Below are 93,941 nucleotides of genomic sequence, written 5' to 3' on the forward strand. Positions count from 1 at the left end.
AACCGGCTCGACAAAGAGCAAATTCCAGCTTCAGACTTACGGAGTACTGGCCCGGAAGGTGATTGGGGTGGAGGTCAATGACGCAGATTGGTATATGGCCAAGACGGGAAATCTTTCCAGGCCGGTAGATCTGACAGGTGTGACTGAAGACTTCGTTGCAGAGCGGTTCGTGGCCATGGATCAAGCTGTTAAGGTCGGCGCCTTCCCTGCCAAGCCCGGGTTTCACTGCCGGTTCTGCGATGTATCCCACGCATGCAGATTCAGCAGGACGTAAATATTTTTTGTCGCAAAAGTTGCCTCCCGCGATCGAGGGCATGAAATGGAGGGTGATTGTATTCTCTGACGCAGTCAGTTGGCATACGCGGGTCGGCAGGTGAGCCGCTCCCACACACGTTCAAGTCCCTGCGGCAGCTGGAGGTCGAGTTCCGTCGGTCGGAGCTGTCCTTGGTGGCCGCAGGACCGGGCACAGGGAAAAGCATCTTTGCTCTGTTCTTAGCTCTCTCCGTGAACGTCCCGGTGCTGTACTTCTCGGCTGACTCAAGCTCCGCAACGCAGGTGGCACGGGCCACAGCCATGATTACCGGTGATGATGCGAAGTCCATCAAAAAGGCGCTTGTGGGAGGAGAGTTCGGAGAGTATGAAGCAGCACTAGGGGAGCGCTGGTGGACTCGATTCAATTTCTCGGCGCGACCTTCGCAGCGTGAGATAGAGACGCACCTCTTGTGCTATCTGGAGGTGTACGGATGTACTCCACATCTGATAGTTGTCGACAACATTACAAATGTTGACGTCGGAGTCGTCGGAGACGCGGAGAGTTTCACTTTCAGCCTGGAGGGGCTATGCGAGTACTTGGGCGAAATGGCTCGGGAAACAACGGCGCATGTGCTAGGTCTCCACCATGTAGTAGGTGAGCACTCGGACGGCCTCAAGCCGATTCCTCTTAGCGGCATCAAGGGCAAAGTCCATAGGGTTCCGGCGCTGATCCTGACGGCTCACAAAGAGGTGGACGGACTTGACTCGCGTATCGTCCACTTCTCGCCGGTGAAGAACCGTGAAGGCTTCGAAGACTCGTCGGGTAAGACGTTCGCGAGCTTCAGAATGAACCGCTCGAATCTGCGGTTGGAGGAGCTTGAAGAGGACTTCCCGGAAATGATCGCTGCATAAAAACTTGCCTCCTGGGGCGGAAGGGGTTCACAGTGAGCTGCACGATGGGGATTCAGAAGGTTGTTCGCGGTGGGTTCAAGGCGGAGCGCGAATTTGGCTTCGCTCTCGAATCTCGGTTCAAAGATCTCGACCTCTCTAAGGTGGACACCGAGGGAGCAGCCGTGGTGGTCGTGATTGCTGACCCGAGGCACCTGAACCTCCACCAGCTTTCCCGAGTCCTCGTCGGCGCCGCCTCGGGCGGGGTAAAGACGGCAGTGATCGACATCCCGCAAAAAGGGTTGCGGAAGGCTGTCCCGATCTTCAACCTTTTCGCCATGGTGGACGAGAATGCGCGACTCAAGGAGCTTCAGAAGCTGGAGAGGGCTATCAGGGCAGGGGGCTAATGGCTCAACCCCGAAAAGGGTACCGGGAATGCACGAAGTGCGGTAAGAACCGGGCTGAGCGGTTCTACACCCCTCGGGGGAAGATCTGCTCTACCTGTCGCAAAAGCACTCGCCGGCAGGCATCGCGAAATGCGAGGCTCAAGGCCACATACGGCCTGACAGGCGAGGAATACCAACGCCTCTACGAGGCACAGGGCGGACGCTGCGCGATCTGCCAGGAAACACGTAAAACCAATTTGGCCGTGGACCACTGTCACAAGACAGAGGCGGTACGCGGCCTTTTGTGTGCCCGCTGCAACAGCCAACTCCTGGCGCGAGGCGCCAGGGACCAGCCCGAAGTACTCAGGCGGGCCGCAGATTACCTAGAGGACTATCCGGCATGGAAAGTCCTTGGACCTCGATACACACACGATAAGGGAGCCCCAAATGGCTAAGTGCGCGCGTACGAGCATCACCCAGGAAGTCACGAAGACGGAGACAGTTCCGGGCTATACCCTCACCCTTACCCAGGACGAGGCCGAGACCCTCATGAGCATCGTGGGCTCGGTCAGCGGGGATTCCAAGGACTCTCCGCGTAAGCACGCCGATGCGGTGTACTACGCCCTCCAGGGACAGGGACTTTCCGCGAAGTACCGGAAGCAGGTACAGGGCACCATGCGGCTTCTTAAGAAGCCGACCCCGGATCTCTACACCTGGTAACTCCCCTGTACCTCAGACCCTAGACCAGGCAAGGAATTTGATATGGCGCACGCTGAACTCAAGGCCGAAACCACCATCACGGAGACGATCACTCTTACGCTGAGTCGGGCCGAGGCGGAGGTAATAGCGACCGTCGGCGCCTTCCTCGCGGGCGACGTCGTGGCGAGCCCCCGAGGGGACTACCGCAATGTGGCTCAGGCCCTTCAGAAGGCGGGGATCAAGGTCTACGACGACCCGCGCCGGGATCACCCGATGAACCTGATCAACCTCAGTACGACGAACGCCATCTGCTTCCGCAACAAGCCCGGCAAGACGTCCGCCACTCGCGCGGTGTGATGGATGAGCCGTCAGCGCTTAAGCCGCCGATCGGGCGCATACTCGCCCACTACTACGGGCTAGAGCTGGGGGAAAAGAGGGGGCGAGTGCGAGTAGCTTGCCCCCTTCCGTCACATCCGGACTCGGTCCCATCGGCATCTGTGGACCTTGATAAAGACCGTTGGGCCTGCTTCGCCTGCAATCTCAGCGAGGACTCATACAGCGTCATCATGAGGGAGGAGGGCTTTGGCTTCACTGACGCCCAAAAATTTGCACGTACCGAATTCAGTGGAGACGGCAAGGGAGTACCACCAGAGCTACAAGGGGAGCCCAGCCGAGGCGTACGTCAGGGCTCGCGGCCTGGGCGAGATCGCAGAGAGGTACGGACTCGGCTACGTCGCTTCGGCGAGGACTGGGCATGAGCGCTACAGCGGGCACCTCTGCATCCCGTACCTCCGCCCCGCTGGTGGCGATCACGGAGTAGCTACCGTGCGATTCCGCTGCATTGCCGACGAGTGCGTGATGGGCCCTGCTGGTTACTACCTCTGCCAGATGGGCGAGAAGGAGGCTCACCGGGGGCACGGCAAGTACTTGACCTTGCCGGGTGACCCCCCGAGGCTCTACAACACCACGGCCCTGGTTAAGCCCAGCTCGGTCCTGGTGGTGGTCGAGGGCGAGATCGACGCTCTGTCGTGGACCCTCGCCGGGGTGCCGGCCGTAGGTGCTCCCGGCACGGGGACCTGGCGGGACTACTGGACTCCCGCACTCCTGGGGTACGAGGTCGTCTATCTGATCGCCGAGGACGAGCCCGGCGAAGTTTTCATGGACGACCTCGCCACCAAAATCCCGCGCGGGAAAGTGATCCGAATGACCGGCGACCAGGACTCAAATTCAGTGCTCGTGAACTTCGGGCCTGAGGCCCTACGAAAAAGGATCGGCCTGTGAAGTACGAGCGGATGGAGAAGGTCAGGATCGTCGTGGGGCGATACGAGGGCTGTCGTGGGGTAGTGGCATCCGTCAATGCGTCGGCCACAGCCCCATACCCCTACGGTGTCTCTTTCAAGGACAGTTACGGGCTTCACACACACAAGGCATTCGCCGAGCACGAGTTGGAGCGGGACAGCGCTTCAGATCCCGTCTCGGACAACGTGAACAGTCCGAGCCACTACAAGTGGCTACCGAATGGCATTGAGGTAATCGACCTCACCGAGCACCTGAATTTCAACCGCGGGAACGCGGTCAAGTACTTGGCTCGCGCAGGGCGCAAGACGTCTACGGCCGAGCTGGACGACCTGAGGAAAGCCGCTTGGTACATCGAGCGGGAAATCAAGCGAGTGGAAAAGGATAAGCCCAAGTGAGTTACATCCTGACCGATGAACAGGTCGTATCGGCCCTCCGTTCCGTCGTCGAGGAGAACCCGGAAAAGGTCTACGAGGCTCCTATCAACATGCGGAGCAGCACGGACAAGAACCAGTGCTATTACGTGCACCGCGCCGAGGACGGCACCGAGGAATGCGGATGCCTCGTCGGCACGGTCCTGCATCGGCTCGGGGTATCCCTGGCGGATCTGGCGAAGGCCGAGACGCTCGGGGCGACCGTGGCGCTATCGAGAGCGGGAGTGGTCGGCGTCTCCTACCGTGTGGCCTCACTCCTGGCGCACGCGCAGCGCGACCAGGACCAGGGGCGGACGTGGAGTGAAGCTCTAAAGAAGGCGGTCACGGCAGACGCGGAACTGCACTCGACCCCGCTGCCCGGCTGCGGCCAGGAGCTGGCCGCAGCCTGACGACCAACTCAGGGGCCCTCGAAAGCCGAGGGCCCCTTTCTTGTACCCATACCGCCGAGGAGAGTTTCTGTGATCACCGTGGCTGACGGACAGCTTCGGGAAATGCTGCGTCAAGTCGTGGCCGAGCGCCCGGAGTACGTGTACTCCCCGCCGGAATACATGGTCAAGGACGTAGGAGATTGCTTCTACGTCCATGAGGACGAGGCAGGGGAACGCGTCGGTGCAGGGTGCGTAATCGGTGTCGTACTGCACCGGCTCGGTGTTCCGCTCGGGGAGCTGGAAAAGCATGAGGGGCAAACGATTGTCCAGATGCTCAATGAGGTCACTCGTGGGGCCTCTCGCAGCATGGCAATCAAGCTCGGCGTCTTGCAGTTCAACCAGGACGAAGGGATGCCCTGGGGGGAGGCGTACATAAAGGCGATGGGGGAGAGTATTTGAAACGAGTTGTAATCCTGAGTGATCTTCAGGTTCCCTACCATGATCCGAAGGCACTCAACAACGTAGTCGCGTATCTCAAGGACTACCAGCCCGACGAGCTGTATCAGATCGGCGATCTCAACGACTTCGAGACGCCGAGCCGGTGGAACGAGGGCACGAGGTATGAGTACCGGCAGCAGGTGAAGAGCGATTCGGAAGTTACGAAACGCCGGGTTCTGGAGCCGATCCGAGCCGTCTACGACGGGCCATTCGGAATCCTGGAAGGCAACCACGACCTTCGGCCCAGAACGTACCTCAGCGCCAAGGCCCCGGCCTTGGCTGAGTACGCCGACGATTTCCATTTCTCCAGACTCCTGGACTTCGACGGATTCGGTATCGACCTGACTCCGCCATTTCACAAGGTCGGCCCTGATACCGCGCTCATACATGGGAACGAGATCAAGGGGCTGTCTGCGATAGCGGGCTCGACGGCATACGGCCATGCGAGCAAGGCCACTACCAATCTCGTCATGGGCCACACTCACCGCCTGGGCGTCCGCCGGCACGGCCCCAGTCATCTCGGGGGAATGCGCTGGGGGATGGAAGTTGGGCACATGATGGACCCGAGAAAAGCCCAATATCTGGGCCCCGGGGCCGTGGCCAACTGGCAAGCCGGATTCGGCATTCTCTATGTCGGAGACCACGACGTATCCCCCTATCCCGTAGACATCCGCCGAGACGGTTCATTCGTCGTGGAGGGAGTTCGTTACGGAAAAATCGCAAGAGGCGCCGGAGGGCGCTTCGCTAAGAAGGAGAGTACCGCGTGACAGAGATCGACTGGGCGTATGTCGCAGATATCGCAGACAAGACGGCTCGATCTATCGCGTCCGCCTGGAGTATCGTCGAGAAAGACGACGTCAAGCAATCGATCTTGCTTCATGCCTACGAGCGCAAGAGCATGATCGAGAAGAATTACACCGACCCGTTTCTGTGGCAGTTCTGCAAGAAGGTCGGTACCCAGCACGCCTCCAAAGAGCGCGACGCGCGAGACGTCGAGGACGGCCGCTATTACTACACGCCAAGCGAGGCAAAGCACGCCCTAGCAACATTCGTCTACACAGACGAAGAGCTGGGCGGAATGCTGGGAAAGAAGGATGACCTCCTTTCCTGCCGGATAACCGACAACGTTATCTCCGCCCGCCTCGACGCCTCGGTGTCCCTTCCCAAGCTGACTCCGGCACAGCGGGACGTGCTCACACGCCGGTACATCTACGGCCTCCCGCCGAAGGACGACACGGAGCGCAAGGCCGGAAACCGAGCTGTTGATGCTCTGGCTCGTCAAATGAACCGAACGATCAGAAAGGTGGCCGCTTGAGTTTTCCGAATCCTTTCGACGGCCCCTCGCCATGGGGAGAACAGCCCACTCCTACACAGAAGGAGACGCCTATCAACACTCCAACCGCCAACCCGAACCCGTTCAAAATCGGGATCACGCTCAAGGCCGCGCCTGGCTATGACGCCGAGTGGCTGACCCCCACCGTCTACGGCGCTACCGGAGACGAGGCCGCCAAGCGGGTCAGGGAGCTGGTCCAGGCCCTTGCCGACAACGGGGTCATCGAGCTGGTGAGTTCAGCGGCCGTGAAGATGCGCGCCACCCACCAGCCCGGCGGCGATAGCGCGCCCAAGACCTTCACCAACGGCAAGGTTCAGCCGGCACAGGCTCCGGATAGCGACCCGTGCACGCACGGCCGGACGCTCCGCGAGGGAAACGGTAAGAACGGCGGCAGCGGATGGGCGGCGTTGTTCTGCAATGCCCCCAAGGGCTCGCAGTGTGACCCGCTCTGGCGACAGAAGGACGGATCTTTCTCGTAAAGAACTACTTGCTTGATTAAGGCACCACAGGGGGCCGAGGATTCCTCGGCCCCCATTTTTTGTCCCACGAGGAACGGGGGTAAGGATCTTCAAACTACTGGACCTTTTCTGCTGCCAGGGGGGAGCGAGCACGGGATACCGCGCCGCAGGATTTGAAGTCGTCGGCGTCGATATTTCTCCGCAGCCACGCTACCCATTTGAGTTTGTTCAAGCCGAGGCCATCCAGTTCCTGTTGACCTACGGCCACCGATTCCACTTCATACACGCCTCTCCACCCTGCCAGTTCTACAGCAAGACACAGCGAATCAGGAAAAATGATCACCTCGACCTACTAGCGCCGACCCGGGATGCACTAAACGCTGTAGGCGTTCCTTGGGTGATCGAGAACGTCATGGGCGCCGAACCGGAAATGAGGGATCCGGTGCTGCTGTGCGGCGCGTACTTCGGACTCAACACCTACCGGCACCGTCTGTTTGAGGTAGGCGGCTGGGACCTCAAGGCTCCGGACCACCCGGAACACGTGAGGCGCCAAACAAAAATGGGGCGACGTCGACAGCCCGAAGAAATGGGCGTCTACGTCGGAAACTTTGTCGGGGTCGAAGGCGCGAAAGAAGACCTCGGAGTTCAGTGGATGAGCCGTGAGGGAATCCGTGAATGCATCCCTCCCGCCTACATGGAGTACATAGGCAGAGCGTTCCTTGAAGGGCAGGGGATTCAATGCTGACCCTCTCCTACCGGCTCAAGGGACAACCGATATCAATCCGCGTAGTCGAGACCGAGCGCGATCTACCAGAGTTCGAGGATTTCATCTCTCGGCATCGAATCCTCGGGTTCGACACGGAGACGACCGGACTCGACTGGTGGGCGCCGGACTTCAGGTGCCGGCTGGCCCAGTTCGGTACAGGGGCCGAAACGTGGGTCGTGCCCGTCGAGCTGGGCCCAGCCTTCGCGGAGGCTGCGAGAAAGGCCCTTAGGCGGCTCGAATGGCTCGTAGCCCACAACGGGACCTTTGACCTCCATGTGGTCGAGGTCGCCCTAGGGATTCCCATGGAGGAGCTAGCGCCTCGGATGTGGGACACCCGCCTCCTGGCGCACCTCGTCGACCCGAGAGCGGTCAAGGAAAAGGGGCCCGGCCTCAAGCTCGAAGAGCTGACCAAGGCTTACATCTGCGAGAAAACAGCAGATGAGGTCAAAGGTTCGATGGCCACCATAGCCAAGAAGTACAAAACGACGAAGGAGAAGATATGGAAGCTCGTTGAGCTGTTCGACTCGGATTACCTTCTGTACGCCGGAATGGACCCGGCCCTCGCGTACCGCCTGTTTCAGATCCTCTACCGGCTAGTACCAGCCCGCTCCAAGGTCAAAGGGCTCATCGGCTGGGAACATCAACTAGCCCACGTCACGGCCAAAATGGAGCGCAACGGGTACCTCCTCGATGTCGAGTACGCCGAGATGCGTTGTGGGGAACTCACTGCCGAACAGCAGAAGTGGGAATCTGCTGCCGGGACGTTCGGTGTCGAGAACGTCAACAGCAATCAGCAGCTCATTGAAGTGTTCACCGAAATGGGTGTCCGTCTCGTCAAGAGGACAGCTAAGGGGAACCTGTCGATAGACGACGATGTTCTATCGACTATCGATCACGAGCTAGCCAACGCGGTCGTCCAGGCCAAGAAGGCAGGGAAATGGCGTAAAACCTGGTTTGAGCGGGCGTTGAATGGGAGAGGCCCGGATAACCGGGTACATGCGAGCATCAATAGCCTTCAGGCCCGGACTTCCCGGATGAGTATTTCCGGGAGTATCCCGGCACAGACATTCCCTGCGGGCGACGGCTATGTCCGGCACATGTTCCTAGCCGATGAGGGCCACGTCAGTTGCTCGATCGACTTTGGGAATATGGAGCTTCGCTATCTGGCCGCGTTCTCTCGCGATCCGACTATGCTGCGGGCATTCCTCAACAATGAGGATCTACACAAGCTAACCGCCGACGCGGCCGGGGTAGTCCGCAAGGTCGGCAAGATGGCCAATTTCTTGACCGTATTCGGGGGCGGCTGGGCGGCTCTCATGGAGCAAGCCAGTGTAGACGAGGAAACGGCACGGAGGGTTCTCAAGGCGTTCAGCGAGACGTATCCGGGTGTCGGGGTATTCGGAAAACGGCTTGCCGACGAAGCCAGAAAAACAGGATACGTCTGGACTGCTACAGGTCGTCGACTTCCGGTCGACCCCGGTAAATGGTTCCGAGCACTGAACTATTTCATCCAGGGCGGTTCGAGGGACGTAACGGCCCGCGCTTTGCTGAAGCTTGATCAAGCGGGCTTCACGCCGTACATGAGACTCCCGATCCACGATGAAATTGTCTTTTCGTTCCCGGAGAAGGAAGCGCCGGAGATGGCGCGTGAGGCCGTCAAGCTCATGGAGTTCGAGGTTCAGGGTCTCCTCATTCCCGCAGACGCGGAAATCGGTGGTCGCTCCTGGGGGAGCGTGCTGGACCTGGAAGCAAGCAAACACTAAGGGGGATTGGTGGAAGAGATCGACAAGAACACCGATGGTGCTGGCGAAGAGGGAGGTTCCTTCGAAGAGCTGATCTCCGGCATCGAGTCCGAGATCAACGCGGTACGGCTGCACAAGCAAGGCGCGTACGCCATCGCGTGTGCCCGGATCTCCGGCACTGTGCTCACTGAGGCTATGGCGTCCGGCGTGCCTCACGAGCTGGCTACGGAGATGGCGGGGGACACCTGGGCCAGCCTCATGGGGCTGGCCCTCGTGGAGCCGACCCCTGAGCCCAAGGGGTGAGGGCTCCTGCGGCTTCCCCCTGTCGAGGACTGAAGGAAAGAGTGTCTGTTGAGGAATGGGTAAGGCGGGAGCTGGATAAGCTCCCGCCTTTCTCTGAGGAACAAGACCGAGACCTTCGTCAGATCCTCGGCCTCTCGGAGATTATCGACGAGGAATGATTTTCAAAAGATCCGGGTCGAATTGGGCCCTCCTGGATCTCCCCTTTGGGAGTGGTTGGACTATGACTGCCCTTATGATCTTTCCTATGGCCGTGCGTTTCTGAGTTAGATCCATTGGATGGATTGACCTTTCGGGGTCTCCGTGCCAGCGTGACCGGTCCCATCCATTGAAGGCGTTTGTTTCTGTTAGTGATACCGAATGCTCTTCCCGGTCTTGTTCAAGCCCTTTTATCTTGTCCTCAAGGCCGGGGAGGAGTTCGTAGAAGTTCTCATCGCTAACTTTACCCTCCATCCATTTGGATGTGAGGGTTTTTTTCTTTTCTAGAAGGGTCGCCAGGAGTTCCGCACCCTCCCACTCCTCCACCTTCTTTGGGACGGTTTTATATCGAGCTTCCAGGGCTGCCACCACCAGCGCTTCAAGGTGCATATCTACTGCGACACCGTTGCGGGCGGTCTTTCCGCACCCAAGTGCAACGCAGGCGTAGACGTACCCCTCTGGTTGAGAGGCGGTGGGGCGGCGAACTCCACCAATTTTTGAGTTGCAGATAGTTCCGTCATCTAGGATGCCTCCGCAGCGAAGGAATCCGCTAAACAAGTATTTCCGGGCTCGCCCTTCAGGTGGGCCGGGATTTTTCCCTCCACCGTTGGTCAGCCTTGTTCCTCTCTTGGCCCCTCTTTGCTTGGAGAGGTTGCAGATGTATTGCCACTCGTCTGGGGTGCCAATGGTCTCCCACTTCCCGACAACGGGATTACCCTCCTTGTCGACGACGAGTTTCCCGTGGATTTCCCTCCATCCGTAATTTGTGGCATTGACGAGGTACTGTCGTACGGTTTCCCCATACCATTCGGCCCCGCTTGCGCCCTTAACCCCTTTCTCTCTCAGTCGGGCGGCAATGCTTTTCCACTCGGCGCCCTCCAATGCCCATTTCTTCATTCTTATGGCCCAAACGCTTTCATCAGGGCAAAGCTTCTCGTTGACCTTCCGGCCCTTCAGAGGGTCTTGAGGAAGGTAGCCGAAGCGGCGACGGCCGCCGGGTGAGGTGCCGTCCTGTGCTCTGCGGTTGATGTTCCGAATAATGCGTTCCTTGGTCTTGGTGACCTCTCCTTCGGAGACACCGGAGTTGACCAGGCCCACGATGTTCCCGCCGACGCTGGCAATGTCGTACTCCTTGCCACGCTCGATGAAGACTCCGTCTCCAGCGGTGATCACGGCACGGCGGAACCTGATGTAGTCCTCTGGTAGGCGCCACACGCGCTCATGCTCTGTAGCGACGATGGCGCGAACGGGGAACCCTTCAGGGACCTTCCGATGGAGGAGTGCCTTCGTCATCTCCAGGAAGGCAGGGCGGGTGATCTCAGGGTCAGCCGCAGTGATGTTGTTGTCCTCGTAGAAGCGGACGATGGCGATGTTGTGGGCCGCTGCTACCTCCACGCTGCCCTCGTGCTGGTGTCGGACGCCACGGCCCTTTTCCCGCGACAGAGCTTGCGTTGACGACCTGATGGCCTGGTCCCCGCTGATCCGGGCGTAGTCCAGGCCGGGTATACGGCCGTTCAGCCAATCTTCGAACGTCTTGCCCTGTCTGAGAGCTGCCGCAAGTTCTGGGTTGAGGTAGCTGCGGGAACTGCCTGCCATCGTCTCTCCTCTAAGTCTCTGTACCGGTGACCTGCGGTGATCCCGTCCCAGCCATGGTTGCTTACCTGGTTGAACTTGACCACTGGTTTACAGATTGACTTAGATGAATGGATGGCCGACTACGGCTTCCTGGAGGACGAGGGCCCCAGCGCGCGTGTCAGCGACGTCCTCGACGACAAGGAGCACGGCGCGATCCCGTCCCTCGTCCACATGCACCCCGAGGAGACCGTGGGGCAGGCCATCGAGGTGCTGCGCGAGTACGGCGTCTCGCAGATGCCCGTCGTGAAGCCGGGCGCCGGGCACCCCGACGTGATGGCCGCGGAGGTCGTCGGGTCCGTCGTCGAACGCGAGCTGCTCGACGCGCTGTTCAACAACCGGGCGTCCCTCGTCGACCCGCTGGAGAAGCACATGTCCGCGCCGCTGCCGCAGGTCGGCTCCGGGGAGCCGGTCGGGGACCTCATGTCGGTGCTCGGGGAGGCGGACGCGGCGATCGTCCTCGTCGAGGGGAAGCCCAAGGGGGTCGTCAGCCGGCAGGACCTGCTGGCGTTCCTCGCCAAGGGCGGCACGAAGTAAGTCGGGCGGCGGCGGGGGTGCACGGCGGGGAAACCTGCGGTGAACTCCCGGCGCCACCACGGAACTTCCCTTTACCCACCGAATCGGTGGACTTCGCGGAAGTGGTACGAGCGCGTCACGTCCGCGCAGCACTCGCTTAACACGAGTCCGGCACATTAGTGGGTGTCGGCAGGCGGGAGCGGCTCCCCGCCGAACCGGCGACCAAAACGGCGTCACGGACCTCCGGAGCGGCTCCCGGACCTCCACAGACGCCAGGACGCAGGGCACAGCTCGCGTCCCCGCGGGGACCGCCGTCGTCCCGCCCCCCTCACCGGGGGTGCGGCGGTCCCCGCCTACTCCTCTTTGCGCCTAAGCCGGCGCCGCTCTCGCGGAGGTGGTTGCTCGGCGTGGGGGTTGCTCAATTGATGGTTGCGGCTGTCTTCGGGTTTGTTTTTCACGGTCACTGAGGGGGCTGTGGGAAGTCAGTCCTCCCAGCGGTCCTCCTCGTGCTTCTTCCGGCGTCCCCGCAGCGCGTCCAGCAGGCCGGGGGTGGAGCGGAAGGCGTGGACCGCGTTGACGCCCACGATGCCGGTCCAGGTGATCAGGAGGCCCGGGAGGTCCGCGTTGACGACGCCGATCGCCGAGAGGGGGATCGCGAGGACCAGGGAGACGATGCCGAAGCCGAAGCGTTCGCCCCAGGAGTCCGTGGCGTGGGGGCTGCGGGCGTCCCGCGCCGCCGACATCTGCTGCTCGGCGAACTGGCGGCGTACCCGGCGCTCCACCGCGCCGTCTATGCGCTGGTCCACCTTCTCCAGGAACGATTCGACCAGCGCCGAGTCGTACTCCTCGCCCAGCTCCCTGCGCGCGTGCAAGGTCGCGTCCAGTTCCTTCTTCAGTTCGGTGTCCCGGCCCGTTGCCATCGTCGTCTCCTCACTCCCCTTGAACCTCCTCCAGGCTAGGGAGCGGGGGCCTCGGCCGCACGGGGGATAGCCCCCCTCTTCGGCGTAGGGGTCACCGGGAGGGCGCCCACGGACTCCAGCGTGTGGCGGTGCGCGGGGCCGATGTCGCTCAGGCGTACGTCGATGCCCCGGCCGCGCAGCTCGCCCACGGCGTCCTTCAGGGCGAGGGCGCCGGTCGCGTCCACGGCCGTCAGGCCCGAGAGCCTCAGCTCCACCGCGTGCACGCCGTGCACGTCCGTGAGGGCCCTGCGCAGGCTGTGCGCGCCGGCGAAGAGGAGGGGGCCGTCGTAGCGGAAGCTGACCGATTCCGTGCCGGGGAGTTCGTTCGCGGCGGCGGGGGTGAGGCGGGTGGTGGTCGCGGCGGCTTTCAGGGCGAGGACCGCGGAGACGGTCAGGCCGATGAGGACGGCTCGGACGAGGTCCAGGGCGAGGGTCGAGGCGGCGGTGAGGGCGAGGACCAGGGCGTCGCCCTTGGTGGCCCTCGCCATCGCTCGTACCGGGCCGGTTTCCACCATGCGGATGGCTGTCGCCAACAGGACTCCGGCGAGGGCCGCCAGTGGGATGCGGGCTACCAGTGGGGCCGCTGCCGCGACGATTCCGGCGAGGATCAGGGCGTGGGTGAGGGCTGCGAGGCGGGAGGTGGCGCCGGTTCGTACGTTCACCGCTGTGCGGGCGATGGCGCCGGTGGCGGGGACTCCGCCGAAGAGGGGGGCGGCCAGGTTGGCGATTCCCTGGCCGAAGAGTTCTTTGGAGGGGTTGTGGGTGGGTGCGGCGCCGTCGTGGTTGTTCGCGCCCCGCGGCGGAGCCGCAGATCGACACAGCCCCGCGCCCCTAAAGGAGCCTGCCGAACGCCGGTTGTTCGACATTCCGTCTGCTACCGATGCGGAGAGTAGAGATTCCAGTGCCGCCAAGGCGGCTACTGCCAAGGCCGAGGGCAGGAGCGTCGGGATGCGTGAGAGGTCGAGGAAATCGAGGGAGGGGGCCGGTAGCGACGACGGGAGGGCGCCGATGCGGGTCACGTCCAGCTTCAGGACTTCCGCCGCCGCCGTCGCGACCCCCACCGCCGCCAGCGAGAACGGCACCGTCGGTCTCCATCTCGCCCCCGCCAGCACCACCCCCGCCGACCCCGCCGCCAGCAGCAGCGCAGCCCAGTGCGGAGACGCCTCGAACTCCTCCAGTGCCCGTGCCGCCACCACCGCCACCTGCTCGCCGTGCGGCAACGGGACCCCGAGGGCGTTAGGGACCTGCTGGAGGGCGATCACCGCGGCGATCCCCACCGTGAAACCGGCGATCACCGGCGCGGGCACGTACGCCATCGCCGCGCCCGCTCTCGCGAAGGACAGGGCGATGAGGAGGAGACCCGCGAGGAGGCCGACCGTGAGGACGCCGTCGGGGCCGTAGCGGTGGACGATCGGGACGAGGACGACGGTCATGGCGCCCGTCGGCCCGGAGACCTGGCGCGCGCTGCCGCCGAAGAGCGCGGCGAGGGCGCCGGCGACGATGGCGGTCGCGAGCCCGGACGCGGCGCCCAGCCCGGAGCTGACGCCGAACCCGAGGGCGAGGGGAAGGGCGACGACGGCGACGGTGAGCCCGCACAGGAGGTTGCGGCGGGGGTCGTGGGTGAGGGTGCGGAGGTCGGCGGGGGTGGGGAGGGGGAGGTTCATGGGGGCGCTTCTTCGCGGGGTGCGGAGCGGTGGGGTGAGGTGGAGGTGGAGGTGGGGCCAGGGTGGGGGGCCTCACGGCAGCAGCGACACCAGCCCCGTGTCCAGGTCGAACCGTGCCGCCGTCACCTGCGCCCGCGCGAACGCGGGGTCCGTGCGGATCGCGTCGCGGACCCATGTCGTGTGGGCGGTCATGGTGTGTTCGGCCCAGTCGCCGGGGGCCGCGCGGGTGCGGTGGGCGGCGGGGGCGATCTCCTCGACGAGGAGTTCGAGGTGGCCGGGGACCTCGTCGCCGGTGCGGAGGTGGTCGAGGGTGGCGGCGATGGCACCGCAGCGTTCGTGGCCGAGGACGAGGACGAGGGGGATGCCGAGTTCGGTGACGCCGTACTGGATGGAGCCGAGGACGGCCTCGTCGAGAACCTGCCCCGCCGTCCTTATGCACAGGAGGTCGCCGAGGCCCTGGTCGAAGATCAGCTCGGGCGGGACGCGGGAGTCGACGCAGCCGAGGACGACGGCGTACGGATGCTGGCCGCCCGCGAGGGTGCGGCGCAGGCGGCGGTCCTCGTGGGGGTGGCTGGAGCGGCCGGCGGCGTACCGGCGGTTGCCGGCGAGGAGTTCGCCGAGGGCGGCGGAGGCGGTGGCCGGGGGGCCGGTGCGCAGGGGGCGGCGGCGCGGGAGGCGGGTCGCGGCGGCGGCCGGTGCGGTGGCCAGGGCGCCGACGGCGCCGGCCGTCAGGAAGGCCCGGCGGTTGGAGGGCATGACGCATCCTCAGGGTCGTACCAAGGGCCCTCGGTGGAGGGCCTGTTCACGGTATGCACCTGATCCGTCACCGAGTGTGCCGGTTTAACGACACTTTGTGTTTCCGTGTTCAGATCATCGCCGGTCCGATACGGGCCCTTGACGGGGTCGGGCGCCCGAGCCCCGGGTGTATAACAACATGCAGGAACGACGCAGCCTGAATAGCCAGGGGGAGCAGAAGAATGAGCGTGTCCGAGGGACCCGCGGCCCGGCTCCAGACCCTCTTCGAAGGGCACCGGCTCACGCCCACGCAGCGCAGGATCGCCCACAGCATGGTCCGGCGGGCCGCCGACGTACCGTTCCTGTCGAGCGTGGAGCTGGCGGAGCTGGCGGGCGTGAGCCAGCCCTCGGTCACGCGGTTCGCGGTCGCGCTCGGGTTCGACGGGTACCCCGCGCTGCGCCGGCACCTGCGGGAGGTCGCGCCGCCCGAGCGGGGGGCCGCGGACCGGCAGTACAACGAGTACCAGCAGGCCGTCGAGGCCGAGATCGAGAACCTCCGGCATCTCGCGGAGGTCCTCGCGGACCCCGCGCCCGTACGGCGGGCCGGGCAGCTCCTCGCGGCGTCCCGCCCCCTGCCGGTCCTCGGGCTGCGCGCGGCGGCCTCCCAGGCGTACGGCTTCTCGTACTTCGCCGCCAAGGTCCACCCCGACGTCCGGCTCCTGCACGAGGGCGGCTCCCTGCTCCAGGACCGGATCGACGCGGCAGTCCGGGCCGGGGCGAGCGCGCTCCTGTGCTTCGCGCTGCCGCGGCACCCCAAGGAGGTCCTGGACGCGCTGACGTACGCGAAGGGGGCGGGCCTCACGGTCGTCACCGTCGCCGACTCCGCGTTCGCGCCGGTCGCCAAGGCGTCCGACCTGCTGCTGCCCGCCGCCGTCGGGACGGGGCTGGCCTTCGACACGGCGTGCGCGCCGATGCTGCTCGGCCGGGTCCTGCTGGAGGCGATGTGCGACGACCTGCCGGACGCGCAGGCGAGGCTGGAGGAGTTCGACGCGGGGGCGGTGGCGCGGGGGCTGTTCGTGGAGTGAGGCCGGGTTCTCAGACTCGTCTCACGTTCGCTCGGTAGCTTCCGCCGGAACGGGTCGGCGACGAGGAGGCGGGCATGGTGCGTGGAGGACAGGGGCTGGCACGGGTGGCTGTCGTCGTGCGGGCGGCGGCCGGTCCGTGGTGGTGGTGCGGGGTGTTCGCGGCGGGCGTCGGCGTACTGCCGCCCGGTGTCACCGGGCGCCGGATCGGGGTGCTGGCCGGTGCCGCGCTGTTCATCGTCGCCGCGGCCGTCGTGGCGTACGCACGGCGGGGGCGGTACGTCGCTCTCGCGCGCGGCGCGGCCCGTGCGGGCCGGCACGACGTCCTCCAGGACCGCGCGGTCACCGTACGGAACTGGCGCCGGGGCAACCGCTGGTGGCTGTTGCTCGCGCTGACCATCGGGATCGCCGCCTCGTTCGCCGTACCGGCGGCCCCCGGCATGCTGATCGCCGGATGCGGGGCGGGGCTGCGCTGGAAGGCGGCGTGGCTGGGCCGACGCGAGCGCGGCGAGGGGGAGTTGCTGTGGGTACGGGTGGACTGGCTCGGCCGGTACGGCGGTGCCCCGGCGGGCAAGTCCGTGAAGGGGTACCGCGGTACAGGGATCGCGGCGGGCGACGCGGCCCCCGGAGGATCGCGCCGCCGCACCACGGCCGGCGTCTGAGGCGATCCGCTCCTCAGACCTCCAGGTCCTCCTCGATCCGCTTCAACTGGTGCCTCGCCATCGCCAGGTTGGACCGCTTGGCGTCCAGCACCAGGTAGAGGAAGAGGCCGTTGCCGCTGCGCCCGCTCAGGAGGCGCAGCAGGTGGTACTGGTCGGAGAGGGTGATGAGGATGTCCTCGATCTGCCCCTTCAGCCCGAGGTGCTCCATCGTCCGCATCTTCGCGCGCACGACGTCCGTGTTGCCGGCGGCGGCGACGTTGAGGTCGAAGCTCTTGCTGCCGCCGAGCGTGCCGAGGGCCATGCCGCTGGTGTAGTCGACGAGGGCGACGGCGGTGGCCCCCTCGATGGAGGCGAGGGCTTCCTTGAGGGCGGTCTCGGTGTTGGCCATGGTCGTTGGGTTCCTTTCAACTCTCGGTGGCGGCACGCGTGTTGTCGGTGGGGGCGCGCGCCGGTCTGGCGGGCAGTGGGGGGAGTGGGGGGAGCTTGGGGAGAGGCGTGCTCTCGTTCTTCTTCGCGGCACTGGCTGTGACCCCCGTCTTGCGTCTCGCGGCGGCGGCTTCCTTCGCGGCGGCGGCGTTCTCCTGGGCCGCCGCGTCGACCGACTCCCCGATCCGCGCGGCGGTCCGGCGCCCTTCGAGGTGCAGCCGCCCGACGTTCACCCGGTCCTGGGCGAGCAGCGTGAGCACGGCGGACTCGCCGGCGGCGTACGTGGCGACGTACCCGTACACCCCCCGCACGAGCAGCTCGCGCAACTCCCCCTGCCCGGTGGCGTCGGCGAGCCGGACGGCGACCCCGAGCGCGGCCGCGGTCAGCGCGGCGACCCCCTCGGGTTCCACCCCGGGCGTGTCCGCGGCGAGCACCAGCCCGTCGACACTCGCCGCGAGCGCCCCCGTGAGCTGCGGCACCGAAGCCCTCAGCCGTCTCAACTCGTCGAGTATCTCGGCCTCGTCGGCCATCACATCGCTCCTCTCGGCTCGCGGTCGCTGCCGCTCAAAGGGCCTCCAGCGCATCTCTGAGCCTTTTCAGCAGGGTGAGTTGGGGGTCGTCGGCGGGAACGTCCTTGACCGGCAAGGCTGTTGGGCCCGGCGGCTGTCTCGCCGTCACCAGTCCGGCCGCCGTCAGCCGTCGTACGTCGAGCAGGGTGGGGTAGGTCCGCCGGCCGAGGCGGTGGGCGATGGCGGTGGCGGTGCGTTCGCCGTCGATCTCGGCGAGGACGGCTCGGCGGCGCGCGGGGAGCCAGGGGGGCGGGGGGCGGGAGCCGGTGCGGTGCAGGGGGGCGTCGTCCGTGCGGGCGTCCGGCCAGGCCCGGTGCAGGAGGGCCCGGCGGCGGAGTGTCTCGCGCTCCAGGAGGGCGGCGTCGACGGTGACTTCGGGGTCGTGGCCGGTGTCGTCGTAGCGGAAGCGGGCGGGGGCGTCGGCGGGGGTGAGGGTGAAGTAGGCGGCGTCGAAGAGGGCGCCCAGGAGGGCGAGTTCCGCGGCGCCGCGCGGTAACCGGCCTTCCTCGACGAGGAGTTCGAGGTTGTCGTGGGTCTTCAGCAGGGCCTGGGGGCCCGGCGCCGACACGCTCTCGGCGTACACCACCCGCCCCCGGACCAGGTGCAGGGCGCCGCTCTCCCTGGCCAGCACCCCGCTCGCCTCCTCGGCCGCGAGCCGGGCGAGGAGCGGGGCCACCTCGCCGGTCACGTGCTCGCGGACGGGGAGCGCTGCCATGACGGCCATCACCCCAGCACCAGCTTCCCGGCCATCTCTTCGAGCCGGATCCGGGCGAGCGCGAGGTTGCCGTCGCGGCGGCCGAGCCAGACGTGCAGGAAGACGCTGCTGTCGAAGTCGGTGCGGACGAAGCGCAGGAGGTGGTAGCTGTCGCGGTTGCTGACGATCAGGTCCTCGACGGGGAGGCCGCCGGCGGTCCCGTCGTCGGCTTCTGGGGCTTCTGGGGCTTCCGGGGCGAACGCCCGTTGTTCGGCGGCCAGTCGGGCGACCTCGGCCGCCTCGGTGGCCGCCGCCTCGGGGTCGCCGCCGGGGAACTCCCCGACGGACCCCAGGGCGAGCCCGCTGGTCCAGTCGACCAGGGCGGCGCCCCGGGCTCCGGGCAGGCGCATGGCCTCCAGCAGACATTCGTCGATTCCGGGCACCGCGTCTCCCCTCCCGCCTTGATACGGCTCGGTACGGCTGAGTGAGAGAGACGCTACAGACCGTGTGTGCGACGGGTGAGGGGTTTGGCATTTTCCCCGTGAAAATGCCAACGGCAAGCTACAGTGGGCGAGTTTGCCTGGTTTTCGTGCTTATCGAACGCCCAGGCCGAGGGTGTGCGTCAAGGGCGCTCGGGCGCGCTCAGGGTGGTGAGCGCGTCGGCGTACGCCCCTCCGGACTCGGCCAGGATCTCCGCCGTCGTCTGGGCGGCCCGCACGAGCGCGAACCCGATCCGGCCGTCCACGCCGGGCGCGTACCCGTAAACGGCGGGCCGGGGGAGGGAGTTGTACGCGTAGTGGTGGGCGAAGTAGTACGCGCCCGTGTCCAGCGCGGCCGCGTAGTCGCCCTGTTCGAGCAGTGGCAGCGCACGCCCGCGCGCCAGCAGGTCACCCGAGAAGCAGGCCGGCCCGGCGACGTCCTGCACGACCTCGGGGCCGCCCTTGACGCGGCCCTTCCCGTCGTACGCCGCGATCCGCAGCGGCCACGCGCCCGGCATGTACACGGTCCGGGCCGCCACCTGGACGCCCGCGTGCGTCACCGCGATGCGCCGGCCGCCCGCGCTCTTGGCGTACTCCACGCGCGCCACGACCGTGCCCTGCTTCGCCAGCAGTGAGCGGCCGAACTCGGTGACCAGCCCGTAGCGGCCGTCGAACAGGCCCGGCACGGCCTCCTTCAGGAGGCGGGCGTACTGCGCGTACGTCGGCGCGGTCTCCTCCGAGGCGTAGTTCACCGGCAGGCCGCCGCCGAGGTCCACGGTGTCGATCTGGCGGCGGCCGATCCGCCGGTTGATCTCCTCGGCCAGCGCGTACGCCTCCGCCACGCCGCGCGCCATCAGGGTCAGCGGGACGCCCTGCGAGCCGGTGTGCGCGTGCAGGCGGGTCAGCCAGGGGCGTTCCGCGTACGCGCCGATCACCCACTCGCGGGCGCCCTCGTCCCTGAGGGCGACGCCGAACTTCGAGGTGGGGGTCGCGGTCGACGTGGACTCGATGGTGCCGCCGCCGACCTGCGGGTTCACGCGCAGGCCGAGGGGGGAGGCGCTCGGCGTCCGCTGGACGAGCGCGTCGATGCGGGCCAGCTCCTGCGGGTTGTCCGCGTTCACCGCGATGCCGAGGGCGAGCGCCTCGCGCAGTTCCGCCGGGGTCTTCGCGGGGGAGTCCAGTACGGTCGTCTCCGGGGTGAACCCCGCCGCGCGCGCGAGGGCGAGTTCGCCGGGGCTCGCGACCTCGGCGCCGATGCCTGCCGCGCGGAGCAGGCGCAGGACCGGCACCAGAGGGGTGGCCTTGACCGCGAAGGCGTGCAGGACGGGGGTGCCGGGGGCTACGACGTCCTCGAACGCGGCCGTCAGCTCCGCCGCCGACTCCTCGATCCCGGTGACGTCCAGGAGGCCCACGACCGGGGTGTCCGGGCCCAGCAGGCCCTGCTCCACCGCCGCGCGGACCGCGTCGTCCCGGCGGGCCGCTCGTCCGTCGTCCGCCGCCTGCCTGTCTGCCGCCTGCCTCACATCAGCCCCCGTCGAGGTGGTCCGCTGCCGGTACTGCCGTCTCCGTCGGCCGGAGCATGCCCCGACGCGGGCGCCGGTGTGCTCCTTCTTCCAGCCAAACACCCGTACGGCGCGCGTGTCGGTTCCCCGCGCTATTGACTAGTTCTATTCAGCTAGCCAGGATGTGAATAGAACCGGAATATCGATGACGTGCCCCCAGGAGGCAGCCCATGTCAGGACCCCGGCCCGTTCGAGCCCCCCGCGGAACCGGACTGAACACCCTGGGCTGGCAGCAGGAGGCCGCCCTGCGGATGCTCCAGAACAACCTGGACCCCGAGGTCGCCGAACACCCCGACAAGCTCGTCGTCTACGGCGGCACCGGCAAGGCCGCGCGCGACTGGCGCTCCTTCGACGCGATGGTCCGCACGCTGCGCACCCTCAAGCAGGACGAGACCATGCTCGTCCAGTCCGGGCGGCCCGTCGGCGTCATGCAGACCCACGAGTGGGCGCCGCGCGTCCTCATCGCCAACTCCAACCTCGTCGGCGACTGGGCGAACTGGGAGGAGTTCCGCCGCCTAGAGGCGCTCGGGCTGACCATGTACGGCCAGATGACCGCCGGGTCCTGGATCTACATCGGCACGCAGGGGATCCTCCAGGGCACGTACGAGACGTTCGCCGCCGTCGCCGCGAAGAAGTTTGGCGGCACCCTCGCCGGGACGATCACCCTCACCGCCGGGCTCGGTGGGATGGGTGGCGCCCAGCCGCTCGCCGTCACCATGAACGACGGTGTCGCGATCTGTATCGACGTCGACCCGCGTGCCATCGAGCGCCGGATCGAGCACCGGTACCTCGACGTGAAGGCCGACTCCCTGGAGCACGCCCTCCAGCTCGCCGTCGAGGCCCGCGACGCCCGGCGCCCGCTCTCCATCGGCCTGCTGGGCAACGCGGCCGAGCTGCTGCCGCGGATGCTCGCCGAGGGCGCCCCGATCGACATCGTCACCGACCAGACCTCCGCGCACGACCCGCTCGCCTACCTCCCGGTCGGCGTCGACTTCGACGACATGGCCTCCTGCGCCGCGAAGGACCCGGCCGGTTTCACGACCCGGGCGCGCGAGTCGATGGCCCGGCACGTCGAGGCGATGGTCGGCTTCATGGACGCCGGCGCCGAGGTCTTCGACTACGGCAACTCCATCCGGGGCGAGGCGCAACTCGCGGGCTACGAGCGGGCGTTCGCGTTCCCCGGGTTCGTCCCCGCGTACATCCGTCCCCTCTTCTCCGAAGGCAAGGGCCCGTTCCGCTGGGCCGCGCTCTCCGGCGAGGCGTCCGACATCGCGAAGACCGACAAGGCGATCCTGGACCTCTTCCCGGAGAACGAGTCGCTGGCCCGCTGGATCAAGATGGCCGGTGAACGCGTCCACTTCCAGGGACTCCCCGCCCGCATCTGCTGGCTGGGCTACGGCGAACGCGACAAGGCCGGCGAGCGCTTCAACGACATGGTCGCCAGCGGCGAACTGGCCGCACCCCTCGCCATCGGCCGCGACCACCTCGACTCCGGCTCGGTGGCCTCCCCGTACCGCGAGACCGAGGCCATGCTCGACGGCTCCGACGCCATCGCCGACTGGCCGATCCTCAACGCGATGGTCAACGTCGCCTCCGGCGCCTCCTGGGTCTCCCTCCACCACGGCGGCGGCGTCGGCATGGGCCGCTCCATCCACGCGGGCCAGGTCACGGTCGCCGACGGCACACCGCTCGCCGGCGAGAAGATCCGCCGCGTCCTGACGAACGACCCCGGCATGGGCGTGATCCGACACGTGGACGCGGGCTACGACATCGCGGAGTCGGTGGCGGACGAGCGCGGGGTACGCATCCCGATGCGCGAAGGCGGGGACGCGTGAGGGCTGTGCTGCCGAGGTCCGCGACTCCCCCTTCCTTCCAGGAGATGTGGCGTCAGCTCCAGCCCATCGGCCGCCACCCCGGCTCCCACGGCTACCGGCGGTTCGCCTGGACCTCCGCCGACGCCGACTGCCGGGTCTGGTTCAGGGAGCAGGCGGAACTGCGGGGGCTGGCGTACGAGGTCGACCGGAACGGGAACCAGTGGGCCTGGCTCGGGGATCCCGCGGCCGGGGACGCCGTCGTGACCGGGTCGCATCTCGACTCCGTTCCCGACGGGGGTGCCTTCGACGGGCCCCTCGGGGTCGTGTCCTCCTTCGCCGCGCTCGATGAACTGCGCGCGCGGGGCGTCGAGTTCGGCAGGCCGCTCGGCATCGTGAACTTCGGCGACGAGGAGGGCGCCCGGTTCGGGCTCGCCTGTGTCGGGTCGCGGCTCACCTCGGGGCAGCTGACCCTCGCGCAGGCCCACCGGCTCACCGACGGCGACGGGATCAGCCTCCCGAAGGCGATGGAGGCCGCCGGGTACGACCCCGACGGCATCGGCGGTGACGACGAGCGGCTCGACCGGATCGGCGCCTTCGTCGAACTGCACGTCGAGCAGGGGCGGGCACTGGACCTCTCCGGCGACCAGGTCGGCATCGCCAGCGCGATCTGGCCGCACGGGCGCTGGCGGTTCGACTTCCGGGGCGAGGCCAACCACGCGGGGACGACCCGCCTCGTGGACCGGCGCGACCCGATGCTGTCGTACGCGGAAACCGTGCTCGCCGCCCGCCGCGAGGCACGTCTCGCCGGAGCCGTCGCCACGTTCGGGAAGATCTCCGTGGAGCCGAACGGGGTCAACGCGATCCCCTCGCTGGTGCGGGGCTGGCTGGACTCGCGGGCGGCGGAGCAGGAGACGCTGGACACGGTGATCGCCGGCATCGAGAAGGCCGCGCACACGTACGCGCAGGAACACGGCGTCGAACTGGACGTCGTCCGCGAGTCGTTCACCCCGGTCGTGGAGTTCGACCACGCGCTCAGGGACGAGCTGGCCCGCATCCTCGGCAAGGACACCGGCCTCACGGTCCCCGTCCTCGGCACCGGCGCGGGACACGACGCCGGGATCCTGTCGGGACGTATCCCGACCGCCATGCTGTTCGTGCGCAACCCCACGGGCATCTCGCACTCCCCGGCGGAGTCCGCGACGGAGGACGACTGCGTGGCCGGGGTGCGGGCGCTCGCCGACGTACTGGAAGGACTGGCCCGCGCATGACGACGTACTGGCTGGAGCACGCCTGGCTGGAGCCGGTGGTGGAACCGGGCGTGGCCCTGGAGGTCACCGACGGCAGGATCACCGCCGTCCGCAAGGGCGTCGAGGCCCCGCCCCCGGGCGCGGAGGTCCTGCGGGGCCTGACCCTGCCCGGCCTGGCGAACGCGCACAGCCACGCCTTCCACCGGGCCCTGCGCGGCACGGTCCAGGTCGGGTCCGGGACGTTCTGGACCTGGCGCGAGGTGATGTACGGCGTCGCGGACCGGCTCACCCCGGAGAAGTACCACGCGCTCGCGCGGGCCGTGTACGCGGAGATGGCGCTCGCCGGGATCACCACGGTCGGCGAGTTCCACTACGTCCACCACACCCCGGACGGCACCCCCTACGCCGACCGCAACGCGATGGGCGAGGCCCTGATCCAGGCGGCGGCGGACGCCGGGATCAGGATCACGCTCCTGGACGCCTGCTACCTGTCGGCGGGCTTCGGAGAGCCCCCGAACCGGCACCAGCGCCGCTTCTCCGACGGCGACGCGGAGAGCTGGGCGACACGCTGTTCAGAACTCAAGGAACGAGATCACGCCCGGATCGGCGCGGCCATCCACTCCGTACGGGCCGTCCCCGCGGACCAGCTCGCGACCGTCGCCGCCTGGGCCCGGGACCGCCGCGCCCCCCTCCACATCCACCTCTCCGAGCAGACCGCCGAGAACGACGCCTGCCGGGCCGCCCACGACCGCACGCCCACCCAGCTCCTCGCCGACCACGGCGTCCTCGGCGCCCGCACCACCGGCGTCCACAACACCCACCTCACGGACGGGGACATCGCCCTGATCGGCGGTTCCGGCACCGGCACCTGCATGTGCCCGACGACGGAACGCGACCTGGCCGACGGCATCGGCCCCGCCGTCGCCCTCCAGCGGGCGGGCTCCCCGCTCTCCCTCGGCTCCGACAGCCACGCCGTCATCGACCTGTTCGAGGAGGCCCGCGCGATGGAGCTGAACGAGCGCCTGCGCACCCGCACCCGGGGCCACTGGACGGCGGCGGCCCTCCTGTGGGCGGCCTCGGCCGACGGCCACGCCGCGCTCGGCTGGGACGACGCCGGCACCCTCGCCCCCGGCTCCCTCGCGGACTTCACGACGATCGCCCTCGACTCCGTCAGAACCGCGGGCCCGCTGCCGCGGCTGGGCGCGGAGACGGCTGTATTCGCCGCGTCGGCGGCAGATGTCCGCCATACGGTCGTGGGCGGCCGGCACGTCGTACGGGACGGGGTCCACCAGGCCGTACCGGACGCCCCGCGAGCCCTCGCGGCGGCCGTCGCCGATCTGCGCTCCTGACCTTCGCAACCCACGAGGACGCCATGAACGCCCCCACCACGCCGAGCAGCCCCATCGGGCCGAACCAGGCGAACAGCACGACCGGTACGACGACCGTCATCACGAACATCGGCACTCTCGTCACCAACGACCCCTCCCTGGGCGACAACTCCCCACTCGGACTGATCCAGGACGCGGCCGTCGTCATCGACGGCGACCGCATCGTGTGGACCGGTGAATCCAGCAAAGCACCCGCCACTGACAATCGGGTCGACGCAGGTGGCCGGGCCGTCCTCCCCGGCTTCGTCGACTCCCACTCCCACCTCGTCTTCGCGGGCGACCGCACTGCCGAGTTCAACGCGCGCATGTCAGGCCGCCCCTACACCGCCGGCGGCATCCGCACGACGGTCGCCGCGACCCGCGCCGCCACCGACGAGGCACTGGAGGCCAACCTCACCCGCCACCTCGCCGAAGCCCTCCGCCAGGGCACGACGACCATGGAGACCAAGTCCGGCTACGGCCTGACGGTCGCCGACGAGTCCCGCGCCCTGCGCATCGCCGCCAGCCACACCGACGAGGTCACCTACCTCGGCGCCCACATCGTCTCCCCGGACCACGCCGACGACCCCGCCGCGTACGTCGCCCTCGTCACCGGCGAGATGCTCGACGCCTGCGCCCCGTACGCCCGTTGGGTCGACGTCTTCTGCGAGAAGGGCGCGTTCGACGGCGACCAGGCACGCGCGATCCTGAAGGCGGGCAAGGAGAAGGGCCTCCACCCCCGCGTCCACGCGAACCAGCTCACGTACGGACCGGGCGTCCAACTCGCCGTGGAACTCGACGCGGCCAGCGCCGACCACTGCACGCACCTCACGGACGCGGACGTCGACGCCCTGGCGAACGGTGACACGGTCGCGACGTTGTTGCCGGGCGCGGAGTTCTCGACGCGAGCCCAATGGCCGGACGCGCGACGCCTGTTGGACGCGGGCGTCACCGTCGCCCTCTCGACCGACTGCAACCCCGGCTCCTCGTACACGTCATCGGTCCCGTTCTGCATCGCCCTGGCGGTACGGGACATGGGGATGACCCCGGACGAGGCGGTGTGGTCGGCGACGGCGGGGGGAGCGGCGGCACTGAGAAGGACGGACATCGGCAGGGTGACGCCGGGCGCTCAGGCGGACCTGATCCTCCTGAACGCCCCGAGCCACGTGCACTTGGCGTACCGCCCTGGGGTACCGCTGGTGACAGAAGTCTGGAAACGCGGGCGACTTCAGGTCCTTTAGGGGCGCGGGGCTGTATCGATTTGCGGCTACCGCCGCGTGGGCGCGAACAACCACGACGGCGCCGCACCCGGCAATTCACCTGGTGCGGCACCCCCTACTCCTCGACGGTCAACCCCTTCCGCAACCGCACCAACGTCCTCGCCAGCAACCGCGACACATGCATCTGCGAGATCCCCAACTCCTCCCCGATCTCCGACTGCGTGAGCCCGGCGACGAAGCGTAGTGACAGGATCCGCCGTTCCCGGGCCGGGAGTTCGGCGATGAGGGGCTTCAACGACTCGACGTACTCGATCCCTTCGAGCCCGTGATCCTCGTACCCGATCCGATCGGCGAGCGCGCCCTCGGTCTCGTCCTCATCGGGCTGAGCATCGAGGGAGGAGGCGGTGTACGCATTGGACGCGGCCATCCCCTCGACGACTTCGTCGGAGGAGATGCCAAGACGCGCGGCCAACTCCGCAACCGTCGGCGCGCGGTCAAGGCGCTGGGACAACTCGTCGCCCGCCTTGGCGAGTTCGAGCCGCAGCTCCTGAAGCCGGCGAGGCACACGCACGGACCAGGAGGTGTCCCGGAAGAACCGCTTGATCTCACCGACGATGGTCGGCATCGCGAAGGTGGGGAACTCGACGCCCCGGCTCAGCTCGAACCGGTCGATGGCCTTGATGAGCCCGATCGTGCCGACCTGGACGATGTCCTCCATCGGCTCGCTGCGCGAACGGAACCGCGCGGCGGCGAACTTGACGAGCGCGAGGTTGAGTTCGACGAGGGTGTTGCGGACGTACGCGTGCTCGTGGGTGCCCTCTTCGAGGGATTCGAGCCGGGTGAAGAGCGTCTTGGACAGCGCGCGGGCGTCGACCGCGCCGATCTCTTCGTAGGGCGGGATCTCGGGAAGATCCGCGAGGGGATCAAGATCGTGGGGATCAAGCTGTTCCGGTGGGGGTGTCGACGCCGCCGTCGGGGGCCGGGATGCGTCGAGCCGGGGTGACATGTCGTCCTCCATCGTTCTCGGCAGAGTGTGGCGAATGGCTGCCGAAGCCAGTGCGTGTGGACTGCGGTGTGCGGCGCCTCCGAGGCCGTCCGGTCGAGTCCCCAGGAAAGGGGCTTCTACTAGCCCTACCTGCTTCCCCGACCCGACCGCAAGTCCGATTCGCCCCATTTGTCAAGCTCCGTGCGGTTGTTCGGCTGTTCGGAGCCGGTGCGCAGGGCGTAGTGTTCGAGGGCATCGGTACACGGCGACGACCTCGGGAGAGAAGACGGCATGGACCACGGGACGGTCGGCAGCGCACAGTCGGGCCGGCTGCTGGTGGAGGTGCGGGAAGAGGGCTCCAGCGCGGTCGTGACCCCCGCGGGTGAGCTCGATCACCACACCGCGGAGCTGCTGCGCGAGCCGCTGGACGCGTGTCTGGCGAAGGGTTTCAGCCGTCTCGTCATCGACTGCTCGCGGCTGGAGTTCTGCGACTCCACCGGGCTGAACGTGCTGCTCGGCGCCCGTCTCAAGGCGGAGGCCGCCGGGGGTGGCGTCCATCTCGCCGGAATGCTGCCGGTCGTCGCCCGGGTCTTCGAGATCACCGGCGCGGAGGCCGTCTTCACCGTTCACGCCACGGTCGCCGACGCGCTGCCGGGCCCCGACGCCGACGGCTGAGACTGCCCGCCCGCCGGGGTGTGTTCCGTACGCCGCGCCGGGCAGGAGACTTCGTGAACATGTCGGCGGCACGTGTGTACGAGCCCGCGCGGGAGCGGGCGCCGTCGGCCCTGAGAACGACCTGGTGCCTCTGGAACCGGTCAAACTGGTGAGGTGAAGCGCTGATGACCACCCGGCCCCCTGTGCCTGTGCCGTCCGGCGGTGAGCCGTCCGGCGAGGGTGTCCGGCGGTTGCGACTCGACGGCGCGAGCGGGGTCGTCCCGCTCGCCCGCGACTTCGCCCGGCAGGCGCTGTACGCGTGGGGCTGGCTCCCGGCGTCCGGCGCGGACCGCCGCGCGGCGGCGGAGGACGTGCTGCTCGTCGTGTCGGAGCTGGTCACGAACGCGTGCCTGCACGCGGGGGGGCCGGAGGAGATCCGGATCTCCTGCGACAACAAGGTGATCCGGGTGGAGGTCGTGGACCGGGGGACGGGGCAGCCGGCGCCGCGCACCCCGCATCGGGCCGGGCGGCCGGGCGGGCACGGGATGTTCATCGTGCAGCGGCTGTGCCTGGACTGGGGGGTTGTGCGGGCGCAGGGGGTGGGCGGCAAGACGGTGTGGGCCGAACTGGGGGCACCCGCCTAGCCATTGGGGCTCCGGCCCGGTCATCGGGGGGCTCCTGCCCGGTCATTGAGGGCTAGCCCGTCCTTTCCCTTCCTTCCTCACCTCACCCGGCGTACCTTGACGCACCGAATCTGATGAGGCGTCAGGGGTGAAGGATCGTGGCCAAGCGGAAGCGTGTCGTGCTCGCGTCGGGCGCGGTCCTGGCCGGGGTGGGGGTGCTCGGTGTCGCGCCGGTCGCCTCGGCCGCCGTCGTCGACGTCAACTACGCCTGCAAGACGCCGATCGGGGACAAGAGCGCCGTCTCGCCGATCGACATCAAGGGCGTGAAGAGCGGGAGCGGTTACCGCATCACCATGTCGTGGCAGAAGGGCGTCTCGTCCAGCCCCGTCGAGCTGGGGGCCGGCGCGATGAAGCCGCGGGCCACCGTCAAGCTGGGCGGCGCGGACAGCGGCACCCTCACCGTCACCGGAGCCGCCAACGCGGCCGCGATCCCGGCCAACACCCCCATAAAGATCAGCGACTTGAGCGGGACGTACACCCCCAAGGCGTCCGGGAAGGTCACGTTCACCCCCGGCGTGCTGACGATCATCGCGCTCGGTACGACGACGACGTGCACGCCCACCAACTCACCCGGCCCGGCACTGACGTTGGACGTCACGGCGGACTCCTCGGCGCCCGAAGAACTCCCGCAGACCGGCCCCGAGGACTCCTTCGTCGCGCTCGGCACGCTCGGCGGGACGATCCTGCTGACCGGCGCCGCGGGCGCCCTGTGGCTGACGCGCCGTGCTCGTTAGGAGAGTTGTTGCGCTGCTCGCCGCCCTCGCGCTGTGCCTGACGGTGCCGGGGGTGGCCGGCGCTGCTCCCGGGCCGACGGTGCAGCTCGGCAAGTCGGAGGCGGGCAAGGGCAGTTCGATCGCCGTCAGCGGTGCGGGCTGGCCGGCGAAGACGCTGCTCACGCTGCTGCTGTGCGGCCAGGCGAGCCCCGACCGGGGTGTGCTGGGCGGCACCAACTCCTGTGCCAACGCGGACGGTCGGGCCGTGACGACCGATGCGCGGGGGCGGTTCAGCCGTCAACTCCCGGTCGCGGAACCGCCGGTGCCGTGCCCGTGTGTCGTGCACGTCGCGACGGCCACCGGGCAGAAGGCCCAGGCCGACGCCGTACTGAAGGTCGCGGGGCACGAGGAGAAGCCGCTGCCGCGGGAGTCGTCGACCGGCGCCCTGCGTGTCCTGATGGACCCTCAATTGAAGGGTTCCAGTGGCTTGTTGACCTGGTTCGGGGCGCCTCCCGGCCGCAAGCTCGTCGTGACGGTCGGGAACGCCGGTACGACCCCTGTCCGCAACCCGGTCTTCCAAGTCGGCACCGCCCACGGCGTGTTCGCACCCCAGTGGGACGACCACCAGTGGGACGGCACCCTCGCCCCAGGCCAACGCGCCCGCCTGGAGCTGCCGTTCGAGCTGGCCGGCGGCGCGCACGGCGACTACACGGTCTCCCTGCGCTACGGCGGCAAGGTCCTCGCCGACCGGCCCTGGGACGTGGGCCGGCCCTGGGGCGTCGTCCTCTTCTGGGCGCTCGCCGCGATCGTCGTCCCCTCGGCGCTGTTCCGCATCGGCATGGCGATCGTCGACAAGGTCCGCCCGCGACCCCACCGGCGCCGGAGTGCCATAGGGCGCCTGCGCGGACGTATCCACAGGCCGGAGCCGCCTCCAGCCACCATCACGAGCCCGACCCTGCCGTGGTTCTCCCCGGACACCCAGGGCCGCCTCTCCGCACCGCACGACGACCGAACGACCCCCAGCAGGAAGGGCATGACGTGAGAGCCACCAGGAGAGCGGCCGTCGCCGTGGTCGCGGTCGGGACGAGTGCCCTGCTCGGGCTCACGGCCCTGCCCGCCATGGCCGCCGAGGTGTCGTACACCACCCACTGCGTCCCCCCGGCCGGGATCCCGCCCGTCGACGGGACCACCAAGGTGCAGATCACCGCGCCGGCCACCGCGAAGGTCGGGGACACCGTCGACGTCGTCTGGAAGTTCGTCCAGGCCGCGTCGAAGAACCCCGACATCATCGACCTCCCCGCCAACTCCGTACAGCCGTCGGGGACGTTGAAGGCGTCCGGGGCGCAGAGCGGGGACATCGCGCTGAGCGGGCCGCGCGAGAACCCGGCGATCCCCAAGGGCGGGGCGATGGTCCTCGCGGACATGAAGGGGACGGTGAAACTGACGGCGGCGGGGGAGGTGAAGCTGACGCCGGACGCGTACGTCGTCAACGCGATGGGGACGAACACGAACTGCGCGCCGACGCAGACGGTGTCGCCGGCGGCGACGATCACGGTGACGGCGGCGACGGGTACGCCCACATCGACGGGTACGCCCACCTCGACGGGGACTCCCACCCCCACCCCGACGCCCACCCCGACGCCCACCACGTCCTCCTCCTCTCCCGAACCCACCGACTTCACCGGCAAGGTCGTCGAGGTGCCCTACACCTGTCAGTCGCCCCTCGGTGAGAAGAAGGCGACCTCGCCCGTCCAGATCAACGCCAAGAAGAACGGCGGGAGTTACGACCTCGTCGTCCAGTTCAAGAAATCGGTGATGAACTCGCCCGCCGACATTCCGGCCGGGTCGGTCAAACCGTCCATGGACGTCAAGCTCGGCGGCGCCGACTCCGGAACCGTCCATGTCGAAGGCGCGCTGAACGCCGCCGCGATCAAGACCGGCGACCCCATCGAGATCCCCGACCTGAAGGGCACCTACAAACCCGGCGCGACCGGTGAATCGACCCTCGCGCCAGGGGTGTTGCTCATCGAGGCGCTCGGCACGAAGACCACCTGCACGCCGGACCAGAGCCTGGTCTCCCTCACGCTGAAGACCGAGAAACAGGAGGGCGGCGCCTCCGGAGGCACCTCCACGAGCGGGGGCTCCAGCAGCACCGGCGGCCTCGCGGACACGGGGTCCCGGGAGCACGGCGCGCTGAAGGCGCTGGGGCTGGTGGCGGGGACGGCGATCCTGCTGGGCGGGGCGGTGTTCACGTTCCTGCCGAAGCGGAGGACGCGGTAGACGCGGAGGAGGGCCGACCCGTCCGGGCCGGCCCTCTTGACTCACAGAGGCGTCAGTTGACGTTGCCCATCAGGGAGTTGACGCGCTTGCGGTACATCCACACCGCGCCACCCGCGATCACCGCGAGGACGGCCTCCAGAGCGACGAAGCCCATCCTGTCCAGGTCGACCCCGCCGACGGCGGGGTTGGACAGCAGCGCCGTCACGGAGTCGCCGGCCGTCACGGCGAGGAACCAGACGCCCATCATCTGGGACGCGTACTTGGCGGGGGCCATCTTCGTGGTGACGGAGAGGCCGACCGGCGAGAGCGTCAGCTCGCCCAGCGTCTGGACGAAGTAGATCCCGGCGATCCACAGCGCGGCGGCCTTGTGCCCGCCCTCGGCGATCGACAGCGGCGCCAGGAACAGGAAGAACGAGGCGCCGATCAGCACCAGACCGGCCGCGAACTTCACGATCGTGCTCGGCTCCTGCCCGCGCCGGTTCAGCCACAGCCACAGCCAGGCGAAGACCGGCGCCAGCGCCATGATCATGACCGGGTTGACCGACTGGTACCAGGAGACGGGGAACTCCCAGCCGAAGACCGTGTTGTCGGCCTTGCCCTCCGCGAACAGCGACAGCGTGGAGCCGCCCTGGTCGTAGATCATCCAGAACACGGCGGCGGCGATGAAGAACCAGATGTACGCGGACATCTTCGACTGCTCGGTCGCGTCGAGGTCCTTGTCCCGCTTGATCCGCCCGATCACCAGGATCGGCACGACGAGACCGACGACCGTCAGCGGGATCAGCGCCCAGTTCAGCGTGAAGTGCCCGCTGAGGCCGACGGCGCCGTAGAAGACCGCGGCGACCGCGAGCCAGATCAGGCCCTTGCGCAGGGTGGCCGCCTTCTCGGCGGCGGACAGCGGGGTCGGTACGACGTCGCTGCGCTCGCTCAGGTGGCGCGTGCCCAGCAGGAACTGGCCGAGGCCCAGCGCCATGCCGACCGCGGCGAGCGCGAAGCCGAAGTGCCAGTTGACGTTCTCGCCGATCGTGCCGATCACCAGCGGCGCGGCGAACGCGCCTATGTTGATGCCGATGTAGAAGATCGTGAAGCCGCCGTCGCGGCGCGGGTCGTCCGGGCCGTCGTAGAGGTGGCCGACCATCGTCGAGATGTTGGCCTTCAGCAGGCCGGAGCCGAGCGCGACGAGGCCGAGGCCGCCGTAGAAGCTGGCGGAGGCCGGGACGGCGAGGCACAGGTGGCCGACCATGATGATCAGGCCGGCGACGGCGACGGTCCGGCGGGGGCCGAGCACACGGTCCGCGAACCAGCCGCCGGGCAGGGCGAGCAGGTACACCAGCGAGACGTACACGGAGTAGATCGCCGTCGCCGTGCCGGCGCTCAGGTGCAGGCCGCCCGGCGCCACCAGGTACAGCGGCAGCAGAGCCCGCATGCCGTAGTAGGAGAACCTCTCCCACATCTCGGTCAGGAACAGGGTGGCCAGACCGCGCGGGTGGCCGAAGAAGGTACCGGTCGAGCCGGGGGTCACCGGCCGTGCCGAGTCCTTCGTCAGGCTGGACGCCATGATGGATCCTTGCTGCTGTTTACAGGTCGCTTACATCGCTCCGCACAAAAAAGGACCCCCGGCTGATTCGCCGAAGGTCCCCGCAGTGCAACAGGCGTTTGGCCACCCTACGGCAGAGTAGGGGGCGAAATGGAAGCGTTTGAGGCATGGATCACAAGGTCTGGACCAGGATCCGGGGCCCGCCGGACGCCCGGAACGCCCCCGCTTGCCCCTTGGTAAGAAACAGTCAGGCCGATCACACCCCTGGCCCCGCCCCGTGCGGACTACCATCAGCTTCATGACCCGTGTACTGCTAGCCGAGGACGACGCGTCCATCTCGGAACCGCTGGCCCGAGCCCTGCGCCGGGAAGGGTACGAGGTCGAGGTGCGGGAGGACGGACCGACCGCGCTCGACGCCGGGATGCAGGGCGGCATCGACCTGGTCGTGCTCGACCTCGGGCTGCCCGGCATGGACGGTCTCGAAGTCGCCCGCCGGCTGCGCTCCGAGGGGCACGCCGTGCCCATCCTCATCCTCACCGCCCGCGCGGACGAGGTCGACACGGTCGTGGGGCTCGACGCGGGTGCCGATGACTACGTCACCAAGCCGTTCCGCCTCGCCGAACTGCTGGCACGTGTCCGGGCCCTGCTGCGGCGCGGCGCCGCCGAGCCCGCGCAGCCGCCGGCCACGCACGGCGTGCGGATCGACGTCGAGTCGCACCGCGCGTGGATGGGCGACGAGGAACTCCAGCTCACCGCCAAGGAGTTCGACCTGCTGCGGGTCCTCGTGCGGGACGCCGGCCGCGTGGTGACCCGCGACCAGCTGATGCGCGAGGTCTGGGACACGACCTGGTGGTCGTCCACCAAGACCCTCGACATGCACATCTCGTGGCTGCGCAAGAAGCTGGGCGACGACGCGGCGAACCCCCGGTACATCGCCACCGTGCGCGGGGTCGGCTTCCGGTTCGAGAAGAGCTGAGCGCTACGCGCGTAACGCCGTAGTCCTCAGGTAGGGGTGTATCGCGGGGCTGCCCCGCCCCCTACCCGAGGACTACGGCTTTCTTTAGTCGTACGGAGAGAAGCAGTGCGTCGTCGTCTCATCCAGTCCACCCTTGCCGTCGTCCTCGTCGTCATCGCCGTCTTCGGGGTCTCCCTCGTCATCGTCGAGAGCCGGACCATCAGCAACGCCGCCCAGGAGCGCGTCGACTCCGAGGCCGTACGGCTCGTCGGGATCGTCGACAGCCGGCTGCTCGGGTCGGAGGACGTGAACGCCGAGATACTGCGCGACCAGGTGACGCAGGACCGGTACGCCGTGATCCGCATCCCCGGCCGGGCGCCGATCGAGATCGGGGAGAAGCCCGAGGGCGAGGTCATCCACGCGGAGGAGCCCGGCGAGGGCGGCGAGACCGTCCGCGTCGAGGAGCCCAAGTCGGCGGTGACCCGCGAGGTCGGCCGGACCCTGCTGATCATCGGCCTCGTCGCGCTGCTCGCGGTCATCGCGGCCGTCCTGCTCGCCGTACGCCAGGCCAACAAGCTGGCGTCGCCCCTCACCGACCTCGCGGAGACCGCCGAACGCCTCGGCTCCGGCGACCCCCGCCCCCGCCACAAGCGCTACGGCGTCCCCGAGCTGGACCGTGTCGCCGACGTCCTCGACTCCTCGGCGGAGCGCATCGGCCGCATGCTGACGGCGGAGCGCCGCCTCGCCGCCGACGCCTCCCACCAGCTCCGTACGCCGCTCACGGCCCTGTCGATGCGCCTTGAGGAGATCACCCTCACCGACGACCTGGAGACGGTGAAGGAGGAGGCGAACGTCGCGCTCACGCAGGTGGAACGCCTGACGGACGTCGTCGAGCGCCTCCTCACCAACTCCCGGGACCCCCGCACCGGCAACGCCGTCTCCTTCGACCTCGACGAGGTCATCCAGCAGCAGCTGGCCGAGTGGCGCCCCGCGTACCGCTCGGCGGGCCGGGCGATCGTCAGCTCCGGCAAGCGCCACCTCCAGGCCGTCGGCACACCGGGCGCCGTCGCCCAGGTGCTGGCCGCGCTGATCGAGAACTCCCTCATGCACGGCGGCGGCACGGTCGCCCTGCGCACCCGCGTCACCGGCAACCAGTCGGTCATCGAGGTCACGGACGAGGGCCCCGGGGTCCCCGGCGACCTGGGCGCCCGCATCTTCGAGCGCGCGATCAGCGGCCGCAACTCCACCGGCATCGGCCTCGCGGTCGCCCGCGACCTCGCGGAAGCCGACGGCGGCCGCCTGGAGATGCTCCAGACCCAGCCCCCGGTCTTCGCCCTGTTCCTCTCCCGCACGGCCCCCCTGAAGAAGCCGACGGACGCGGAGGAGCCGACGGTCCGCTGAGGAGCGCTACGCCCGCCCGCTCACCCGGGGCTCCCGCGCGGGGCTCTGCTCCAGGAACGCCTCCGCGCTGGCCACCGCCTCCTTCGCCGGGAGGGTCTTGAAGACCCAGGTGCGGTAGGACCAGAAGCGGAAGAGGGTGGCGATGCCGATGCCGACGAACTTGAAGATGTTGCTCTGGAGCGGGCTGTCCCAGTGGAACGAGTACGTCGCGACGTAGAGGACGCCGTTCTCGATGACCATTCCGATGACCGAGAAGAAGAGGAAGAGCGTCAGCTCCTTGGTGCGCCCGCTCTTGTCGCGGTCACGGTAGGTGAAGTACCGGAACCCGATGTAGTTGAAGACGATGGACACCACCGTCGCGATGACGCTCGCCCGGACCACCTGGAGGTCGGTGACATGCCGTACGAGGTTGAAGACGGCGAGGTTGACCAGCAGCCCGGCACCCCCCACCGCACCGAACTTCGCCACCTCACGGACGATCCGGCGCAATCCGGAAGCATGCCCCGTGGAACCGTGTTCCATGCTCGTACAAGCCCCCGTCCGGGTTGGTTTCGTCAACCCAGCCATGCTAACCACCCCCGATGGAGGTTTCCTGTGGTCCGCCTCACGGGTTGGAAACAGCTCGGGAAGCAGTGGGGAAACCCGGGGTATGAGCGAGGGAAACCCGCAGTAAGAGGAGCCCGGGACCGCCCGCCCGGCACGGCCGATACCCTAGGGGCGTGACGTTCCCGGTAGTCGGCATGATCGGCGGTGGCCAGCTCGCGCGCATGACGCACGAGGCGGGCATCCCGCTGGGCATCAGGTTCAAGCTCCTCAGTGACACCCCCCAGGACTCGGCGGCGCAGGTCGTGAGCGACGTGGTCATCGGTGACTACCGCGACCTCGGCACGCTGCGCGCGTTCGCGAAGGGCTGCGACGTGATCACCTTCGATCACGAACACGTGCCCACGGACCACCTCCGCGCCCTGGAGGCCGACGGCATCCCCGTCCGCCCCGGCCCCGACGCGCTCGTGCACGCCCAGGACAAGGGGGTGATGCGCGCCAAGCTGACCGAGATCGGCGTCCCCTGCCCCCGGCACCGGCTCGTGACCGACCCGGCGGACGTCGTCGCGTTCGCGGCCGAGGGCGCCGGCTTCCCCGTCGTCCTCAAGACCGTGCGCGGCGGGTACGACGGCAAGGGCGTCTGGGTCGTGGACGGCCCCGAGGAGGCGGCGGACCCCTTCCGCGCGGGCGTCCCCGTCCTCGCCGAGGAGAAGGTCGACTACGTCCGTGAGCTGGCCGCCAACGTCGTCCGCTCCCCGCACGGCCAGGCCGTCGCCTACCCGGTCGTCGAGTCGCAGCAGGTGAACGGCGTCTGCGACACGGTCATCGCCCCGGCCCCCGACCTCGACGAGACCCTCGCCCTCAAGGCCGAGGAGATGGCCCTCACGATCGCCAAGGAACTCGGCGTCGTCGGCCACCTCGCCGTCGAGCTCTTCCAGACCCGCGACGGCCGCATCCTGGTCAACGAACTCGCGATGCGCCCCCACAACTCCGGCCACTGGACCCAGGACGGCGCGATCACCTCCCAGTTCGCCAACCACGTCCGTGCCGTCCTCGACCTCCCCCTCGGCGACCCCCGCCCCCGCGCGAAGTGGACGGCGATGGTCAACGTCCTCGGCGGCGACTACCCCGACATGTACTCCGCGTACCTGCACTGCATGGCCCGCGACCCCCAGCTCAAGATCCACATGTACGGCAAGGACGTCAAACCCGGCCGCAAGGTCGGCCACGTCAACACCTACGGCGACAACCTGGACGACGTGCTGGAGCGCGCCCGTCACGCAGCCGGATACCTGAGAGGCACGATCACCGATTGACCTCGGCCCTTCCCTTTACGGAAGGGCCTGTCACGGCTCGCGCCATGACGCTTCCTGCTTCGTTGCCGACAGCCCGCCCGGAGGAACTCCGTTGGGGTCTTACACCGGCTCCACAGGCCGACACCGCCAGCCCGGCGGCCAGGACGATCTTCGCGGCATTGTGGTCCCGGTCGTGCTGGGTGCCGCATCCCTCGCACGTCCACTGCCGGACGTTCAGCGGCAGTTTGTCACGGATGAGACCACAGGCGGAGCAAGTCTTGCTGGACGGGAAGAACCGGTCGACCACGACCAACTCGCGCCCGTACCAAGCGCATTTGTATTCGAACTGGGAACGCAGCTCCGCCCACGAGGCATCGGAGATCGCCCGCGCGAGGTTGTGATTTCCGAGCATGTTCCGGACGGTCAGATCCTCGATCACGATCGTTTGGTTCTCACGAACGAGCCGAGTGGTCACCTTGTGGAGAAAGTCCCGGCGCCGGTCGACGATCCGAGCATGGATGCGGGCTACCTTGACGCGCGCTTTCTCCCGGTTCTTCGAGTGTGGAGCCTTGCGGGAGAGTTCTTTCCGAGCTTTCCCGAGACGCGCCCTGTCTCTTCGCTCGAATTTGGGGTTGGTGATTTTCTCTCCGGTCGACAGCGTGATCAGGCTGGTGAGACCGGCATCGAGTCCCACCGCCTTGTCCGTGGCCGGTTCTGGAGCAACAGCAGTCTCGACGAGCAGCGAGACGAACCAGCGGCCTGCCTTGTCTCTGGAGGCCGTGACTGTGGACGGTTCGGCTCCTGCGGGAAGAGGCCGGGACCACACGATGGCCAGCGGATCCCGCATCTTGGCCAGAGTGATGTGCCCGTCGCGAAAGCGGAATGCGGAACGTGTGTACTCGGCGGAGTCCTTCGACCTCTTCTTCGACTTGAAGCGGGGATACCGGGCTCGTCTGTCGAAGAACGCGGTGTAGGCGCTCTGGAGATGTCGCAATGTCTGTTGCAGCGGAACGGACGAGACCTCCGCCAGAAAACCGTGATCGTCGGTCTTCTTCCATTCCGTGAGCATCGCCGACGTCTCGACGTAAGAAATCCGGCGGTGTTCCAGTGTCCAAGCCCGGGACCGTGCGTCGAGTGCCATGTTGTAGACCTTGCGCACGCAGCCGAAGGTGCGCGACAGCTCGGCTGTCTGCTCCGCGGTCGGGTAGAAGCGGTATTTGAACGCCCGCTTCACACACTTGGCTCCCACGGTTCACACGCTAGCCTGTCCAATGTAAGCCTGTCTGGTACTCGCACCACTCGGCCGAGGCCGAGGAGGTACACAAGGAGAATGAGATGAGCCCCGTCGTAGGCATCGTCATGGGGTCGGACTCCGACTGGCCCGTCATGGAGGCCGCCGCCCAGGCGCTCGACGAGTTCGAGGTCGCCTACGAGGTGGACGTCGTCTCCGCGCACCGCATGCCGCACGAGATGATCGCGTACGGCGAGCGCGCCGCCGACCGGGGCCTGAAGGTGATCATCGCCGGGGCCGGGGGAGCGGCGCACCTGCCGGGCATGCTGGCCTCCGTCACCCCCCTGCCGGTCATCGGGGTGCCCGTCCCTCTCAAGTACCTGGACGGCATGGACTCCCTCCTGTCGATCGTGCAGATGCCGGCCGGCGTGCCCGTCGCGACCGTGTCCGTCGGCGGCGCCCGCAACGCCGGCCTGCTCGCCGCGCGCATCCTCGCCGCGCACGACGAGGAACTCCTCGGCCGCATGAAGGACTTCCAGCAGGACCTGAACGACCAGGCCACGGAGAAGGGCAAGCGCCTGCGCGCCAAGGTCGAGGGGGCCAAGGGGTCCTTCGGGTTCGGCAAGTGAACGCCGCCGCGCGGGACCAGGTGCGGGAACTCCTCGCCGAGTTCCCCGTCGTCGACGGCCACAACGACCTCCCCTGGGCGCTGCGCGAACAGGTCCACTACGACCTCGCCGCACGCGACATCGCCGTACGCCAGGACGCCCACCTGCACACCGACCTGCCGCGCCTGCGCGAGGGCGGGGTCGGGGCGCAGTACTGGTCCGTGTACGTCCGCTCCGACCTGCCGGACGCGGTGCCGGCGACGCTCGAACAGATCGACTGCGTACGGCAGTTGATCGACCGTCACCCGGACGCCCTGCGGGCCGCGTTCACCGCCGCCGACATGGAGGCGGCGCGCGCGGAGGGCCGTATCGCGTCGCTGATGGGCGCCGAGGGCGGGCACTCCATCGCCAACTCCCTAGGAACACTGCGGGGGTTGTACGCGCTGGGCGTGCGCTACATGACGCTCACCCACAACGACAACATCGCGTGGGCCGACTCCGCGACGGACGTGCCGAACGTCGGCGGGCTGACGGCCTTCGGCCGCGAGGTCGTGCGCGAGATGAACCGGCTCGGCATGCTCGTCGACCTCTCCCACGTCGCCGCCACGACGATGCGGGACGCGCTCGACACCTCGTCCGCGCCGGTGATCTTCTCGCACTCCTCGTCCCGCGCGGTCTGCGACCACCCCCGCAACATCCCGGACGACGTCCTCGAACGCCTCCCCGCGAACGGCGGCATGGCGATGGTGACGTTCGTCCCGAAGTTCGTCCTCCAGGCGGCGGTCGACTGGACGGCCGCCGCCGACGACAACATGCGCGCGCACGGCTTCCACCACCTCGCCACCACCCCCGAGGCGATGGCCGTCCACCGCGCCTTCGAGGAGACGCACCCGCGCCCCGTCGCGACGGTCTCCACGGTCGCCGACCACCTCGACCACATGCGCGAGGCCGCCGGCGTCGACCACCTCGGCATCGGCGGCGACTACGACGGCACGGCCTTCACCCCCGAGGGCCTGCGCGACGTCTCCGGCTACCCCAACCTCCTCACGGAACTCCTCGACCGCGGCTGGTCCCGCACCGACCTCGCGAAGCTGACCTGGCGGAACGCGGTACGGGTGCTGGGGGCGGCGGAGGACGTGGCGCGTGATACCCGAGAGCTACGCGGGCCGTCCTCCGCACGGATCGAGGAACTGGACGGGGGCGGGGAGTAGGACCTGAGGGGGACGGGGGTACATCGCGAGAGGGAGCCGAAACAGGTCGCGTACCCCCGAACGCCCCGTCCACCGGGTGACCTCCCCTGCCCCGTGCGAACGTTGCCGTACTGCTGATCACGACGCCGATCACGACGTACGGAGCCCCCTCATGGCAGACCTCCAGAACGAACTGCACCCCACCACCGAGGTCGGCGGACTGCCGCTGGAGGAACCCCCGTTCGACGAGGATCCGGCGCCGCAGGTCCCGTACGCCTGCGACCCCCTCGAACGGGCCCGGGAGATCCTCACGGACCACCCCGTCGCCGACGGGTACGGGAGCCTGCCGTGGGTGCTGCGGGGGCTCCCCTGGTACGACCTCGAACTCGGCGAGAGCGCCGTCGACACCGACATCCCCCGGCTGCGGGAGGGCCAGGTCGGCGCCGTGTTCTGGGCCCTGCACCTGCCCGAGGGCGCCGAGCGGGCCGTCGCCGTCACCCTGGAGCAGATCGACCTCGTCCGTACGGTCGTCGCCGCCCACCCCGAGGGCCTGCGCCCCGCCCGCACCGCCGGGCAGATCATCGACGCGCGCAACTGCGGACGCGTCGCCGTCCTCCTCGGCCCCGCCGGCGCACCCGCCCTCGACGACTCCCTCGCCGTGCTGCGCGTCCTGCACACCCTCGGGCTGCGCGTCCTCACCCTCGCCGGGACGAGCTGGGCCAGCGAGGCGGGGCTCAGCCGGTTCGGGGAGGAGGTCGTGCGCGAGATGAACCGGCTCGGGGTCATCGCCGACCTCTCCGGCGCCTCCGACGCGACGATCGCCCGCACGCTGACGCTGTCCAAGGCGCCGGTCCTGTGCACCCGCTCCGCCGCCCGCGCCCTGCGCCCCCACCCCGACAACCTCTCCGACGAACAGCTCGCCGCGCTCGGCCGGGCCAAGGGCGTCTGCATGGTCCCCCTCACCGCCGACCAGACCGGCCCCGGCCTCAAGGACGTCGCCGACCACCTCGACCACATCCGCGCCGTCGCCGGCCCCGCCTCGGTCGCCCTCTCCGGCGTCTACGACTCACCGGCCGCCCACCCCGAGGACCTCCCCGACCCCTCCGCGTACCCCCACCTCATCACCGAACTCCTCCGCCGGGGCTGGCCCGACTCCGACATCACCCTCCTCACCTGGGACAACCTCCAACGCGCCCTCAGAGGAGCCGACTTCCTCGCCCGCGCGGCCCAGGAACGCCGGGAGGCGTCGACGGTGACGCGGGGGGAGCTGGACGGGGCGTAATACCCGCGGACGGGGTAATACCCGAGTCCCCCCTCAGTCCCGGCACAGGCAGAACGGATGCCCGGCCGGATCCGCGTACACCCGGAACCCCCGCTCCCGGTCCTCCGCGTCCAGCACCTTCGCCCCCAGCGCCAGCGCCTCCCTCTCCGCCGAGTCCAGGTCCGGGACGGTCAGATCGAGGTGGAACTGCTGGGAGCGGTCGCCGGACGGCCACGCGGGGGCGACGTGGCCGGGGGCCCGCTGGAACGCGAGGGCCGCGCCCGTGGCCGGCGTGAGGGTGATCCACTCGTCGTCGCCGTCGGCCGTGCCGCCGAGGAGGCCGGCGTAGAAGGCGGCGAGGGCGCGAGGGTCGGGACAGTCGAGGACGACGGTGCCGAGGGTCGCGGTGGGCATGGGTTCCTCCTGGATGGTTACCTGTACGAGCCTCTTGCCGGTAACGGCGTTACCTGATGCTGCCGTACAAGGAGTAACGTCGCAAGGGGGATCGCCGGAGACGGTTAGCGTTCAGCCATGAGTGAGAGTCGCGCGCAGGCGCCGTACGCAGTGAAGGGCCAGGGCACCGGCCATGCCTGACAGATCCCCCGCCCCCGGCTCCCTCGCGCTGATCGAGACCCTCGTCAACACGCTGGACATCGAGACCGGCCAGGACGCCCTGGACCGCCCCGAGACCCGGCAGTCCCTGGGCGTGACGGACGTGGAAGCGGCCCGCGAACTCCGCGAATCCCTCCGGGCCGTCCTCCTGGCCCACGCGGGCCACCCCCCGCACCGCGACGTGACCCCCCTGAGCGACCTCCTCGCGGCAGCCCCCCTCCTCCTCAGGACGACCCCGGACGGCACGCTCCACCTCGAACCCGCCGACCCCGCCCCGCTCCTCTCCCGCGTGGCCGCCGCCATCACCGAAGCCCTCTTCACCGCCACCTGGCCCCGCCTCAAAGCCTGCGAGTCCCCCACCTGCCACTGGGCCTACTACGACCGCAGCCCCGCCGCGCGCAGCCGCTGGTGCTCGATGCAGGTGTGCGGGGCGCGCGCGAAGATGCGCCGCTACCGGGCGAAGGACACGTGACGGCACACCACCCGGCGACGGCCTGAACACGCACACCGGACCACGTCCCGCAGTTCCGGGAGCGCGTGCCAGGACACCACGGCTGCGGGTGAGCGGCACACCCCTACCTCAGCCACCCGCCGACCCGCATCACCCTCAAGCCGTAGGACGCCCCATCCCCCGGTAGACCCACCCCGCCTTCCGCCACACCCCCGGATCCAGCGCGTTGCGGCCGTCCAGGATCACCCGCTCCCGCGCGACCTCGCCCAGCGCCGCCGGGTCCAGCTCGCGGAACTCACGCCACTCCGTGAGGTGCAGGACGACATCGGCCCCCCGGACGGCGTCGAGCGCCGACTCCGCGTACCCCAGTGTCGGGAAGAGGCGGCGGGCATTGGCCATGCCCTTGGGGTCGTAGACCGTGACCTGGGCGCCCTGGAGGTGGATCTGGCCGGCGACGTTCAGCGCGGGGGAGTCGCGGACGTCGTCCGAGTCGGGCTTGAAGGCCGCGCCCAGGACAGCCACCCGCTTGCCGAGGAACGCGCCGCCGCCCAGCGCCTCCCGGGTCATCTCCACCATCTGCCCCCGCCGCCGCATGTTGATGGAGTCGATCTCGCGCAGGAAGGTCAGCGCCTGGTCGGCGCCCAGCTCGCCCGCGCGGGCCATGAAGGCGCGGATGTCCTTCGGCAGGCACCCGCCCCCGAACCCGATCCCGGCGCGCAGGAACTTGTGCCCGATCCGGTCGTCGTACCCGATCGCCTCGGCCAACTGCACGACGTCCCCGCCCGCGGCCTCGCACACCTCCGCCATGGCGTTGATGAACGAGATCTTGGTCGCGAGGAACGAGTTCGCGGCGGTCTTGACCAGCTCGGCGGTGGGGAAGTCGGTGACGACGAACGGCGTCCCGGCGGCGACCGGCGCCGCGTACACCTCCCGCAGCAGCCGCTCGGCCCGCTCGCTGCGCACGCCGACGACGAGCCGGTCGGGCCGCAGCGTGTCCTGCACGGCGAACCCCTCCCGGAGGAACTCGGGGTTCCAGGCGAGCTCGGCACCGGCCCCGGCGGGCGCGTGGGCGGCGAGGTAGGCGGCGAGCCGGTCCGCGGACCCGACGGGCACCGTCGACTTCCCGACGACCAGCGTCGGCCGGTCCAGATGCGGCGCGAGAGAGGCGACCGCGGACTCGACGTACGACATGTCCGCGGCGTACTCACCGTGCCGCTGGGGTGTGTTGACGCACACGAAGTGGACGTCCCCGAAGGCCGCGGCCTCGGCGAAGTCCATCGTGAACCGCAGCCGCCCCGACGACCCCTCGATGCCCGCGACATGCGCCCGCAGCAGCTCTTCGAGACCGGGCTCGTACATCGGGACCTCGCCCCGCTGGAGCAGCTCGATCTTCTCGGGGACGACGTCGAGACCGAGCACCTCGAACCCCAGCTCGGCCATGGCCGCCGCGTGCGTCGCGCCGAGGTAGCCGGTGCCGATCACGGTGATCTTGAGGCTCATGAGGGCTCCACAGAGTTACGTCCGGACATGCGCTGCCTGAGCATAGTCGGGGCGTACGCACCGCCCTCACCGGGCAGATTCCCCCCTGTCGCCTAGCTCACGTATCCGTCCCGTGGGCGGCCCCCTAAACTTTGAGTTACTTAACGGTAATTAGCGTCGTCTGGAGTGAGTGACCTTGGCCGGATCGGCTGATTTCGACCTCTACCGCCCGTCCGAGGAGCACGACATGCTCCGCGACGCGGTCCGCGCCCTGTCCGAGGCCAAGATCGCCCCGTACGCGGCGGCGGTCGACGAGGAGGCCCGCTTCCCCCAGGAGGCCCTGGACGCCCTGGTCGCGAACGACCTGCACGCGGTGCACGTCCCGGAGGAGTACGGCGGTGGCGGCGCCGACGCCCTGGCCACGGTCATCGTCATCGAGGAGGTCGCCCGCGCCTGCGTCTCCTCCTCCCTGATCCCGGCCGTCAACAAGCTCGGCTCGCTCCCGGTCATCCTCTCCGGCTCCGAGGACCTCAAGAAGCGCTACCTCGGCCCCCTGGCCAAGGGCGACGCGATGTTCTCGTACTGCCTCTCCGAGCCCGAGGCCGGCTCCGACGCGGCCGGCATGAAGACCCGCGCGGTCCGCGACGGCGACCACTGGATCCTCAACGGCGTCAAGCGCTGGATCACCAACGCGGGCGTCTCCGACTACTACACGGTCATGGCGGTCACCGACCCGGAGAAGCGCTCCAAGGGGATCTCCGCGTTCGTCGTCGAGAAGTCCGACGAGGGCGTCTCCTTCGGCGCCCCCGAGAAGAAGCTCGGCATCAAGGGCTCCCCGACCCGCGAGGTCTACTTCGACAACGTCCGCATCCCCGCCGACCGCATGATCGGCGCCGAGGGCACCGGCTTCGCCACGGCCATGAAGACCCTCGACCACACCCGCATCACCATCGCCGCCCAGGCCCTCGGTGTCGCCCAGGGCGCCTTCGACTACGCCAAGAACTACGTCAAGGAACGCAAGCAGTTCGGCAAGGCCGTCGCCGACTTCCAGGGCATCCAGTTCATGCTGGCCGACATGTCCATGAAGATCTCCGCGGCCCGAGCCCTCACGTACCAGGCCGCCGCCGCCTCGGAACGCCTCGACGCGGACCTCACCTACCTGGGCGCCGCCGCCAAGTGCTTCGCCTCGGACATCGCGATGGAGGTCACCACCGACGCCGTCCAGCTCCTCGGGGGGTACGGCTACACCCGTGACTACCCGGTCGAGCGGATGATGCGGGACGCGAAGATCACGCAGATTTATGAGGGCACGAATCAAGTCCAGCGGATCGTGATGGCGAGGAACCTGCCGTAGCGGGGTTGTCGCCGTACGGCGTGTACTCCTGGACCCCGCGGGGCACCCGTTCCGCCTGTCGGAGCGTCGTCGGGTTCAGGAGGTTCACCATGTCCGCTGTCGGACGTTTCCGCTCTGTCGTCGTGGACTGCCCGGAGCCGCTGGCGCTCGCGGAGTTCTACGCGGCCCTGCTCGGCGGGAAACCGGACGCGGAGGCGGACGACTGGGTCGTCCTGCACGTCCCTGGCGGCCCCCGTCTCGCCTTCCAGCTCGCGCCGGACCACGTCCCCCCGGTGTGGCCCTCCGAACCCCACGACCAGCAGCAGTTCCATGTGGACGTCGACGCGGGGGAGACGTGGGCGGAGGTCGACGAGGCGGAACGGCGGGTGCTGGAGCTGGGCGCGAGGGTCGTGCGGAGGGCGGACGAAGAGGACTTCCGGGTGTTCCTGGACCCGGCGGGGCATCCGTTCTGCCTGTGCCGGATCGCCTAGGCCGTAGTTGTCACCGAAGGCTGGGCCTACGCGGTGGCCTCTCCGTAGGCGGTCCACGACCGGCACGCCTCGACCATCGCCTTCAGCCACTCCTCGTCCGGCTTCCGGGCGGCGAACGCTTCGTGCATGCGGAGGGTGGCTGCCGCGAAGACGGTGACCGCGTGCCGGTCGGCTGTACGCCACGTGGGAATCCGGGACGCCCACCCCTCCGCGCTCGCCGGGGTGTGGCCGGCCGCGATGAGCTGGACGACTAGGAGCGCGGGGTCGATGAACGCCGCACCCCTCGTCGGCCACGCCCAGTCGACGGCCCACACGCGGGGGCCTGCCACGAGGAGGTTGTGCGGGTTGATGTCCGTGTGGAGGAGCGCGTCGCCCCGGAGCAGGGCGGCGTCCGGGGTGAAGCGGTCCCATCGGGTCTCGGTCCAGGAGTGGGCGTACGCGGGGAGGGGTACGCGGCCGATCCTCGCGACCGTGTCGACGACCAGGGGGAGGTCCGGCGAGCCCGGGGTGAGGTCGGCGTGGCGGGCCTCGACGGCTTCGTACCCCAGGACCAGCCAGCCGTCCCCCTCCACGTCCCAGAGCAGGGGTGGGGAGAGGTCGAGCAGGGTGGGGGCGACCTGCCGTTCCCTGAGGAGGGAGTCGCGTCGACCGCCGGGGCGGTCGCGGACGGCCTTGACGAAGAAGGGGCCGTTCGCGCAGTCGATGACGGCGGTCAGGTCGGAGGTGTTGCCGTGGGTGGTGCGGCGGATCGTGGTGATCGGGCCTGTGTGGTGGTGGATGAGGGGGTGGATCGCGGATTCGGGGAGGGGGGTGTCCATATGCCTTTCGATTTCTCTCAGTTCCTCGGTTGCCGGGCCGGGGAGCCTCGATCACGGTTAGCCGACCGGCTGTCTGCAACAGCACGCTCTCCCGCCGCATAGCCTGATGACGCCCCGTCAGGCTCGGAGAGTTGGTGACCGTGGTCCAGTACCTCGTCGGTTCACGCGCGAGCAACCTCGCCAAGGTCCAGGTCAGGGAGTACCTGCGGCCACTACGCGAGCGGTTCCCGATGACGACGTTCACGCACCGGGTGATTCTGGAGGGCGGTGACAAGGACCGCAGGTCGTCGTTGTCCCAGGTGTCCGAGGTGAGCGGCGGGTCGGCGTTCAGCAGCGCGCAGGAAGCGGCGTTGGCGCGCGGCGATGTGGATGTGGTCGTCCATTCCCTGAAGGACCTTCCCACCGCGAACCCGCACGGTCTCACGCTGTTGCCTCCACCGGGACGGGAGGACGTACGCGACGCACTGTGCGGGTCGACACTCAGCGGGCTCCGGAAAGGTGCACGGGTCGGCACAGGCGCTCCGCGACGGGTCGCCCAACTCCTTGCCGTACGCCCGGACCTGGAGCTCGTCCCGATCCGGGGGAACGTCCCGCCCCGGCTGAAGAAGATCGAGACGCACGGCCTCGACGCGGTCGTCCTGGCAGCGGCGGGACTGCGTCGACTCGGTCTGGACGACGCCATCGGCGAACTGCTCCCGCTCGACCTGTTCCCGCCGAGCCCGGGACAAGGTGCGCTGGGCATCCAGGTGCGGACGGACGACGCGTCGGCACCGTTGCGCGGGATCCTCTCCACGGTCGGTGACGTCGCCGTGGACGCGGAAGTCCGCGCGGAACGGGCCCTGTTGGGTGAACTGCACGGTGGGTGCAGTGTCCCGGTGGGTGCGTACGGCGAGACCTTGCCGGGTGGGCAGCTCAGGCTGTTCGGCCAGGTCAGCTCGTTGGACGGGACGTCCCAGATCTCGGACACGCTGACCGGACCAGCGGCCGAGCCGGAGAAACTCGGTGCCGCCCTGGCGGTGAGGCTCGTCGGTCTGGGCGCGCGTTCGATCCTCGACGCGGTGCGCGCCGTCAGGTGAGCTGCCGGGCGATGTCGAGTGCCGCGTACGTGACACTGCCGCTCGCTCCGGCCCGCTTGAGCATGGTGAACAGTTCGACCAGCAGCCGTACGTCCCTTCGGCCCGACCTGGGGTCCACGCGGGTCAGCGACGTGTACTCGCCCGATACCGAGAACGGGAACAGGGGTGCTCGGGTGGCTTCCCGGAGGGTGGTGAGCACATCCGCGGTGAACTGAGCGGGCTCCAGGAGAATCATGTCGGCACCCGCTGCCTCCATCCGTAACGCCGTGTCCACGAACTGGTCGGCCTTTCCCGGGTTGATCTGGAACTCCCGGTCGGTTCCGGCCTTCGGGGTGGCGCCCATCGTGAGCCGGAAGCCGTCGTACAGGCTCGACCAGAAGATGACGTGCGGCATGACGGACACTCCGTCGTGGCCCGACCGGTCCAGTGCCTTCCGAGCGCCCGCGACTGTGCCGAGCACCATGGATGCGGGGCCCACGACGTCGGCACCGGCCTCCGCGTGGGCGACGGCCTGCCGGGAGGTGACCTCGATGGTGCCGGTGAGGTCCGGCTTTCCGGCGCTGTCGGTCAAGTAGCAGAGGCCGTCGGCGGTGTACGAGCACAGGCACGTCTCTGTCATGACCGCGAGGTCGGGTGCCGCGTTCTTGCACTCGCGCACGGCACGCGCCATCAGGGAGTCCGGGGACAGCGAGACCTCCCCCGTGGTGTCCCGCTCGGACGACTCGGCGAACAACTTCACCGACGGGATGCCGAGTTGTGTCACCTCGCGGACGATCGCCGGGATTTCGGCGAGGGTTACCGTGGGCATGCGCCGGGTGGCGGGTCCCTCGGTGACCAGCAGCACCATGGACAGGTCGGCGGGGGTGAGCGTCCGCTGTTCCAGCAGTCGCCGGATCGCCGGTCGGCTGCGGAGGGGGCTTGTGGCCCTGGTGGTCGTGCGTGCGCGGTGCTCGGAAGTGGCGCTCAAGGTCGTCCCTCGTTTCGAGTCGTCGCGGCATGAACGGTCCTGGCCGGGGTGCGGGGTGTCGTGACCGTCCGGGACCGGTGGTGCTCTTCAGGAGCGGCTCGCGAGCTCCAGGTCTGACGGGGCCGTGTCCCATTCGATGCCGCCGCCCAGGGGCCGGACGAACGCCCTGGATTCCGGAAGCCTGTACGGGAGAGGCTTGGCAGGGTTCTCCCAGTCCTTGACCACATCCATGAGGACGCCCGTACGTCGCCCGTCCGTGACCGTCTTTCCGATGTGCTCGGGGGTGACCACTACTCGTCCCGCTCTCGCTCGCAGTCGGGGCAGTTCTCGAAGGGGCAGGGAGTGAAGGCGGGCGTGGGGAGTTCGACCTTTCCCGTGGCCTCGTCGCGGCTGCCGCCGTACTCCGTCCGCCAGTTCGTGGTTTCGGGCTCCTCCGTGCCGTCCAGGATCTTGACGAACTGAGGTGTTCCGAGTGCGCTCACCCGGGCGTTGAGACGCCTCACCGAGCCCCCTTGGCGGGGCGCTTCGGATAGAAGCAGGTGCGATGCCGGTAGTCGGGGGTCCTCTGCCCGTTCGTACTGTGGTCGGTGGCGAGTCGGAGAACCTTTTTTCCGGCGCTGATGGGCTGCTTGCAGGCGGCGCAGACGTGACCGGTGGGCGCGTAGGTCGAGTACGCGGCCGGTACCACCCGGACAAGTCTTCTGCGGCGTCCGCTCCCGCTCGTACCGTGGGGCACTGTCGTCAACCTCCTGGTGGTTGATGGCCAGGCCCCCGGACGCTCGCGCGTCGCGGGGGTTCCTCGGGCAGGCCAGCAAACCGTCAGGGGCGGAAGGCGGGACAGGGACGCAACGTCCTAGTTTCGGGGCCTTAGTTGGCAATCCCCAGGAACTCGGCGAGCTTCCGCAGGCCAGGAGGACGGTACGACCCTGCCCAGAGGTCGCTCACGACGGCCACCGCGAGGGTGTGGTGCCGCATCCAGGTCGGAGCGATCTTCTTGAGCTTCTCCAGGGCCTTGACGGCGCCTTCGGGGTTGCCCAGGTCCGTGTGGGCGCGTGCCACGTCCAGCAGGAGCCAGGTGCGCCAGGACGGGGGCGTGTCGGCGCTGAGCCGCATTCCCTTGGCCAGGGAGAGCGCTTCTTCCGGGCGGTCGTGCTGGACCGCGAGGCGTACGCGTTCGATGCGGACGGACGAGCGGCTGAACACGGAGACCATCTTGCCGTCGACGGGAGGCGGCAGGAGCGCGAGCCGCTTCGTCGCTTCCTCCGCCCTGGTCATCATGTCGTTCGCTGTCTCGTAGTCCCCGGAACGAGCGGAGGACGTGGCGGCGGACATGATGAGGCCACCCCAGACCCGCAGTCCTTCAGCGGTGTCTCCGTGCTCTCTCTCGACCCCGTCGGCGGCGTGGACGGCGAGGTTCTCGGCGTCGTCCAGCCTGTTCTGCCGTTGGTAGTTCCACGCCACGCTGTTGCTGATCATGGGAGCGAGCAGCGGGTCCGAGGAGTCGGTGGCGGCGTTCATCGCCCGTTCGAGGGCGCTGAGCGCGAGGTCCGTCTTGCCGAGGCGGATGGCGAGGTGGCTGGCGAGTTGCAGGGCCTTGCCCAGTGCGGCCTGGCCTGCGGCCCGCTCGTCCGTCTTGCCCACCGCGGCAACGAAACGGGCGTCGGCGATGATGTCCGGGAGGACTTCCATGAGACGGCCGAACTCGGCGTCGTGGTACAGCGTCCAGCCACCGGAGATCTCCCGGCGCAGCAAGGTCGGCGACAGTCGCTCGACGCCGTTCGGCTCGGGGAGCGGAGCGAACAGCGGGGGCATGACCGCGCGGCGGAGGGCGACCAGTTGAGGCGGGTCGGCGTCGCCGGTGGAGGGGGCGCCGGGTGGGTCGCCGAGCAAGGCGGTCAGCTCGACGCCCAGGCCCCGGGACAGGTCGTGCAGGGTGGGCAGACGTGCGCTGTGTTTCCGTTTTTGCTCAAGCTTCTGAATCACATCGACGGACACCCCGGAGCGCTCCGCCAATGCCTCTTGCGTAAGGTCTGCGAGTCGACGGAGACGCCTCAGCCGGTCCCCCAGGTGCTCAGCCATACACCTCAGGCTACGCCGACGGGCAGGAGTCGATCAGAGGCCGGGCATCATCACGCCGCGTACTCGGCCCACCGATCCGTGAACGGTACGGCCTCAAGACCCTGGGTGCGGCTGTCACGGACTCTCGTCCTCCGTCAGGTACGTCACGAAGCCGGCCCAGGCGGTGGGGGACACAGTGAAGTGAGGGAGGGAAGGAGTTTTCGAGTCGCGGACTCGGACGGTCGACGGGGCGGTGGCTATCTCGACGCAGGCGGAACCCTGTTCACTGTGGGTCGACTTCTGCCAGGTCGGTTCGGTCATGGTTCGTCTCTCAGATGTCGTGGGCAACGCGGTGGATGAGGTCGAGCGAGGGGGCGGGCTTCAGGGCAACAGCCTCCATTCGGTCCAGGACGATCCGGTACACCTCCAACCGGCCTGCCGCATCGACGAGTTCGCTCCCATGGGCAGTGTCCACCTCGACTGTGTCGAGGGCGGGCACCGGGCCATGGAAGTAGTCGACGGCATGCCCCGTGGTGGGAAACGCGGTGCCGTCGAAGGGGATCACACGGAGGCTGACGGCGGGGTGCCCACTCATCTCGGCGAGGTGGCGCAGTTGAGCCCTGGCTACCTCTCGACCGCCGAACTGCATACGCAGAGCCGCCTCGTGGACGATGGCCGTGTACGGCACCGGCTGTTCGCGGTGCAGGATCGCCTGGCGCTTGATGCGGTGGGAGATGCGGTACTCGATCTCGTGCGGGCGCAGGGCGGGCACCGCTTCACGGAACAGCGCGCGGGCGTGTTCCGGCGTCTGGAGCAGGCCGGGAATGTTGATGACCTGGGTCACGCGCAGCGCCGTGGCGTGGTGTTCCAACTCGGCCAGGTCGAGGAGGCGGGGAGGCAGGGTGTCGCGGTACTCCGTCCACCAGCCTCGCGTACGGTCGGCGGCCATGGCCGCGAGCGCATCGACCAAGGGCTGGTCCGTGCAGCCGTAGATATGGGCAAGCGTATGGACGCGGTCCGTGCTGACACCGAAGCGGTTGGCCTCGATGTTGCTGATCTGCGCCTGTGTCGTCCCCAGGCATCTGGCGGCCTCGACAGCCGGCATACCGGCACGTTCCCGCAGTCGGCGCAGTTCCGTACCGATGCGGAGGCGTCGTGCGGTGGGGGCGGGCCTCGGTGTCATGCCCTCGCTCCTCTTTCGTACGCCTGACGTAGTGGTCACCCACACGAAGGAAACTACTGAAGGTTTTGCTGAACTCTGCAAAACCTTCAGCTCTCGGAGTCTATGGTGAGACTCGTGCCGCCCAACTCGCCCCACCCGTAAGCCGGAAGCGCACCCACCCCGGGCAAAGCCACCGCCGGGCACGGCAGTTGATCACTCACCCCTTTCCCGAAAGGTCCCCGAATGAGCACCGTATCCCCGCCCGACACCTGGACCTACTCCCTCCGCCTCCCCCGTACCCCCGTAGCCGCACACGTCGCACGCATGACCGTACGAGCCGCTCTCACCGCCCACAACATGCGCGACCTGATCCACCCGGTGGAACTGCTCACCTCCGAGATGGTGACCAACACCTACCGCCACACCACCGGCCCCGCCTCCGTACGGCTCACCGCTCCCGGTGACGACCGTCTCCGTGTCGGCGTCTGGGACACACATCCGCACATCCCCGCCGCCTTCGCCCACCCCGTCGGCCACCGGGTCCCTTTTCCGCCGCCCGACGCCGAGGGCGGGCGGGGGCTGTGTCTCGTGCAGGCGTACGCGCACGCGTGGGGCGGCCTGGAGACCCTCGCAGGGAAGCTTCTGTGGTTCGAGGTCAAATCCTGCTGATCATCCTGAATGCCCTGTCCATCACCTTCACCCCTGTATGGAAACCGCGACTTTGTGTCGGCTTGGCAACAGGGAGGATCTGATTTTCCGACGGGGGTTGTATGGGGGACAGGGCCGACCGGCACACTGTCGCCATGAACGATTGGCCCGAGGGATGGTCCGGTGACAACCGGGGCGGACGTGGCAGCGCCGGTGGCGGTCACGGGTACGGCAGCGCGAGCGCACAGCCCGAGGGTGCTCGGGTGATGCGGCAGGTGCAGCGGGGCGGGGCGGGGGCTCCGCCGCCGCCGGGGTACGGGGTGCCGCCTCAGCAACAGCAGCAGTCCTACCAGGGCCAGCCCCAGTACCTGGACCAGGGCGGCGGGCCGCAGAGCCAGCAGGGGTACGACGGGTACAACACCGGCCAGGTGTACGGCGGTGGCGGCGGCCAGGGCGGCGGCGTCGGGCACGCCGGCTCCACCCGCCCCGCGCCGAACTGGCGCAAGCGGATCAAGTGGGGCGCGATCACGCTGGCCGGCGTGCTGATCGTCACGACCGTCGGGACGTACTTCTGGGCGGACGGCAAGCTGCGCCGCGAGGTCGACCTGTCGAAGGTCATCGACCGGCCGAGCGGCGGGGACGGGACGAACTACCTGATCGTCGGGTCGGACAGCCGCGAGGGCATGTCCGCCGAGGAGAAGAAGAAGCTGCACACCGGCTCGGCCGAGGGCAAGCGCACGGACTCGATGATGATCCTGCACGTCGGCGGCAACGGCGACACGCTGATCTCGCTGCCGCGCGACTCGGACGTGGAGCTGCCGTCGTTCGTCGGCTCGGAGTCCGGCAAGACCTTCCAGGGCACCGGCAAGCGCATCAAGCTGAACGCCGCGTACGCCACGGACGGCCCCGAACTCCTCGTACGGACCGTCGAGTTCAACACGGGCCTGCGCATCGACCACTACGTCGAGATCGGCTTCGCGGGGTTCGCGAACATCGTCGACGCGGTCGGCGGCGTCGAGATCACCATCGACAAGGCGTTCAAGGACAAGTACTCCGGCGCCGACTTCCAGGCCGGCAAGCAGAAGCTGAACGGCGAGGAGGCGCTCGCGTTCGTCCGTACCCGGCACGCCTTCGCCGCCTCCGACCTCCAGCGGACGAAGAACCAGCAGAAGTTCCTGGCCGCGCTGGCGCACGAGGTCGCGACGCCGGGCACGGTCCTGAACCCCTTCGCGCTGTACCCGACGCTGGGCGCGGGCCTCGACTCCCTCATCGTCGACAAGGACATGTCGCTGTGGGACCTGGGCTCGATGTTCTTCGCGATGAAGGGTGTCAACGGCGGCGACGGCACGTCGATGAACATGCCGATCTCCGGTTCCAGCGGCGGCAACCTCGTGTGGGACAAGACGAAGGTCAAGCAGCTCGTCAAGGAGCTGAACAACGACCAGAAGGTCACCGTCACCAGTGACTAGGTCTTTCGATGCCGTCCTGTGTGACGTCGACAACGTCATCCGCCGCTTCGACAGCTCCGGCGTCCACGCGCTGGAGCGCGCGGCGGGCCTGGCCGAGGGGACGACGTTCAAGGTCGCGTTCGCCCCGGAGACCGACCTGCCGCTGCTGCTCGGCCGCATCACCGGCCAGGAGTGGGTGTCGCTGATCGCGGAGAAGCTGACGGGGATGGTGGACGAGCCGACCGCCTGGGATCTCGGCCGCGCCCTCCTGGAGTCCCCCTTCCACGCGGACGACGCCGTCGTCACCCTGCTGCGCCGCGCCCGCGTCCACGTCCCCCTGGTCCTGGTGACCAACGCGACGCTGGAGCTGGAGGCGGACCTCGCGGAGATGAAGCTGACCGACCTCGCGGACCACGTCGTCAGCAGTGCCCGGGTGGGCCTCGCGAAGCCCGACCCGCGGATCTACCGGCTCGCCGCCGAGCTGGCCGGGGTGGCGCCGGAGCGCTGCCTGTTCGTGGACGACACGCTGGAGAACGTCGAGGCGGCGCAGGCGCTCGGGATGCTGCCGGTGCACTTCCGCGAGGCGGCGGACCTGGAGCGGGCGCTGGAGCCGTTGCTGGGGTGAAGGGGGCCGCCGTCGATTTTCCGGCCCGTACCCGCAGGTAGGGGAGAACGACCGGCGAAGTCCGTGAAACTGCTGTGAATCTCTTGAGACTTCAAGCTGATCGGTCTTCCCCGCCCGCCCCACGCGTAACAAGATGACGGTCATCTCGGGGGACTCGACCACTCCACTTGCGACCGTCATGCGCATGTCCCCTCCCCGTGGGCCGGCATGCGCGGGGGAAGGCCCACCTTGTCCCAGCACCACCCCGGCCGGCGCCGCCACAGAGCGGCCCTGCTGACTCCCACGTTCGTCGGCGCCCTCGTCCTGGCGTCCGGCACTCCGGCCCTCGCGGCCCAGCCCGCGCCCGGCGCCGATCAGCAGACGTACGCGCCCGGCATCTACTTCGTCCAGCTCGCCGACCAGCCCGTCGCCACCGACCCGGCGACCGCGCCGAAGCCCGGCACCCGGCTGAACACCGCGACCGACGCCGTCCGTGACCTCGTACGCGACCTCAAGCAGGAGCGCGACAAGGTCCTCGACGCGGTCGACGGCGTCAAGCCCCTCTACAGCTACCAGCTCCTCCTGAACGGCTTCGCCGCGAAGCTGACGGCGAGCCAGGCGAGCGAACTGGCCCGTACGCCGGGCGTCCTGACGCTGACCCGGAACGTGATGAGCCACCCGCTGGCCACCACGACGGCCGCGACCGGCGCCCTCCCCGCCGCCGACACCGCCGACTTCCTCGGCCTGAAGAAGCCCGGCGGCCTCTACTCGAAGATCCCTGGCGGCCAGGCCAACGCGGGCGCGGGCATGATCCTCGGTGACCTCGACACCGGTATCGACCCCGCCAACCCGTCCTTCGCGGCCTTCCCCGGGGTCGCCCCCGGCCAGGCGGCCGTCAACGCGAAGTGGAAGGGCGTCTGCGACCCGGGCCAGGACCCGGCGCACCGCGTCACCTGCAACAACAAGGTGATCGGCGCCCAGTACTTCAACAAGAGCATCACCGAGCCGAAGGAGAACGACTGGCCGTCGCCCCTCGACGGCGAGTCCCACGGCACGCACACCGCGAGCACCGCCGCGGGCAACGCGGACATCGCCGCGAGCGTCCCGGACAGCGGGATCTCCGGGAAGATATCCGGCATAGCCCCGGCGGCCCGGATCGCCGCCTACCGCGTCTGTTACACGGACGGCTGCGGGACTGTCGACATCGTCGCCGCGATGGAGAAGGCCGTCGCCGACGGCGTCGACGTCATCAACTACTCGCTCGGCGGCCCCAACACCGAGAAGGCGAACCGCCCCGAGTACCTGGCGATGCTGAACGCGGCCCGCGCCGGTGTCTTCGTCTCCGCCTCGGCCGGCAACTCCGGCCCCGGCACCGCCTCCAACGGCCTCCCGTGGGTGACGACCGTCGCCGCCTCCAGCCACTCCATCGGCTACCAGGGCACCCTGACCCTCGGCAACGGCAAGGCGTACAGCGGCGTCAGCATCGCCGGCACCGCGGTGCCCTCCGCCCCGCTCGTCGACGGCGCCAAGGCCGCCAGGAGCGGCGCCGACCCGGCGAACGCGGGCCTGTGCATGCCCGACACCCTCGACCCGGCCAAGGTCAAGGGCGCGATCGTGGTCTGCGCGCGCGGCGGCAACGCCCGCACCGACAAGAGCGCCCAGGTGAAGGCGGCCGGCGGGGTCGGCCTGGTGCTGTACAACACCCTCGCGACCGACGAGGAGATCGCCGACGCGCACACCGTCCCCGGCGTCCACCTGAACAAGGCGGACGGCGAGGCCGTGAAGGCGTACGCGGACGGCTCCGGCGCGACCGCCGCCCTGGCCGCCGCCCGCGCCGTACGCCAGGAAGCCCCCGTCGTCGCCGGGTTCTCCTCCTCCGGGCCCGACCTCAACAGCGGCGGCGACCTCCTCAAGCCCGACATCACCGCGCCGGGCGTGGACGTCGTCGCGGGCGTCGCCAAGGGCACCCCGGGCTTCTCCGGCGAGCAGGGGATCATGTCCGGTACGTCGATGTCGGCGCCGCACGTCTCCGGGCTCGCGCTGCTCCTGCGCCAGCTGCACCCGAACTGGACGCCGATGGAGGTCAAGTCGGCGCTGATGACGACCGCGACCACCAAGGACAGCGCGGGCAAGCCGATCCAGCGGGCCGGCGGCACCGTCGCCACCCCGCTCGACTACGGCTCCGGGCACGTCGTCCCGACCAGCGCGGCCGACCCCGGGCTCGTCTACAACTCGACGGTCGTGGACTGGGTCGCCTACCTCTGCGCGATCGGGCAGCCGCCGACGACCACCGACGGGCGGAACGTCTGCGCGAGCGCCAGGAAGATCGACCCGAGCGACCTCAACACCCCGACGATCTCCGTCGGTGACCTCGCGGGCGCCCAGACGGTCACCCGGACCGTCACCAACGTCAGCGGCACGAAGGGCGTCTACACCGCGTCCGTCGAGACCCCGGCCGGCTACAAGGCCACCGTCTCCCCGGCCAAGCTGACCGTCCTGCCGGGCCGCTCGGCCACGTACAAGGTGACCTTCACCCGCGCCTCCGCCGCGTACGGCAAGTGGGCGTTCGGGGCGGTCAGTTGGGCCGACGGGAAGCACAAGGTGCGCTCCGCCGTCGCCCTGCGCGCGGCGCAGGTCAACGCGGCCGGGGCGGTCACCGGCAAGGGTGCCTCCGGCTCCGTCGCGCTCGCGCCCAAGGCCGGGTTCACCGGGACCCTCACCACCGCCGTGAACGGGCTCTACGCCGGGACGACGAAGACGGGCACCCTCAAGGGGGCCGGTGACGTCGACCCGTCCAAGCCGGGTCCGAACACCGCCGCGAGCAAGCTGACCGTCCCGGCGGGCACCGCGCTCGCGCGGGTCGCCATCGTGCCGTCCGACTTCAAGGGCGGCGACGTCGACCTGTGGGTCGTCGACAAGGACGGCAACGTCGTCTCCTCGCCCGGCGCCGGGAACGACGAGCACGCCGACCTCGCGCCCGGCACCTACGACGTCTACGTCAACCAGGCGGTCGCGCCCGCCGGTTCCGGCAGCCAGAGCTACACGCTCCACACCTGGCTGATCGGCAAGAACGGCAAGCCCGCGCCGAAGGTGACGGCCACGCCGGCGTCGCAGAAGGTCAAGCAGGGGGCGGTGGCGAAGTCCACGGTGTCCTGGAAGGGCCTCAAGCGCGGCAGCGTCTACCTCGCGCTGGTCTCCTACGGGGACGGCAAGAAGGCCGTCGGTACGGCGACGCTGACGGTCAAGCCGTAGCACCGCCGAAGGGGCGGGCTTCCGGTGCCGGGCACCGGGGGTCCGCCCCTTCGCTCATGGCTTGCGGGCCACCCCCGCGAAGTGCGTCACCGCCCCGATGTCCGCGCCCGCCCCCTCCGGACGCCAGCGTGTGCACGTCACCACGCCCGGGTCCAGCAGCTCCGCGCCCTCGAAGAGGCGGATCACCTCCGCGCGGCTGCGCAGGGTCATCGGGGACGCCCCCTGCGCGTTCCAGTACGACACCGCCTCGCCCATCGCCTCGCCGTCGACCTCCGTCGTCGGGTGGGAGATGACGACGTGGCTCCCCGAGGGGACCGCGTCCAGGAGGCGGCGGACGATCGCGGCGGCCTCGTCGGTGTCGAGGACGAAGTTCAGGACCCCGAGGAGGGTCAGGGCGACCGGGCGGGTCAGGTCCAGCGTCGCCGACGCCTTGCGCAGGATCGTCTCCGGGTCGTGGATGTCGCCCTCGACGAAGACGGCCGCGCCCTCCGGGGTGCTCGTCAGCAGCGCGTGCGCGTGCGCGAAGACGAGCGGGTCGTTGTCGACGCACACGACCCGGCAGGCCGGGTTCACGCGCTGCGCGATCTCGTGCGTGTTGTCGGTGATCGGCAGGCCCGTGCCGATGTCCAGAAACTGCCGGATCCCCGCCTCTCCCGCGAGATACCGGACGGCCCGCGCGAGAAACCGGCGGTCCGCCACCGCCGAGCGGGGCAGGGCGGGAACCAGCGCGACGATGTGGTCGCCGACCTCCGCGTCGACCGGATAGTGCCCCATCCCGCCGAGCCAGTAATTCCATATCCGGGCGGAATGCGACACATCGGACCGGAAGTGAGAAGCCCCGAGCATGGGGACCAAGGTAGATCCGGAACCCCCCTTCCGGGGTCAGGTTTCGGACACTTGTTTCCAACTCCTGACCTTCACAACCGACTTCGTTCCCCCGTAGGAGAGGTCGCCCGGCGCGAGAACGACTTCAGCACACCCGAGAAAACATGACGCCCCCTGTCAGGTATCCCCGGCAAGCTCCCCACCACACCCACCGACCAGGGAGCCCCCATGTCACCGTCGATCACCTTCATCGTCTACGTCACCGACGCCCCCAAGGCCGCCCGCTTCTACGCGGACCTCCTCGACCTCGGCACCCCCACCTTCGAATCCCCCGGCTACATCGCCTTCGCCCTGGGCGACTCCGCCTCCCTCTCCCTCTGGAGCGGCCACGCGGACCCGGCCCCGCATACCCCCCGCACCAGCGAGGTCTGCCTCACGGTCACGGACACCCCGGAGGAGATCGACCGCCGCTTCGAGAAGTGGACGGCGATGGGCGCCAAGCCCGTCACCGAACCGATGGACGCGGTCTTCGGCCGCACCTTCGTGGTCGCGGACCCCGACGGCAACCTGATCCGAGTGGCCCCGACGGACACCTGATGGCCAACAGGTCGAGAGCGCGGGCATGATGACGCCCATGACCACACACCGAAAGGCAGATGCCGCGTAGTCGGCCCGGCGCCCTGCGCGCCGAACAGGGTGGCCCGCGCCTCCGGGAAGCACTGCCGCCAGCGAGGATTCCCGGGATCTCGACCCGTACCGGCCTGGCAGTAGACCGGGTGGAGAGGCTCTCGGGCGACTACTACGTCCACCAGGGAGCCACGGACCGTGCGCTGCGGCGATACCGCGCCTTCCTCGAATCACCGGGACGCAAACCCCTGTACCCGCAGGAGGCGGAGTGCTCGTGCCGGGGCTGCTCCTTCGACGACGTGAGACACGCCCGCGACGTACTCGACGAGGTCCTGCGCCGGTTGCCGGTAGGCCCCCGCGCCGAGCTACGGCGTCAGGTGACCCGCCTGGACGCCGTGTACCGCGGACGGACGCTGCCCGACCCCTTCAGCGACAGCCGGCAGTGGCGGTCCGAGGTCCGGTGGCGCCGAAGGCCGGCGGGAGGCGGGGAGGGCGGATGAGAACCGCCGACCGCCTCCCGCCGGGCAACCGGCACGGCAACGACCACCGCCGAGTCCCACCCACCCCGGAATCGGCACGGGCCGAACCTCAGTCCTCGCACCCCACCTCGTCCCCCCGAAGCACCCCGGATTCCCCGGCCTCCCGCCCCCGAACCTTCCGCACCTCCCCGAACCGCGGCCCGACGACCACCTTGAGCACGGCCCCCAGCCCTTTGACGGCCCGCAGCTCACTGCCGGGCAGCGCGGCGGCCAGGGACCGTGCCGACCGGTCCCACCGGGGGTCGTACATGACCAAAGTCCGGGACACCCGAACCGCGGAGGTCACCGGCTTCCCGTTCGCCCGGAACCCGGCACGGGCCAGCGCGGTGTCGGCCCGCCGCCCCAGCCCGTCGGTCCCGGACCCGTTCTCGACCTGGACGTGGATCAGCGCCGGAGCCACCTCGACGACAGGCACGGCGGCAGCCTTGGGCCGCGCCCCGGCAAGCGGCTTGTCGTCGCGGAGGGCCTGGAAAACCCGCCCGGCACGAACCGGGTCCCACTTCAGCGTCGACCCGATCCCCTTCACCGCGTACCCCATCTCCCCGATGGGCACGGTCATGAACTCGGAGGACGAGGGCGAGAAGTTCCGCATGGCCCGCCCGAGGTCGATCAACTCGTCGGTCCCGAAGCCCCGGTCGGCCCGCACGGAGCCGAGCACGGCCCGCGTCACGTCCCGGAACCGCAGCGGGTTGAAGAGGATCCCGGAGGACGTCGTACGGTCCACCAGGGCGGCCAGGAACCGCTGCTGGCGTTTCATCCGCCCGAGGTCGGAGGAGGCGTCGGCGTGCCGGGAGCGGACGTACTGGAGGGCCTCGCCGCCGAGGAGGGTGTGGGTGCCGGGGGAGAGGTTCAACCCCGTGTACGTGTCACGCAGCGGAGCGGCCGTACAGATCTTCACCCCGCCCAGCACGTCCACCGTCTTCATGAAGCTCGTGAAGTCGACTTCGAGGTAGTGGTCGATCTTGACGCGGGTCATGTGCTCGACGGTCCGTACGGTGAGCTGCGGCCCGCCCTCCGCGTACGCCGCGTTGATCCGGATCGGATGCCCGCGATGCTGCTGCCCGGTGGTGTCGTCGGTGTGCGGGGGCGTGTCGGCGTAGCTGTCGCGCGGCAGGCTGACGACGCTGGCCCGCTCCCGGTCCTCCGAGATGTGCACGATCATGATCGTGTCGGTGCAGTGGCAGGGCGCCCCGCCGAGCCGGTACTTCTGCCGCTCGGCCTCGCTGATCCTGTCGCGCCCGTCGGTGCCGACGAGCAGGACGTTCATGCCGTGCCCCGCGCGCGGCCGGTTCTTCATGTCCTTGAAGGGGTCCACGCGCGCGATGTCCGCGTCGAGGGTGGAGACGACGGAGTGCCCGATCCCGGCGGACGCGAGGACGACGACGGAGAGGGTGGTGGTGAGCCGCAGCGCCCAGCGCGGACGCGTACGGCGGCGCGCGGGGCGACGGGAGCGAGGGGTACGGGGCATGTGGGGGAGACCTCCGGCGGCGGCCGTACGTGGGGGAGCCGTGAGCACCGTAGGCCCATACGATCTTCGGACGGCGGTGGCGCGCATCGCTGTCCCCCGTTCGCGGTAACGTGAGCCTCCTATGAACGCCATGCCCCCCGCCGTGTCCGTGATCATGCCGGTTCTGAACGAGGAGCGGCACCTGCGCGGCGCCGTCCAGGCGATCCTCGCGCAGGCTTACGAGGGTGAGATGGAGGTCGTGATCGCCCTCGGTCCCTCCAAGGACCGCACGGACGAGATCGCGGCCGAGCTCGTCGCCGAGGACCCCCGCGTGCACACGGTGCCCAACCCCACCGGCCGCACCCCCGCCGCCCTGAACGCGGCGATCAAGGCGTCCCGGCACCCCGTCGTCGTCCGCGTCGACGGCCACGGCATCCTCTCCCCGAACTACATCGCCACCGCCGTACGCCTCCTGGAGGAGACCGGCGCGCAGAACGTCGGCGGGATCATGCACGCCGAGGGCGAGAACGACTGGGAGCGCGCGGTCGCCGCCGCGATGACGTCGAAGATCGGCGTGGGCAACGCGGCCTTCCACACGGGCGGTACGGCGGGCCCGGCGGAGACGGTCTACCTCGGCGTCTTCCGCCGCGAGGCCCTGGAGCAACAGGGCGGCTACAACGAGGAGTTCATCCGCGCCCAGGACTGGGAGCTGAACTTCCGCATCCGAGAGGCGGGCGGCCTGATCTGGTTCTCGCCCGAGCTGAAGGTCTCCTACCGCCCCCGCCCGTCGGTGAAGGCGTTGGCCAAGCAGTACAAGGACTACGGCCGCTGGCGGCACGTCGTCGCCCGCTACCACGCGGGTTCCATCAACCTCCGCTACCTGGCCCCGCCCACGGCCGTCGTCGCCATCGCCCTCGGCATCGTGCTGGGCGCGCTGGTCACCCCGTACGCCTTCGCGGTCCCCGGCGCCTACCTCGCCGCGATCGTCGCCGGGTCCCTGCCCGCCGGCAAGGGCCTCGGCCTCAAGGCCCGCGCGCAGATTCCCGTCGCCCTCGCCACCATGCACATGTGCTGGGGCTTCGGCTTCCTGACCAGCCCCAAGTCACTGGCCAGGAAGGTCATCGCGTCCCGTCGGCCGGCGGTCCTCACCAGCTGAACGACGGGTCCACGTGCATGCACTGGCTCGTGTCCGAGGCGTTGATCGCCTGAGCGGTGTCCGGCGCGGTGTTGTCGACGGGCGTGGCCTTCGGCGCCTTGTACGTCGTCCCCGCCCGCCAGTCCGCCCCCACGACCAGCGTCACCCCGGACACATCGGTCGACTTCCGTACGGCGCTCGCGGGGATCCCCAGCACCTTCGCGACCCGCAGCGCGTTGCCCTCCAGGTCGGCGCTCGGATACCGCACGAGGGTCGTCGCCTCGGACGTCCCGGCGGACGGATCCACCACGGCCTGCGCGAACCCCTTGCCCGTCAGCACCCCGGTGACCGCGGTGGCGCGGCCCCGTACGCTTGTGCCGTTGTGGACCTGTACGGCGATCTGCGCGTCCGGGGAGGCGACGGGCGCGACGACGGGGGACGGGCTCGGCGCCGGTGACGCCGTCGCCTTGTCCTTGCCGTCCAGCGCGATGTCCTCGCGGACCAGGCGGAACAGCTTGTCGGCGTCCTCGGTCGGCTCGACGCGGGCGCCGACGTACCGGTTCGGCATCGTCGTCATCGTGATCCGGTCCGTCGGGACCTTCTGCAACTCCGTCGCCAGGTCGTACATCCTCGTGATGCTGCCGAGCCCGTCGTCGACGGTGATCGCGCTGGTCGCCGCCTCCGCGAGCTTGCGCAGCTTGTTGGGGCTGGTGAGCTTCGCGTTGGAACGCAGCTCCCGGACCATCGAGTTCATGTACATGTGCTGCGCCTTGGCCCGCCCGAGGTCGCTGCCGTCCTCGAACCCGTACCGCGTCCGCAGCCACTGCAACGCCTGCTGCCCCTTGATCGAGTGGGTGCCCTCCGGGAGCTTCAGCCCCGAGCCCTTGCCGGTGGAGGTGTGCGAGTAGATGTTGGCGTCCACACAGACGGGTACGCCGCCGACGGCGTCCGCCATCGACACGACCCCCGAGAAGTCGATCATCATGAAGTGGTCGATGTGGATGTCGGTGAGCTTCTCCCAGGTCGCGACAGTGCACCCCGGCCCGCCCCGGCCCAGCGACTCGTTGGTCATGGCGCGGGTGCTGGCCCGGTACGTCTCCTTGGTGTCGGGATCCGTGCACTTCGGAATGGACAGCAGGGTGTCCCTGGGCATGCTCACCACGGACATGTTGCTGCGGTCCGCCGACACGTGCAGCAGCATCTGCACATCGGCCAGCGGCGGCCCCCCGAACGTGTCCTTCGCCCCCCCGAGCTTCTGGTTCTCCTCGGTGTCCCGGGCATCCGACCCGATCAGCAGAATGTTCAACGCCCGCTGCCCGGCGGAGTTCACCTTGGTGGTCGCCGCACGATCCTTGGCGTCCCCCAGATTCAGGTCATCGCTCCGGATGTTCCCGTTCAGATGCCGGTAGTACAGATACCCCGCGCCGGCGGTCCCGAGTATCACCACGGCCAACACAGCAGCAGACCACCGAAGCACCCGCCGCCGCCGGGTACGCCGGGGAGGGGAGGGAGGTATGGAAGCAGCCGCGGTGCCGGGGGACGCCGCTTGCTGGGCGGGGGTTTCCTCGGAGGAGGCGGCCGACGGGGTGGAGGGCTCCTCGGAAGGGGCTCCCTTCGCGGCCGGGGTCTTTTTCGGGGTCTCCCCCAGGGCCTTCTCCGGGGCCTTCTCGGAGGGGGCTTCCTGAGGGGCGGGAGTCTCCTTGGAGGGGGTTTCCTCGGAGGGGGTTTCCTGAGGGGTGGGAGTCTCCTCGGCGGGAGCTTCCTCGACGGGAGTTTCCTGCGAGGCGGGAGTTTCCTCGGAGGGGGTTTCCTGCGAGGCGGGAGTCTCCTCGACGGGAGTTTCCTGAGGGGCGGGGCTGGCACTCTCCCCCGGATCCGCCCCGACAGAGGCGGTGCCTCCAGCCGCGTCCCCCTCCACAGCGGACACCTTCCCGCCGACGGCCTCCCCGATGGACGACGGCACTTCTGCGGACCCCCCTTCAGCCGGCGCCTCCCCCGAAGACACCTCTCCCGCAGACGCGTCCTCCACGGGCGCCTCCCCCTTCACCGCACCGCTCTGCGCCATCCCCTGCCCTCCCCGGACCGGGACCACCCCGGACCGACCCGACCCGGTGCGTCGCCCGCGTCATCATCTGAGACACACGGGAGCGCCCGCGCGTTGTACAAGACGGCCAAGAGCGCCCCGGGTTCACCGCCGAGGGCAACTAGGCCACGCTCTTACCGTTCCGTTACCGAACACCCCCGGCCCACAACCCGCCTGCCCCCACAACCCCCGCTCACGCGACCACCGAGAACACGGGCTCGCACGACGCCTTCGCACAGGACCTCACCGGGACCAAAGCTCATAGGGGACCAGGGGACCAAAGCTCACGCGGGGCCAAAGGCGCTCGCACGGGGCCTGACAGCGGCACGCCCAGGCCGACGCCCAACCATGCCACCTACCCCATACGCTCCACCCACCCCAGCCCTCAACTCCCAGCCCGTCTGGGGGCACCTCCCTGCTCGAAGAGCTTGGGGGAGTTTGAGGACGAGGCCCCTTCAGGGCCGATCACCCCCCCACTCACGGAAACCCACCCCACCCACCCCGGGGTCCAGGGGCAGAGCCCCTGGCGGGGTCGTCGAAGGGGCAGCGCCCCTTCTGGATGGGACGGGTAGGGGCGGCGGGGGCGAGAAAACCCCACCGCTCACCTACTTCGCACACTGCACCTTGTCCGCAGTCGACTGATTCGCAGCACTCGGCGCCTTCGCAGGCGCGGTCAACGAAACCCCCGCCCCCTTGAAGTCCTTCCCCAGCGTCAGGGTCATCGTCGGCAGCCCCTGAGAGTTGGTGACACTCTTCCCCGGCTTCAACGCAGCCCCCGACAACCCCATGATCGCAGCCAACTTCCGCGCCTGATCAGCCTGTTCGGGCCCATACTCCAGGGTCGTGTTCGCCAACTCCGCAGGCGCGTTCCCCGCGTTCTCGGACTTGGTCACCCCTTCATCGTTCTGCAACCAGCTCAGAGTCTCCTGCGCACTCCCCGCGACAGCCCCCCCGTTCATGACCTGCACCCGCACCTCGGAAGCAGCGGACTGAGTCCCCTTGAGCCGAGCGGCAGCCTCAGCGGCGGCAGCGGACTTGGACTCCTTGGCCTGCTGCGCGACCTCGGTGAAGGACACATCGTCGCGGATCATCTGAAACACGGCAGGCGCGGCGGACTGATCGAGAACGACGGTCGCCTTGACCTTCTCCGCGGGATTGTCGACGACGGGAATCGTCGCGAACGTGAGGTTCTTGACGTTGAGCTTCCCCAGCTCAAGCCCGAGATCCTTGAGCTTCCCGATGCTGTCGAGCTGACTGTCGACGGTGAGCGCCTTCGTCCCCGCCTCGGCCAGCTTTATCATCTTCGCCGGATCCGTGAGCGTGTCGTTGGACTTGAGCTTGCGCATGAGCGCGCTGAGGAACTGCTGCTGGATCTGGATCCGGCTGAGATCCCCGCCGAACCCCACGGAGTGCCGCGTACGGACGAAGGCGAGCGCCTGCTCCCCTTCGATGAGGTGCGTCCCCTTGGACAGCTTGAGGTGGGAGTCCTTGTCGTCGATGTCCTTGGCGAGGCACACCTCGACCCCGCCCACGGCGGACGTCAGCGTCTTGACGGCGTTGAAGTCGGCGACCATGAAGTTGTCCGGCGTGATCCCGGTCAGCTCGGTGACGGTCCGCATGGTGCAGCTGGGCGTCCGGTCCTGCTGCCCGAGGCTCGTGTTGAACCGCTTCCCCTCCTCACCGGGGATGACCTTGGTGGTGCCGTCCTTCTGCTCGGTGGGGCAGTCGGGGATGTCGACGATGAGGTCGCGCGGGATGGACAGCGCGGTCGCGTTGGTCCGGTCCTTGGAGACGTGCAGCAGGATCGTCGTGTCGGCGTGCCCGACGCTCTCGGCGTCGCCGTACCCCTCGTTCCCGGACCCGGTGCGCTTGTCGGTGCCGATGAGGAGGAGGTTGATGGCCTTGTTCTTGCTGAAGCCACCGGTCCCGGCCCCGTCGGTGGACGAGGAGGAGATGTTGTCGTTGAGGTGCTCGATGTAGAGATACGCGGCGGCGGCCGTCCCGACGAGCAGGAAGGCCATGGTCCCGCCGGTCCACATGAGGATCTTCTTGCCCTTGGCGGCCTTCTTCTTGACGGGCTTGCGCCCGCGCCGCCCGGGCGGCGGCTCGTCCGGGGCCTTGCGGCGCCGGGGTCCGGGCACGTCACGCCCGGGCCCGCCGGGCAGCGCGCCGGGGTCCGCGGCGGGAGCCTCGGTGGCCGCGCGTGACGCGGCTCTGCGAGGACTCGGCACGGACGCAGGCGCTGCCGACTGCGCTGCGGAAGGTGCCAGTCGCAGTTCGTATTCGCCGGTGTTCGGATTGAGCACCCACTGGTCTGCGGGATCGATGTTGTCCGCCCGCCCACGGCCTTGCGCGTCCACGGTTGTCCGAATCCTCCGTCGGGGCCACGCGGCGCCCTTTTCCCCCGTAAAGGCGCTCAGGTCTCGGTCTACGGTGCACGGCCCCGGGGAAGGAGCTCGCGGCCGGGTGCACTGGATCGGCTCACACTATCCGCCCGTCCGGGTGTCAAGCGACGGCGGTGACAAATTCCACGTGCCTACATCGGGCAATCCGGCGCAATTCCTGGAACTGGAGTTCGTTAAATCTTGGCTACTTGGCGGTTGCTTTACTCACACCGCTGTGTGGCGGCTGTGCCGCCGCGGAAGAGGGGTACGGCGGGCGCGCGCACACCGTGGCCGTACGACTGCGGGGCGGAGCCGACGGCGACGGGGAGATCGGCGCGCAGCCGCGCGAAGAGTTTCCCGGCGTCCGGCTGGACGAGCTGGTCGCGATTGGTGTTATAGACGTACGACTCTCTCGGTACCGTCAGGAATTGCACCCGATCGGTTGGAATCCCGCGCAGCCCCCGGACGAGTTCGTACATCCCGCGCAGCCCCGCGAGTTCCGGATCCGCCGTCACCGAGGAAGTCGCCGCGTCCAGCACGGGATAGAGCTTCACCGGATTCAGCAGCACACCATTGCTCCACACCTTGTCCACCAGCGCCGCGAGAAAACGCTGCTGACGGTCCATCCGGTCGGTGTCGCTGCCGTCGCCGAGGGATTTGCGGGCGCGGACGAACCCGAGGGCCTGCTCGCCGTTCAGCCGGACCCTCCCGGCGGGCAGCCGCAGCTTCGCCGCCCGGTCGTCGACGGGTTCGGCGAGGCAGACCTCGACCCCGTCCACCGCGTCGACCATCTCCTTGAACCCCTGGAAGTCGACGACGACGTGATGGTCGACCCGGATCCCGGTCAGCTCCTCCACGGTCCGGATCGCACACGCCGAACCGCCCACCTGGAAGGCGTGGTTGAGCATCGCGAGCGAGGGCGGGGTCCGGCTCCCGTCCGCCGCCCGGCACTCCGGCGTCTCCACCATCAGGTCCCGGGGCAGCGAGACGGCCGTGGCACTCTTCCGGCCCGCCGACAGGTGCAGCAGGATCATGCTGTCGGCCCGCTGCGTCCCGGAGTCCCGCCCGTAGGCCCCGTTCCCGTCCCCGGCCCGCGAGTCCGACCCGATGAGCAGCAGATTCTGCGCCCCCTTCACGAGCGCGCCCGGCCGCTCCCTCTCGTACCGGGCCAGCTCCCTGGCCGCGGCCTCATCAGGCGTGATGTTCCCGTCGAGCCGCGCGTACAGCACACCCCCGACCACCCCGCCGACCACCACCACGGCAACCAGCCCCCCACCCCCGACCCACCACCACCGCGCTCTGCGCATGCCGAGTGCTCCCCCTCGCCTGCCGGTTCCCTGTCCCTACGACGATGGCGTGCCGAACGCGGCGGTGCGGGGCGGGGATGGGCCGAACGGGCGACGGGACCGGGACGACGGCGCCCGGCGCCGGAGAGCGGGCAGGGTCGGCCGGCGTACCCCCGCCTCAGCGAGCCGTGGCCGTCACCTTCTCGCTCTCCACCCGCTTGGCCACCGCCTCCTCGCCCGCCTCCGCGAGGTTCCGGCACAGCACCACCGACCCCCCGCTGGCGAGCGGCGCGTACAGCCCGGCGCTGATCCCGTCCCAGGTGTCGTACGGCAGCCCGCTCAGCAGCCGCCCCCCGGGCCCCGTGAGCCCCAGCCGCCCGGCGTCCGCGCGGGCCCGCTCCACGACCTCGGCGCCGCTCAGCTCGGCCCCGGCGACGATCAGCGCGGGCTCGTCGGGGCCGACGGGCGCGTACGGTGCGAAGCGGTCGCCGTAGGTGGGGACCTCGACGGCGTAGTCGGTGTACCCCTCGGGCGGCGCGGGCATGAACCGCCGCCCCAGGGGTGCGAGGGAGAGGGCGTAGCGCTCACCCCGGCACGCGCGTCCGGCGTCCAGGTCGTCGGGGCCGGCGACGACGGCGTCCGCGCGCGCGGGATCGCCGTACACGTCCGCGACGGCGCCCACGGAGGCGCAGGCCAGCAGCCAGACGGCGGTCTGCCAGTGGGCGGGCAGGAGGAGGGCGACGCGGTCGCCGGGTTCGACGGAGAGGCCGTCCTGGAGGAGGTTGGAGGTCTTGGCCACCCAATTGGCGAAGGTGGCGACGGAGAGTTCGACGCGTTCGCCGGTGGCGTCGTCGTAGAAGGTCACCAGGGGGCGGGCCGGGTCCGCGGCGAGCGCGGAACGCAGCAGGTCGGCGGGGGTGCGATCGGTGGCGTTCACCCGCGCAAGCGTATCGGGGGAGCGGGCGGGCGCGGCGCCCCGGCGGCTCACCGGTTCGGCGGAACGGATCCGACGGTCCGTCAGTTCCCCGATGGACAGATATGTCTGACTATGTTCACTATCTCTGGTATGCGTGGATTGCTAGCTGTCTCGATCGGCGTCACCCTCTCCTTCACCCTCCTCCCGCCCGCCACCGCGGCGCCGACCGCCCAGCCGGCGCCCGCCCCCGCGGTCTCGGGCAGCACCCAGTCGCTCCCCCTCACCCCGCTCACCCGCACCCTCGGCGCCGCCCCCGGCGTACCCCGGCGCGACGTGCACCCCTTCTCGCTGCTCGGCGTCGTCTGGGACGACCCCGCCGCCCACCTCGACGCCGCCGTACAGGTCCGCACGCGCCCCACCGGCACCGACGACTGGTCCGGCTGGCAGGACCTGGAGACCCACGCCGACGACCACGGCGCCGACCCCGGCACCCCCGAACACGACTCCGTGCGCCCGCACGGCGGTACGGCGCCCCTGTGGGTCGGCGATTCGGACGGAATCGAACTCCGGGTCCGACCGGAAACGACCGGAACGCGCACCCTTCCTGCGGGCCTGCGGGCGGAACTGGTCGACCCCGGCACCGAGGACACCCTCCTCGACGGCCTCGCGGTGGGCCCGCCCCGCGCCCGCGCGCGCATGGGCACCCCGGCCGCCGGGACCGTCGTACCCGAACTCCCGCGCGTCCTGCCGCACGGAGCGCCCCGGCCGCGCATCGTCACCCGCAAGGGGTGGGGGGCCGACGAGAAGCTCCGGGAGAAGAAGTTCTCCTACACGAAGAGCGTCAAGGCGGCCTTCGTTCACCACACGGCCACCGGCAACCGGTACCGATGCTCTCAAGCGGCGTCCGTCATCCGGGGTATCTACCGCTACCACGTCAAGAGCATGGGCTGGAAAGACATTGGCTACAACTTCCTCGTCGACAAGTGCGGGTCCATCTACGAGGGCCGCGCCGGGGGAGTGACCAAGCCCGTCCTCGGCGCCCACACCCTCGGCTTCAACGCCAACAGCGTGGGCATCGCGGTCATCGGTACGTACGGCAGCAGCCGGCCGTCCGCCGCCGCGGTGAAGGCGGTCGCCCGGATCACGGCATGGAAGCTCGGCATCTACGGGGTCAATCCCAAAGGAACGACATATCTCAAGTCGGCGGGTGGCAATCTCTACCGAAAAGGAAAGAACGTGCGGCTGAACGCCATCTCGGGCCACCGCGACGGCTTCGCCACGGACTGCCCGGGGCGCCAGCTCTACAGCAAGCTCGGCACGGCCCGCACCTCGGCCGCGCGCTACCAGGGCCGCTGAACCGAAGACCACGAGGGACCCGGCGGGGGAGGACCACATGACGAACGAGGCGGAGCGGAATGCACTGGTCCGGGTGCCCGGAGCGGCAACAACAAGGCGAGCTCAGATAACCCCGACCGGTCGGCGGACAGTCCGGCCGGTCCCGGCAGGAAGCAGAGACGACAGGTGACAGAAGCGATCCTCCTGGTCGGCGGCAAGGGCACCCGGCTGCGCCCCCTCACGGTGCACACGCCCAAGCCGATGGTGCGGGCGGCCGGCGTGCCGTTCCTCACCCACCAGCTGGCGCGGGCCAGGGCGGCCGGCGTGGACCACATCGTCCTCGCGACCTCCTACCTGGCGGAGGTCTTCGAACCCCACTTCGGTGACGGCTCCGCCCTCGGCCTGCACATCGAGTACGTCACCGAGGACGAGCCCCTCGGCACCGGCGGCGCCATCCGCAACGTCGCCTCCCGTCTGCACGCCGGCCCCGACGACCCGGTCCTGGTCTTCAACGGCGACATCCTCACGGGCCTCGACATCCGCCGCCTCGTCGACACCCACGAGACCACCGGCGCCGACGTCTCCCTCCACCTCACGAAGGTCACCGACCCGCGCGCGTACGGCCTCGTCCCCACGGACGACACGGGCAGGGTCCTGGCGTTCCTGGAGAAGCCCACGACGCCCGAGGAGATCGTCACCGACCAGATCAACGCGGGCGCGTACGTCTTCCGCCGCTCGGTCATCGACACGATCCCGACGGGCCGCCCGGTCTCGGTCGAACGAGAGACGTTCCCGGGCCTGCTGACGGCCGGCGCCCACCTCCAGGGCATGGTCGACTCCACGTACTGGCTGGACCTCGGTACCCCCGCGGCCTTCGTACGAGGCTCGGCGGACCTGGTCCTCGGCCGCGCCCCGTCCCCCGCGGTCCCCGGCCGCTGCGGCGACCGCCTCATCCTCCCCACGGCCCGAGTGGCCCCCGACGCCAAGCTGACCGGCGGCACGGTAGTAGGCGAAGGCGCCCTCATCTCCGAGGGAGCCCGAGTCTCCGGCTCCACCATCCTCCCCGGCGCGGTCATCGAACCCGGCGCCGTCATCACCGACTCCCTCATCGGCACCCGAGCCCGCATCGGCACCCGCTCCATCCTCACCGGCACAGTCATCGGCGACGGCGCCATCATCGGCCCCGACAACGAACTCCGCGACGGAGCAAGGGTGTGGTGCGACGCGAGAATCCCGGCGGGGGCGGTGCGGTTCTCGTCGGACCAGTAGGGGGACGCGGCAGGGGGCGGCAAGGGAGAGGGGGCGGGAACGGGGGCCTGGGAGCGGAGACAGGAGGCGGGGGCGGAGCCGGGAACGGGGAGCAGGGGGGCGGAGCTGTATCGCTGAACGGCTCCGCCAAGCGGCCATGCCCAAACGCAGGCCCACCCCATCGCTCTTTTAGGGGCGCGGGGAACTGCGCGACAAGCCACAACGAACCCGCACCCGACAACGAACCGACCGGGGTCGAAGGGGCAGAGCCCCTTCAGGATGGGAAGGGTAGGGGCGGCGGGGGCGAGATCAAAGCCCCCGAATATCACCGACCGGCATCCGAGCCCCCCGCCGCTCAGGCCCCTCCCCACTGAGCAACACCAACCGAACCGCCCGATACCGCTGCCCCGCATACGGCTCCAGCAACTCCAACATCCGCCCGTCATCAGCATCCCGCTCCCCACCCAGCACCCACCCCACGATCCCCGGCAGATGCAGATCCCCCACGGTCACCACATCCACAGCCCCATGACTCCGCTGCACAACCTCCGCGGACGTCCACACCCCCACCCCCGGCACCACCTCCAGCCGAGCCCGAGCAGCCTCAGCGGACACCCCCACCCCCTCCTCCAGCCGGGCGGCAACCCGAACAGCCCGCACAACAGCCGAAGCCCGCTTGTCATCCACCCCCGCAAGATGCCACTCCCAGGACGGAATCGCCCCCCACCCCCGAGGCGACGGCATCACCCACAACCGCCCCCCAGCCGCAGGCCCAGGCGCAGGCTCCCCGAACTTCCGCACCAGCACCCCCCAAGCCCGATAAGCCTCCTCGGTGGTCACCTTCTGCTCCAACACGGACGGAATCAACGACTCCACGACAAGCCCGGTCCGCCCGATCCGCAGCCCCTTCCGCCGCCGCCACACCTCGGCGACAACCCGATGCCGAGGCAAGAACCCGGCCGGATCATCGAACGCCCCCACCAACGCGGGCAGTTGATCGAGCAGCCACTCGGCCCCGGCCCCCCAGGCCTCCCCCCGCACCACACCCCCCTCCGACGAGACCCGCAACGCCCCGGGCCCACAGGGGGTGAGACTCCCCCGCCACACACTCCCGTCGGGGGTGACCCGAAACGTGGGATCCCCGGGCCCCCGCCGCAACGGCCCAAGCACAAGCCCGAGATCAAGGGGCCCCTCAGGAACGTACGACCGAACCCGCCCGGCCCGATACCCCGCACCACCCCGAGCACCGGGCACCGCAAGATCCCCACCCCGCACGGTCGTACGCGTCACAGGTGTGGACCGGGGACCAAACCGCCCTGCCATGAACCGTCCTAACGAGCCGAACACCTACGACCGAACCCGAACCTGAAGCCGGACCGGGTACCGACGCCCTCACCGCACCTCGACGAACCCCTCCACCCCCCGCTCCCCCCGAGCCGCAGGCGCCTCCGCGGCCCGCCCCACGGCAACCGCCCCCATGGGATCCCACCCGGCGGGCAGCTCCAGCACCTCCCGCACGACATCCCGGCAGAACATCGTGGAGGAGACCCAGGCGGACCCGAGCCCTTCCCCGGCGAGCGCGACGAGGAAGTTCTGCACCCCCGCCCCGGCGGCGACGACGAACATCTCCCGCTCGGCGGCGTCCCGCCGGGGATCCCCGTAGAAGTGCGCCCCGTCCATGACGAGACAGGGCACGACGAGATAGGGCGCACGCCGCAGCACATCCCCGCGCCGCACCCGCTTGGCGATGGACTCCGCGGACTTCCCGTCCCGCTGGAGATCGGCGATCCAGGCGTCCCGCATGGCGTCGAGGAGCCGCACCCGGGCCCCCTCGGACTCCAGCAGGACGAACCGCCAGGGGGTGGTGTGATGCGGCGCGGGCGCGGTGACGGCGGAGGCGACGGCCCGCCGCACGGCCCCGGGATCGACGGCCGCATCGGTGAACGCCCGCACGGTACGCCGCTGCGTGACGGCGAGCCGCACAGCCTCGGACGTCCCGAGCCGGAACATGTCGTCGGCGGCGCCCCGCACCATGCTGCGCGCTCCCTCGCCGGACCCCCCGACGACATGGGGCAGCCCCCGCACGACGGCGACGGGCAGCCCCGCGGCCTTCCCCTTGACGAGATCCCCGGCGGCGGCGAGCTCGTCGGCGGTGGCGACGACGGTGGCGCTCAGCGGATTCCCGTACGCGTCGGTCCCGCCCCGCAGATCGTCGAGCACCCGCACCCCGGCGGCCCCGATGGCGACGTCGGTGAGCCCGGCCCGCCAGGGCCGCCCGAAGGTGTCGCTGACGACGACGCCGACGTCGACCCCGAGGGCGTCGCGCAGCCCGTCCCGGATCGCGCGCGCGGAGGCGTCGGGATCCTCGGGCAGCAGCAGGACGGTCCCGGCGGGCGTGTTGGACGCGTCGACCCCGGCGGCGGCCATGACGAGCCCCTGCCGGTTCTCGACGATCCGCAGCGTCCCGCGCCGGGCGACGACCCGCACGGTCTCGGCGTCGATGGCGGCTTCCCGGTCGTCCGCGGCGACGATCCGCCCCTCGGCCTTGGACACGATCTTGGACGTCACGACGACGACGTCCCCGTCGGCGAGCCCCGGCTCGGCCCTGGCGATCAGCTTGGCGAGGTCGTCCCCCTGCCGCACCTCGGGCAGCCCGCCGACGGCCCACACGCGGTACCCGCCCGCAGTCCCGTCGTTCATCGCCCCCGCACCTCCTCCGCCAGCTTCAGCGCCTCGCCCGCCATGACGGCGGTCGCCTCGTCGTCGGTCATCATCAGCGGTACGGCCCGGCACCGGATCCCGGCGGCCTCCACGCGCGCGACGGCGTCCGCGTCGGCCGTGTCGACGAGCCACCCGTCGAGCAGCCCGGACCCGTAGTGCTCGGCGACGGCGGCGGCACTGGACTCGACGCCGACGGCGGCGAGCACCTTGTCGGCCATCCCGCGCACGGGCGCGTCCCCGACGATGGGGGAGAGCCCGACGACCGGCACGCCCGCGTCGGCGACGGCCTCCCGGATCCCCGGCACGGCGAGGATCGTCCCGACGGAGACGACGGGGTTGGACGGCGGGAAGAGGATCACGTCGGCCGAGGAGATCGCCTCCAGCACGCCCGGCGCCGGCTTGGCCTGCTCCGCGCCGACGGGGACGACGGCGTGCGCGGCGACGGACGCCCGCAGCCGCACCCAGTACTCCTGGAAGTGGATCGCCCTGCGCTCGCCGTCCAGCTCGACGGCGACATGCGTCTCGACCCGGTCGTCGGTCATCGGCAGCAGCCGCACCCCCGGCTTCCACCGGTCGCACAGCGCCTCGGTCACCGCGCTGAGCGGGTACCCGGCGCCGATCATCTGCGTCCGCACGATGTGTGTCGCGAAGTCCCGGTCCCCGAGCCCGAACCACTCGGGCCCGACGCCGTACGCGGCCAGCTCCTCCTTGACCCGGAACGACTCGTCGGCCCGCCCCCAGCCCCGCTCCTCGTCGATGCCCTCGCCGAGCGTGTACATCACCGTGTCGAGATCCGGACAGATCTTCAGGCCGAACAGGTGAATGTCGTCGCCGGTGTTGCCGATCACGGTGATGTCCGCGTCCGGCACGGCCTTCTTCAGACCGCGCAGGAAGCGTGCCCCGCCGATACCGCCTGCCAGAACCACAATGCGCATGGGAGCCAGTCTCGCAGGCCCCTGTGACAACGCGGCGGGCCGCTGCCTCAGACGCTCGCCGCGCGGCTCTCCTCGCGCCCGGCGCACGCCTGCGCGGGCGTGTGCATCGGCATCTCGGTGAGACCCGGGTAATAGACGTGCAGGCTGACGGCGGGCTCCAGGGTGTCGTTCACCACGTCGTGCGCGTACCCCGGCGCGAACACGCGCTGCGCGCCCCCGGACAGCTTCCGCACCCCCCGCTCGGTGCGCGCTGTGCGTTCGGTGAGTGTCCCGTCGAGGACGGTCAGCACGCCGGAGGAGCCCCCGTGGTCGTGCAGCCCGGTGCCCTGCCCGGGCAGCCAGGACAGCAGCCACACCTCGTACCCGGGGCCGGTGCGCAGCCGGTGGTACCAGCGGCTGGTGGCGTCGTACCGGACGAGGTGCTCCCACTGGGAGCGGTCCTGGGCGATGTCCCGCGCGAGGCCGACGAACCCGGCGACGGTGGCGGGGTGTTCGCGCGGGGGCTGGAGCAGGTGGAGGACTTCGAGGATGTCGCCGGCGATCTGGAGGTCGTTGTCGCTGTTCATGGGGTGCGGTGGTTCCTCGGCGGGAGTTGCGGTGCGGGGGGCTGGGTGTCGCGTACCGGCCGCCCGGGTCACGGGTGGCGCAGGTGCCCTGGTACGGGCGAGGGGAACAGACAGCCGAGTCGCGGTGGACTCAGAGGGACAGCCGGAGCGCGGTGGGGCTCAACAGCTGGGACAGCAACAACAGCCACGGCGAGCGCGGGCAGCACCGAGGGACCCGGCGGTGCGGGTCGAGGTGGTGGCCAAGTTCGCGAGCATGCCCACTAGGACACCGGTTCACACCCCCACTGTCAACTCGACACCCGGAGGATGGGACGCGATTCACCCCATCCGGTACGTCTCCCAGATGAAAGGTTTGTTCATGCGCTCACCGGGACACATGGCGCACAACCGGGCGCGTGACCCGCGTGTCGGAACGAGAACGCAGTTGATGGCGTCCTTTCCCGTACAGGCCGTCAGGTCTCGTCTGCATGTCAAGGTTTATGGCGATTTGAACACTTTCCGCGCCGCCTTGGTTCCGCAGAGTGAATAAGGGGCCCAATAGCAGATCTCGGCTTGACTCGCCCGGAGCAGCACACTTGTAATTTCACTCGTGTCGTTCGGCCGTCACCGCTTGACGGTTGACGGCCCGGCACGGGGACGCGAAAGACAGACGAGGGGCGCACATGACCGAGCTGGTGCAGCAACTGCTGGTCGACGACGCGGACGAGGAACTCGGCTGGCAGGAGCGCGCGCTGTGCGCCCAGACCGATCCCGAGTCCTTCTTCCCCGAGAAGGGCGGCTCCACGCGCGAGGCCAAGAAGGTCTGCCTCGCCTGCGAGGTCCGCTCCGAATGCCTCGAATACGCCCTCGCCAACGACGAGCGCTTCGGCATCTGGGGCGGCCTCTCGGAACGGGAGCGCCGCCGCCTCAAGAAAGCGGCGGTATGACTGTCGTAAGAGGCGTCTGACCTCGTACGGAACATCGCGAACGGCCCGTCGCCCGTGGGTTATCCACAGGCGGCGGGCCGTGGTCGTGCCCAGCCGATAGTGTGGTCGCTCGTCCGAGACACCCCACTGTCCTCACCGGGCAGAGGGGTTCACCGCAGTCCATCGAACCGGGGCCCGTACCTCGATGTCCGTGCACAGCCATACGGCAGCCCGCGACGCTGCCACGCCAGAGTTCCCGCGTCACGTGGTGACCGCGGTCCTCGTCGCCCACGACGGTGCCCGCTGGCTGCCCGACGCGCTCGCCGGACTGCTCGGCCAGGAGCGCCCGGTCCAGTCCGTGGTGGCCGCCGACACCGGCAGCGCGGACGACTCCGCCCAGCTGCTCGGCGAGGCCCTCGGTCCCGACCGGGTCCTGCACCTCGCCCGGCGCACCGGCTTCGGCCAGGCCGTCGAGGAGGCCACCCGCACCGCCCCGGTCCTCACCCCCGAGGAACTGCCCTACCTCAAGCGCCCCAGCGGCTGGGACCCCGTCACGCGCACGTGGCGCGACGACGCCTACGACCTGCCCGAACTCCCGTACGGCGAACCGGTCCAGTGGCTGTGGCTGCTGCACGACGACAGCGCCCCCGAACCCGACGCGCTCGCCGAACTGCTGCGCGTCGTGGACAACGAACTGGAGCTGGGCCGCGACGACGTGGCGGTCGTCGGCCCCAAACTCCGCGGCTGGTACGACAAACGCCAGCTCCTGGAGGTCGGCGTCACCATCGCCCCCTCCGGCCGCCGCTGGACGGGCCTCGACCGCCGCGAACAGGACCAGGGCCAGCACGACCACGTCCGCCCGGTCCTCGCCGTCTCCACCGCCGGCATGCTCGTGCGCAGGGACGTCTTCGACGACCTCGGCGGCTTCGACCGCCGCCTGCCCCTCATGCGCGACGACGTCGACCTCTGCTGGCGCGCGACCTCCCTGGGCCACCGCGTCCTGGTCGCCCCCGAGGCCGTCGTCCGGCACGCGGAGGCCGCCTCCCGCGAGCGCCGCACCGTCGACTGCGGCGGCCGCACCACCGCCTCCCCGCACAAGGTCGACAAGGCCGGCGCCGTCTACACCCTGCTCGTCAACAGCCGCACCGCAGCGCTGCCCTGGGTCCTCTTCCGGATCGTCATCGGTACGGTCCTCAGGACCCTCGCCTACCTCGTCGGCAAGGTCCCCGGGCAGGCCGTCGACGAGATCCGGGGCCTGCTCGGCATCCTCCTGCGGCCCGAGCGGATCATCGCCGGACGCCGCGCGCGCGGCACCCCCGTCATCGACAAGGGCGAACTGCGCGCCCTGCTCCCACCGCCGGGCGCGACCCTGCGGGCCACCGTCGAACAGGCCGCCGGCAGCTTCCTCGACTCCTCCGACACCGACACCGCCCCCGGGCGGCACGGCGGCGGCATCGAGTCCGGGCCCGGCGGGGACGACGCGGACTTCCTGGAGATCGAGCAGTTCGCCCGCCTCAAGCGCATCGCCCGCAAACCCGGCCCGGTGCTCTTCCTCGCGCTGCTGCTGATCTCCCTCGCCGCCTGCCGCGCCCTGCTCGGCACCGGCGCGCTCGCGGGCGGCGCCCTGCTGCCCGCCCCCGCCGACGCCTCCGAGCTGTGGAACCGCTACACCGACGCCTGGCACCCCGTCGGCGCGGGCGGCACCCCCGCAGCGCCGCCCTACCTGGCGATCGTCGCCGCGCTCGCCACCCTTCTGTTCGGCTCGACCGGCCTCGCCGTCACGCTCCTGCTGGTCTGCTCGGTCCCGCTCGCCGGGTTCACCGCCTACTTCGCCTCCCGGCCCCTGGTCACCTCGCGCCTCCTGCGCGCCTGGGCGGCCGTCGTCTACGCCTTCCTGCCCGCCGTCACCGGCGCGCTCGCGGGCGGCCGCCTCGGCACCGCCGTCCTCGCGATCCTGCTGCCGCTGATCGCCCGCGCGGGCATCGCCGCCAGCGGCCTCGCGAACTCCTCGGGCGCGCGCGGCAGCTGGCGGGCCACCTGGGCGTACGCCCTGCTGCTGACGGTCGCCACCGCGTTCACGCCGATCGTGTGGCCGCTCGCGCTGGTCCTCGGCCTCGCCGTCCTCGCCGTGCGCCGCGCCGAACTCACCGCCTACGGCCCGCGCTTCCTCGCCCAGCTCGGCACCCCCCTGCTGATCCTGGCGCCCTGGTCGCTGACCCTCCTGCCGACCGGCTTCTTCCAGGAGGCCGGCCTCGACTTCGGCGCCTCCGCCGCCACCGCCCTCGACCTGCTCGGCGCGAGCCCCGGCGGCCCCGGCACGGTCAGCGGCCTGATGCTGATCGGCGTCGTCCTCGCCGCGCTCGCCGCCCTGCTGCGCTCCGAGCGGCACACCGGCGTGTGGGCGGCCTGGGCGGTCGCCCTGGTCGGCCTGGTCTTCGCGGTCCTGTCCAACGGCGACACCTGGGCGGGCCCCGCCACCCTCGTCTACGGCCTCGCCCTGCTGTGCGCCGCGATGATCGGCGCCGACGGCGCCCGCTCCCGGGTCGCCGAGCAGAGCTTCGGGTGGCGCCAGCCCGTCGCCGCCCTCATCGCCTTCGCCGCCGCAGCGGGCCCCCTGCTGATCGCCGCCGGCTGGATGATCCGGGGCGCCGACGGCCCCCTGGAGCGCCGCGACCCCGTGCAGGTGCCCGCGTTCGTCGCCGAGGAGGCCGGCACCCGCGACCAGGCCCGCACGCTGGTCCTGGACAGCGACTCCGCCGCCCACGTCTCCTACATGCTGGTGCGCGGCTCCGGCACCCGCATGGGCGACGCCGAGACCGCCTCGGCCGACGGCGAGAACAAGCAGCTCGACAAGGTCGTCGCCAACCTGGTCGCGGGCTCCGGCGCCGACCAGACCAGCGAACTCGGCAAGTTCGCGGTGCGCTACGTCCTCGTCCACAAGGGCGCCCCGCGCGAGGTCGCCCGCGTCCTGGACGCCACGCCCGGCCTCAGCCGCCTCAGCCAGCAGAACGGCAGCGCCCTGTGGCGCGTGGGCCGCGAGGTCTCGCGCGCGTCGATCGCCGCCGCGGACGGCTCCGGCACGCCCGTCGCGGTCGGCGCCGGGCCCGTCGAGATCCACACCAGGATCGAGGACGGCGAGGAGGGCCGCGTCCTGCGCCTCGCCGACGCCGTCGCCGAAGGCTGGTCCGCCACCCTCGACGGCAAGCCACTCAAGGCCGTCACCGTCGACGGCTGGGCCCAGGGCTTCGAACTCCCCGCCACGGGCGGCCGCCTGGACGTCACCTACGAGGACCCCTTCACCCACACCCTGTGGCTGTGGACGCAGGGCGCCCTCGCCCTCGTCCTCGTCGTCCTCGCCCTCCCGGGCCGCCGCCGCGACGTCGACGACGACCTCCCCGAGGCCGACGAGCAGCCCATCCCCGCGCAGGCCACCGGCGAGGGCCGCCGCGCCCGCCGCCTGCGCGACCGCGCGGAGGCCGACGAGACCACCGCACCGGAACAGGAACCCCCCGTCGCCGTCCCGCAGCAGCAGGCGTACGGCGAATGGGAGACCCCCGAGTACGCGGGCGCCGAGCAGCAGTACCCCTACCAGCAGGGGGGCTACGACCAGGGCGGCGCCCAGTACGACCCGTACCAGGCGGGCCAGTACGACCCGTACGGCTACGACGGCCAGCCGCAGCAGCAGCCGCCGTACGGCCAGGGCTACGGCGACCAGCAGCAGCCCTACGACCCCTCCTACCAGCAGGGCTACGACCAGGCGCAGCAGCCGTACCAGCGCCCCGACGGGAGCCAGCAGTGAAACGCACCACCGTGTCCCTGATCGCCGGGACGGCCGCGCTCGCCGCCGTCACCGCCTTCGCCGTCGTCCAGGAACCGGCGCAGGCCACCGCAGGCCCGGCCAAGGCGGCCGCGCGGCTGCCCGTCGAGCGCACCGGCCTGGTCTGCCCGGCGCCCAGCACCTCCGACCTCGCCGACACCGCGTACACGTCCTTCACACCGGTCACCGAAGGCACCGGCGGCAAGGGCAAGGCGACGCTCACCGGCATCGCCGAGAGCGCGCAGGGCGGGAAGACGAAGCCGGCCGGGAAGTCCGCCGTCACCCCCGGGGACCCCGGCAAGCCCGTCACCGGCGAGATCAGCGGCGGCAGCGCGCCCGCGCTCGTCGGCACCGCTGAGGGCAGGTACGCGCCCGGCTGGACCCTCCAGGCCACCACCGGCGTCGCCGCCGGCACCGGCCGGGGCCTGCTCGGCCTCGCCTGCGGGGCCCCCGACACCGAGTTCTGGTTCCCCGCCGCGAGCACGGCCGCCGACCGCACGGACTACCTCCACCTCACCAACCCGGACGACTCGGCGGCCGTCGTCGACGTCGAGCTGTACGGCCCCGGCGGCGCCCTCGACTCCTCCGTCGGCGACGGCATCACCGTCCCCGCGCACTCCAGCGAGCCGATCCTGCTGTCCACCCTCACCACCGAGAAGCTCGACGACGTCACGCTCCACGTGAACGTCCGCAGCGGGCGCGTCGGCGCCGCCGTCCAGGCCCTCGACGACAAGCTCGGCGGCGACTGGCTGACGGCCTCCGCGGACCCGGCGAACACCCTGGTCGTCCCCGGCATCCCCAAGGACGCCACCGCCGTGCGCCTGGTCGCCTTCACCCCCGACGACTCCGACGCCGACCTGAAGATCCAGCTCGCCTCGACGAACGGCCGCATCACCCCGGCCGGACACGAGACCCTCCACATCAAGGCGGGCTCCACCACCTCCGTCGACCTCGGCGACGTCACGCGCGGGGAGGCCGGTTCCCTGCTCCTGACGCCGGGCGACGTCGCCACCCCGTTCGTCGCGGCGGTCCGCGTCACCCGGGGCAAAGGCAACGACCAGGAGACCTCGTTCATCCCGGCCACCGCCCCCGTCGGCACCCGCGCGTCCGTCCTCGGCAACACCGCCAAGGGCACCACCCTCTCGGTCACCGCCCCCACGGCCACCGCCCAGGTCAAGGTCACCGCCTCGGCCGGCACCGAGGGAGGGACGGCGGCCTCGAAGACGTACACGATCAAGGCGGGCACCACCCAGGACGTCGCCCTGCCCGTCCCCGCGGGCCTGAAGGGCACCTACGCCCTGACCGTCGAAACCGTCTCGGGCGGCCCCGTCTACGCCTCCCGCACCCTGGTCTCCACCGACGAGGACGGCCCCGGCTTCACCACCCAGACCCTTCCGGACGACCGGGGGACGGTGGCCGTGCCGGACAGCACGCAGGACCTGTCGATCTTGAACGGGGGCTGAACTCCGGGTGGCGATTCGGGTGTTGATCACCCCTGAAGGGCGTATCTGACCTGCCTTGACGCATTCTTCAGATTTACGGAGGATGAGGGCTCCGCGCGCCCGGGGGCGCCCCGCCTCCGGCCGACGACGAGCACAAGGAAAAGGAACCGCATTGGTAGCGTCGACTCGCATCGTGGTGTTCGACCTGGACGACACGCTCGCCCTCTCCAAGGCGAAGATCACGCCGACGATGGCGCGGTGCCTGACCCGGCTGCTCGCCGAGAAGCCGGTCTGCATCATCTCCGGCGGCCGCTACGAGCAGTTCCGCACCCAGGTCCTGGACGAACTGCCGCTCACCCCCGAACTCGCCCAGCGCCTCCACCTCATGCCCACCTGCGGCACCCGCTACCTCCGCTGGGAGGCGGGGGAGTGGCGCAACGTGTACGCCGAGAACCTCACCGAGGACGAGAAGGCGCTCATCGTGCGCGTCCTCACCGAAGGCGCCAAGTCCCTCGGCCTGTGGGCCGAGAACACCTGGGGCGACATCATCGAGGACCGCGACAGCCAGATCACCTTCTCCGCGCTCGGCCAGCAGGCCCCGCACCAGGAGAAGGCCGCCTGGGACCCGACCGGCGCCCGCCGCCGCGCCCTGTGGGAGTACGCCTCCGAGCGCCTCCCCGACCTGGAGGTCCGCAGCGGCGGCTCGACGTCCATCGACGTCACCAAGAAGGGCATCGACAAGGCGTACGGCATGCAGCGCCTCCTCGACCACCTCGACCTCACCAAGGAGGACGTCCTCTTCGTCGGCGACCGCCTCGACGAGGGCGGCAACGACTACCCCGTGCGCGCGATGGGCGTCCCCTGCGTCGCCGTCACCGGCTGGGAGCAGACCGCCGACGTCATCGACACCCTCCTCGGCGACCACCCCGACCGCCCGGTCCCGCTGCTGGCACCCCTCGACGTACGGTGACACCCGCGCACGCGCGCGCGGCGGCCTCGCCCTCCCGCGCGCGTGCCGGTTCAGTCCTCGCCGTACCGCGGATCCACCGTCTCCGGCGTCAGCCCCAGCAGCTCGGCGACCTGCTCGACGACGATCTCGTGGACCAGCGCGGCCCGCTCGTCGCGGCCCTTCGTACGGATCTCCACGGGACGCCGGTAGACGACCACCCGCGCGTGCCGGGAGCCGGACGCCGGGACGATGCCGCCGAGCGGGACCGCCTCGTCGTTCCACGGGCCGCCGGGGCCGTCGAGCCGGGGGACCTCCAGAACCATGAAGTCGACGTCCGCGAGCTGCGGCCAGCGCCGCTCCAGCCGCTCCACCGAGTCCTGCACGAGATCGGCGAACATCTCGGCACGGCTCGCCGCGAGCGGAACCTGGGGAGGCGCGATCGGGCCGCGCATGCCGCGCCCGTGGCGGTCACGGCGGCGGGGCCCGGGGCCTGCGGCACGGGGCGGTACGGGGCTGTCCATCACTACTGAAGCGTAGTCCCCGCTCAGACCGCCGTACCGCGCTCACCGTCATGTCGCAGGATGACCATTCCGGCCAAGGTTGGGCTCGATTCGGCATCTCTCCGAGACCGCCGAGCTCATGGCAATTGCCGTGGTTTGCACCGGCTGTTGACCGGCCCCGCTCCCCGACCACCGGCCGAAAACTGGTGTTCACGCAGGTCAGCGGGGTATGACAGGAGGTGCCCGTGGGGGGTTTCCCAGCACGACACGGTGGAGTGACCTGGTGGAGAGTCGTCGCGGCCCGCTCAAGAGTGCGGTACCGTCCAACGTCGTGAGCCCTGTACGTCGCTGTTCGCGCACCGCCTGCGGCCGACCCGCCGTCGCGACGCTGACGTACGTCTACGCCGACTCGACCGCGGTCCTCGGCCCCCTCGCGACCTACGCCGAACCCCACTGCTACGACCTGTGCGCCGAGCACTCCGAGCGCCTCACCGCCCCGCGCGGCTGGGAAGTCGTACGCCTCCTCGACGCGTCCGCGCCCGCGCGCCCCAGCGGTGACGACCTCGAAGCCCTCGCCAACGCGGTCCGCGAGGCCGCGCGCCCCCAGGAACGCGCCGCGGGCGGCGCCGCCGGCCGCGCCGCCGACCCCATGGAGGTCGCCCGCCGGGGCCACCTCCGCGTCCTGCGCTCGCCGGAACCCTGACAGTCCCCGGCGATAGGCTGGCCTCTCCACGCCGCCTGACCCCGAAGGACACCCCATGCCGCTCGTCGAACCCGGTCTCCTGGACATCCTCGCCTGCCCGTCCTGCCACGCCCCCCTGACGGAACAGTCCACCGACCTGGTCTGCACAAGCCCCGACTGCGGCCTGGCCTACCCGGTCCGCGACGGCATCCCGGTCCTGCTGGTGGACGAGGCCCGCAAGCCGGAATAGAGCAGGGGCCGGGGCCCGGCAATCACGCCCCCCAGCCCGCCTAGCTGCGGGCAGTCGTGCCTCCCCCAGTGCCCGAAGGGCCTGGGAGGTACCCCCATGGGGCGGCACGGGTGGGCGCAGCGGCACCCCGCAAGCGCGGGCCGAGCGACACGCCCCCACCCCAGCCCCCCACTCAGCCGCACCCGAACCCGCACCGCCCCCCGGCCCGCACCCCACCCGCCCGCGTGGACACCCCCGGCGATCGGAGACCCGCCATGCTCGACGACTCACTCCTCGACACGCCGGAGGCCCTCGCGGAGGCCGACCGCCGAGCCCTCCTGCGCGGCGCGGCGGAAGCAGGCGCACGAGTCCGCACAGCCGCGAGGCTCACCGCAGAAGCCGGCGTACGGGACCTGAAACCGGACGGCCGCCCCCGAGGCATCCTGATCGCCGGCCCCGGCGCGGCAGCGACCTGCGTCGCCGACCTCCTCGCCACCCTCGCGGGCGCGTCCTGCCCGGTCACCCGCCTCGCCCCCACCGGAGTGGCCCCCGCCGCCGGAGCCCTCCGCTGGGACCTCCCGGGCTGGGCGGGCTCGGTCGACCTCCTCCTGATCGCCACCCCGGACGGCACGGAACCGGGCCTGGCACTCCTCGCGGAACAGGCGTACAGGCGTGGCTGCACGGTCGTGGCGGTCGCCCCCACCCGCACCCCCCTCGCGGAGGCGACCGGCGCCTCGCACAGCCTGTTCCTGCCCCTGGCGACGGCCGCGTACGACCAGGACGCGCAACCGCTCACGGCATCCGCCCCGGGCGTCCTGTGGGCGCTCCTGACCCCCTTGCTGGCCCTCCTGGACCGCATCGGCCTGATCACCGCCCCCGCGGAGACCCTGGAGCAGGTCGCCGACCGCCTGGACCACGTCGCGGAACGCTGCGGCCCGGCGGTAGCGACGTACAGCAACCCGGCGAAGACCCTCGCGGGCGAACTCGCGGACGCCCTCCCGGTGATCTGGACGGAGGGCGTCTCCGCGGGCCCGGCGGGCCGCCGATTCGCCGCGTCCCTCGCCGAACTCGCCGGCCGCCCCGCCCTGGTCGCGGAACTCCCGGAGGCCCTCGCCGCCCACAACGCCCTCCTCTCGGGCCCGCTCGCGGCCGGCGCCGACCCGGACGACTTCTTCCGCGACCGTGTCGACGACCCGCCCGCGCTGCACGCGCGCGTGGTGCTCCTGCGCGACCGCCCCAGCGGCGGCCTCAGCGCGGCTCCCGCAGCCCGTGACCTGGCCCTCGGCCACGACACGCCGATCAGCGAACTCGACCCCGAAGAGGGCACCGAACTGGAGACGCTGGCCGAGCTGATCGCCATCACGGATTTCGCCGCCGTTTACCTCGCGCTCGCCTCCGGGGCCTGATCCTGTTCCCGGCCTGAACTTCACGCAAGAGAGAACCGTATGGACCGCCTCGACAACACCGTCCGCCCCTACGCCTGGGGCTCCACCACCGCGATCCCGCACCTCCTCGGCGTGGAGCCGACCGGCGAACCCCAGGCGGAGATGTGGATGGGCGCCCACCCCGGCGCCCCCTCGCGCACCGCGCGCGGGACCCTCGTCGAGGTCATCGACGCGCACCCGCGCGAGGAACTCGGCGAGGCGGCCACCGCCAAGTTCGGCCCCCGCCTGCCCTTCCTCCTCAAACTCCTCGCCGCGGGCGCCCCCCTCTCCCTCCAGGTGCACCCCGACCTCCAGCAGGCGAAGGAGGGTTACGCCGACGAAGAGACGCGCGGTGTCCCCGTCGACGCCCCCCACCGCAACTACAAGGACGCCAACCACAAGCCCGAACTCATCTGCGCGCTCACCGAGTTCGACGGCCTGTGCGGCTTCCGCGCCCCCGAGGAGTCCGCCGCCCTCCTGGAGGGCCTCGGCGTCGACTCCCTCAAGCCGTACGCCGACCTCCTGCGCGCGCACCCCGAGGACGCGGCCCTGCGCGAGGTCCTCACGGCCGTCCTGGGCGCCGACCGCACCGACATGGCCCACACGGTCACCGAGGCCACGGCCGCCTGCGAACGCCTCGGCGGCGCCTACACGCCGTACGCCGAGATCGCCCGCCACTACCCCGGCGACCCCGGAGTCATCGCCGCGATGCTCCTCAACCACGTACGGCTCCAGCCCGGCGAGGCCCTGTTCCTCGGCGCCGGCATCCCGCACGCGTACCTCAGCGGCCTCGGCGTCGAGATCATGGCCAACTCCGACAACGTCCTGCGCTGCGGCCTGACCCCCAAGCACGTCGACGTCCCCGAACTCCTGCGCGTCGTCCGCTTCGAGGCGACCGGCCCCGGCGTCCTGCGCCCCGAGGCGTCCCCGGACGGCGAGGAGGTCTACGACACCCCGATCGACGAGTTCCGCCTCTCCCGGTACGTCCTGCCCGAGGGCACGTCCGTCCACGACCTCACCCGTGAGGCCCCGCAGATCCTGCTCTGCACGGCCGGAAGAGTCCGCGCCGGGGAGCACGACCTCGCGCCGGGCCAGTCCGTGTTCGTCACCGCCGGCGAAAAGACCGAGGTGAGCGGCGTGGGCACGCTGTTCCGGGCCACCGTGGTCGTCTGATCCGATCATCGGACCGGGGCTGTGGACAACTCCCGCGCCACGGCCCCGGGATGCTGTAGAAATGGCCCACCGGCAAAGGCCCGGCAAAGCGCTGTACGGAGACGAAGGGATCGGACGAGCAGATGAGCGCGTCAGGCGGCACCAAGGCGATCGTGGCGGCACTCGGCGCCAACCTCGCGATCGCGGTATCGAAGTTCGTGGCGTTCGCCTTCAGCGGCTCCTCGTCCATGCTCGCCGAAGGCGTGCACTCCCTCGCCGACTCCGGGAACCAGGCACTGCTCCTCGTCGGCGGCAAGAAGGCCCAGCGCGAGGCGACCCCGCAGCACCCCTTCGGGTACGGCCGCGAGCGCTACATCTACGCCTTCCTCGTCTCCATCGTGCTCTTCTCCGTCGGCGGCATGTTCGCCATCTACGAGGGCTACGAGAAGATCAAGCACCCGCACGAACTGGAGCACTGGTACTGGCCGGTGGGCGTCCTGGTCTTCGCGATCATCGCCGAGAGCTTCTCCTTCCGGACGGCCATCAAGGAGTCCAACCACCTGCGCGGCTCGCTCTCCTGGACGGAGTTCGTCCGCCGCGCCAAGGCACCCGAGCTGCCCGTCGTCCTCCTGGAGGACCTCGGCGCCCTCGTCGGCCTGATCCTCGCCCTCGGCGGCGTCGGCCTCGCCCTCGCCACCGGTGACGGCGTCTGGGACGGCATCGGCACCCTCTGCATCGGCATCCTCCTCGTCCTCATCGCGATCGTCCTCGCCGCCGAGACCAAGTCCCTGCTCCTCGGCGAGGCCGCGGGTCTGGACGAGGTCCACAAGATCGAGGCCGCGATCGTCGACGGTGACACCGTCACCCGCGTCATCCACATGCGCACGCTCCACCTCGGCCCCGAGGAACTCCTCGTCGCCGCCAAGGTCGCCGTCCAGCACGACGACACCGCGACCGAGGTCGCCGCCGCCATCAACGCCGCCGAGTCCCGCATCCGCGAGGCCGTCCCCATCGCCCGCGTCATCTACCTCGAACCGGACATCTACAGCGAGTCGGAAGCGGCCAAGGGCCCCGACCCGGAAGCGGCCCCGGGCGGCCCGACCCCGACCCCGGCGGACCACTGACGGAGAGGCTGCGGCAGGGCTGCCGCTCGGACGCCGGGCCGGGTCCAGGGGGCTGCCGACGCGGGGGCCGACTGGGGCATCGGCCGGGCGTTGCGGGCGTACCTGGACTGGTCCGGGGGGCCTGCCCGGTGCCGGCGCAGGAGTTCTGCCCGGAGCCATCGGCCGAGTGCTGCCTGGACTGGTCCACGGGTTTCCTGCGACGGGTCCACTGACAAGGTTTCCGCCCGTCGCCCGGACACATCGGGTCTGACTCATGGGCCTCGCGGGTGTCTCGGCGCGGGTTTCCGTCAGCCCGGTGCCCCGCTCGGCTCCAGGGGACCGATGACACAGCCACCACGTCGCACCCCCGTGCTGAGCCTGATGCCACAGTCCGCCCCCGCACCTCGCACCGCCCACCCTGGCACCGCTCGGCATGATCTCCGGTGCGCCCTTTTCCAGCACCCCGAAATCACCCGCCCCCCTCCGCAACACCCCAGGTGAAGCCGCGAACCCGCCCTCATCACCGGCCTCGTTCGCCCCTCGGGATCGGCTCGATCCTGTCGGAGGCGGGCTGGGCCGCCTCGAACGACCGGTGTAGCTTGGGACGGAGCCAGACGTCGCTGCTGATGGCGGTCGGGCGGTCCCACCAGGACCGGCCGAGGGAGAGAGGGCCTCCGACGGACTGCGCTGCGCGTACGCGGGCTTGCCCATGCCCCCTCGGGACGACGTGTCCCCGGGGCGCACCCCTGTGTCCGCCGCCGCGCAGACCAGCCGTGTCCACCTCTCGCCCGACACCGAGGAGCAGCAGTTCCATGACCCAGGACTTCAAGGTCGCCGACCTCTCCCTGGCCGACTTCGGCCGCAAGGAGATCACCCTCGCCGAGCACGAGATGCCGGGCCTGATGGCGATCCGCAAGGAGTACGCCGAGACCCAGCCCCTCGCCGGCGCCCGCGTCACCGGCTCCCTGCACATGACCGTGCAGACCGCCGTCCTCATCGAGACGCTCGTCGCCCTCGGCGCCGAGGTCCGCTGGGCCTCCTGCAACATCTTCTCCACCCAGGACCACGCCGCCGCGGCCATCGCCGTCGGCCCGAACGGCACGGTCGACAACCCCCAGGGCGTCCCCGTCTTCGCCTGGAAGGGCGAGACCCTGGAGGAGTACTGGTGGTGCACCGAGCAGGCCCTGACCTGGGCGAACAGCCCCACCGGCGGCCCGAACATGATCCTCGACGACGGCGGTGACGCCACCCTCCTCGTCCACAAGGGCGTCGAGTACGAGAAGGACGGCAAGGTCCCCTCCGTCGACACCGCCGAGTCCGACGAGCACCGCGTCATCCTCGAACTCCTGCACCGCACCATCTCCGAGGGCTCCCAGAAGTGGACCCAGCTCGCCTCGGAGATCCGCGGCGTCACCGAGGAGACCACCACCGGCGTCCACCGCCTGTACGAGATGCAGCGCGACGGCGACCTCCTCTTCCCGGCGATCAACGTCAACGACGCGGTCACCAAGTCGAAGTTCGACAACAAGTACGGCTGCCGCCACTCCCTCATCGACGGCATCAACCGCGCCACCGACGTCCTCATCGGCGGCAAGACGGCCGTGGTCTGCGGCTACGGCGACGTCGGCAAGGGCTGCGCCGAGTCCCTGCGCGGCCAGGGCGCCCGCGTCATCGTCACCGAGATCGACCCCATCTGCGCCCTCCAGGCCGCGATGGACGGCTACCAGGTCACGACCCTCGACGAGGTCGTCGACAAGGCCGACATCTTCATCACCACGACCGGCAACAAGGACATCATCATGGCCGCCGACATGGCCAAGATGAAGCACCAGGCCATCGTCGGGAACATCGGCCACTTCGACAACGAGATCGACATGGCCGGCCTCGCCAAGATCCCCGGCATCGTCAAGGACGAGGTCAAGCCCCAGGTCCACACCTGGACCTTCGAGGACGGCAAGGTCCTCATCGTCCTGTCCGAGGGCCGCCTGCTGAACCTCGGCAACGCCACCGGCCACCCGTCCTTCGTGATGTCCAACTCCTTCGCGGACCAGACCCTGGCCCAGATCGAGCTGTTCGCCAAGCAGGAGGAGTACCCGGTCGGCGTCTACACGCTGCCCAAGCACCTCGACGAGAAGGTCGCCCGCCTCCACCTCGACGCCCTCGGCGTCAAGCTGACGACCCTGCGCCCCGAGCAGGCGTCGTACATCGGTGTCGAGGTCGACGGCCCGTACAAGCCGGACCACTACCGCTACTGACCCGGCCGCGGGTCCCCGACCCGCGCCGAGACCGGCGGTACCGCAGAGGCAGGCCCCCGCACCCCCGTGCCGGGGGCCTGCCCCTTTGTCCCGGCCGGGACCGCCCCCCGACGGCCCGGCCAGCTCTGTCACGACCCAGGACCTCCATGCCCCGCGGCCGTTATTCGCTCCACGACCCGCACGACCACACCCCCCTCGGCGAAGAGCACTTCCAGTGCGCCCCCGGTCCCTCCGGCTGGCGGTACGTCGCCCAGCGGACCACCCCCGCGGGCGAGCACAGCGGCTCCGTCGACCTCGCGCTCGACGACCTCGGCCGCCCCATCCGCCTCGAACTCCACGCGGGCGGCTGGCAGGTCCGCGCCGCCGCCCTCGACGGGGTCACCTGGGTCCGCACCGACCCCACCGGTGCCGAGGCCACCGAAGGCAACGCCCCCGCGCACGCCTTCACCGGCACATCCCCGGCCTTCCTCGTCGCCACCGCCCGCCTCCTGCGCCTCACGCCCTCCCCTTCCGCGACCCGCGTCCGCCTCGTCTCCTTCACCGACCCGGTCCTCGCCCCCCGCACGACCGACCAGTCCTGGGCCTTCGTGAACAGCGAAACACACGCCACTGACAACGCCCCCCTCACGGTGGACGAATACCAGGTCACAGCCCTGGACACCGGCGAACAGCACACCGTCCACATCGCCGGCGACGTCGTCCTCGCGGCCCCCGGAATCGAACTGGAGGACCTCGCCTCCCCACCCTCGACGTTCACCTGACCCGAGCCCGACCGTCAGGCAGGCGGCACGAACCCGGTCGACGGCCGGTCGGCGACGGGCTGGGGCGCTTGAGGTACCTGGGACGGCCGAGGCGCCTGAGCCGCACGGGGTTCCTGGTACGCCTGAGCCCCGTAAGAAACCGCCCCTGGCCCCCCGTACACCTCGTACGGCGCACCCTGGAACGCCCGCCGGGCCTCCCGCGCCTGACGCTCCTGTGCCACCGCCGCCAGATACACCCCCGGCGCCATCCCCTCCGGCGCCGGCGCCCCCGTACGCGCCACCAGATCGTTCGCGAGGCGCTCCGCCATCCCCCAGCCGACCCGCGGGTCCAACTGGTGCGCGCGCCCGAGGTACTGCCGTATCGCGAGCCACAGCGCGTCGGGTACGGCGGACAGGTCCAGCTCGGCGAAACGGCCCGCCAGCGCGGGCGGGGGAGGCGCGAGGAAGCCGCCCCGCGCGACCGGTATCCGTTCCCGCACCACCAGGGTCCCCGCGAACACGTCGCCGAGCCGCCGCCCGCGCGCGGACACCAGTGAGGCGATCACGGCCACGGTCCCGCCCGTCCCCAGGATCTCGACCACCCCGATCGCCCCGCGCACGAGCGCGTGCCGAAACCGGATCGGCCCCCCGTCGTCCCGCACCACCCGCAGCCCGAACGCCAGCTTCCCCAGCGACCGCCCATGGCTCAGCGTCTCGACCCCGATCGGCACCCCCACCAGCACCAGCAGGAACGACGCGATGGCCAGAGCGGTCTGCGCGGCCTCGTCCAGGGAGGCGGTGGTCGCGATCAGGACGACCGTCACGACGATGTACAGCACGAAGGCCACGACGAGGTCCAGCAGGACGGCCAGCGCCCTGCTGGGCAGCTTCGCGGGCCGCAGCTCCAACGCCACCGCCTCACCCGTCACCAGCTCACTCACGTTCGCGCCCCTTCCCTGGCCTGCCCGGTGAACAGCCAGTCTGCCAAGCTGAAGGTACTTCGCGCCCCAGTACGACAAGCTGACTCCACCGACCGGTCGCCGACGAACAGCCGAGGAGCACGCACACCGATGGACCTCGACGTCTTCGTCTCCGCCCACCGCGCGGAGTGGGACCGCCTCGACGACCTCCTCAGCCGCCGGCGCCGACTCACCGGAGCGGAGGCCGACGAACTCGTCGCCCTCTACCAGCGCACGGCCACGCACCTGTCCCAGATCCAGTCCACCGCCCCCGACCCGCAACTGACCGGACGGCTCAGCCAACTGGTGGCCCGCGCGCGCAGTGCCGTGGCAGGAACCCGCCGCGCCTCCTGGAGGGACGCCACCCGCTTCCTCACCCAGGGGTTTCCGGCCGCCGTCTACCGCGCGCGCCACTGGTGGGTCCCGACGGCACTCCTCTCCACGGCCGTGGGTGCCCTCCTCGGCTGGTGGATCGGCACCCACCCGGAGGTGCAGGCGAGCATCGCCGCCCCCAGCCAACTGCGCGAACTCACCCGCCCCGGCGGCGAGTACGAGACCTACTACTCCAGCCACCCGGCGGCCTCCTTCGCCGCCCAGGTGTGGACGAACAACGCCCAGGCCGCCGCGCTCTGCCTGGTCCTGGGCATCTTCCTGGGCCTGCCGGTCCTGTGGATCCTCTTCCAGAACATGCTCAACCTGGGCGTCGGCTTCGGCCTCATGTCCTCCGCCGGCCGCCTCGACACCTTCCTCGGCCTCGTCCTCCCGCACGGCCTCCTCGAACTGACCGCAGTCTTCGTCGCCGCCGGTACGGGCCTGCGCCTCGGCTGGACCGTCATCGACCCCGGCCCGCGCACCCGCCGCACGGCCCTCGCGGAAGAGGGCCGCGCCGCCGTCGGCATGGCCATCGGCCTCGCCCTGGTCCTCTTCGTCTCCGGCGCCATCGAAGGCTTCGTCACCCCCTCCGGCCTGCCCACATGGGCCCGCATCACCATCGGCGTCACCGCCGAGGTGGCCTTCCTCGGATACGTCTGGATCCTCGGCGGACGTGCCGTCCGCGCGGGAGAGACCGGTGACGTGGAGGCCACCGAGCGCAGCGCCCGTGTCCCTACGGCCGCCTGATGTGCAAACAGGCTTGCCGAGCTGTTAGTCTCCTCTTCGCCCCACAAGAACCGTTGACACGGGTCCTGCAGGGCGGTAGATTCGAACAGTTGCCTAGAACTGGATCTGATCCGGTCGGCAGTAAGTTAGTATCTACAAAGCCTCCTGGAACTTCGATTCCAAATCAGAGGCACTCCCGATGAATTCGGAAAAGAACGGCTGGTCAGACCGGCCCGGAACTTCTGATAGAGTCGGAACCGCCGGAAAGGGAAACGCGAAAGCGAAAACCTGGAAAGCGCCGAGGAAATCGGATCGGAAAAGGATCTGATAGAGTCGGAAACGCAAGATCGAAGGGAAAAGCCCGGAGGAAAGCCCGAGAGGGTGAGTACAAAGGAAGCGTCCGTTCCTTGAGAACTCAACAGCGTGCCAAAAATCAACGCCAGATTAGTTGATACCCCGTCCTACCGGCTGTGAATGCCGGACGGATGAGGTTCCTTTGAAACAACAACAGCGAGGACGCTGTGAACGGTCGGATCATTCCTCCGACTGTTCCGCTCTTCTGTGTTGTGCACCGGATTACCGGTAAACATTCACGGAGAGTTTGATCCTGGCTCAGGACGAACGCTGGCGGCGTGCTTAACACATGCAAGTCGAACGA

At 69.8% G+C, this 93,941-nt stretch carries 92 protein-coding genes, 1 rRNA gene and 1 pseudogene (1 of these 94 only partly in view); 61 read left to right on the forward strand and 33 right to left on the reverse strand.

Annotated elements, in window-relative coordinates; all coding sequences use genetic code 11:
* The 17 genes from ACLZOT_RS31740 to ACLZOT_RS31820 all read left to right on the forward strand — a co-directional run.
* On the forward strand, positions 1-274 hold the end of the coding sequence (locus tag ACLZOT_RS31740; RefSeq protein WP_416972639.1) for a PD-(D/E)XK nuclease family protein. The gene continues 491 nt to the left of window position 1, outside the view; 274 of the gene's 765 nt are visible here — the last part of the coding sequence; the start codon falls outside the window, past its left edge; it ends in the stop codon at positions 272-274.
* A gap of 56 nt (positions 275-330) precedes the next feature.
* Complete coding sequence (locus tag ACLZOT_RS31745; protein ID WP_416972555.1) at positions 331-1,164, forward strand: AAA family ATPase; 834 nt, start codon at positions 331-333, stop codon at positions 1,162-1,164.
* Positions 1,165-1,208: 44 nt separating this feature from the next.
* A complete protein-coding gene (locus ACLZOT_RS31750; protein ID WP_416972556.1) occupies positions 1,209-1,547 on the forward strand; it encodes a hypothetical protein in 339 nt (112 codons plus the stop codon).
* Positions 1,547-1,981 carry an endonuclease VII domain-containing protein gene (locus ACLZOT_RS31755; RefSeq protein ID WP_416972557.1) on the forward strand — a complete coding sequence of 145 codons (435 nt, stop codon included), beginning with the start codon at positions 1,547-1,549 and terminating at the stop codon, positions 1,979-1,981. The genes ACLZOT_RS31750 and ACLZOT_RS31755 overlap by 1 nt, the downstream gene beginning before the upstream one ends.
* Positions 1,938-2,246, forward strand: coding sequence for a hypothetical protein (locus ACLZOT_RS31760; RefSeq protein ID WP_416972644.1), 309 nt, complete (start codon positions 1,938-1,940; stop codon positions 2,244-2,246). Before ACLZOT_RS31755 ends, ACLZOT_RS31760 begins: the two co-directional genes overlap by 44 nt.
* Positions 2,247-2,288: 42 nt before the next feature.
* Positions 2,289-2,582, forward strand: coding sequence for a hypothetical protein (locus tag ACLZOT_RS31765; RefSeq protein WP_416972558.1), 294 nt, complete (start codon positions 2,289-2,291; stop codon positions 2,580-2,582).
* Positions 2,582-2,983, forward strand: a complete 402-nt coding sequence (locus tag ACLZOT_RS31770) for a CHC2 zinc finger domain-containing protein (RefSeq protein ID WP_416972559.1) — start codon at positions 2,582-2,584, stop codon at positions 2,981-2,983. Before ACLZOT_RS31765 ends, ACLZOT_RS31770 begins: the two co-directional genes overlap by 1 nt.
* Before the next feature lie 67 nt (positions 2,984-3,050).
* The gene (locus ACLZOT_RS31775; RefSeq protein ID WP_416972560.1) at positions 3,051-3,506 is read left to right on the forward strand and encodes a topoisomerase; all 456 of its coding nucleotides are present in this window, start codon (positions 3,051-3,053) and stop codon (positions 3,504-3,506) included.
* Complete coding sequence (locus ACLZOT_RS31780) at positions 3,503-3,919, forward strand: DUF3310 domain-containing protein (protein WP_416972561.1); 417 nt, start codon at positions 3,503-3,505, stop codon at positions 3,917-3,919. The genes ACLZOT_RS31775 and ACLZOT_RS31780 overlap by 4 nt, the downstream gene beginning before the upstream one ends.
* Complete coding sequence (locus ACLZOT_RS31785; RefSeq protein WP_416972562.1) at positions 3,916-4,344, forward strand: hypothetical protein; 429 nt, start codon at positions 3,916-3,918, stop codon at positions 4,342-4,344. The genes ACLZOT_RS31780 and ACLZOT_RS31785 overlap by 4 nt, the downstream gene beginning before the upstream one ends.
* Before the next feature lie 69 nt (positions 4,345-4,413).
* On the forward strand, positions 4,414-4,782 hold the full coding sequence (locus tag ACLZOT_RS31790; RefSeq protein WP_416972563.1) for a hypothetical protein: 369 nt from the start codon (positions 4,414-4,416) through the stop codon (positions 4,780-4,782).
* Positions 4,779-5,588: a metallophosphoesterase gene (locus ACLZOT_RS31795; RefSeq protein ID WP_416972564.1), complete on the forward strand. Its 810-nt coding sequence runs from the start codon at positions 4,779-4,781 to the stop codon at positions 5,586-5,588. The genes ACLZOT_RS31790 and ACLZOT_RS31795 overlap by 4 nt, the downstream gene beginning before the upstream one ends.
* On the forward strand, positions 5,585-6,136 hold the full coding sequence (locus ACLZOT_RS31800) for a hypothetical protein (RefSeq protein WP_416972565.1): 552 nt from the start codon (positions 5,585-5,587) through the stop codon (positions 6,134-6,136). Before ACLZOT_RS31795 ends, ACLZOT_RS31800 begins: the two co-directional genes overlap by 4 nt.
* Positions 6,133-6,633, forward strand: a complete 501-nt coding sequence (locus tag ACLZOT_RS31805; protein WP_416972566.1) for a hypothetical protein — start codon at positions 6,133-6,135, stop codon at positions 6,631-6,633. Before ACLZOT_RS31800 ends, ACLZOT_RS31805 begins: the two co-directional genes overlap by 4 nt.
* A 232-nt stretch (positions 6,634-6,865) precedes the next feature.
* On the forward strand, positions 6,866-7,357 hold the full coding sequence (locus tag ACLZOT_RS31810) for an SAM-dependent methyltransferase (protein ID WP_416972567.1): 492 nt from the start codon (positions 6,866-6,868) through the stop codon (positions 7,355-7,357).
* Entirely contained in the window at positions 7,351-9,141 is a 1,791-nt protein-coding gene (locus ACLZOT_RS31815) for a DNA polymerase (protein WP_416972568.1), read from the forward strand. The genes ACLZOT_RS31810 and ACLZOT_RS31815 overlap by 7 nt, the downstream gene beginning before the upstream one ends.
* A gap of 9 nt (positions 9,142-9,150) precedes the next feature.
* Positions 9,151-9,423 (forward strand): hypothetical protein, encoded by a 273-nt coding sequence (locus tag ACLZOT_RS31820; RefSeq protein WP_416972569.1) that lies wholly within the window; start codon positions 9,151-9,153, stop codon positions 9,421-9,423.
* A 141-nt stretch (positions 9,424-9,564) separates the two neighbouring features.
* Here ACLZOT_RS31820 and ACLZOT_RS31825 read toward each other — a convergent pair whose 3' ends face one another.
* Positions 9,565-11,214 (reverse strand): recombinase family protein, encoded by a 1,650-nt coding sequence (locus ACLZOT_RS31825; protein WP_416972570.1) that lies wholly within the window; start codon positions 11,212-11,214, stop codon positions 9,565-9,567.
* Between the two features lie 102 nt (positions 11,215-11,316).
* On the opposite strand from ACLZOT_RS31825, the pseudogene ACLZOT_RS31830 reads away from it, so the two are divergent.
* Positions 11,317-11,787: pseudogene (locus ACLZOT_RS31830) on the forward strand (CBS domain-containing protein); the annotation flags it as partial.
* A 461-nt stretch (positions 11,788-12,248) separates the two neighbouring features.
* Here the strand turns inward: ACLZOT_RS31830 and ACLZOT_RS31835 are convergent.
* The 3 genes from ACLZOT_RS31835 to ACLZOT_RS31845 form a co-directional block, all read right to left on the reverse strand.
* Positions 12,249-12,686: a hypothetical protein gene (locus ACLZOT_RS31835; protein WP_416972571.1), complete on the reverse strand. Its 438-nt coding sequence runs from the start codon at positions 12,684-12,686 to the stop codon at positions 12,249-12,251.
* Positions 12,687-12,721: 35 nt separating this feature from the next.
* The gene (locus ACLZOT_RS31840) at positions 12,722-14,389 is read right to left on the reverse strand and encodes a SulP family inorganic anion transporter (protein WP_416972572.1); all 1,668 of its coding nucleotides are present in this window, start codon (positions 14,387-14,389) and stop codon (positions 12,722-12,724) included.
* A gap of 72 nt (positions 14,390-14,461) precedes the next feature.
* On the reverse strand, positions 14,462-15,145 hold the full coding sequence (locus tag ACLZOT_RS31845) for a carbonic anhydrase (RefSeq protein ID WP_416972573.1): 684 nt from the start codon (positions 15,143-15,145) through the stop codon (positions 14,462-14,464).
* Positions 15,146-15,366: 221 nt separating this feature from the next.
* On the opposite strand from ACLZOT_RS31845, the gene ACLZOT_RS31850 reads away from it, so the two are divergent.
* Both ACLZOT_RS31850 and ACLZOT_RS31855 read left to right on the forward strand, forming a co-directional pair.
* Positions 15,367-16,209: a MurR/RpiR family transcriptional regulator gene (locus ACLZOT_RS31850; protein WP_416972574.1), complete on the forward strand. Its 843-nt coding sequence runs from the start codon at positions 15,367-15,369 to the stop codon at positions 16,207-16,209.
* Positions 16,210-16,283: 74 nt separating this feature from the next.
* On the forward strand, positions 16,284-16,868 hold the full coding sequence (locus ACLZOT_RS31855) for a hypothetical protein (protein ID WP_416972575.1): 585 nt from the start codon (positions 16,284-16,286) through the stop codon (positions 16,866-16,868).
* A gap of 13 nt (positions 16,869-16,881) precedes the next feature.
* On the opposite strand, the gene ACLZOT_RS31860 is transcribed toward ACLZOT_RS31855, so the two are convergent.
* The 5 genes from ACLZOT_RS31860 to ACLZOT_RS31880 form a co-directional block, all read right to left on the reverse strand.
* Positions 16,882-17,256, reverse strand: a complete 375-nt coding sequence (locus tag ACLZOT_RS31860) for a hypothetical protein (RefSeq protein WP_416972576.1) — start codon at positions 17,254-17,256, stop codon at positions 16,882-16,884.
* Between the two features lie 16 nt (positions 17,257-17,272).
* Positions 17,273-17,824, reverse strand: coding sequence for a roadblock/LC7 domain-containing protein (locus ACLZOT_RS31865; protein WP_416972577.1), 552 nt, complete (start codon positions 17,822-17,824; stop codon positions 17,273-17,275).
* Between the two features lie 34 nt (positions 17,825-17,858).
* The gene (locus ACLZOT_RS31870) at positions 17,859-18,578 is read right to left on the reverse strand and encodes a transcriptional regulator (protein ID WP_416972578.1); all 720 of its coding nucleotides are present in this window, start codon (positions 18,576-18,578) and stop codon (positions 17,859-17,861) included.
* Between the two features lie 8 nt (positions 18,579-18,586).
* Positions 18,587-19,000 (reverse strand): hypothetical protein, encoded by a 414-nt coding sequence (locus tag ACLZOT_RS31875; RefSeq protein ID WP_416972579.1) that lies wholly within the window; start codon positions 18,998-19,000, stop codon positions 18,587-18,589.
* A gap of 179 nt (positions 19,001-19,179) precedes the next feature.
* Positions 19,180-20,559, reverse strand: coding sequence for a diaminopimelate decarboxylase (locus tag ACLZOT_RS31880; RefSeq protein ID WP_416972580.1), 1,380 nt, complete (start codon positions 20,557-20,559; stop codon positions 19,180-19,182).
* A 209-nt stretch (positions 20,560-20,768) separates the two neighbouring features.
* Between ACLZOT_RS31880 and hutU the strand changes: the two genes are divergently transcribed.
* From hutU to hutI, 4 genes are read left to right on the forward strand one after another with little or no spacing between them, the layout of a single operon-like run.
* Entirely contained in the window at positions 20,769-22,433 is a 1,665-nt protein-coding gene (gene hutU, locus ACLZOT_RS31885; protein WP_416972581.1) for a urocanate hydratase, read from the forward strand.
* Between the two features lie 44 nt (positions 22,434-22,477).
* Positions 22,478-23,680 carry an allantoate amidohydrolase gene (locus ACLZOT_RS31890; RefSeq protein ID WP_416972640.1) on the forward strand — a complete coding sequence of 401 codons (1,203 nt, stop codon included), beginning with the start codon at positions 22,478-22,480 and terminating at the stop codon, positions 23,678-23,680.
* Complete coding sequence (locus ACLZOT_RS31895) at positions 23,677-25,008, forward strand: formimidoylglutamate deiminase (protein WP_416972582.1); 1,332 nt, start codon at positions 23,677-23,679, stop codon at positions 25,006-25,008. Before ACLZOT_RS31890 ends, ACLZOT_RS31895 begins: the two co-directional genes overlap by 4 nt.
* 23 nt (positions 25,009-25,031) lie before the next feature.
* Positions 25,032-26,267, forward strand: a complete 1,236-nt coding sequence (gene hutI, locus ACLZOT_RS31900; RefSeq protein ID WP_416972583.1) for an imidazolonepropionase — start codon at positions 25,032-25,034, stop codon at positions 26,265-26,267.
* A gap of 94 nt (positions 26,268-26,361) precedes the next feature.
* On the opposite strand, the gene ACLZOT_RS31905 is transcribed toward hutI, so the two are convergent.
* On the reverse strand, positions 26,362-27,252 hold the full coding sequence (locus ACLZOT_RS31905; protein ID WP_416972584.1) for an RNA polymerase sigma factor SigF: 891 nt from the start codon (positions 27,250-27,252) through the stop codon (positions 26,362-26,364).
* Positions 27,253-27,522: 270 nt separating this feature from the next.
* Between ACLZOT_RS31905 and ACLZOT_RS31910 the strand changes: the two genes are divergently transcribed.
* The 5 genes from ACLZOT_RS31910 to ACLZOT_RS31930 all read left to right on the forward strand — a co-directional run bounded on the left by ACLZOT_RS31910 (position 27,523) and on the right by ACLZOT_RS31930 (position 31,561).
* A complete protein-coding gene (locus tag ACLZOT_RS31910; protein WP_416972585.1) occupies positions 27,523-27,906 on the forward strand; it encodes an STAS domain-containing protein in 384 nt (127 codons plus the stop codon).
* Between the two features lie 164 nt (positions 27,907-28,070).
* Positions 28,071-28,529, forward strand: coding sequence for an ATP-binding protein (locus ACLZOT_RS31915; protein WP_416972586.1), 459 nt, complete (start codon positions 28,071-28,073; stop codon positions 28,527-28,529).
* 137 nt (positions 28,530-28,666) lie between these two features.
* Positions 28,667-29,302 carry an LPXTG cell wall anchor domain-containing protein gene (locus tag ACLZOT_RS31920; protein WP_416972587.1) on the forward strand — a complete coding sequence of 212 codons (636 nt, stop codon included), beginning with the start codon at positions 28,667-28,669 and terminating at the stop codon, positions 29,300-29,302.
* Positions 29,292-30,323 carry a hypothetical protein gene (locus tag ACLZOT_RS31925; protein ID WP_416972588.1) on the forward strand — a complete coding sequence of 344 codons (1,032 nt, stop codon included), beginning with the start codon at positions 29,292-29,294 and terminating at the stop codon, positions 30,321-30,323. The genes ACLZOT_RS31920 and ACLZOT_RS31925 overlap by 11 nt, the downstream gene beginning before the upstream one ends.
* Before the next feature lie 77 nt (positions 30,324-30,400).
* Positions 30,401-31,561: a hypothetical protein gene (locus ACLZOT_RS31930; RefSeq protein WP_416972641.1), complete on the forward strand. Its 1,161-nt coding sequence runs from the start codon at positions 30,401-30,403 to the stop codon at positions 31,559-31,561.
* A 52-nt stretch (positions 31,562-31,613) separates the two neighbouring features.
* Here the strand turns inward: ACLZOT_RS31930 and ACLZOT_RS31935 are convergent, their stop codons facing one another.
* Positions 31,614-33,119 (reverse strand): oligopeptide:H+ symporter, encoded by a 1,506-nt coding sequence (locus ACLZOT_RS31935; protein WP_416972589.1) that lies wholly within the window; start codon positions 33,117-33,119, stop codon positions 31,614-31,616.
* A gap of 277 nt (positions 33,120-33,396) precedes the next feature.
* Between ACLZOT_RS31935 and ACLZOT_RS31940 the strand changes: the two genes are divergently transcribed.
* Together ACLZOT_RS31940 and ACLZOT_RS31945 are read left to right on the forward strand one after the other, a co-directional pair.
* Entirely contained in the window at positions 33,397-34,074 is a 678-nt protein-coding gene (locus ACLZOT_RS31940) for a response regulator transcription factor (RefSeq protein ID WP_055720913.1), read from the forward strand.
* A gap of 105 nt (positions 34,075-34,179) precedes the next feature.
* Positions 34,180-35,454 (forward strand): ATP-binding protein, encoded by a 1,275-nt coding sequence (locus tag ACLZOT_RS31945; RefSeq protein ID WP_416972590.1) that lies wholly within the window; start codon positions 34,180-34,182, stop codon positions 35,452-35,454.
* Positions 35,455-35,460: 6 nt separating this feature from the next.
* On the opposite strand, the gene ACLZOT_RS31950 is transcribed toward ACLZOT_RS31945, so the two are convergent.
* Positions 35,461-35,976, reverse strand: a complete 516-nt coding sequence (locus ACLZOT_RS31950; protein ID WP_416972591.1) for a GtrA family protein — start codon at positions 35,974-35,976, stop codon at positions 35,461-35,463.
* Positions 35,977-36,173: 197 nt separating this feature from the next.
* Here ACLZOT_RS31950 and ACLZOT_RS31955 point away from each other — a divergent pair, with 197 nt between their 5' ends.
* Entirely contained in the window at positions 36,174-37,313 is a 1,140-nt protein-coding gene (locus ACLZOT_RS31955) for a 5-(carboxyamino)imidazole ribonucleotide synthase (RefSeq protein ID WP_416972592.1), read from the forward strand.
* Here the strand turns inward: ACLZOT_RS31955 and ACLZOT_RS31960 are convergent.
* Positions 37,303-38,526: an RNA-guided endonuclease InsQ/TnpB family protein gene (locus ACLZOT_RS31960; protein WP_416972593.1), complete on the reverse strand. Its 1,224-nt coding sequence runs from the start codon at positions 38,524-38,526 to the stop codon at positions 37,303-37,305. The two genes, ACLZOT_RS31955 and ACLZOT_RS31960, sit on opposite strands and share 11 nt — an antisense overlap.
* A gap of 101 nt (positions 38,527-38,627) precedes the next feature.
* On the opposite strand from ACLZOT_RS31960, the gene purE reads away from it, so the two are divergent.
* The 3 genes from purE to ACLZOT_RS31975 all read left to right on the forward strand — a co-directional run bounded on the left by purE (position 38,628) and on the right by ACLZOT_RS31975 (position 41,603).
* Positions 38,628-39,152, forward strand: a complete 525-nt coding sequence (gene purE / locus ACLZOT_RS31965; protein ID WP_416972594.1) for a 5-(carboxyamino)imidazole ribonucleotide mutase — start codon at positions 38,628-38,630, stop codon at positions 39,150-39,152.
* The gene (locus ACLZOT_RS31970) at positions 39,149-40,342 is read left to right on the forward strand and encodes a dipeptidase (RefSeq protein ID WP_416972595.1); all 1,194 of its coding nucleotides are present in this window, start codon (positions 39,149-39,151) and stop codon (positions 40,340-40,342) included. Before purE ends, ACLZOT_RS31970 begins: the two co-directional genes overlap by 4 nt.
* A 151-nt stretch (positions 40,343-40,493) precedes the next feature.
* Positions 40,494-41,603, forward strand: coding sequence for a dipeptidase (locus tag ACLZOT_RS31975; protein WP_416972596.1), 1,110 nt, complete (start codon positions 40,494-40,496; stop codon positions 41,601-41,603).
* 33 nt (positions 41,604-41,636) lie between these two features.
* On the opposite strand, the gene ACLZOT_RS31980 is transcribed toward ACLZOT_RS31975, so the two are convergent.
* The gene (locus ACLZOT_RS31980) at positions 41,637-41,996 is read right to left on the reverse strand and encodes a VOC family protein (RefSeq protein WP_416972597.1); all 360 of its coding nucleotides are present in this window, start codon (positions 41,994-41,996) and stop codon (positions 41,637-41,639) included.
* 172 nt (positions 41,997-42,168) lie between these two features.
* Here ACLZOT_RS31980 and ACLZOT_RS31985 point away from each other — a divergent pair, with 172 nt between their 5' ends.
* Positions 42,169-42,666: a CGNR zinc finger domain-containing protein gene (locus tag ACLZOT_RS31985; protein WP_416972598.1), complete on the forward strand. Its 498-nt coding sequence runs from the start codon at positions 42,169-42,171 to the stop codon at positions 42,664-42,666.
* A 135-nt stretch (positions 42,667-42,801) separates the two neighbouring features.
* Here the strand turns inward: ACLZOT_RS31985 and ACLZOT_RS31990 are convergent, their stop codons facing one another.
* Complete coding sequence (locus tag ACLZOT_RS31990) at positions 42,802-44,145, reverse strand: UDP-glucose dehydrogenase family protein (protein ID WP_416972599.1); 1,344 nt, start codon at positions 44,143-44,145, stop codon at positions 42,802-42,804.
* Between the two features lie 175 nt (positions 44,146-44,320).
* Here ACLZOT_RS31990 and ACLZOT_RS31995 point away from each other — a divergent pair, with 175 nt between their 5' ends.
* Both ACLZOT_RS31995 and ACLZOT_RS32000 read left to right on the forward strand, forming a co-directional pair.
* Complete coding sequence (locus tag ACLZOT_RS31995; RefSeq protein ID WP_416972600.1) at positions 44,321-45,478, forward strand: acyl-CoA dehydrogenase family protein; 1,158 nt, start codon at positions 44,321-44,323, stop codon at positions 45,476-45,478.
* Positions 45,479-45,567: 89 nt separating this feature from the next.
* Positions 45,568-45,948, forward strand: coding sequence for a VOC family protein (locus tag ACLZOT_RS32000; RefSeq protein ID WP_416972601.1), 381 nt, complete (start codon positions 45,568-45,570; stop codon positions 45,946-45,948).
* Positions 45,949-45,974: 26 nt separating this feature from the next.
* Here the strand turns inward: ACLZOT_RS32000 and ACLZOT_RS32005 are convergent, their stop codons facing one another.
* The gene (locus tag ACLZOT_RS32005) at positions 45,975-46,766 is read right to left on the reverse strand and encodes a protein kinase (RefSeq protein ID WP_416972602.1); all 792 of its coding nucleotides are present in this window, start codon (positions 46,764-46,766) and stop codon (positions 45,975-45,977) included.
* A gap of 140 nt (positions 46,767-46,906) precedes the next feature.
* Here ACLZOT_RS32005 and hemC point away from each other — a divergent pair, with 140 nt between their 5' ends.
* A complete protein-coding gene (gene hemC, locus ACLZOT_RS32010) occupies positions 46,907-47,842 on the forward strand; it encodes a hydroxymethylbilane synthase (protein ID WP_416972642.1) in 936 nt (311 codons plus the stop codon).
* Here hemC and ACLZOT_RS32015 read toward each other — a convergent pair.
* From ACLZOT_RS32015 to ACLZOT_RS32035, 5 genes are all read right to left on the reverse strand, one after another.
* Positions 47,835-48,809, reverse strand: coding sequence for a hypothetical protein (locus ACLZOT_RS32015; RefSeq protein WP_416972603.1), 975 nt, complete (start codon positions 48,807-48,809; stop codon positions 47,835-47,837). The two genes, hemC and ACLZOT_RS32015, sit on opposite strands and share 8 nt — an antisense overlap.
* A 290-nt stretch (positions 48,810-49,099) precedes the next feature.
* Positions 49,100-49,312: a hypothetical protein gene (locus tag ACLZOT_RS32020; protein WP_416972604.1), complete on the reverse strand. Its 213-nt coding sequence runs from the start codon at positions 49,310-49,312 to the stop codon at positions 49,100-49,102.
* Between the two features lie 364 nt (positions 49,313-49,676).
* Positions 49,677-50,888: a helix-turn-helix domain-containing protein gene (locus ACLZOT_RS32025; RefSeq protein WP_416972605.1), complete on the reverse strand. Its 1,212-nt coding sequence runs from the start codon at positions 50,886-50,888 to the stop codon at positions 49,677-49,679.
* Between the two features lie 114 nt (positions 50,889-51,002).
* A complete protein-coding gene (locus ACLZOT_RS32030; protein WP_416972606.1) occupies positions 51,003-51,188 on the reverse strand; it encodes a DUF397 domain-containing protein in 186 nt (61 codons plus the stop codon).
* A gap of 10 nt (positions 51,189-51,198) precedes the next feature.
* A complete protein-coding gene (locus ACLZOT_RS32035; protein WP_416972607.1) occupies positions 51,199-52,050 on the reverse strand; it encodes a helix-turn-helix domain-containing protein in 852 nt (283 codons plus the stop codon).
* Positions 52,051-52,272: 222 nt separating this feature from the next.
* On the opposite strand from ACLZOT_RS32035, the gene ACLZOT_RS32040 reads away from it, so the two are divergent.
* The 4 genes from ACLZOT_RS32040 to ACLZOT_RS32055 all read left to right on the forward strand — a co-directional run bounded on the left by ACLZOT_RS32040 (position 52,273) and on the right by ACLZOT_RS32055 (position 57,981).
* Positions 52,273-52,698: an ATP-binding protein gene (locus tag ACLZOT_RS32040; RefSeq protein WP_416972608.1), complete on the forward strand. Its 426-nt coding sequence runs from the start codon at positions 52,273-52,275 to the stop codon at positions 52,696-52,698.
* A gap of 134 nt (positions 52,699-52,832) precedes the next feature.
* On the forward strand, positions 52,833-54,146 hold the full coding sequence (locus tag ACLZOT_RS32045; RefSeq protein WP_416972609.1) for an LCP family protein: 1,314 nt from the start codon (positions 52,833-52,835) through the stop codon (positions 54,144-54,146).
* Positions 54,139-54,750: an HAD family hydrolase gene (locus ACLZOT_RS32050; protein WP_416972610.1), complete on the forward strand. Its 612-nt coding sequence runs from the start codon at positions 54,139-54,141 to the stop codon at positions 54,748-54,750. Before ACLZOT_RS32045 ends, ACLZOT_RS32050 begins: the two co-directional genes overlap by 8 nt.
* Positions 54,751-54,978: 228 nt before the next feature.
* Entirely contained in the window at positions 54,979-57,981 is a 3,003-nt protein-coding gene (locus tag ACLZOT_RS32055; RefSeq protein WP_416972611.1) for a S8 family serine peptidase, read from the forward strand.
* A gap of 54 nt (positions 57,982-58,035) precedes the next feature.
* Here ACLZOT_RS32055 and ACLZOT_RS32060 read toward each other — a convergent pair whose 3' ends face one another.
* Positions 58,036-58,827, reverse strand: coding sequence for an SAM-dependent methyltransferase (locus tag ACLZOT_RS32060; RefSeq protein ID WP_416972612.1), 792 nt, complete (start codon positions 58,825-58,827; stop codon positions 58,036-58,038).
* 207 nt (positions 58,828-59,034) lie between these two features.
* Here ACLZOT_RS32060 and ACLZOT_RS32065 point away from each other — a divergent pair, with 207 nt between their 5' ends.
* A complete protein-coding gene (locus tag ACLZOT_RS32065; protein WP_416972613.1) occupies positions 59,035-59,403 on the forward strand; it encodes a VOC family protein in 369 nt (122 codons plus the stop codon).
* Positions 59,404-59,582: 179 nt separating this feature from the next.
* A complete protein-coding gene (locus ACLZOT_RS32070) occupies positions 59,583-59,933 on the forward strand; it encodes a hypothetical protein (protein WP_416972614.1) in 351 nt (116 codons plus the stop codon).
* Positions 59,934-60,021: 88 nt separating this feature from the next.
* Here the strand turns inward: ACLZOT_RS32070 and ACLZOT_RS32075 are convergent, their stop codons facing one another.
* A complete protein-coding gene (locus ACLZOT_RS32075; protein ID WP_416972615.1) occupies positions 60,022-61,440 on the reverse strand; it encodes an LCP family protein in 1,419 nt (472 codons plus the stop codon).
* Positions 61,441-61,561: 121 nt separating this feature from the next.
* Here ACLZOT_RS32075 and ACLZOT_RS32080 point away from each other — a divergent pair, with 121 nt between their 5' ends.
* Positions 61,562-62,575 (forward strand): glycosyltransferase family 2 protein, encoded by a 1,014-nt coding sequence (locus tag ACLZOT_RS32080; protein ID WP_416972616.1) that lies wholly within the window; start codon positions 61,562-61,564, stop codon positions 62,573-62,575.
* Here ACLZOT_RS32080 and ACLZOT_RS32085 read toward each other — a convergent pair.
* The 4 genes from ACLZOT_RS32085 to ACLZOT_RS32100 form a co-directional block, all read right to left on the reverse strand.
* The gene (locus ACLZOT_RS32085; protein ID WP_416972643.1) at positions 62,565-64,070 is read right to left on the reverse strand and encodes an LCP family protein; all 1,506 of its coding nucleotides are present in this window, start codon (positions 64,068-64,070) and stop codon (positions 62,565-62,567) included. The genes ACLZOT_RS32080 and ACLZOT_RS32085 overlap by 11 nt on opposite strands.
* A gap of 1,172 nt (positions 64,071-65,242) precedes the next feature.
* Complete coding sequence (locus tag ACLZOT_RS32090; RefSeq protein WP_416972617.1) at positions 65,243-66,997, reverse strand: LCP family protein; 1,755 nt, start codon at positions 66,995-66,997, stop codon at positions 65,243-65,245.
* Between the two features lie 245 nt (positions 66,998-67,242).
* Positions 67,243-68,328, reverse strand: a complete 1,086-nt coding sequence (locus ACLZOT_RS32095) for an LCP family protein (RefSeq protein WP_416972618.1) — start codon at positions 68,326-68,328, stop codon at positions 67,243-67,245.
* A gap of 157 nt (positions 68,329-68,485) precedes the next feature.
* A complete protein-coding gene (locus ACLZOT_RS32100; RefSeq protein ID WP_416972619.1) occupies positions 68,486-69,244 on the reverse strand; it encodes a TIGR03089 family protein in 759 nt (252 codons plus the stop codon).
* 129 nt (positions 69,245-69,373) lie between these two features.
* On the opposite strand from ACLZOT_RS32100, the gene ACLZOT_RS32105 reads away from it, so the two are divergent.
* Positions 69,374-70,579: a peptidoglycan recognition protein gene (locus ACLZOT_RS32105; protein ID WP_416972620.1), complete on the forward strand. Its 1,206-nt coding sequence runs from the start codon at positions 69,374-69,376 to the stop codon at positions 70,577-70,579.
* Positions 70,580-70,744: 165 nt separating this feature from the next.
* A complete protein-coding gene (locus ACLZOT_RS32110) occupies positions 70,745-71,827 on the forward strand; it encodes a sugar phosphate nucleotidyltransferase (protein WP_416972621.1) in 1,083 nt (360 codons plus the stop codon).
* 288 nt (positions 71,828-72,115) lie between these two features.
* Here ACLZOT_RS32110 and ACLZOT_RS32115 read toward each other — a convergent pair whose 3' ends face one another.
* From ACLZOT_RS32115 to ACLZOT_RS32130, 4 genes are all read right to left on the reverse strand, one after another.
* Positions 72,116-73,129, reverse strand: a complete 1,014-nt coding sequence (locus ACLZOT_RS32115; RefSeq protein ID WP_416972622.1) for a DNA-3-methyladenine glycosylase family protein — start codon at positions 73,127-73,129, stop codon at positions 72,116-72,118.
* Positions 73,130-73,198: 69 nt separating this feature from the next.
* The gene (locus ACLZOT_RS32120) at positions 73,199-74,506 is read right to left on the reverse strand and encodes a coenzyme F420-0:L-glutamate ligase (protein WP_416972623.1); all 1,308 of its coding nucleotides are present in this window, start codon (positions 74,504-74,506) and stop codon (positions 73,199-73,201) included.
* Positions 74,503-75,462 carry a 2-phospho-L-lactate transferase gene (gene cofD, locus ACLZOT_RS32125; protein WP_416972624.1) on the reverse strand — a complete coding sequence of 320 codons (960 nt, stop codon included), beginning with the start codon at positions 75,460-75,462 and terminating at the stop codon, positions 74,503-74,505. The genes ACLZOT_RS32120 and cofD overlap by 4 nt, the downstream gene beginning before the upstream one ends.
* Positions 75,463-75,509: 47 nt before the next feature.
* Positions 75,510-76,028, reverse strand: a complete 519-nt coding sequence (locus tag ACLZOT_RS32130; RefSeq protein ID WP_416972625.1) for a cysteine dioxygenase — start codon at positions 76,026-76,028, stop codon at positions 75,510-75,512.
* Between the two features lie 662 nt (positions 76,029-76,690).
* On the opposite strand from ACLZOT_RS32130, the gene ACLZOT_RS32135 reads away from it, so the two are divergent.
* From ACLZOT_RS32135 to ACLZOT_RS32150, 4 genes are all read left to right on the forward strand, one after another.
* Entirely contained in the window at positions 76,691-76,954 is a 264-nt protein-coding gene (locus ACLZOT_RS32135) for a WhiB family transcriptional regulator (protein WP_003975777.1), read from the forward strand.
* A 184-nt stretch (positions 76,955-77,138) separates the two neighbouring features.
* Positions 77,139-80,732: a glycosyltransferase gene (locus ACLZOT_RS32140; protein WP_416972626.1), complete on the forward strand. Its 3,594-nt coding sequence runs from the start codon at positions 77,139-77,141 to the stop codon at positions 80,730-80,732.
* A complete protein-coding gene (locus tag ACLZOT_RS32145) occupies positions 80,729-82,213 on the forward strand; it encodes a DUF5719 family protein (RefSeq protein ID WP_416972627.1) in 1,485 nt (494 codons plus the stop codon). Before ACLZOT_RS32140 ends, ACLZOT_RS32145 begins: the two co-directional genes overlap by 4 nt.
* 151 nt (positions 82,214-82,364) lie before the next feature.
* Entirely contained in the window at positions 82,365-83,162 is a 798-nt protein-coding gene (locus ACLZOT_RS32150) for an HAD-IIB family hydrolase (RefSeq protein WP_416972628.1), read from the forward strand.
* Between the two features lie 50 nt (positions 83,163-83,212).
* Here ACLZOT_RS32150 and ACLZOT_RS32155 read toward each other — a convergent pair whose 3' ends face one another.
* Positions 83,213-83,662 carry a metallopeptidase family protein gene (locus ACLZOT_RS32155; RefSeq protein WP_416972629.1) on the reverse strand — a complete coding sequence of 150 codons (450 nt, stop codon included), beginning with the start codon at positions 83,660-83,662 and terminating at the stop codon, positions 83,213-83,215.
* Positions 83,663-83,924: 262 nt separating this feature from the next.
* On the opposite strand from ACLZOT_RS32155, the gene ACLZOT_RS32160 reads away from it, so the two are divergent.
* The 7 genes from ACLZOT_RS32160 (at position 83,925) to ACLZOT_RS32190 (ending at position 91,247) form a co-directional block, all read left to right on the forward strand.
* Positions 83,925-84,344, forward strand: coding sequence for a DUF3499 domain-containing protein (locus ACLZOT_RS32160; protein ID WP_416972630.1), 420 nt, complete (start codon positions 83,925-83,927; stop codon positions 84,342-84,344).
* Positions 84,345-84,399: 55 nt separating this feature from the next.
* A complete protein-coding gene (locus ACLZOT_RS32165; protein WP_416972631.1) occupies positions 84,400-84,573 on the forward strand; it encodes a Trm112 family protein in 174 nt (57 codons plus the stop codon).
* Between the two features lie 254 nt (positions 84,574-84,827).
* Positions 84,828-85,958, forward strand: a complete 1,131-nt coding sequence (locus ACLZOT_RS32170) for an SIS domain-containing protein (protein WP_416972632.1) — start codon at positions 84,828-84,830, stop codon at positions 85,956-85,958.
* Positions 85,959-85,997: 39 nt separating this feature from the next.
* Entirely contained in the window at positions 85,998-87,149 is a 1,152-nt protein-coding gene (gene manA / locus ACLZOT_RS32175) for a mannose-6-phosphate isomerase, class I (protein ID WP_416972633.1), read from the forward strand.
* Positions 87,150-87,271: 122 nt separating this feature from the next.
* Positions 87,272-88,252 carry a cation diffusion facilitator family transporter gene (locus tag ACLZOT_RS32180; protein WP_416972634.1) on the forward strand — a complete coding sequence of 327 codons (981 nt, stop codon included), beginning with the start codon at positions 87,272-87,274 and terminating at the stop codon, positions 88,250-88,252.
* 791 nt (positions 88,253-89,043) lie between these two features.
* Positions 89,044-90,486: an adenosylhomocysteinase gene (gene ahcY, locus ACLZOT_RS32185; RefSeq protein WP_416972635.1), complete on the forward strand. Its 1,443-nt coding sequence runs from the start codon at positions 89,044-89,046 to the stop codon at positions 90,484-90,486.
* 146 nt (positions 90,487-90,632) lie between these two features.
* Positions 90,633-91,247, forward strand: coding sequence for a hypothetical protein (locus ACLZOT_RS32190; RefSeq protein WP_416972636.1), 615 nt, complete (start codon positions 90,633-90,635; stop codon positions 91,245-91,247).
* Between the two features lie 14 nt (positions 91,248-91,261).
* Here ACLZOT_RS32190 and ACLZOT_RS32195 read toward each other — a convergent pair whose 3' ends face one another.
* Positions 91,262-92,167, reverse strand: a complete 906-nt coding sequence (locus ACLZOT_RS32195) for an RDD family protein (protein ID WP_416972637.1) — start codon at positions 92,165-92,167, stop codon at positions 91,262-91,264.
* A 129-nt stretch (positions 92,168-92,296) separates the two neighbouring features.
* Between ACLZOT_RS32195 and ACLZOT_RS32200 the strand changes: the two genes are divergently transcribed.
* Positions 92,297-93,304 carry a stage II sporulation protein M gene (locus ACLZOT_RS32200; RefSeq protein WP_416972638.1) on the forward strand — a complete coding sequence of 336 codons (1,008 nt, stop codon included), beginning with the start codon at positions 92,297-92,299 and terminating at the stop codon, positions 93,302-93,304.
* 568 nt (positions 93,305-93,872) lie between these two features.
* Positions 93,873-93,941: ribosomal RNA gene (locus ACLZOT_RS32205) — 16S ribosomal RNA — on the forward strand; the annotation flags it as partial.

It is taken from the genome of Streptomyces sp. 4F14 (assembly GCF_048159485.1).
Classification (GTDB): domain Bacteria; phylum Actinomycetota; class Actinomycetes; order Streptomycetales; family Streptomycetaceae; genus Streptomyces.

What these genes read in the sequence shown, in the direction of transcription:
- ACLZOT_RS31750 (WP_416972556.1), top strand. Translation starts at nt 1,209, where the DNA reads ATGGGGATTCAGAAGGTTGTTCGCGGTGGGTTCAAGGCGGAGCGCGAA.
- ACLZOT_RS31755 (WP_416972557.1), top strand. Translation starts at nt 1,547, where the DNA reads ATGGCTCAACCCCGAAAAGGGTACCGGGAATGCACGAAGTGCGGTAAG.
- ACLZOT_RS31765 (WP_416972558.1), top strand. Translation starts at nt 2,289, where the DNA reads ATGGCGCACGCTGAACTCAAGGCCGAAACCACCATCACGGAGACGATC.
- ACLZOT_RS31770 (WP_416972559.1), top strand. Translation starts at nt 2,582, where the DNA reads ATGGATGAGCCGTCAGCGCTTAAGCCGCCGATCGGGCGCATACTCGCC.
- ACLZOT_RS31815 (WP_416972568.1), top strand. Translation starts at nt 7,351, where the DNA reads ATGCTGACCCTCTCCTACCGGCTCAAGGGACAACCGATATCAATCCGC.
- ACLZOT_RS31825 (WP_416972570.1), bottom strand. Translation starts at nt 11,214, where the DNA reads ATGGCAGGCAGTTCCCGCAGCTACCTCAACCCAGAACTTGCGGCAGCT.
- ACLZOT_RS31835 (WP_416972571.1), bottom strand. Translation starts at nt 12,686, where the DNA reads ATGGCAACGGGCCGGGACACCGAACTGAAGAAGGAACTGGACGCGACC.
- ACLZOT_RS31840 (WP_416972572.1), bottom strand. Translation starts at nt 14,389, where the DNA reads ATGAACCTCCCCCTCCCCACCCCCGCCGACCTCCGCACCCTCACCCAC.
- ACLZOT_RS31845 (WP_416972573.1), bottom strand. Translation starts at nt 15,145, where the DNA reads ATGCCCTCCAACCGCCGGGCCTTCCTGACGGCCGGCGCCGTCGGCGCC.
- ACLZOT_RS31850 (WP_416972574.1), top strand. Translation starts at nt 15,367, where the DNA reads ATGAGCGTGTCCGAGGGACCCGCGGCCCGGCTCCAGACCCTCTTCGAA.
- ACLZOT_RS31855 (WP_416972575.1), top strand. Translation starts at nt 16,284, where the DNA reads ATGGTGCGTGGAGGACAGGGGCTGGCACGGGTGGCTGTCGTCGTGCGG.
- ACLZOT_RS31860 (WP_416972576.1), bottom strand. Translation starts at nt 17,256, where the DNA reads ATGGCCAACACCGAGACCGCCCTCAAGGAAGCCCTCGCCTCCATCGAG.
- ACLZOT_RS31865 (WP_416972577.1), bottom strand. Translation starts at nt 17,824, where the DNA reads ATGGCCGACGAGGCCGAGATACTCGACGAGTTGAGACGGCTGAGGGCT.
- ACLZOT_RS31870 (WP_416972578.1), bottom strand. Translation starts at nt 18,578, where the DNA reads ATGGCAGCGCTCCCCGTCCGCGAGCACGTGACCGGCGAGGTGGCCCCG.
- hutU (WP_416972581.1), top strand. Translation starts at nt 20,769, where the DNA reads ATGTCAGGACCCCGGCCCGTTCGAGCCCCCCGCGGAACCGGACTGAAC.
- ACLZOT_RS31890 (WP_416972640.1), top strand. Translation starts at nt 22,478, where the DNA reads ATGTGGCGTCAGCTCCAGCCCATCGGCCGCCACCCCGGCTCCCACGGC.
- ACLZOT_RS31895 (WP_416972582.1), top strand. Translation starts at nt 23,677, where the DNA reads ATGACGACGTACTGGCTGGAGCACGCCTGGCTGGAGCCGGTGGTGGAA.
- hutI (WP_416972583.1), top strand. Translation starts at nt 25,032, where the DNA reads ATGAACGCCCCCACCACGCCGAGCAGCCCCATCGGGCCGAACCAGGCG.
- ACLZOT_RS31905 (WP_416972584.1), bottom strand. Translation starts at nt 27,252, where the DNA reads ATGTCACCCCGGCTCGACGCATCCCGGCCCCCGACGGCGGCGTCGACA.
- ACLZOT_RS31910 (WP_416972585.1), top strand. Translation starts at nt 27,523, where the DNA reads ATGGACCACGGGACGGTCGGCAGCGCACAGTCGGGCCGGCTGCTGGTG.
- ACLZOT_RS31915 (WP_416972586.1), top strand. Translation starts at nt 28,071, where the DNA reads ATGACCACCCGGCCCCCTGTGCCTGTGCCGTCCGGCGGTGAGCCGTCC.
- ACLZOT_RS31930 (WP_416972641.1), top strand. Translation starts at nt 30,401, where the DNA reads ATGGCCGCCGAGGTGTCGTACACCACCCACTGCGTCCCCCCGGCCGGG.
- ACLZOT_RS31935 (WP_416972589.1), bottom strand. Translation starts at nt 33,119, where the DNA reads ATGGCGTCCAGCCTGACGAAGGACTCGGCACGGCCGGTGACCCCCGGC.
- ACLZOT_RS31940 (WP_055720913.1), top strand. Translation starts at nt 33,397, where the DNA reads ATGACCCGTGTACTGCTAGCCGAGGACGACGCGTCCATCTCGGAACCG.
- ACLZOT_RS31950 (WP_416972591.1), bottom strand. Translation starts at nt 35,976, where the DNA reads ATGGAACACGGTTCCACGGGGCATGCTTCCGGATTGCGCCGGATCGTC.
- purE (WP_416972594.1), top strand. Translation starts at nt 38,628, where the DNA reads ATGAGCCCCGTCGTAGGCATCGTCATGGGGTCGGACTCCGACTGGCCC.
- ACLZOT_RS31975 (WP_416972596.1), top strand. Translation starts at nt 40,494, where the DNA reads ATGGCAGACCTCCAGAACGAACTGCACCCCACCACCGAGGTCGGCGGA.
- ACLZOT_RS31980 (WP_416972597.1), bottom strand. Translation starts at nt 41,996, where the DNA reads ATGCCCACCGCGACCCTCGGCACCGTCGTCCTCGACTGTCCCGACCCT.
- ACLZOT_RS31985 (WP_416972598.1), top strand. Translation starts at nt 42,169, where the DNA reads ATGCCTGACAGATCCCCCGCCCCCGGCTCCCTCGCGCTGATCGAGACC.
- ACLZOT_RS31990 (WP_416972599.1), bottom strand. Translation starts at nt 44,145, where the DNA reads ATGAGCCTCAAGATCACCGTGATCGGCACCGGCTACCTCGGCGCGACG.
- ACLZOT_RS32000 (WP_416972601.1), top strand. Translation starts at nt 45,568, where the DNA reads ATGTCCGCTGTCGGACGTTTCCGCTCTGTCGTCGTGGACTGCCCGGAG.
- ACLZOT_RS32005 (WP_416972602.1), bottom strand. Translation starts at nt 46,766, where the DNA reads ATGGACACCCCCCTCCCCGAATCCGCGATCCACCCCCTCATCCACCAC.
- ACLZOT_RS32025 (WP_416972605.1), bottom strand. Translation starts at nt 50,888, where the DNA reads ATGGCTGAGCACCTGGGGGACCGGCTGAGGCGTCTCCGTCGACTCGCA.
- ACLZOT_RS32030 (WP_416972606.1), bottom strand. Translation starts at nt 51,188, where the DNA reads ATGACCGAACCGACCTGGCAGAAGTCGACCCACAGTGAACAGGGTTCC.
- ACLZOT_RS32035 (WP_416972607.1), bottom strand. Translation starts at nt 52,050, where the DNA reads ATGACACCGAGGCCCGCCCCCACCGCACGACGCCTCCGCATCGGTACG.
- ACLZOT_RS32040 (WP_416972608.1), top strand. Translation starts at nt 52,273, where the DNA reads ATGAGCACCGTATCCCCGCCCGACACCTGGACCTACTCCCTCCGCCTC.
- ACLZOT_RS32045 (WP_416972609.1), top strand. Translation starts at nt 52,833, where the DNA reads ATGAACGATTGGCCCGAGGGATGGTCCGGTGACAACCGGGGCGGACGT.
- ACLZOT_RS32060 (WP_416972612.1), bottom strand. Translation starts at nt 58,827, where the DNA reads ATGCTCGGGGCTTCTCACTTCCGGTCCGATGTGTCGCATTCCGCCCGG.
- ACLZOT_RS32065 (WP_416972613.1), top strand. Translation starts at nt 59,035, where the DNA reads ATGTCACCGTCGATCACCTTCATCGTCTACGTCACCGACGCCCCCAAG.
- ACLZOT_RS32075 (WP_416972615.1), bottom strand. Translation starts at nt 61,440, where the DNA reads ATGCCCCGTACCCCTCGCTCCCGTCGCCCCGCGCGCCGCCGTACGCGT.
- ACLZOT_RS32080 (WP_416972616.1), top strand. Translation starts at nt 61,562, where the DNA reads ATGAACGCCATGCCCCCCGCCGTGTCCGTGATCATGCCGGTTCTGAAC.
- ACLZOT_RS32095 (WP_416972618.1), bottom strand. Translation starts at nt 68,328, where the DNA reads ATGCGCAGAGCGCGGTGGTGGTGGGTCGGGGGTGGGGGGCTGGTTGCC.
- ACLZOT_RS32105 (WP_416972620.1), top strand. Translation starts at nt 69,374, where the DNA reads ATGCGTGGATTGCTAGCTGTCTCGATCGGCGTCACCCTCTCCTTCACC.
- ACLZOT_RS32115 (WP_416972622.1), bottom strand. Translation starts at nt 73,129, where the DNA reads ATGGCAGGGCGGTTTGGTCCCCGGTCCACACCTGTGACGCGTACGACC.
- ACLZOT_RS32120 (WP_416972623.1), bottom strand. Translation starts at nt 74,506, where the DNA reads ATGAACGACGGGACTGCGGGCGGGTACCGCGTGTGGGCCGTCGGCGGG.
- cofD (WP_416972624.1), bottom strand. Translation starts at nt 75,462, where the DNA reads ATGCGCATTGTGGTTCTGGCAGGCGGTATCGGCGGGGCACGCTTCCTG.
- ACLZOT_RS32130 (WP_416972625.1), bottom strand. Translation starts at nt 76,028, where the DNA reads ATGAACAGCGACAACGACCTCCAGATCGCCGGCGACATCCTCGAAGTC.
- ACLZOT_RS32135 (WP_003975777.1), top strand. Translation starts at nt 76,691, where the DNA reads ATGACCGAGCTGGTGCAGCAACTGCTGGTCGACGACGCGGACGAGGAA.
- ACLZOT_RS32140 (WP_416972626.1), top strand. Translation starts at nt 77,139, where the DNA reads ATGTCCGTGCACAGCCATACGGCAGCCCGCGACGCTGCCACGCCAGAG.
- ACLZOT_RS32155 (WP_416972629.1), bottom strand. Translation starts at nt 83,662, where the DNA reads ATGGACAGCCCCGTACCGCCCCGTGCCGCAGGCCCCGGGCCCCGCCGC.
- ACLZOT_RS32165 (WP_416972631.1), top strand. Translation starts at nt 84,400, where the DNA reads ATGCCGCTCGTCGAACCCGGTCTCCTGGACATCCTCGCCTGCCCGTCC.
- ACLZOT_RS32170 (WP_416972632.1), top strand. Translation starts at nt 84,828, where the DNA reads ATGCTCGACGACTCACTCCTCGACACGCCGGAGGCCCTCGCGGAGGCC.
- manA (WP_416972633.1), top strand. Translation starts at nt 85,998, where the DNA reads ATGGACCGCCTCGACAACACCGTCCGCCCCTACGCCTGGGGCTCCACC.
- ACLZOT_RS32180 (WP_416972634.1), top strand. Translation starts at nt 87,272, where the DNA reads ATGAGCGCGTCAGGCGGCACCAAGGCGATCGTGGCGGCACTCGGCGCC.
- ahcY (WP_416972635.1), top strand. Translation starts at nt 89,044, where the DNA reads ATGACCCAGGACTTCAAGGTCGCCGACCTCTCCCTGGCCGACTTCGGC.
- ACLZOT_RS32190 (WP_416972636.1), top strand. Translation starts at nt 90,633, where the DNA reads ATGCCCCGCGGCCGTTATTCGCTCCACGACCCGCACGACCACACCCCC.
- ACLZOT_RS32200 (WP_416972638.1), top strand. Translation starts at nt 92,297, where the DNA reads ATGGACCTCGACGTCTTCGTCTCCGCCCACCGCGCGGAGTGGGACCGC.